The sequence below is a fragment of the Streptomyces sp. NPDC016851 genome, assembly GCF_055562795.1.
Window position 1 is genome coordinate 1 of sequence record NZ_JBVHEP010000019.1, and the last position, 112,288, is coordinate 112,288.

104 protein-coding genes, 1 pseudogene and 1 riboswitch (1 of these 106 cut by a window edge) are annotated in these 112,288 nt (G+C 72.5%); of the genes and pseudogenes, 52 read left to right on the forward strand and 53 right to left on the reverse strand.

The features are described 5' to 3' along the window. Positions 1-141: 141 nt before the first annotated feature. The 3 genes from ACZ3I3_RS27225 to ACZ3I3_RS27235 all read right to left on the reverse strand — a co-directional run bounded on the left by ACZ3I3_RS27225 (position 142) and on the right by ACZ3I3_RS27235 (position 2,119). Positions 142-615, reverse strand: a complete 474-nt coding sequence (locus ACZ3I3_RS27225) for a C40 family peptidase (protein WP_356923774.1) — start codon at positions 613-615, stop codon at positions 142-144. 3 nt (positions 616-618) lie between these two features. Continuing rightward, positions 619-790: riboswitch (cyclic di-AMP (ydaO/yuaA leader) on the reverse strand. A 377-nt stretch (positions 791-1,167) separates the two neighbouring features. After that, entirely contained in the window at positions 1,168-1,476 is a 309-nt protein-coding gene (locus tag ACZ3I3_RS27230; RefSeq protein WP_467369326.1) for a hypothetical protein, read from the reverse strand. Positions 1,477-1,483: 7 nt separating this feature from the next. Next, a complete protein-coding gene (locus ACZ3I3_RS27235; RefSeq protein ID WP_467369328.1) occupies positions 1,484-2,119 on the reverse strand; it encodes an ATP-dependent Clp protease proteolytic subunit in 636 nt (211 codons plus the stop codon). Positions 2,120-2,225: 106 nt separating this feature from the next. Here ACZ3I3_RS27235 and ACZ3I3_RS27240 point away from each other — a divergent pair, with 106 nt between their 5' ends. Then, a complete protein-coding gene (locus ACZ3I3_RS27240; RefSeq protein ID WP_467369330.1) occupies positions 2,226-2,522 on the forward strand; it encodes a type II toxin-antitoxin system Phd/YefM family antitoxin in 297 nt (98 codons plus the stop codon). Between the two features lie 82 nt (positions 2,523-2,604). On the opposite strand, the gene ACZ3I3_RS27245 is transcribed toward ACZ3I3_RS27240, so the two are convergent. Further along, positions 2,605-3,597 (reverse strand): ABC transporter permease, encoded by a 993-nt coding sequence (locus ACZ3I3_RS27245; RefSeq protein ID WP_467369332.1) that lies wholly within the window; start codon positions 3,595-3,597, stop codon positions 2,605-2,607. A gap of 142 nt (positions 3,598-3,739) precedes the next feature. Between ACZ3I3_RS27245 and ACZ3I3_RS27250 the strand changes: the two genes are divergently transcribed. The 7 genes from ACZ3I3_RS27250 to ACZ3I3_RS27280 all read left to right on the forward strand — a co-directional run bounded on the left by ACZ3I3_RS27250 (position 3,740) and on the right by ACZ3I3_RS27280 (position 9,061). Then, positions 3,740-4,387 carry a TetR/AcrR family transcriptional regulator gene (locus ACZ3I3_RS27250; protein ID WP_467369334.1) on the forward strand — a complete coding sequence of 216 codons (648 nt, stop codon included), beginning with the start codon at positions 3,740-3,742 and terminating at the stop codon, positions 4,385-4,387. A gap of 117 nt (positions 4,388-4,504) precedes the next feature. After that, complete coding sequence (locus ACZ3I3_RS27255) at positions 4,505-4,807, forward strand: urease subunit gamma (RefSeq protein WP_010355509.1); 303 nt, start codon at positions 4,505-4,507, stop codon at positions 4,805-4,807. Between the two features lie 13 nt (positions 4,808-4,820). Then, positions 4,821-5,132 (forward strand): urease subunit beta, encoded by a 312-nt coding sequence (locus tag ACZ3I3_RS27260; RefSeq protein ID WP_467369336.1) that lies wholly within the window; start codon positions 4,821-4,823, stop codon positions 5,130-5,132. Beyond that, complete coding sequence (locus tag ACZ3I3_RS27265) at positions 5,125-6,846, forward strand: urease subunit alpha (RefSeq protein ID WP_467369338.1); 1,722 nt, start codon at positions 5,125-5,127, stop codon at positions 6,844-6,846. The genes ACZ3I3_RS27260 and ACZ3I3_RS27265 overlap by 8 nt, the downstream gene beginning before the upstream one ends. A 10-nt stretch (positions 6,847-6,856) precedes the next feature. Continuing rightward, positions 6,857-7,531, forward strand: coding sequence for an urease accessory protein UreF (locus ACZ3I3_RS27270; RefSeq protein WP_467369339.1), 675 nt, complete (start codon positions 6,857-6,859; stop codon positions 7,529-7,531). 79 nt (positions 7,532-7,610) lie between these two features. Then, positions 7,611-8,300, forward strand: a complete 690-nt coding sequence (ureG, locus tag ACZ3I3_RS27275; protein WP_467369341.1) for an urease accessory protein UreG — start codon at positions 7,611-7,613, stop codon at positions 8,298-8,300. Further along, positions 8,282-9,061 (forward strand): urease accessory protein UreD, encoded by a 780-nt coding sequence (locus ACZ3I3_RS27280; RefSeq protein WP_467369343.1) that lies wholly within the window; start codon positions 8,282-8,284, stop codon positions 9,059-9,061. The genes ureG and ACZ3I3_RS27280 overlap by 19 nt, the downstream gene beginning before the upstream one ends. A gap of 8 nt (positions 9,062-9,069) precedes the next feature. Here ACZ3I3_RS27280 and ACZ3I3_RS27285 read toward each other — a convergent pair whose 3' ends face one another. Then, positions 9,070-10,095 (reverse strand): NAD-dependent epimerase/dehydratase family protein, encoded by a 1,026-nt coding sequence (locus ACZ3I3_RS27285; RefSeq protein WP_467369344.1) that lies wholly within the window; start codon positions 10,093-10,095, stop codon positions 9,070-9,072. A gap of 127 nt (positions 10,096-10,222) precedes the next feature. Further along, positions 10,223-10,945 carry a lysophospholipid acyltransferase family protein gene (locus ACZ3I3_RS27290; RefSeq protein WP_356923763.1) on the reverse strand — a complete coding sequence of 241 codons (723 nt, stop codon included), beginning with the start codon at positions 10,943-10,945 and terminating at the stop codon, positions 10,223-10,225. Between the two features lie 319 nt (positions 10,946-11,264). On the opposite strand from ACZ3I3_RS27290, the gene ACZ3I3_RS27295 reads away from it, so the two are divergent. Continuing rightward, positions 11,265-11,720, forward strand: a complete 456-nt coding sequence (locus tag ACZ3I3_RS27295) for an RpiB/LacA/LacB family sugar-phosphate isomerase (RefSeq protein WP_467369346.1) — start codon at positions 11,265-11,267, stop codon at positions 11,718-11,720. 7 nt (positions 11,721-11,727) lie between these two features. Here the strand turns inward: ACZ3I3_RS27295 and ACZ3I3_RS27300 are convergent, their stop codons facing one another. The 5 genes from ACZ3I3_RS27300 to ACZ3I3_RS27320 form a co-directional block, all read right to left on the reverse strand. After that, positions 11,728-12,969 (reverse strand): PP2C family protein-serine/threonine phosphatase, encoded by a 1,242-nt coding sequence (locus ACZ3I3_RS27300; protein ID WP_467369348.1) that lies wholly within the window; start codon positions 12,967-12,969, stop codon positions 11,728-11,730. A gap of 67 nt (positions 12,970-13,036) precedes the next feature. Continuing rightward, the gene (locus ACZ3I3_RS27305; RefSeq protein ID WP_467369350.1) at positions 13,037-15,511 is read right to left on the reverse strand and encodes a SpoIIE family protein phosphatase; all 2,475 of its coding nucleotides are present in this window, start codon (positions 15,509-15,511) and stop codon (positions 13,037-13,039) included. 169 nt (positions 15,512-15,680) lie between these two features. Then, positions 15,681-16,934 carry an ornithine--oxo-acid transaminase gene (gene rocD, locus ACZ3I3_RS27310; RefSeq protein ID WP_467369352.1) on the reverse strand — a complete coding sequence of 418 codons (1,254 nt, stop codon included), beginning with the start codon at positions 16,932-16,934 and terminating at the stop codon, positions 15,681-15,683. Beyond that, complete coding sequence (gene ddaH, locus ACZ3I3_RS27315; RefSeq protein WP_467369354.1) at positions 16,931-17,752, reverse strand: dimethylargininase; 822 nt, start codon at positions 17,750-17,752, stop codon at positions 16,931-16,933. Before ddaH ends, rocD begins: the two co-directional genes overlap by 4 nt. 126 nt (positions 17,753-17,878) lie before the next feature. Then, positions 17,879-18,394: an Lrp/AsnC family transcriptional regulator gene (locus tag ACZ3I3_RS27320; protein ID WP_467369356.1), complete on the reverse strand. Its 516-nt coding sequence runs from the start codon at positions 18,392-18,394 to the stop codon at positions 17,879-17,881. 119 nt (positions 18,395-18,513) lie between these two features. On the opposite strand from ACZ3I3_RS27320, the gene ACZ3I3_RS27325 reads away from it, so the two are divergent. From ACZ3I3_RS27325 to ACZ3I3_RS27340, 4 genes are all read left to right on the forward strand, one after another. Next, the gene (locus ACZ3I3_RS27325) at positions 18,514-19,263 is read left to right on the forward strand and encodes a LytR/AlgR family response regulator transcription factor (RefSeq protein ID WP_467369358.1); all 750 of its coding nucleotides are present in this window, start codon (positions 18,514-18,516) and stop codon (positions 19,261-19,263) included. A gap of 2 nt (positions 19,264-19,265) precedes the next feature. After that, complete coding sequence (locus tag ACZ3I3_RS27330) at positions 19,266-19,625, forward strand: hypothetical protein (protein ID WP_467369620.1); 360 nt, start codon at positions 19,266-19,268, stop codon at positions 19,623-19,625. A 65-nt stretch (positions 19,626-19,690) separates the two neighbouring features. After that, positions 19,691-21,403, forward strand: a complete 1,713-nt coding sequence (locus tag ACZ3I3_RS27335) for a sodium/solute symporter (protein WP_467369360.1) — start codon at positions 19,691-19,693, stop codon at positions 21,401-21,403. Next, on the forward strand, positions 21,400-22,605 hold the full coding sequence (locus ACZ3I3_RS27340; protein ID WP_399415014.1) for a sensor histidine kinase: 1,206 nt from the start codon (positions 21,400-21,402) through the stop codon (positions 22,603-22,605). Before ACZ3I3_RS27335 ends, ACZ3I3_RS27340 begins: the two co-directional genes overlap by 4 nt. A gap of 21 nt (positions 22,606-22,626) precedes the next feature. Here the strand turns inward: ACZ3I3_RS27340 and ACZ3I3_RS27345 are convergent, their stop codons facing one another. From ACZ3I3_RS27345 to ACZ3I3_RS27375, 7 genes are all read right to left on the reverse strand, one after another. Further along, positions 22,627-22,806: a hypothetical protein gene (locus ACZ3I3_RS27345; protein WP_467369362.1), complete on the reverse strand. Its 180-nt coding sequence runs from the start codon at positions 22,804-22,806 to the stop codon at positions 22,627-22,629. 13 nt (positions 22,807-22,819) lie between these two features. After that, positions 22,820-24,634, reverse strand: a complete 1,815-nt coding sequence (locus ACZ3I3_RS27350) for a serine/threonine-protein kinase (RefSeq protein WP_467369364.1) — start codon at positions 24,632-24,634, stop codon at positions 22,820-22,822. A 43-nt stretch (positions 24,635-24,677) separates the two neighbouring features. Beyond that, positions 24,678-26,024 (reverse strand): DUF6777 domain-containing protein, encoded by a 1,347-nt coding sequence (locus ACZ3I3_RS27355; protein ID WP_467369366.1) that lies wholly within the window; start codon positions 26,022-26,024, stop codon positions 24,678-24,680. 84 nt (positions 26,025-26,108) lie between these two features. Further along, complete coding sequence (locus ACZ3I3_RS27360; RefSeq protein WP_467369368.1) at positions 26,109-27,059, reverse strand: cytochrome c oxidase assembly protein; 951 nt, start codon at positions 27,057-27,059, stop codon at positions 26,109-26,111. Positions 27,060-27,223: 164 nt separating this feature from the next. After that, positions 27,224-28,249 (reverse strand): 6-phosphofructokinase, encoded by a 1,026-nt coding sequence (locus ACZ3I3_RS27365; RefSeq protein WP_467369370.1) that lies wholly within the window; start codon positions 28,247-28,249, stop codon positions 27,224-27,226. 194 nt (positions 28,250-28,443) lie between these two features. Continuing rightward, complete coding sequence (locus ACZ3I3_RS27370; protein ID WP_274814650.1) at positions 28,444-29,172, reverse strand: type 1 glutamine amidotransferase; 729 nt, start codon at positions 29,170-29,172, stop codon at positions 28,444-28,446. Between the two features lie 23 nt (positions 29,173-29,195). Beyond that, positions 29,196-30,434 (reverse strand): MurT ligase domain-containing protein, encoded by a 1,239-nt coding sequence (locus tag ACZ3I3_RS27375; protein WP_086558789.1) that lies wholly within the window; start codon positions 30,432-30,434, stop codon positions 29,196-29,198. A gap of 159 nt (positions 30,435-30,593) precedes the next feature. Here ACZ3I3_RS27375 and def point away from each other — a divergent pair, with 159 nt between their 5' ends. Continuing rightward, on the forward strand, positions 30,594-31,133 hold the full coding sequence (gene def / locus ACZ3I3_RS27380) for a peptide deformylase (protein ID WP_467369373.1): 540 nt from the start codon (positions 30,594-30,596) through the stop codon (positions 31,131-31,133). Positions 31,134-31,203: 70 nt separating this feature from the next. Here def and ACZ3I3_RS27385 read toward each other — a convergent pair whose 3' ends face one another. Further along, the gene (locus ACZ3I3_RS27385; protein ID WP_356011458.1) at positions 31,204-31,848 is read right to left on the reverse strand and encodes a TetR/AcrR family transcriptional regulator; all 645 of its coding nucleotides are present in this window, start codon (positions 31,846-31,848) and stop codon (positions 31,204-31,206) included. Positions 31,849-32,020: 172 nt separating this feature from the next. On the opposite strand from ACZ3I3_RS27385, the gene ACZ3I3_RS27390 reads away from it, so the two are divergent. Further along, positions 32,021-33,247: an acyl-CoA dehydrogenase family protein gene (locus ACZ3I3_RS27390; RefSeq protein ID WP_467369376.1), complete on the forward strand. Its 1,227-nt coding sequence runs from the start codon at positions 32,021-32,023 to the stop codon at positions 33,245-33,247. A 48-nt stretch (positions 33,248-33,295) separates the two neighbouring features. On the opposite strand, the gene ACZ3I3_RS27395 is transcribed toward ACZ3I3_RS27390, so the two are convergent. The 3 genes and pseudogenes from ACZ3I3_RS27395 to ACZ3I3_RS27405 all read right to left on the reverse strand — a co-directional run. Next, positions 33,296-33,817, reverse strand: coding sequence for a cupin domain-containing protein (locus ACZ3I3_RS27395; protein ID WP_467369378.1), 522 nt, complete (start codon positions 33,815-33,817; stop codon positions 33,296-33,298). Positions 33,818-33,824: 7 nt separating this feature from the next. After that, complete coding sequence (locus ACZ3I3_RS27400; RefSeq protein WP_467369379.1) at positions 33,825-35,039, reverse strand: cytochrome P450; 1,215 nt, start codon at positions 35,037-35,039, stop codon at positions 33,825-33,827. Position 35,040: 1 nt separating this feature from the next. Beyond that, positions 35,041-36,111 (reverse strand): annotated as a pseudogene (locus tag ACZ3I3_RS27405) (type III polyketide synthase); the annotation flags it as partial. A 167-nt stretch (positions 36,112-36,278) separates the two neighbouring features. Between ACZ3I3_RS27405 and ACZ3I3_RS27410 the strand changes: the two are divergent. Next, positions 36,279-36,944, forward strand: coding sequence for a thiaminase II/PqqC family protein (locus ACZ3I3_RS27410; RefSeq protein ID WP_467369380.1), 666 nt, complete (start codon positions 36,279-36,281; stop codon positions 36,942-36,944). Between the two features lie 50 nt (positions 36,945-36,994). Here ACZ3I3_RS27410 and ACZ3I3_RS27415 read toward each other — a convergent pair whose 3' ends face one another. The 5 genes from ACZ3I3_RS27415 to ACZ3I3_RS27435 all read right to left on the reverse strand — a co-directional run bounded on the left by ACZ3I3_RS27415 (position 36,995) and on the right by ACZ3I3_RS27435 (position 41,708). Next, the gene (locus ACZ3I3_RS27415) at positions 36,995-37,231 is read right to left on the reverse strand and encodes a DUF6213 family protein (protein ID WP_059417701.1); all 237 of its coding nucleotides are present in this window, start codon (positions 37,229-37,231) and stop codon (positions 36,995-36,997) included. Between the two features lie 25 nt (positions 37,232-37,256). Next, entirely contained in the window at positions 37,257-38,642 is a 1,386-nt protein-coding gene (locus ACZ3I3_RS27420; protein ID WP_467369381.1) for an NADP-dependent succinic semialdehyde dehydrogenase, read from the reverse strand. Positions 38,643-38,717: 75 nt separating this feature from the next. Beyond that, positions 38,718-39,176, reverse strand: coding sequence for an NUDIX hydrolase (locus ACZ3I3_RS27425; RefSeq protein WP_467369382.1), 459 nt, complete (start codon positions 39,174-39,176; stop codon positions 38,718-38,720). Next, positions 39,173-40,711: an ATP-dependent DNA ligase gene (locus ACZ3I3_RS27430; protein WP_467369384.1), complete on the reverse strand. Its 1,539-nt coding sequence runs from the start codon at positions 40,709-40,711 to the stop codon at positions 39,173-39,175. Before ACZ3I3_RS27430 ends, ACZ3I3_RS27425 begins: the two co-directional genes overlap by 4 nt. Positions 40,712-40,760: 49 nt before the next feature. After that, on the reverse strand, positions 40,761-41,708 hold the full coding sequence (locus tag ACZ3I3_RS27435) for an NAD(P)/FAD-dependent oxidoreductase (RefSeq protein ID WP_467369386.1): 948 nt from the start codon (positions 41,706-41,708) through the stop codon (positions 40,761-40,763). Between the two features lie 78 nt (positions 41,709-41,786). Here ACZ3I3_RS27435 and ACZ3I3_RS27440 point away from each other — a divergent pair, with 78 nt between their 5' ends. The 6 genes from ACZ3I3_RS27440 to ACZ3I3_RS27465 all read left to right on the forward strand — a co-directional run bounded on the left by ACZ3I3_RS27440 (position 41,787) and on the right by ACZ3I3_RS27465 (position 47,145). Continuing rightward, positions 41,787-42,359: a helix-turn-helix domain-containing protein gene (locus ACZ3I3_RS27440; RefSeq protein ID WP_467369388.1), complete on the forward strand. Its 573-nt coding sequence runs from the start codon at positions 41,787-41,789 to the stop codon at positions 42,357-42,359. 116 nt (positions 42,360-42,475) lie between these two features. Continuing rightward, entirely contained in the window at positions 42,476-43,441 is a 966-nt protein-coding gene (locus ACZ3I3_RS27445) for an NADPH:quinone oxidoreductase family protein (protein ID WP_467369390.1), read from the forward strand. Beyond that, positions 43,438-44,679: an acyl-CoA dehydrogenase family protein gene (locus tag ACZ3I3_RS27450; RefSeq protein WP_467369392.1), complete on the forward strand. Its 1,242-nt coding sequence runs from the start codon at positions 43,438-43,440 to the stop codon at positions 44,677-44,679. The genes ACZ3I3_RS27445 and ACZ3I3_RS27450 overlap by 4 nt, the downstream gene beginning before the upstream one ends. Then, positions 44,676-45,749 (forward strand): acyl-CoA dehydrogenase family protein, encoded by a 1,074-nt coding sequence (locus ACZ3I3_RS27455; protein WP_467369394.1) that lies wholly within the window; start codon positions 44,676-44,678, stop codon positions 45,747-45,749. Before ACZ3I3_RS27450 ends, ACZ3I3_RS27455 begins: the two co-directional genes overlap by 4 nt. 207 nt (positions 45,750-45,956) lie before the next feature. After that, positions 45,957-46,820, forward strand: a complete 864-nt coding sequence (locus tag ACZ3I3_RS27460) for a phosphatidylinositol-specific phospholipase C/glycerophosphodiester phosphodiesterase family protein (protein ID WP_467369396.1) — start codon at positions 45,957-45,959, stop codon at positions 46,818-46,820. Between the two features lie 130 nt (positions 46,821-46,950). Continuing rightward, positions 46,951-47,145: a hypothetical protein gene (locus ACZ3I3_RS27465; RefSeq protein WP_356923735.1), complete on the forward strand. Its 195-nt coding sequence runs from the start codon at positions 46,951-46,953 to the stop codon at positions 47,143-47,145. A gap of 2 nt (positions 47,146-47,147) precedes the next feature. Here ACZ3I3_RS27465 and ACZ3I3_RS27470 read toward each other — a convergent pair whose 3' ends face one another. From ACZ3I3_RS27470 to xylB, 6 genes are all read right to left on the reverse strand, one after another. Beyond that, positions 47,148-48,386 carry a phosphodiester glycosidase family protein gene (locus ACZ3I3_RS27470; protein ID WP_467369398.1) on the reverse strand — a complete coding sequence of 413 codons (1,239 nt, stop codon included), beginning with the start codon at positions 48,384-48,386 and terminating at the stop codon, positions 47,148-47,150. 127 nt (positions 48,387-48,513) lie between these two features. Beyond that, positions 48,514-49,686 (reverse strand): bifunctional class I SAM-dependent methyltransferase/NUDIX hydrolase, encoded by a 1,173-nt coding sequence (locus ACZ3I3_RS27475; RefSeq protein WP_467369400.1) that lies wholly within the window; start codon positions 49,684-49,686, stop codon positions 48,514-48,516. A gap of 3 nt (positions 49,687-49,689) precedes the next feature. Then, positions 49,690-50,085 carry a luciferase domain-containing protein gene (locus ACZ3I3_RS27480; protein WP_467369402.1) on the reverse strand — a complete coding sequence of 132 codons (396 nt, stop codon included), beginning with the start codon at positions 50,083-50,085 and terminating at the stop codon, positions 49,690-49,692. Positions 50,086-50,189: 104 nt separating this feature from the next. Then, entirely contained in the window at positions 50,190-50,795 is a 606-nt protein-coding gene (locus ACZ3I3_RS27485; protein WP_467369404.1) for an N-acetylmuramoyl-L-alanine amidase, read from the reverse strand. Between the two features lie 224 nt (positions 50,796-51,019). Further along, positions 51,020-52,228 carry an ROK family protein gene (locus ACZ3I3_RS27490; RefSeq protein WP_467369406.1) on the reverse strand — a complete coding sequence of 403 codons (1,209 nt, stop codon included), beginning with the start codon at positions 52,226-52,228 and terminating at the stop codon, positions 51,020-51,022. Positions 52,229-52,243: 15 nt separating this feature from the next. Then, the gene (gene xylB / locus ACZ3I3_RS27495; RefSeq protein ID WP_467369407.1) at positions 52,244-53,689 is read right to left on the reverse strand and encodes a xylulokinase; all 1,446 of its coding nucleotides are present in this window, start codon (positions 53,687-53,689) and stop codon (positions 52,244-52,246) included. A gap of 116 nt (positions 53,690-53,805) precedes the next feature. Here xylB and xylA point away from each other — a divergent pair, with 116 nt between their 5' ends. Both xylA and ACZ3I3_RS27505 read left to right on the forward strand, forming a co-directional pair. Continuing rightward, positions 53,806-54,972 carry a xylose isomerase gene (xylA, locus tag ACZ3I3_RS27500; protein WP_467369409.1) on the forward strand — a complete coding sequence of 389 codons (1,167 nt, stop codon included), beginning with the start codon at positions 53,806-53,808 and terminating at the stop codon, positions 54,970-54,972. A 262-nt stretch (positions 54,973-55,234) separates the two neighbouring features. Further along, positions 55,235-55,585 (forward strand): hypothetical protein, encoded by a 351-nt coding sequence (locus ACZ3I3_RS27505; RefSeq protein WP_467369411.1) that lies wholly within the window; start codon positions 55,235-55,237, stop codon positions 55,583-55,585. On the opposite strand, the gene ACZ3I3_RS27510 is transcribed toward ACZ3I3_RS27505, so the two are convergent. Both ACZ3I3_RS27510 and ACZ3I3_RS27515 read right to left on the reverse strand, forming a co-directional pair. Then, the gene (locus ACZ3I3_RS27510; RefSeq protein ID WP_467369413.1) at positions 55,574-56,857 is read right to left on the reverse strand and encodes an SWIM zinc finger family protein; all 1,284 of its coding nucleotides are present in this window, start codon (positions 56,855-56,857) and stop codon (positions 55,574-55,576) included. The two genes, ACZ3I3_RS27505 and ACZ3I3_RS27510, sit on opposite strands and share 12 nt — an antisense overlap. Beyond that, complete coding sequence (locus ACZ3I3_RS27515; RefSeq protein ID WP_467369415.1) at positions 56,854-59,652, reverse strand: DEAD/DEAH box helicase; 2,799 nt, start codon at positions 59,650-59,652, stop codon at positions 56,854-56,856. The genes ACZ3I3_RS27510 and ACZ3I3_RS27515 overlap by 4 nt, the downstream gene beginning before the upstream one ends. A 289-nt stretch (positions 59,653-59,941) precedes the next feature. Here ACZ3I3_RS27515 and ACZ3I3_RS27520 point away from each other — a divergent pair, with 289 nt between their 5' ends. Beyond that, positions 59,942-60,124, forward strand: coding sequence for a hypothetical protein (locus ACZ3I3_RS27520; RefSeq protein WP_010040978.1), 183 nt, complete (start codon positions 59,942-59,944; stop codon positions 60,122-60,124). Between the two features lie 96 nt (positions 60,125-60,220). On the opposite strand, the gene ACZ3I3_RS27525 is transcribed toward ACZ3I3_RS27520, so the two are convergent. Together ACZ3I3_RS27525 and ACZ3I3_RS27530 are read right to left on the reverse strand one after the other, a co-directional pair. Then, on the reverse strand, positions 60,221-61,096 hold the full coding sequence (locus ACZ3I3_RS27525; protein WP_467369417.1) for a hypothetical protein: 876 nt from the start codon (positions 61,094-61,096) through the stop codon (positions 60,221-60,223). 135 nt (positions 61,097-61,231) lie between these two features. Further along, positions 61,232-61,528, reverse strand: a complete 297-nt coding sequence (locus ACZ3I3_RS27530) for a hypothetical protein (protein WP_467369419.1) — start codon at positions 61,526-61,528, stop codon at positions 61,232-61,234. Between the two features lie 99 nt (positions 61,529-61,627). Between ACZ3I3_RS27530 and ACZ3I3_RS27535 the strand changes: the two genes are divergently transcribed. Then, positions 61,628-62,530, forward strand: coding sequence for an oxygenase MpaB family protein (locus ACZ3I3_RS27535; RefSeq protein ID WP_467369421.1), 903 nt, complete (start codon positions 61,628-61,630; stop codon positions 62,528-62,530). Between the two features lie 81 nt (positions 62,531-62,611). Here ACZ3I3_RS27535 and ACZ3I3_RS27540 read toward each other — a convergent pair whose 3' ends face one another. Continuing rightward, complete coding sequence (locus ACZ3I3_RS27540; protein ID WP_467369423.1) at positions 62,612-63,211, reverse strand: class I SAM-dependent methyltransferase; 600 nt, start codon at positions 63,209-63,211, stop codon at positions 62,612-62,614. Between the two features lie 152 nt (positions 63,212-63,363). Here ACZ3I3_RS27540 and ACZ3I3_RS27545 point away from each other — a divergent pair, with 152 nt between their 5' ends. The 5 genes from ACZ3I3_RS27545 (at position 63,364) to ACZ3I3_RS27565 (ending at position 68,423) form a co-directional block, all read left to right on the forward strand. Further along, positions 63,364-64,137: an MHYT domain-containing protein gene (locus ACZ3I3_RS27545; protein ID WP_467369424.1), complete on the forward strand. Its 774-nt coding sequence runs from the start codon at positions 63,364-63,366 to the stop codon at positions 64,135-64,137. Between the two features lie 149 nt (positions 64,138-64,286). Next, positions 64,287-66,875: a sensor histidine kinase gene (locus ACZ3I3_RS27550; RefSeq protein ID WP_467369426.1), complete on the forward strand. Its 2,589-nt coding sequence runs from the start codon at positions 64,287-64,289 to the stop codon at positions 66,873-66,875. Then, complete coding sequence (locus tag ACZ3I3_RS27555) at positions 66,872-67,309, forward strand: roadblock/LC7 domain-containing protein (RefSeq protein ID WP_467369428.1); 438 nt, start codon at positions 66,872-66,874, stop codon at positions 67,307-67,309. Before ACZ3I3_RS27550 ends, ACZ3I3_RS27555 begins: the two co-directional genes overlap by 4 nt. A gap of 22 nt (positions 67,310-67,331) precedes the next feature. Further along, positions 67,332-67,742: a DUF742 domain-containing protein gene (locus ACZ3I3_RS27560; protein WP_467369430.1), complete on the forward strand. Its 411-nt coding sequence runs from the start codon at positions 67,332-67,334 to the stop codon at positions 67,740-67,742. A gap of 75 nt (positions 67,743-67,817) precedes the next feature. Next, positions 67,818-68,423, forward strand: a complete 606-nt coding sequence (locus ACZ3I3_RS27565) for a GTP-binding protein (protein WP_467369432.1) — start codon at positions 67,818-67,820, stop codon at positions 68,421-68,423. Positions 68,424-68,439: 16 nt separating this feature from the next. Here ACZ3I3_RS27565 and ACZ3I3_RS27570 read toward each other — a convergent pair whose 3' ends face one another. Next, positions 68,440-68,868: a PPOX class F420-dependent oxidoreductase gene (locus ACZ3I3_RS27570; RefSeq protein ID WP_467369434.1), complete on the reverse strand. Its 429-nt coding sequence runs from the start codon at positions 68,866-68,868 to the stop codon at positions 68,440-68,442. Between the two features lie 102 nt (positions 68,869-68,970). On the opposite strand from ACZ3I3_RS27570, the gene ACZ3I3_RS27575 reads away from it, so the two are divergent. The 4 genes from ACZ3I3_RS27575 to ACZ3I3_RS27590 all read left to right on the forward strand — a co-directional run bounded on the left by ACZ3I3_RS27575 (position 68,971) and on the right by ACZ3I3_RS27590 (position 71,686). Then, complete coding sequence (locus tag ACZ3I3_RS27575) at positions 68,971-69,384, forward strand: roadblock/LC7 domain-containing protein (RefSeq protein WP_356923715.1); 414 nt, start codon at positions 68,971-68,973, stop codon at positions 69,382-69,384. Between the two features lie 126 nt (positions 69,385-69,510). Beyond that, positions 69,511-70,401 (forward strand): DUF6397 family protein, encoded by an 891-nt coding sequence (locus tag ACZ3I3_RS27580; protein WP_467369436.1) that lies wholly within the window; start codon positions 69,511-69,513, stop codon positions 70,399-70,401. Between the two features lie 117 nt (positions 70,402-70,518). Continuing rightward, positions 70,519-70,890, forward strand: coding sequence for a VOC family protein (locus ACZ3I3_RS27585; protein WP_399415052.1), 372 nt, complete (start codon positions 70,519-70,521; stop codon positions 70,888-70,890). 10 nt (positions 70,891-70,900) lie between these two features. Continuing rightward, positions 70,901-71,686, forward strand: a complete 786-nt coding sequence (locus ACZ3I3_RS27590) for an Fpg/Nei family DNA glycosylase (protein ID WP_467369438.1) — start codon at positions 70,901-70,903, stop codon at positions 71,684-71,686. 117 nt (positions 71,687-71,803) lie between these two features. On the opposite strand, the gene ACZ3I3_RS27595 is transcribed toward ACZ3I3_RS27590, so the two are convergent. The 3 genes from ACZ3I3_RS27595 to ACZ3I3_RS27605 all read right to left on the reverse strand — a co-directional run bounded on the left by ACZ3I3_RS27595 (position 71,804) and on the right by ACZ3I3_RS27605 (position 76,242). Beyond that, positions 71,804-72,700 carry a DMT family transporter gene (locus ACZ3I3_RS27595; protein WP_467369621.1) on the reverse strand — a complete coding sequence of 299 codons (897 nt, stop codon included), beginning with the start codon at positions 72,698-72,700 and terminating at the stop codon, positions 71,804-71,806. A gap of 118 nt (positions 72,701-72,818) precedes the next feature. Continuing rightward, a complete protein-coding gene (locus tag ACZ3I3_RS27600) occupies positions 72,819-73,691 on the reverse strand; it encodes an acyl-CoA thioesterase (protein ID WP_279539546.1) in 873 nt (290 codons plus the stop codon). A 37-nt stretch (positions 73,692-73,728) separates the two neighbouring features. Beyond that, complete coding sequence (locus ACZ3I3_RS27605) at positions 73,729-76,242, reverse strand: DEAD/DEAH box helicase (RefSeq protein WP_467369440.1); 2,514 nt, start codon at positions 76,240-76,242, stop codon at positions 73,729-73,731. Between the two features lie 146 nt (positions 76,243-76,388). Here ACZ3I3_RS27605 and ACZ3I3_RS27610 point away from each other — a divergent pair, with 146 nt between their 5' ends. Then, on the forward strand, positions 76,389-77,183 hold the full coding sequence (locus ACZ3I3_RS27610; RefSeq protein ID WP_467369442.1) for a metal-dependent hydrolase: 795 nt from the start codon (positions 76,389-76,391) through the stop codon (positions 77,181-77,183). Between the two features lie 28 nt (positions 77,184-77,211). Here ACZ3I3_RS27610 and ACZ3I3_RS27615 read toward each other — a convergent pair whose 3' ends face one another. The 4 genes from ACZ3I3_RS27615 to ACZ3I3_RS27630 form a co-directional block, all read right to left on the reverse strand. Further along, complete coding sequence (locus ACZ3I3_RS27615; RefSeq protein WP_086563794.1) at positions 77,212-77,457, reverse strand: type B 50S ribosomal protein L31; 246 nt, start codon at positions 77,455-77,457, stop codon at positions 77,212-77,214. 33 nt (positions 77,458-77,490) lie between these two features. Beyond that, positions 77,491-77,961, reverse strand: a complete 471-nt coding sequence (locus ACZ3I3_RS27620; RefSeq protein WP_436728252.1) for a DUF5709 domain-containing protein — start codon at positions 77,959-77,961, stop codon at positions 77,491-77,493. A 582-nt stretch (positions 77,962-78,543) separates the two neighbouring features. Continuing rightward, positions 78,544-80,325, reverse strand: coding sequence for an ABC transporter ATP-binding protein (locus ACZ3I3_RS27625; RefSeq protein ID WP_467369445.1), 1,782 nt, complete (start codon positions 80,323-80,325; stop codon positions 78,544-78,546). Further along, a complete protein-coding gene (locus ACZ3I3_RS27630; RefSeq protein ID WP_467369447.1) occupies positions 80,322-82,127 on the reverse strand; it encodes an ABC transporter ATP-binding protein in 1,806 nt (601 codons plus the stop codon). Before ACZ3I3_RS27630 ends, ACZ3I3_RS27625 begins: the two co-directional genes overlap by 4 nt. Before the next feature lie 255 nt (positions 82,128-82,382). Here ACZ3I3_RS27630 and ACZ3I3_RS27635 point away from each other — a divergent pair, with 255 nt between their 5' ends. Together ACZ3I3_RS27635 and ACZ3I3_RS27640 are read left to right on the forward strand one after the other, a co-directional pair. Continuing rightward, entirely contained in the window at positions 82,383-83,993 is a 1,611-nt protein-coding gene (locus ACZ3I3_RS27635) for a peptide-N4-asparagine amidase (RefSeq protein WP_467369449.1), read from the forward strand. Positions 83,994-84,168: 175 nt separating this feature from the next. Beyond that, positions 84,169-85,584, forward strand: a complete 1,416-nt coding sequence (locus ACZ3I3_RS27640) for a cation:dicarboxylate symporter family transporter (RefSeq protein WP_467369451.1) — start codon at positions 84,169-84,171, stop codon at positions 85,582-85,584. Positions 85,585-85,668: 84 nt separating this feature from the next. On the opposite strand, the gene ACZ3I3_RS27645 is transcribed toward ACZ3I3_RS27640, so the two are convergent. After that, positions 85,669-86,118, reverse strand: a complete 450-nt coding sequence (locus ACZ3I3_RS27645; RefSeq protein ID WP_467369453.1) for a MarR family winged helix-turn-helix transcriptional regulator — start codon at positions 86,116-86,118, stop codon at positions 85,669-85,671. 137 nt (positions 86,119-86,255) lie between these two features. Here ACZ3I3_RS27645 and ACZ3I3_RS27650 point away from each other — a divergent pair, with 137 nt between their 5' ends. Both ACZ3I3_RS27650 and mltG read left to right on the forward strand, forming a co-directional pair. Next, complete coding sequence (locus ACZ3I3_RS27650; RefSeq protein ID WP_467369455.1) at positions 86,256-88,058, forward strand: ABC transporter ATP-binding protein; 1,803 nt, start codon at positions 86,256-86,258, stop codon at positions 88,056-88,058. Between the two features lie 43 nt (positions 88,059-88,101). Continuing rightward, on the forward strand, positions 88,102-88,947 hold the full coding sequence (mltG, locus tag ACZ3I3_RS27655) for an endolytic transglycosylase MltG (RefSeq protein WP_467369457.1): 846 nt from the start codon (positions 88,102-88,104) through the stop codon (positions 88,945-88,947). A gap of 12 nt (positions 88,948-88,959) precedes the next feature. Here the strand turns inward: mltG and ACZ3I3_RS27660 are convergent, their stop codons facing one another. Then, complete coding sequence (locus ACZ3I3_RS27660) at positions 88,960-90,036, reverse strand: NAD(P)-binding domain-containing protein (RefSeq protein ID WP_467369459.1); 1,077 nt, start codon at positions 90,034-90,036, stop codon at positions 88,960-88,962. Between the two features lie 168 nt (positions 90,037-90,204). Between ACZ3I3_RS27660 and ACZ3I3_RS27665 the strand changes: the two genes are divergently transcribed. After that, positions 90,205-91,407, forward strand: a complete 1,203-nt coding sequence (locus ACZ3I3_RS27665; RefSeq protein WP_467369461.1) for a serine hydrolase domain-containing protein — start codon at positions 90,205-90,207, stop codon at positions 91,405-91,407. Between the two features lie 45 nt (positions 91,408-91,452). Here the strand turns inward: ACZ3I3_RS27665 and ACZ3I3_RS27670 are convergent, their stop codons facing one another. The 4 genes from ACZ3I3_RS27670 to ACZ3I3_RS27685 form a co-directional block, all read right to left on the reverse strand. Further along, positions 91,453-92,481 carry an ABC transporter substrate-binding protein gene (locus ACZ3I3_RS27670; RefSeq protein WP_467369463.1) on the reverse strand — a complete coding sequence of 343 codons (1,029 nt, stop codon included), beginning with the start codon at positions 92,479-92,481 and terminating at the stop codon, positions 91,453-91,455. Positions 92,482-92,517: 36 nt separating this feature from the next. Next, positions 92,518-93,258 carry an ABC transporter ATP-binding protein gene (locus tag ACZ3I3_RS27675; RefSeq protein ID WP_356923698.1) on the reverse strand — a complete coding sequence of 247 codons (741 nt, stop codon included), beginning with the start codon at positions 93,256-93,258 and terminating at the stop codon, positions 92,518-92,520. Beyond that, entirely contained in the window at positions 93,231-94,100 is an 870-nt protein-coding gene (locus ACZ3I3_RS27680) for an ABC transporter permease (protein WP_467369466.1), read from the reverse strand. Before ACZ3I3_RS27680 ends, ACZ3I3_RS27675 begins: the two co-directional genes overlap by 28 nt. A 131-nt stretch (positions 94,101-94,231) precedes the next feature. Continuing rightward, positions 94,232-94,315, reverse strand: a complete 84-nt coding sequence (locus tag ACZ3I3_RS27685; protein ID WP_313884353.1) for a putative leader peptide — start codon at positions 94,313-94,315, stop codon at positions 94,232-94,234. A 122-nt stretch (positions 94,316-94,437) separates the two neighbouring features. Between ACZ3I3_RS27685 and ACZ3I3_RS27690 the strand changes: the two genes are divergently transcribed. From ACZ3I3_RS27690 to ACZ3I3_RS27740, 11 genes are all read left to right on the forward strand, one after another. Then, complete coding sequence (locus tag ACZ3I3_RS27690; protein ID WP_391082501.1) at positions 94,438-94,860, forward strand: secondary thiamine-phosphate synthase enzyme YjbQ; 423 nt, start codon at positions 94,438-94,440, stop codon at positions 94,858-94,860. A 145-nt stretch (positions 94,861-95,005) separates the two neighbouring features. Further along, positions 95,006-98,290 (forward strand): SpoIIE family protein phosphatase, encoded by a 3,285-nt coding sequence (locus tag ACZ3I3_RS27695; protein WP_467369468.1) that lies wholly within the window; start codon positions 95,006-95,008, stop codon positions 98,288-98,290. A gap of 67 nt (positions 98,291-98,357) precedes the next feature. Continuing rightward, a complete protein-coding gene (locus ACZ3I3_RS27700) occupies positions 98,358-99,944 on the forward strand; it encodes a sugar ABC transporter ATP-binding protein (protein ID WP_467369470.1) in 1,587 nt (528 codons plus the stop codon). Then, positions 99,941-101,119 (forward strand): ABC transporter permease, encoded by a 1,179-nt coding sequence (locus ACZ3I3_RS27705; protein WP_467369472.1) that lies wholly within the window; start codon positions 99,941-99,943, stop codon positions 101,117-101,119. The genes ACZ3I3_RS27700 and ACZ3I3_RS27705 overlap by 4 nt, the downstream gene beginning before the upstream one ends. 47 nt (positions 101,120-101,166) lie before the next feature. Next, positions 101,167-102,330 carry a substrate-binding domain-containing protein gene (locus ACZ3I3_RS27710; protein ID WP_467369474.1) on the forward strand — a complete coding sequence of 388 codons (1,164 nt, stop codon included), beginning with the start codon at positions 101,167-101,169 and terminating at the stop codon, positions 102,328-102,330. A gap of 182 nt (positions 102,331-102,512) precedes the next feature. Next, entirely contained in the window at positions 102,513-103,619 is a 1,107-nt protein-coding gene (locus ACZ3I3_RS27715) for an FAD-dependent oxidoreductase (RefSeq protein ID WP_467369476.1), read from the forward strand. A 143-nt stretch (positions 103,620-103,762) separates the two neighbouring features. After that, the gene (locus tag ACZ3I3_RS27720; protein WP_467369478.1) at positions 103,763-105,163 is read left to right on the forward strand and encodes a cytochrome P450; all 1,401 of its coding nucleotides are present in this window, start codon (positions 103,763-103,765) and stop codon (positions 105,161-105,163) included. Between the two features lie 237 nt (positions 105,164-105,400). Continuing rightward, complete coding sequence (lanKC, locus tag ACZ3I3_RS27725; protein ID WP_467369480.1) at positions 105,401-108,037, forward strand: class III lanthionine synthetase LanKC; 2,637 nt, start codon at positions 105,401-105,403, stop codon at positions 108,035-108,037. Further along, on the forward strand, positions 108,034-108,180 hold the full coding sequence (locus ACZ3I3_RS27730) for a SapB/AmfS family lanthipeptide (protein ID WP_359755939.1): 147 nt from the start codon (positions 108,034-108,036) through the stop codon (positions 108,178-108,180). The genes lanKC and ACZ3I3_RS27730 overlap by 4 nt, the downstream gene beginning before the upstream one ends. Before the next feature lie 78 nt (positions 108,181-108,258). Continuing rightward, on the forward strand, positions 108,259-109,989 hold the full coding sequence (locus ACZ3I3_RS27735; protein WP_467369483.1) for an ABC transporter ATP-binding protein: 1,731 nt from the start codon (positions 108,259-108,261) through the stop codon (positions 109,987-109,989). After that, positions 109,986-111,980 (forward strand): ABC transporter ATP-binding protein, encoded by a 1,995-nt coding sequence (locus ACZ3I3_RS27740; protein ID WP_467369485.1) that lies wholly within the window; start codon positions 109,986-109,988, stop codon positions 111,978-111,980. The genes ACZ3I3_RS27735 and ACZ3I3_RS27740 overlap by 4 nt, the downstream gene beginning before the upstream one ends. On the opposite strand, the gene ACZ3I3_RS27745 is transcribed toward ACZ3I3_RS27740, so the two are convergent. Then, positions 111,910-112,288, reverse strand: partial view of a LuxR C-terminal-related transcriptional regulator gene (locus tag ACZ3I3_RS27745; RefSeq protein WP_467369487.1) — the 3' portion only. The gene runs 227 nt beyond the window's last position; 379 of the gene's 606 nt are visible here — the last part of the coding sequence; its start codon lies beyond the right edge, outside the window; the stop codon is at positions 111,910-111,912. The two genes, ACZ3I3_RS27740 and ACZ3I3_RS27745, sit on opposite strands and share 71 nt — an antisense overlap.

Genomic DNA, 112,288 nt, shown 5'->3' on the forward strand with positions numbered 1-112,288 from the left:
GGGGGGGGGGGGTGGGGGGGGGCCCGGGGGGGGGGGGGTGGGGGGGGTGGGGCGGGGTGGGGGGGTGTGAAACCGTATGGGGGGTTTGGGGGGGGGGGGGGGGGGGGGCGGGGGGGGGGGCCCCCCCCCACGCCGGGCGGATCACTTCACGCGCCCGTACCAGACGCTCTTGGTCCAGATCTTCTGCAGCCGCACCACGTCCCCGCTCTTGGGGGAGTGCCAGAGCTTGTTCTTACCCGCGTAGATACCCACGTGGTACACGTTGCTGCCCGAGTGGAAGAACACCAGGTCTCCCGCCTTGCGGTTCTTGGCGGAGATGTGGCGCGTCTTGTTGTACTGCTGGGCGGCCGTGCGGGGGAGCTTCTTGCCGGCCTTCTTGAACGAGTACAGCGTGAGCCCGGAGCAGTCGAACCTGTGCGGGCCGGTGGCCCCGTACTTGTAGGGCGAACCCTTTTTCGAGGCCGCGATCTGGAGTGCCTTGGTCGCCGGTGTGGCTGCCGCTGCTTCGGAGGAGAAGCCGGGGGCCACGATCGAGCCGCCCACGGCGGCGATGGTGAGGGCCGAGGCCGTACCGGCCCGGACCATCAGCGACGGGACACGATTGAGCGCAGTCATGCGCAACCCTTCGTCAGCCGCCTGTGAAGGATGACCTGTCGGATTCGGGCTGGCGAAGTTGCCCGGCCGCTGACGCGGCTTCACCCCAAGGGCTGCTCGGGTCCGGTCATGGCGTGACCGTCCCGGCGACCCGTCGTGCTTGGGTCCTCCACTCCTGCCGATGCACTTCTGTCGACCGGTCATCCAGGCGGCGGCAGGACTCGGCGTCCGCCCGGACCGCCCCGCCGCTGTGGCGGGGGCTTGTCGTCAGACAGGGATCTTGGCTCATGCATGTCCGGAAATCCCAACGGAACCGGGGATTTGTGTTGTTACTCACCACTCACCCGTTCGGGTGGACACGTATGTGTTCGAGCCACCGTCCACGGGCCCGTGGACCGCCGGACCAGCAATGGAATGTCCCATTCCGCCCCTCGGCTACGCGCGTTGCGCAACTGCGAGGGCCCAAAAACATGACTCCCGTCTACTCCGAACAGGGGTACGTCATTCGGTCCGTTTGGACTCAGGCCCGGACGCTCCGCCGGCGGGGCGGGCGTCCGGGCCGGCGCATCCGCGTCAACTGACGGACTGCGGGGGCAGGGTGACGCGTGCCGTGCGCCGCTCGCCGTCCAGCACCCGCAGCGCCCGGCCGAGGGTGCCGGCGTGCAGTTCCGTCTCACCCCGCTGGTGCATCAGGGTCAGTGCGTCACGCAGTGCGGCCGCCTTGCCCACCAGGGCCTGGGCGGCGCGCAGTCCGCGGTACGTGTCGCCGGGCAGGGCCGGGTTGATCCGGCCGAGCAGGTCGACGACCTCCAGGTAACGGTCGATCAACTCCGCCTCGGCGCGGGTCAGTGCGGGCAGCGGCGGCAGTTCGGGCGGGAGCACCGGCGGCTCACTCTCCGGTCGGCGGGGCCAGGGTGGCGTTGCGGTGGGGGACGATCCGGTCCACCAGGCCGTACTCCACCGCCTCCTGGGCGGTGAGGACCTTGTCGCGCTCGATGTCCGCGCTCACCTGCTCCCGGGTGCGGCCGGTGTGCAGCGCGAGCATCTCTTCCATGCGGGTCCGGATCCGCAGCAACTCGTCGGCCTGGATCGCCAGATCGCTGGCCTGCCCGCGGACCGGCTCGGGCAGCGCGGGCTGATGGATCACCAGACGCGCGTCCGGCAGCACGGATCGCTTGCCGGGCGTGCCCGCCGCCAGCAGCACCGAGGTGGCCGCGCCGGCCTGCCCCAGGCAGACCGTCTCCACGTCGCAGGCGACGTACTGCATCGTGTCGTAGAGGGCCGCCATGGCGTGGAAGGTGCCGCCGGGGGAGTTGATGTAGAGCGAGATGTCGCGGTCGGGGGCCTGGTGTTCGAGGTACATGAGCTGGGCCATCACGTCGTTCGCCGAGGTCTCGTCCACCGGCGTCCCGAGGAAGACGATCCGCCCCTCCAGGAGCTTGGAGTACGGGTCCATCGTCCGTTGCCCGGATGTCGTGCGTTCGGTGAACTCGGGCAGCACGTGACGGGCGGACGGTCGGGTCATGGCGAACCCCTCCTCGCGGGCAGAGCCGTCTCCGGCGGCAGCCGTCTTCCGCGACGGCTGTCTCTGTAAAAAATGTACAGGACGTACGTGCCGTTATGATGGGGACATGGCCTACGAGATTCCGGTGACGCAAGCCAGGGCTGAGCTCGCCGACCTGATCAACCGCGTGGTGTACGGCGGTGAACGCGTCGTCGTCACCCGGCACGGCAAGCCCCTCGTCGCCCTCGTCTCAGCCGATGACCTGCGGCGACTCGACGAGACCCAGGAACTCGCGGAGCCCGCGGCGCTCGCGGAGGAGCAGGTGATCAGCGCGGTCTCCACGGTCCGCGAGGTCGCGTCCGCTCCTGGCGAACCCCAGCGGTTCGGCATCGCGGCGGAGCACCGGAGGCCCGGCCCGGCCTGATGAAAGACCGTGCGTCCCCGTCCGCTGCAGCGGGGACACACGGTCGCTTGCTGTGACGCTGCCCGGGCGCGGCGGGCGGTGGTCAGCCGACGGCCGACAGTTCCCGCCGGTCGGGCGCGTGCTCACTGCCCGTCTTCCGTGTCCGCAGCGAACCGCCGAGCAGTACGGCACCCAGGCCCAGCGCCGCCCACCAGGTCAGGGTCAGTGCAGGGCCGGTCGCCGCCGCACCGTCGAAGTACGACACCGAGCGCAGCAGCGTCGTACCCGCGCCGGGCGGCAGCCACTGGCCGATCGCGCCGGCCGGCTCCGGCAGCATCTGCGGGGCCGAAGTGGCGCCCGAGAAGGGGTTGCCCAGCAGCATCACCACCGCGGCGCCGATGCCCGTGCCGGCGGGGCCGACCAGGGCGGCGAGGCCGGCGACGGCACTGCCGACGGCCAGCGTGGACAGGCCGAGCACCGCTGCCTCCGCCCACCAGTCGCCGCCGAGCGCCCCGAGCCAGCTGTGCGCGATCCCGGCCGCAACCATGCCGACCAGGGCGGACGCGCCGAGCAGCGCGAGCACGGCCCGGACGCCGCGCAGCCCCAGCAGGGTGATCATCGCGCCCGCCGCGATGCCGGCCAGGGCGAGCGGCAGTACGGCGGCGTTCAGCACCGCGCCGCGCGGATCACTGGCGGGGGTGGGCGCGACGTCGACCGTCTCGACCTGTGTGCCCCCGGCGGCGGCCTGCTGCGCCACGGCCTGCTGGAGGAACTGTGCGACAGCCGGTCCGGCCGCGGACGCGGTGAGCAGTTCGGGTCCCCGGGGCGTGACCACGACGGCGCCGTAGACGCTCCGGTCCTCGATGGCGTCCCGGGCGGCGGCCTCGTCGGCGTAGCGGTGGATCTCGAAGGCGCCCTCGTGCCGCTCCAGCTGCCGCTCCACCTGGGCCGCCGCGGTGGGCGGTCCGGCCACGCCCAGCGGCAGGTCGCGGGGTGCTGTACGGGAGGCCGGCCAGGCGAAGGCCCACAAGGCGAGGGCCGCCAGGACGGGCACGAGGACGACGACCGCGATCGGTCGGCGGTTGCGGGAAGGCATGAGGGTCTCCTGAAGCGAGCGGAACCGGAGCCGGAGCTGGAGAGGGAACTAAAAAGAAGGATCGTTCGTTTTTGCTCTGCTCCCACCGTGCTCCGCCAGTGGTGGCTTGTCAAGAATGAATATTCGTTTTACGTTGGGGATCATGGCCCGCGTGTCCCAGGAACATCTCGACGCCCGCCGCCGCCAGATCCTCGACGGCGCCGCGCTCTGCTTCGCCCGCAACGGCTTCCACGCCACGTCCATGCAGGACGTGCTGAAGGAGGCCGACCTCTCGGCGGGTGCGGTGTACCGCTACTTCAGCGGCAAGGAGGAGTTGATCGGCGCGATCGTCGCCGAGGTGCTCGGGTCGGTCCGCGGAGCCTTCGAGGAGGCGGCCCGGCAGAGTCCGCCCCCGCCGCCCGACGAACTCGTCGCCTCCGTCCTCGGCAAGACGCTCGCCGCTCGTGAGTCCCTGGTCGTCGACGGCCGGCCCGCCTTTCCGCGGCTCGTCATCCAGGTGTGGACGGAGACGCTGCGCAACGAGGAGCTCGCGGCCCTCCTGCGGGAGGGCTACGGCTCGGTTCGCGCGACCTGGGGGAGGATCGTCGAGGGCTACCAGGCGGCCGGGATGATGCGGGCGGACGTGGCGCCGGACCATGTGGCCCGCACGATGATCGCCGCCGTGCTGGGGTTCATCGCACAGCAGTCCCTCTTCGGGCCGGCGCCGGTCGAGGTCCTCCGGGACGGTCTGCGGGCACTGATGAGCATGCGGGACGAGGACACCGCAAGCGGTGGATCACAGCTCGGTTAACGTGCCCGAAACGCGGTCCAATTAGCCTGCCGCCACGCCACCAGGGCTTTTCCCCTGCCCCTGGGGCTGCGGCAGCCGGGCCCCGCACGGTCCGGAGCGAGGACTGTGAGGTGGGACGTGCAACTGACCCCGCACGAGCAAGAGAGGCTGCTGATCCACGTGGCGGCCGACGTGGCCGAGAAGCGCCGGGCCCGAGGGCTGAAGCTCAACCACCCCGAGGCGGTCGCGCTCATCACGTCGCACATCCTCGAAGGCGCGCGTGACGGCCGTACCGTCGCCGAGCTCATGGCCTCCGGGCGCAAGCTGCTCACCAGGGACGACGTCATGGAGGGCATCCCGGAGATGATCCACGACGTCCAGGTCGAGGCCACCTTCCCGGACGGCACCAAGCTCGTCACCGTCCACGACCCGATCGTCTGACGGGGAGGCCGCCGTGATTCCCGGAGAGATCCTCTTCGCCGACGAACCGATTGCGTACAACGAGGGCCGTGAGATCACTCGGCTCACCGTCCTCAACGCAGCCGACCGGCCCGTCCAGGTCGGCTCCCACTACCACTTCGCCGAGGCCAACCCCGGTCTGGAGTTCGACCGCGCCGCCGCGCGCGGCAAGCGGCTGAACGTCGCCGCCGGCACGGCCGTGCGCTTCGAACCCGGGATCCCCGTCGACGTCGAACTCGTTCCGCTGACCGGCGCCCGCGTCGTGCCCGGTCTGCGCGGGGAGATTGGAGGAGCCCTCGATGCCTGAGATCTCACGTGCCGCGTACGCCGACCTGTTCGGCCCGACGACCGGCGACCGGATCCGGCTCGCCGACACCGATCTGCTGGTCGAGATCGAGGAGGATCGTTCCGGCGGTCCCGGGCTCGCCGGTGACGAGGCCGTGTTCGGCGGCGGCAAGGTCATCCGCGAGTCCATGGGCCAGGCGCGCGCCACCCGTGCGGAGGGCACCCCGGACACCGTCGTCACCGGCGCGGTGATCATCGACCACTGGGGCATCGTCAAGGCCGACGTCGGCATCCGCGACGGGCGGATCACCGGGATCGGCAAGGCCGGCAACCCCGACACCATGGACGGCGTGCACCCGGACCTGGTCATCGGCCCCGAGACCGAGATCATCGCCGGCAACGGGCGGATCCTCACGGCGGGCGCGATCGACGCCCACGTGCACTTCATCTGCCCGCAGATCGCCGACGAGGCACTGTCCGCGGGCATCACGACACTCGTCGGCGGCGGTACCGGCCCCGCCGAGGGCTCCAAGGCCACCACCGTCACCCCCGGGCCCTGGCACCTGGCGCGGATGCTGGAGGCCATGGAGGCCCACCCGCTCAACATCGGCCTCCTCGGCAAGGGCAACACCGTCTCCCACGAGGCGATGCTGTCGCAGATCCGGGGCGGCGCACTCGGCCTGAAACTGCACGAGGACTGGGGTTCGACCCCGGCCGTCATCGACGCCTCGCTGACCGTCGCCGGGCAGACCGGCGTCCAGGTCGCCATCCACACGGACACCCTCAACGAGGCCGGGTTCGTCGGCGACACGCTCGCCGCGATCGCCGGGCGGGGCATCCACGCGTACCACACCGAGGGCGCGGGCGGCGGGCACGCGCCGGACATCATGACCGTGGTCTCCGAGCCGCACGTGCTGCCGAGCTCCACGAACCCGACCCGGCCGTTCACCGTCAACACCGCCGAGGAACACCTCGACATGCTGATGGTGTGCCACCACCTCAACCCGGCCGTCCCGGAGGACCTGGCCTTCGCCGAGTCCCGGATCCGGCCCTCCACGATCGGCGCCGAGGACATCCTGCACGACCTCGGCGCGATCTCGATCATCTCCTCCGACTCCCAGGCCATGGGGCGCGTGGGCGAGGTCGTCATGCGGACCTGGCAGACCGCCCATGTGATGAAGCGGCGCCGGGGCGCGCTGCCCGGGGACGGCCGCGCCGACAACCGCCGGGTACGCCGCTATGTCGCCAAGTACACGATCAACCCGGCGCTCGCCCAGGGCCTGGCCCGGGAGATCGGGTCGGTGGAGAGCGGCAAGCTGGCCGACCTGGTGCTGTGGGAACCGGCCTTCTTCGGCGTCAAGCCGCACCTCGTCATCAAGGGCGGGCAGATCGCCTACGCGCAGATGGGCGACGCCAACGCCTCGATCCCCACACCGCAGCCGGTCCTGCCGCGCCCGATGTTCGGGGCGATCGGGCGGGCACCCGCCGCCAACTCCCTCAACTTCGTCGCCCCCTTGGCCGTCGAGGACGGCCTGCCGGAGCGGCTCGGCCTCGGCAAGCGGTTCGTGGCGATCGAGTCGACGCGCGGGGTCACCAAGGCCGACATGCGGGAGAACGACGCCCGGCCCGAGGTCCGGGTCGATCCCGACAGCTTCGCCGTGCACATCGACGGCGAGCTGGTCGAGGCGGCGCCGGCGGCCGAACTGCCCATGACCCAGCGGTACTTCCTGTTCTGAGGACGTCCTGATGTCACGTGCGGCACTTCTCGTCCTGGCCGACGGCCGGTTCCCCGCCGGTGGTCACGCCCACTCCGGCGGGGCGGAGGCGGCGGTCAAGGCCGGGCGGATCAGTGGGGCGGCGAGTCTGGCGGAGTTCTGCCGGGGGCGGCTGCACACGGCAGGTTCGATGGCGGCCGCCCTCTCGGCGGCGGCCGCGCTGGGGATCGACCCCGTCGCGCTGGACCGTGCCGCGGACGCCCGTACGCCCTCGCCCGCGCTGCGCGTCGCCGCGCGCAAGCTGGGGCGGCAGCTGATGCGGGCCGCCCGGACGACCTGGCCCTCCGCGGAACTGGACGCTCTGGCCCGGCAGTTCCCCAAGGGGGCCCACCAGCCGGTGGTGCTCGGCCTGGCGGCACGGGCCGCCGGGCTGGGCCCGGTCGACGCGGCATACTGCGCGGCGTACGAGTGCGTCAGCGGGCCCGCCACGGCGACGGTGCGGTTGCTGAGTCTGGACCCCTTCGACGCGACGGCGGTGCTGGCCCGGCTGGCGCCGGAGGTGGACCGCGTCGTGGACCGGGCGGTGGAAGCGGCGCGGAGGGTGGTCGACGAGGGGGTCGACGCGCTGCCGGCGGGGTCGGCGCCGTTGCTGGAGATCGGGGCGGAGATACACGCGGGCTGGCCCGTGCGGCTGTTCGCCTCCTAAGCAGATCATCCCTTTACGCGAATCACTCGAATCACGCGAATCACTCGAATCATTCGGACAAGAACGCAGGAGCCGCCCCATGCACCTCGGCCACGACCACTCCCACGACGGCCCCGGCGCCGTGAGCGCCGACGCCCTGCGGCCCGACGGCGGCCGACGGGCCCTGCGGATCGGACTCGGAGGGCCCGTCGGGTCCGGGAAGACCGCCACCGTCGCGGCGCTGTGCCGCGCGCTGCGGGACGAGCTGTCCCTCGCGGTCGTCACCAACGACATCTACACCCGCGAGGACGCCGAGTTCCTGCTCCGCGAGGCCGTGCTGCCGCCTGAGCGGATCACCGCGGTGGAGACGGGAGCCTGCCCGCACACCGCGATCCGGGACGACATCTCCGCCAACCTGGAAGCGGTGGAGGACCTGGAGGACGCCGTCGGGCCGCTGGACCTGGTCCTCGTGGAGTCCGGTGGGGACAACCTCACCGCGACCTTCTCCAAGGGGCTCGTCGACGCCCAGATCTTCGTGATCGACGTGGCGGGGGGCGACGACATTCCGCGCAAGGGCGGGCCGGGCGTGACCACCGCCGACCTGCTCGTCGTCAACAAGACCGACCTCGCCCCCTACGTCGGCTCCGACCTGGCGCGGATGGCGGCCGACGCCAAGGCGCAACGGGCCGAACTGCCGGTCGTCTTCCAGTCGTTGCGCGGCGAGCCCGGGGTGACGGAGGTCGCCGCCTGGGTGCGTGCGCAGCTCGCCGCGTGGGCGGCACGAGCGTGACCAGCGCCGGTGTGCGGTCCGTCGCGAGGATCGTCGCCCGGGACGACGGCCGGGGCGGGACGGCCCTGCCCGTGCTGGAGAGCGACGGACCGCTGGCGCTGCGGCGCACCAGGGGCAGTGGTGCCCAGGCGCGGGTCATGCTGGTCGGAGCGATGAGCGGGCCGCTCGGCGGGGACCATTTCACCGTGCGGGCCCGGGTGGAGGAGGGTGCGCGGCTGACCGTCGGCTCGGCCGCCGCCACCATCGCCCTGCCGGGGCAGGCCAAGGGAGAGGCCCGCTACGACGTCCGGCTCGACGTCGCCAACGGGGCCGAACTGCAGTGGCTGCCTGAGCAGTTGATCTCCGCCCGGGGCAGCGACCTGCACGTGACGACCCGCGTCGAGCTGGCCGCCACGGCCCGGCTGGTGCTGCGCGAGGAGCAGGTGCTCGGGCGTGCCGGTGAGGAACCCGGGCGGCTGACGAGCCGGCTGACCGTGCGGGTCGCCGGGCAGGCCGTGCTCGACCAGGAACTGGCCTGCGGGCCCGGTGCGCCGGGCGGCTGGGACGGCCCGGCGGTGCTCGCGGGTCATCGCGTGGTCGGGCAACTGATCGTCGTAAGCCCGGAGTTCGCCGCCGAACCGGTGCCGGCCCGGGCACTCGGGGAAGGGGCCTGTCTCGTCCCGCTCGCCGGCCCTGCCGCCCTGGTGACCGCCGTGGCGCCGGACGCGCTGCGGCTGCGGCGGCTGCTCGACGAGGCACTGGCGTCACTCGCGCGGTCGTAGGCTTCCGCTCACGCCCCGAACCAGGCGTCCTCCGCCGCGTAGTCGAACAGGTCCGGGTAGACCCGTGCCAGAGTCGGGAACGCGTCCTTCCAGTCCTGCCCGGACAGGTGGCGCGCGAGCCAGTCGACCGTCTCCGGCAGGCTCTCGGAGTAGGACACGACCGGCCGGTAGCCCAACTCCCGTTCCGCCGCCGTCATGTCGAACACCACCGGCAGCTCCACCGACCAGGGCGAGCTGCCCACGGACGGTGAGGGTGCCGCCCCGCCCACCAGGACGGTCTGCGTCTCCACCCCCATCACCGCGTCCACCGCCGCCCCGATCCCGGCCACCGTCGGCGGCTGCGGATCACAGGCGTTGAGCACACGGGAGCCGGGCCGGGCGGCCGCCAGCCGGATCAGTTCGGCGATGTTGCGGGCGGCCGACGGGTGGAAACGGCTCTCGCCCCGGTAGGCGAGCACCCGCCTGCGCCGGCCGTCGAGATTCCGTTTCACGAAGTACAGCTCGCGGGGGAGCGGGCTGTGGGGACCGTGGATCGCGCCCGCGCGCAGCAGGGTCGTGGGCAACCGGTCGCCCGCCGCGAGGAGTTCCCTCTCCAGGGCGGCCTTGCCGGTGCTGTAGGTGGCGTCCCCCGGCGGGACCGTCGGCTGGTCCTCCCGTACGGGCACGGGGTATCGGGGGAAACCGCCCGGCTCGCTCATCGTGTCGAAGCCGCGGCCCGTGCCGTCCTCGTACACCGACACCGTCGACACGACCACGGCCGAGCCGATGCGGTCGGCCAGACCGGTCAACTGCCGTGCGTGCCGGGTCCCGTAGGCGACGATGTCGACCACCAGGTCGCAGCCGTCACCGACCAGCGCGCCGAGCGCCGCGTCGTCCTCGCGGTCCAGCCGCACCGCCCGCACCTCGCCGGGCCAGCTCTCGTCCCGTGCCCCGCCGCGCGACGCGGCCGTCACCTCCCAGCCGTCCCGCGCCAGCGCCTCCACCGCCGGCCTGCCTATCTGCCCGGCCGCCCCGATCACCACAGCACGTCTCATGACGCGACCGTAGACGGTAAAGACGGCCGGGGAGACGGCTTCTGCCGACGGCAGAGGCTCAAGGGGCCGACAGCAGACACCTCACATGGCCGACGGCGGGTGCTTCACATGGCCGACGGCAGACGCCTCAAGTCAGCGGCAGGCGAGGGAACTTCCGCTCCTTCGCGGCGGCCGCGGCCTCCTCGGCCTTCACGACGGCCGCGTACTGGTCGACGTACTCCTGCTCGGACAGGGAGAGGATCGCGTACATGATCTCGTCGGTGACGGCCCGCAGGATGGCCTTCTCGTTCTCCATGCCCTCGTAGCGGGAGAAGTCGAGGGGCTTGCCGAAGCGGATCACGACGGGGTGGACGTTGGGGATGACCTTGCCGGGCGGCTGGGCCTCGAAGGTGCCGATCATCGCGCACGGGATGACCGGGACGCCGGCCTTGAGGGCCATGACCGCGACGCCCACCTTGCCCTTGTAGAGCCGGCCGTCGTGCGAGCGCGTGCCCTCCGGGTAGATGCCGAGCAACTCGTCCTTGCTCAGGACGCCGAGGCCCTCGCGGATCGCGGCCTGCCCGGCGTCCTTGCCGGAGCGGTCCACGGGGATCTGCCCCGCGCTGCGGAAGAACGACGCCGTCAGGCGGCCCTTGATGCCCGGGCCCGTGAAGTACTCGGCCTTCGCGAGGAAGGTGATGCGCCGCTTGAGGACCGCGGGCATCAGGAAGTGGTCCGAGAACGACAGGTGATTGCCGGCGATGATGGCGGCACCCTCCGAAGGAACGTGCTCCAGGCCTTCTATCCGAGGCCGGAAAACCAGTCTCAGCAGCGGCCCCAGCAGCACGTATTTCAGCAGGTAGTAGAACAAAGCGGGCGCTCCTCGACTCTTGCGGTGGACTCAACCGCCGCGTTCCAGCAGGTCAACCGGCATGTCGTGGGGTGCCAGTGTAGGTGCAGGCGTGGCCACCGGGCACCTCGCGCGACCGGACCGGGCCGATCCTTTGCCGATTGACTGACGGTCAGTCAGGGAGGTGCGTCCGGTGGTGCTCCTGCGGCTGGGGAGAACCGCGGGACCAGCGTGCTGCGCCACACGGGTGACCGGCAAGCCGAACGGGCGGCGTGGCGGGATCCGAGGGGTGCCTGGCCAACCGCTGGTTCTTGCGGCCCCGCCGAGTACTCTGCGAAGCATGCGGATCTCTGTTTCCTCGGACATGGACGAGCCCGTCGCCCGCTCCCTCGTGGCAGCGCTGCGCGAGCGAGGACACGAGGTGCGCCCGCACGGCGCGCTGCGTCCCGGGGACGACCCCCAGTGGGCGGTGTGCTCTCAGGCCGCGGCCCGCGAGGTCGCCGACGGGACGGCCGACCAGGCCGTGGTGTGCTGCTGGACCGGCACGGGCGCTTCCATCGCCGCGAACAAGGTGCCGGGTGTCCGGGCCGCCCTGTGTACCGACGCCTACACGGCCGACGGGGCCCGCCGCTGGAACGACGCCAACGTCCTGGCGCTCAGTCTGCGGCTCACCTCCGAGCCGCTGCTGAAGGAGATCCTCGACGCGTGGTTCGCCGGCGAGCCCAGCGCGGACGCCGAGGACCGGCAGAACGTGGACCGCGTCCGGCTGCTCGACCACGGCAACAACCGCCGGTAGGTCGCGGTCACAGCCGCACGACGATCAGTGCGGTGTCGTCGGTGGCGCCGCCGGGCGGCAGCAGTTCCAGCAGGACGGTGTCGGCGAGACGCTCGGGATCCTGCTCCCGGTTCCGGTACAGCGCGTCGGCGAGACGGGCCAGGCCGGTGTCGATGTCCTCGCCCCGCCGCTCGACCAGGCCGTCGGTGTAGAGCACGAGCGTGGCACCCGGCGTGAAGGCCGTCTCCGCCTGAGGCCTGGGGATCGGGTCGGGGCGGGCGTCGAGCGGGGTGTCCGTGGCCCCGTCGAGGAACTCGGCGCGGCCACAGGGGTCGACCAGCAAGGGCGGGAGATGACCGGCGCTGCTGTAGGTGATGGTGTGCCGGTCGAAGTCGATGAAGGTCGTCACGGCGGTCGCCGACTCGGCGCCCTCGACCACATGGGCGTAGCGCCCCAGCACGTCCAGGGCCTGGGCCGGGCCCTCGGCGACCCGGGAGGCCGCGCTGAGCGCGCTGCGCAGCTGGCCCATGACACCGGCGGCCCTCAGTCCGTGTCCCACCACGTCGCCCACCGACACGCCGACGCGGTGCCCGTCGACCAGGTCGACCAGGTCGTACCAGTCCCCGCACACGTTGAGCGCGCCCACGGCCGGCCGGTACCGGACGGCGGCCCGGTGGTGGGGGCTGACCTGACGGCGGTCGGGCAGCATCGCCTCCTGGAGGGCCAGCGCCACCTCCCGCTCCCGGGAGTGGGCCTGCCGCAACCGCTCGTTGAGCTCCTGGAGCTCACGGGCGCGCGTGTACAGCTCGGCTTCCAGGACCCGGGACCGGCCGCCCCGGCCTGACCCCGAGCGGCCCCGGGCCCGGATCAGCTCCGTGACCTCCTCGACACGGTGCAGGATCAGCGTCACCTTGCCGTCGGGGCCGGGCAGCGGCGCGTTCACCGGACTCCAGTAGCGCTCCTGCCACTCCCCGGGACGCTCGGGGTCCTCGACGTCGTAGCGCTGGAGGGCCATGGCGTCACGCTCCCCGGTCGCCAGGACCCGGTACAGCGAGGCCTCCAGGTTGCGCATGCCCGTCGAGGCCGGGTCGTTGGGGTTGTCGGGGAAGACGTCGAACAGGTAGTGCCCGATGAGCTGCTCGCGGGAGCGGCCGGACGCCCGGACGAACTCCTCGTTCACGTCCGCGTACACCAGCTCGGGTGTCAGCAGCGCCACCATGCCGGGCAGGGCCTGGAACACCGCCGCGTAGTCGATCGCCGAATCCGTCATGGCCGCCGCCTCACCACTGCCGGGGTCAGACCAGTTTCCCACGGTATGGGGGCATCCGGCCTCGACTTCACTCCCCGAGCGCCGCCATGGGCACCTCGGGGAGCTCCGTCAGCGACTGCTCCGCCCAGATGATCTTCCCGTCCTGGACGAACCGCGTGCCCCACCGCTGGGTCAGCTGCGAGACCAGCAGCAGACCGCGCCCGCCCTCGTCCGTCGTACGGGGATGGCGCAGATGGGGCGCGGTCGCGCCGGTGTCGAAGACCTCGCAGACCAGGGCGCGCTCCCGGATCAGGCGGAGCCGGATGGGTCCGGTGGCGTGCCGGATGGCGTTGGTGACCAGCTCGCTCACCACCAGTTCCGTGGTGAACGCCAGCTCCTCCAGCCCCCAGCGGGCCAGCTGCCGGGTGGCCCTGCGGCGGGCGTCGGCGACGAGGGCCGGGTCGGGGTCCAGGTCCCAGGCCGCGACCTGCTCGGCGCCGAGACGTTTCGTCCGGGCCATCAGCAGCGCCACGTCGTCGTACGGGCGCGCCGGGACCAGGGCGTCGACGACGTGCCGGCAGTGCGCCTCCAGCGGGCCCGCCCCTTCCAGCGCCCCGCGCAGCCGTTCCCGGCCGGCGTCGACGGCCCAGGTCTCGGACCGGGCCAGCAGCCCGTCCGTGTGCAGGGCGAGGGTGCTGCCCTCCTCGAGGGACAACTCGACCGCCTCGAAGGGCGGACCGCCCACGCCGAGCGGCGGCCCCTGCGGAAGATCGACGAAGCCGACCGAGCCGTCGGGCAGGACCACGGCCGGCACCGGATGGCCCGCGGCGGCCATCGCGCACCCGCCGTCGACCGGGTCGTAGACGACGTACACACACCCCGAGCCCACGCACTGCGTGCCCGCGGACCCCGCCGCGCCCGGCTCGGCGCCCTCTTCCCGGGCCGACCGCGCCACCAGGTCGTCGAGGTGCGCCAGGACCTCCTCCGGCGGCAGGTCCTGAGCGGCCAGCGTCCGTACGGCCGTGCGCAACTGCCCCATGGCCGCGGCGGCGTCGATGCCGTGCCCGGGCACCTCGCCCACGACGAGCGCGACGCGTGCCCCCGACAGCGGGATGAGGTCGTACCAGTCGCCGCCCAGGCCGGTCAGCTCGTCGGCCGGCCGGTAGCACGCGGCCACCTCGACCGCGTCCAGCTCGGGCAGCCGGTGGGGGAGCAGACTGCGCTGGAGGACGAGCGCGGCGTCGCGCTCGCGCGTGTAGCGCCGGGCGTTGTCCACGCAGACGGCCGCGCGGGAGACGAGGTCCTCGGCCAGCCGCAGGTCCTCCTCGTCGAAGGGCTCCCGGCCGTGGCGCCGGAAGAAGGTGGTGATGCCCAGCGTGGTGCCGCGGGCCCGGACCGGCACGACCATCACGCTGTGCAGGCCCAGCTCCGAGAACGTGGGCCGCGGGCCGCCCGGGACGTCCGTGACCCACACCCGGTCCCGTGGATCGAGCCGCTCGGCGTGCCACGTCCGTCCCGTGGCCAGACAGCGGACCGGGGGCGACCCGGCCGGGTACGTCGCGATCTCGCCGATCCCGACGACGGCCTGCGGGACGCTCTCCTCCGTGGACCGGTGGCCCGTCCGGCGCAGTGCTACCGGATCGGTGTCCGCGAGCGGCCCGGGCGTCACCTCGGCGCCCCGCAGCACCGTCTCCAGCAGGTCCACGGTGACGAGGTCGGCCAGTCCCGGCACGGCCACGTCGGCCAGTTCCTGCGCGGTGCGCGTGAGGTCCAGGCTGCGGCCGATGGTCTCGTTGGCGCGGTCCAGGAGCGCCAGCCGCTGCCGGGCGCGGTGCCGCTCGGTCATGTCGACGACCGTGTAGTACACGCCCATCGGGCGGCCCCGGTCGTCCTCGAGCCGGGTGAACGACAGCATGTGCGCGGTCTCGCGCAGCGGCGCCGACACCACACGGCCCACGTGCTCGTACCCGACCACCGCCTCACCGGTCTCCAGCACGTGCCGCATCTGCGCCTCGACCGCCTGGGCGTCCAGGCCCGGCTGCACGTCCGCGAAGCGCAGGCCGAGCCGCCGGGCCGGCGGTCCGCCGCCGAACTGCTCCAGGGCGGCGTTCGACCACACGAACCGCAGGTCCGTGTCCACGATGGCGATACCGACCGGGGCGTCGGACACCATCCGTTCCAGCACCGTGCGGCTCATGTCCCAGCCGGGCGCGTCGGCCAGCTCCGACAGCAGCACCAGCCAGCGCTCGCCGCCGTGCGCCTCCTCGGCCGGGGTGATCCGGGCCGCGACCCTCACGGGCCGGCCGTCCCTGTGGCGGGCCGTCAGCAGCCCCGTCCAGCCGCCGTCCCTGCGGCACCGCTCGACCAGGTCCGGCACGCGCTGCGCGTCCTCGGCCGTCAGCAGGTCCGCCAGCTTCCTGCCGACCGCCTCGACGGCCGGGTACGCCAGCAGCCGCCTGGCCTCGCCGGTCCAGCCCGTCACCACGCCCTGCGGATCGAGCAACAGGGGCACGGCGTCGGCCACGTCGAACCGCCGCCGACCGTACTCCTCGTGTGCGCCCACGGCCGACCTCTCTGTCGCTGAGAGTGGTCTACCACCTCTTGCCTCAATCTTCACCCTTCCGGCCTGCGGGGGCGGCTTGTACGGGGCCGGTCGGGGTGGCTGGTGGCGCGCTCGGCCCGGCGGAGGCCGTCCCGCTGCAGGGGCGCCTCCGCCGTAACCTCCTGTCCTCTTACCGCAGCACCTTCTCCAGCGTCCCCAGCGCCCCTTCGAGTTCCTCGCCCGTGATCGTGAGCGGTGGGGCCAGGCGGATCGTGGAGCCGTGGGTGTCCTTGACCAGGATTCCCTCGCGCATGAGGCGTTCGCTGATCTCGCGGCCCGTGCCGAGCGCGGGGTCGATGTCGACGCCCGCCCACAGGCCCCGCGAGCGGAATCCGACGACACCCTTGCCGACCAGGCCCGTCAGACCGTCCCGCAGCACCGCGCCCAGCTCGGTCGCCCGGCGCTGGAACTCGCCCGTCTCCAGCAGCTCGACGACCGCCGTGCCGACCGCTGCCGCCAGCGGGTTGCCGCCGAAGGTCGACCCGTGCTCCCCGGGGTGCAGCACTCCGAGCACCTCCCGGCGTCCGACCACCGCGGACACCGGCACGATGCCGCCGCCCAGCGCCTTGCCCAGCAGCACCACGTCCGGCACGACCGACTCGTGCTCCACCGCCAGCGTGCTGCCCGTACGGCCGAGCCCGGACTGGATCTCGTCCGCGATGAACAGACAGCCCTTGCGGCGGGTGAGCTCCCGTACGCCGGCCAGATAGCCGTCGTCCGGGATGATCACGCCCGCCTCGCCCTGGATCGGCTCGATCAGCACCGCCGCCGTCGTCTCGTCGACCGCCGCCTCCAGCGCGGCCAGGTCGTTGTACGGCACGATCCGGAAGCCCGGCGTGAAGGGCCCGAAGCCCGCCCGGGCGGTCTCGTCCGTGGAGAAGCTGACGATCGTCGTCGTACGGCCGTGGAAGTTGTCCGCCGCGACCACGATCGTGGCCCGGTCGGCCGGGACGCCCTTGACGTCGTAGGCCCACTTGCGGGCCACCTTCACCCCGCTCTCCACCGCCTCCGCACCGGTGTTCATGGGCAGCACCATGTCCGTCCCGGTCAGCGCCGCCAGCCGCTCCGCGAACTCGGCGAGCCGGTCGTTGTGGAAGGCCCGCGAGGTCAGGGTCAGCCGGTCGAGCTGGCGGTGGGCGGCCTCGATCAGCGCCGGGTGCCGGTGCCCGAAGTTGAGCGCCGAGTAGCCGGCCAGCATGTCGAGGTAGCGCCGCCCCTCCACGTCCTCCACCCAGGTGCCCTCGGCACGGGCGACGACCACGGGCAGCGGGTGGTAGTTGTGCGCGAGGACCGGCTCCTCCGCGCGGATGAGCTCCTGCGAGCCACGGGTCTCCCGCGAGCCACGGCTCTCCTGCGGGTCCTCGGTGCGGACGGGTGCGGTCATGAGCGGATCTCCCGGATCTCCTGGGTGCAGCACTTGATGCCGCCACCGGCCTTCTGGAACTCGGACAGGTCGACGGGGACGGGGACGTAGCCACGGTCGGCGAGTTGGCCGGCCAGGGCCGTCGCCCCCGGTGAGATGAACACGTGCCGCCCGTCGGAGACGGAGTTGAGCCCGAACGCCATCGCGTCCTCGCGGTCGGCGAGCACCGCGTCCGGGTACAGCCGGGCCAGCACCTCGCGGCTGCCCGGCGAGAACGCCTCGGGGTAGTAGGCGATGGTGTCGTCGTCGAGGACGAACAGCGCAGTGTCGAGGTGGTAGAAGTACGGATCCACCAGCGTCAGGCTGATCACCGGCACCCCGAAGTACTCCTGCACCTCGCTGTGCGCCTCCCGGGTCGTGCGGAAGCCCGTCCCCGCCAGGATCCAGCGGCCGGCCGGCACCAGGTCGCCCTCGCCCTCGCACACCGACTCGGGGTGGTAGACCTCGTGGCCCTCCGACTTGAACCACGCCTCGTACGGCACGGACTCGGGGCGGCGCTCGGGCGCGTGGAAGAGCGAGCCGAAGACGCGGCCGTCGACGACGACCGCCGCGTTCGCGGCGAAGACCATGTCGGGCAGACCGGGAACGGGTTTCACAGTGTCCACGGTATGGCCGTGGGCACGGTAGGTGTCGACCAGTGCCTGCCACTGGTCCAGGGCGCGGATGACGTCGACGGGTTCGCCGGGACGCATCCACGGGTTGATCGCGTACTGCACGGCGAAGTGTCTGGGTTCGCAGACGAGGTAGCGCCGCCGGCGCGGCACACGGGAGTCGGGCACAGAGGGGTCCCTCCGCTTCCTCACGGTGTGTGACTGTGGGTTGACACAACGGTAGGAACTGACGGAGGTGCCCGACAAGGAACAAAGGTTGCGCGTCCACGCAGGAACACTGCGTCTCGAGGCCGGTCAGCGCACGTCTGCTGCGCCGCCCGGGACCGCCTCCGGCGCCGGCTGGCTGGCGCCCGCCTCAGGGCTCTCGGGAAGCAGATGGGAGAGCACCATCACGCTGATCGTCTTCCGGATGAACGGCTCCTGGCGGATCCGCTCCAGTACCTCCTCGAAGTGCTCCACGTCCCGCGCCCGCACGTGCAGCAGCGCGTCCGCACCGCCCGTCACGGTCATCGCCGCGGTGATCTCCGGGTGGTTGCGCACCACCTCCGCGAGCCGCCGCGGCGGGGCGGCGCCCTCGCAGTACACCTCGACGTAGGCCTCGGTCCGCCAGCCCAGCGCCGACGGCTTCACCGTGGCCGTGAACCCGGTGATCACGCCCGTCTCCCGCAGCCGGTCGACCCGGCGCTTGACCGCCGTGGCCGACAGCCCGATCGCCGTGCCGATCTCGGCGAAGGACGTCCGGGCGTTCGCCATCAACGCGGTGATGATCTTCCGGTCGAGTTCGTCGAACGCCGTGGACCTGCTGTTCATGCGGGCACTGTATCCACGGGCATCCCGGCCCGCGCCCGGCCCGGCGCGGGCACCTCACCCTGGGGCAACGTCCACCGGCACATGTCCAGACGTACGGATCGCCCCTACACTCCGGGTTCATGCTGCGTGCCCTGGCTGTCGACGACGAACGCCCCTCGCTGGAGGAGCTGCTCTACCTGCTGCACGCGGACCCCCGCATCGGCAGCGCGGAGGGCGCCGGTGACGCGACCGAGGCGCTGCGCCGCATCAACCGGGCCCTGGAGTCCGGTCCGGGTGGGCCCGAGGCGATCGACGTCGTCTTCCTCGACATCCAGATGCCCGGCCTCGACGGCCTCGACCTGGCCCGGCTGCTCACCGGGTTCGCCCGGCCGCCGCTCGTCGTGTTCGTCACCGCCCACGAGGACTTCGCCGTCCAGGCCTTCGACCTCAAGGCCGTCGACTACGTCCTCAAGCCCGTCCGCAAGGAACGGCTGGGCGAGGCCGTACGACGTGCCGCCGAGCTCCGTGGCGCCGCGCCCCGCATCCCCGTGAGCGAGCCCGACCCCGACCACATACCCGTCGAGCTGGGTGGCGTGACCCGTTTCGTGGCCGTCGACGACATCACCCACGTCGAGGCGCAGGGCGACTACGCCCGGCTGCACACCGACAAGGGCAGCCACCTGGTCCGCATCCCGCTGTCCACCCTGGAGGAGCGCTGGCGCTCGCGCGGCTTCGTCCGCATCCACCGCCGCCACCTCGTCGCCCTGCGCCACATCGGCGAACTCCGCCTCGACGCCGGCACCGTCAGCGTCCTGGTCGGCTCCGAGGAGCTCCAGGTCAGCCGGCGCCACACGCGCGAACTGCGCGACCTGCTCATGAGGAGGACGTGACGGTGCCCCAGGACCACACCGAGCGCCGCGTCGTCGTCACCGGCCCGCCCCGCCAGCACCGCAGGGCCTCGGGCTACTACCGCCCGCGCACCGAGATCGACGAGCAGACCACCCTCGGCCACACTTACGTCCGCTCCCTGATGCGCACCCAGCTGCGCGCCGCGCTCACCGTCTTCGCGGTCCTCGGCCTGCTCATCGGCCCGCTCCCGCTGCTCTTCGCGGCGATGCCCGACACCCGCCGCCTGGAGTGGGCCGTCCTCGGCTTCGGCCTCTACGCCCCGCTGGTCCTGCTCGCCCGCTGGTACGTCCGCCGCGCCGAGCGCAACGAGCGCGACTTCGTACGCCTCGTCGAAGACCGATGACCGACCGATGACCGATGACCGACCGATGACCGACGACCGATGAACAACGATCGAACTGGCGCCCGATGAACTCCAACTACGTCGTCCCCGCCGTCGCCCTGGTCGTCGTCGCGACGGTCCTGGTCGGCGCCTTCGGTCTGCGCATCTCCCGCACCACCTCCGACTTCTACGTCGCCTCCCGCACCGTCGGCCCCCGCCTCAACGCCGCCGCCATCAGCGGCGAGTACCTCTCCGCCGCCTCCTTCCTGGGCATAGCGGGCCTCGTCCTGGTCCAGGGCCCCGACATGCTCTGGTACCCGGTCGGCTACACCGCCGGCTACCTGGTCCTGCTCCTCTTCGTCGCCGCCCCGCTGCGCCGCTCCGGCGCCTACACGCTCCCCGACTTCGCCGAGGCCCGCCTCGCCTCCCAGTCCGTGCGGCGGCTGGCCGGAGCCTTCGTCGTCGGCGTCGGCTGGCTGTATCTGCTGCCCCAGCTCCAAGGGGCCGGACTGACCCTGACCGTGCTGACCGGGGCGCCCGACTGGGTCGGCGGAGTGATCGTCGCCGTCGTCGTGACCGCCACCGTCGCCGCCGGCGGCATGCGCAGCATCACCTTCGTCCAGGCCTTCCAGTACTGGCTGAAACTCACCGCGCTGCTCGTCCCCGCCCTGTTCCTGGTCCTGGCCTGGCAGAGCGACGGAGCCCCCCGTCACGCCTTCGACGAACCGGCCACCTTCCGCGAGCAGCGCGTCGTCCGCGTCGGCGACAGCATCGACCTGAAACTGGACCGGCCCCTCACCGTCACGGTGACCGGCACCGTGGACGGCCGCACCCACACCGACACCCGCCTCGAACTCCCCGCCGGCACCCACCGCGTCGAACGCGGCACCCGGCTCACCTTTGCCGAGGGAGCGGCCGTCCCCGAGGCGCAGCGCAGCGGCGGCGGCGACCTGTCGCCCGCACAGGCCGAGAGCCGCGAGGAACGCCCGCTGTACGCCACGTACGGGCTGATCCTCGCCACGTTCTTCGGCACCATGGGCCTGCCGCACGTCGTGGTCCGCTTCTACACCAGCCCGCACGGCGTCGCCGCCCGCCGCACCACCGTCGCGGTCCTCGGCCTGATCGGCGCCTTCTACCTCCTGCCGCCCGTCTACGGCGCACTCGGCCGCCTCTACGCCCCCGAACTCACCCTCACCGGCGACACGGACGCCGCCGTCCTGCTCCTGCCCGAGCGCATCATCGGGGGAGTGGGCGGCGATCTGCTGGGCGCGCTGGTGGCGGGCGGCGCCTTCGCCGCGTTCCTGTCCACGGCCTCGGGGCTCACCATGGCGGTCGCGGGCGTGCTCACCCAGGACGTGCTGCCCGCGCGGGGCGTACGGCACTTCCGGCTCGGGACCGTCCTCGCGATGGCCATGCCCCTCGCGGCGAGCGTCCTGGTCGGCGGGCTCCCGGTCGCCGACGCGGTGGGGCTCGCCTTCGCCGTGTCCGCGTCGTCGTTCTGTCCGCTGCTCGTCCTCGGCATCTGGTGGCGGCGGCTCACCCCGCCCGGCGCGGCCGCCGGCATGCTGGTCGGCGGCGGCTCGGCCCTCCTCGCCGTCGCCGCGACCATGGCGGGCTACCCGGGCGAGGGCGCGCTGCACGCCCTGCTCGCCTGGCCCGCGCTCTGGTCGGTGCCGCTGAGCTTCCTCACCATGATCCTGGTGTCCCTGGCCACGCCCGGCCGGGTGCCGCCGGGCACGGCGGCGGTCCTGGCCCGGTTCCACCTGCCCGAGGAACTGCGCACGGAGGTGACGGCATGAGCGGATTCCTGGCCGGCCTGTGCGTCGCCGTGCTCCCGGTACTGGCCCTGGGCGTCTGGCTCGGCCGGCGCACGGCCCGCCCCCAGAGCCTCGGCGGACTGGGCACCCCCGTCGAACACGCCACCTTCGAGACCCTGCACACCGCCACCCTCGCCGCGCCCCCGCTACGGGCCGGACTGACGGAGGAGACCGCCCGCAAATCCGCCCGTAAACTGCGCTCCCTGCTCGGCACGGACGCCCTGTGCCTGACCGACACGAAACAGGTCCTGGTCTGGGACGGCGACGGCGCCCACCACCGCACCGAGATCATGGAACGCCTCGCCGGCCCCCTGGAGACCGGCCGTGGCGAGGCCTTCCAGCTGACCTGCGACCTCCTCGACTGCCCGGTGCGCTGGGCGGTCGTCGCCCCGCTCACCGTCGACGACCGGGTGCACGGCGCCCTGGTCGCCTGCGCGCCCCGCGAGTCCGCGGTCCTCGTCCGGGCGGCCGGCGAGGTGGCCCGCTGGGTGTCCGTCCAGCTGGAGCTCGCGGACCTGGACCAGTCCCGCACCCGCCTCATCGAGGCCGAGATCAAGGCGCTGCGGGCGCAGATATCCCCGCACTTCATCTTCAACTCGCTCGCGGTGATCGCCTCGTTCGTCCGCACCGACCCCGAGCGCGCCCGCGAACTGCTCCTGGAATTCGCCGACTTCACCCGCTACTCGTTCCGCCGGCACGGCGACTTCACCACCCTCGCCGACGAACTCCACGCCATCGACCACTACCTGGCGCTCGTGCGGGCACGCTTCGGCGACCGCCTCTCCGTCACCCTCCAGATCGCCCCGGAGGTGCTGCCCGTCGCCCTGCCCTTCCTGTGCCTCCAGCCGCTCGTCGAGAACGCCGTCAAGCACGGCCTGGAGGGCAAGGCCGACAAGTGCCACATCCAGATCACGGCCCAGGACGCGGGCGCCGAGGCCCTGGTCGTGATCGAGGACGACGGCGCGGGCATGGACCCCGGCCTGCTCCGCCGTATCCTCGCCCGCGAGGTCAGCCCCTCGGGCGGCATAGGGCTCTCCAATGTCGACGACCGGCTCCGCCAGGTCTACGGCGACGACCACGGCCTCGTCATCGAGACCGCCACGGGCGCGGGAATGAAGATCACCGTCCGGCTCCCGAAGTACCAGCCGGGCGTGCATTCGGCCGGACGGCTGATCCCGGAGTGAGCCTCAGGTGTTCAGTGAGCCTCAGGCGTTCTTCGAGGTGACCACCATCCCGAGGGTGATCAGGCCCAGGACGACCCAGCCGAACCACAGCCAGCCGTTGCTGCCGAGCGCCACCGTGTAGGCCGTCACCAGGACGAGGCCGCCCACGGTGAGGCCTCCCATGGTCTTCGTCGCGTTCGAACCGTTCGTGGAACCGGGCATCGCAACACCCTCCTCATGGTTCTTTTCCCCCCATGGTGCCCCCGTTCTGCCTCCTGACGGTGCAGACGACGACATGAGTACCGGATTTCCAGGGTCCGTCACTGGTCCACGAACCGGCTTCGTAGACGGACGGATCGAAGCCGTAGTCGCGCGGTGCCACGTCCCGGGCGCATGCCGCGTCCGACGAGGTCCGCGCCTCGGCGAGCGTCACATCGGCGCCCAGTCGGGTGAACCCGAGGACCTGCTGGTCGTACCGCCCGCCGCACGGCACCAGCCGCGCCTCCCGGTTCGAACGGACGTCCAGGCAGTCACGCTTCTGCATGGTCGCGGTGTCGGCGAACGCCGTACCGAACCTACGCCGCTCGCCGAGCGGCCCGTACAGCGGCCCGTGCGCGCCCAGCACCAGGCAGGCGGTGCGCCGCCCCGCCGCCTCGAACCCGGTGCCGGTCGGCACGACGGCGTGGCCGCGGACATCGGCGAGCCGTTCCCGCAGCTCCCGGGTCCGCTCCTCGCACCGGGCCGGCCCCAGCGTCCGTGCCTCTTCCGCCGAGGCCGCCTCGGCGAACGCCACCACCTGCCCGTCGGGCACCTTGTCCCGGCAGGTCGGATCCAGGGAGAGCCGGGGCGTGCCGGCGAACCGGGTCCCGCCCGGCCAGTCGGCGAGCACACAGTCCCCGTCCGCGAGCGGTTTCCCCAGCCCGACGGCCTCGCCGTACGGCGCCGCCGTCCCGCCGCCCGGTGTCCGGTCGGCCAGCGCGTACCAGACGCCGCCGAGCGCGAGGAGCAGCCCGAGTCCGCAGGCGGCGACGGCCCGGAGGGCGGGGGAGCGCCGGCGACGCCGTGCGCCGGGTGGGGCGACCACGGGCCCGAGATCGTCCGGTCCGGGTGAGGGCACGGGCGGGGTCTCCCACGGGGACGGCGATCCGGGGTCCGTCCGGGTCCGCTCGTACGCCTCCGCATGGGGCGTGACGAGCGCCGACAGCCCGGCCTCCGCCTCCCGGGCGGTCATCCGCAGCTCCGGGTCCTTGGCGAGCAGCCCGTGCAGCACGGGCTCCAGGGCCCCGGCCCGTGCCGGCGGATCCGGCTCCTCCATGACCACCGCCGTGAGTGCCGCCAGGTGCGACTCCCGTTCGAAGGGGCCGCGGCCCTCGACACCGAAGTACAGCGTGCAGCCCAGTGAGAACAGATCGGCGGCCGGCGTCGGCGTACCGCCCGACGCCCGCTCCGGCGCCAGGTACCCCGCCGTGCCGACCAGCACGGACGCCATCGTGTACCGCGTCTCACCGGCGTCCGGCTGCACGGAGATGCCGTAGTCGGTGAGCAGGACCCGCCCGTACGGCGAGCCCGCGCGGTCCGGCGCGAGCAGGATGTTGGCCGGCTTCACGTCCCGGTGCATCACGCCCCGCTCGTGCCCGGCGGTCAGCGCGTCCAGTACGGCGAGACCGACGCGGGCACACTCGGCCGGGGCGAGCGGCCCGCGCCGGGTCACCAGCTCCCGCAGGTCCACGGCGCCCGTCACGTACTCCATGACGATCCACGGCAGCCCCTCGTGCTCCAGCACGTCGTGCACCGTGACGACGTGCGGGTGTCCGCGCAGCCCCGCCGCGTGCCGGGCCTCCGCCCGGGCCCGCGCGACCCGCGCCTCCCGCTCGTTTCCGGCCTCGGCCGGGTCGCGGAACACGATCTCCTTCAGCGCGACCTCGCAGGCGAGTCTCTGGTCGTGGGCGAGCCAGACGTGCCCCATGCCGCCGCTGCCGAGCCGGCGCAGCAACAGATAGCGGCCGGCGATGATCCGGCCCACTCCCGACGTCGGTGATCCTGAGGACATCCGGTGACTCCAGGGTTCTCCAGGGTTCGGCGGGGGCGCGGTGCTAGACGGGGGTGCCGGGGGTGGGTGCTGTGGTCGCTGGAGCGCTGGACGCGGGCGGACTGCTCACCGGCGGCGGCGCGCTGCTCGAGACCGGTCCACCGGTCGGGGGTGAGCTGGTGACCTGCCGGGGAGGGGAGCTGGTGACCTGTGGTGGTGAGCTGGTCTCCGGGGGCGGTGCACTGCTCCTGGGCGCGGCGCTCGACGCGGGCGGCGGCACGGAGCTGGGCGGCGCCTTCGACGGGGACGGACGGGACGGCGTCGGCCCGGTGCTCGTCGTGGGCCCGGGGCTCGTCGGAGGCCTGGAGCCGGCAGGGGGACCGGACGACGCCGAGGGCGAAGGCGTCGCCGTACTCGGCGTGCTCGCCGTACTCGGCTTACGCCCCTCCGTCCCCGATTCCGCCGCCACGCTCAGTGTCACCTGCGCGCCGAACCGCAGCTCGGCCCCCGCGGCGGGGTCCGACGCGACGACGCGGGCATGCTCCGCGGGCGGCTCCGCACCCCTGAACGCGACCGCAAGCCCCGCATCGGCGAGCCGTCGGCGGGCCTCCCCGAACGTCGTCCCGGCAACGCGTGGCACGGCCCGCCGCTCCGTCGCGTCGAAACCGGCGTCGGCCTCACCGGTCGTGCCGACGGGCCGCTCGATGCCCCGGCCGGGGTCCTGGACGTCGACGAGGGCGATGCGCTCCAGCTTCCGGGGAGCGGGCCGTACGACCACCACCTCGGCACGGTCGTAACCCTGCCACTTCTCGTTGCCGTCCCCGAACGTGACGGTTATCCGGCTCGTGTCGCCCTCGAAAGGTCGCAGCGGATTCCCGCACGAACATTTGACCGACGGAAATCCGTGCTGGTCCACGAGAAGCGCGATTCCCGCCTGGAGCAGGGCGCGGAAAGGAACAGCCTTTCCCTTTTTGTAGTCGTGGTTCAGGGCGAGGGTGTCGTGACGCAGGAGAACCGGTGTGAGCCGGTCCAGATATCCCGGAATCTCGCCCTTGCGAAGGTCGAGGGCGGCCGCCCACGCCCGTGCCTTGCGATCGTTGCGCGGCGCGGTGAGGAACCGCTTCAGCCGCTCGACATCACAGATCCCCTGCTGCTTCGTCCCGCCGTACAGCCCCGGCGTATCCCCCTGCTGGAGGCCACCCGGCACGGCCCGCGACCGCACCCGGGCATCCCGGCCGAGCCCGCTGTCCTCGGCGAAGAAAGGCGCCAGGGACGGAACTCCCGCGGCCACGGCCTTCACCTCGGACAAAGACCCGCCCGAATCACACCCCCCGAGAGCCAGCAGAAAAGCGACCAGGACAGCGATCCTCCGCATCACCGCTCCCCCCTGCGGTTCCCCGACGCGTTTCATGCTACTGAAGGAAAATGCTCTCCAGTCGCGTTGTGGAGAAAGAGCAGAACGAGGAGAAACGGGCGATCCGGGGCGTGGGAAAACTCAGTTCCCGCGTGCGTGCAGCGAGCTCAAATAGGCGTTGTACGCCTCGAGTTCCTTGTCCCCGTCGCGGTCGGCGGCCCGGTCCTCACGCTTGGCCTGACGCTGGTCCGAGGCGTACCACTGGAACAGCAGCGCGACCAGCACCAGCACGGACGGGATCTCGCTGAACGCCCAGGCGATGCCGCCCGCCGCGTTCTGGTCGGACAGGGCCTCGATGCCGAGCGAGGCGGGCGGGTTCTTGAACGTCTCGACCATCGGCTCGGACGCCATCATCAGCGCGATACCGAAGAACGCGTGGAACGGCATGCCCGCGAACAGCTCCAGCATCCGCATCAGATAGCCCGGCCGGTGCGGGCCCGGGTCCACGCCCATGATCGGCCAGAAGAACACCAGGCCCACGGCGAGGAAGTGCACCATCATCGCGATGTGCCCCGTCGTGGAGCCCATCAGGAAGTCGAACAGCGGTGTGAAGTACAGCCCGTACAGGCTGGCGATGAACAGCGGGATCGTGAACGCCGGGTGGGTGACGATCCGCATGTAGTGGCTGTGCAGGAACATCAGCAGCAGCTCACGCGGCCCCTTGCGGCCCCGCCCCGCCGTCGGCAGCGCCCGCAGCGCCAGTGTGATCGGCGCCCCGAGCAGGATCAGGATCGGCGACACCATGCTGATCACCATGTGCTGCACCATGTGCACGCTGAACATGACCATGCCGTAGTCGTTGAGCTGGGTGCACATCATGAGCACGATGCTCAGCACGCCGATGACGAAGGCGATGGTCCGCCCCACCGGCCACTTGTCCCCGCGCCGCACCAGCCGCACGACACCCCACCCGTACAGTGCCAGCCCGGCCAGGCAGGCGATGAGGAAAAACGGGTCGGCCGACCACTCCAGCCCTCGTCCCAGCGTGAACGGCGGCAGATCCATGGTCATGCCGTGCCCGCTGTGATCCATACCGCCGGCTCCTGTTTCGTGGGGGTGTGCAGCAAGTTGTCCGCCCCAAGAGTAGAACCGCCCCCGGTCAGAACTACGACCGGGGGCGGTTCAGCGTCCCTCAGGGGCGCGGGGAACTGCGCGACCAGCCACACACAGCCCGCACCCGGCAACCGAGCACTACCTCAGAGAACGCACTCCGCCTCGTCGTACCGATCCTCCGGCACGGTCTTCAGCGTCTCCACGGCCTCGGCCAGTGACACCATCACGATGTCGGTGCCCCGCAGCGCGGTCATCTGCCCGAACTCGCCCCGGTGCACGGCCTCCACCGCGTGCCACCCGAACCGCGTGGCCAGCACCCGGTCGTACGCGGTGGGCGTCCCACCACGCTGCACATGCCCGAGGATCACCGGCCGTGCTTCCTTCCCCAGCCGCCCCTCCAGCTCGACGGACAGCTGACGGGCGATCCCGGCGAAACGCTCGTGCCCGTAGATGTCCTTGCCGCCCTCGTCGAACTCCATGGTCCCGGCCCGGGGCTTGGCCCCCTCCGCCGCCACCACGATCGCGAAGCGCTTGCCCGCCTCGAACCGCTCGCCGACCCGCCGGGTCAGTTCCTCTATGTCGAAGGGCCGCTCGGGTACGACGATGGCGTGCGCGCCGGCCGCCATGCCGGAGTGCAGCGCGATCCAGCCCGTGTGCCGGCCCATGACCTCGACCACCAGAACCCGCTGGTGGGACTCGGCGGTGGTCTTCAGCCGGTCCAGGGCCTCGGTCGCCACCCCGACGGCCGTGTCGAAGCCGAACGTGACGTCCGTGACCGCGATGTCGTTGTCGATGGTCTTCGGCACACCCACGACGGGCAGACCGCTGTCCGACATCAGCCGCGCGGCCTTGAGCGTGCCCTCGCCGCCGATGGGGATGATCGCGTCGAGGCCGAGTTCCTCGACATGGCCCTTGGCCCGCTCCACACCGTCCCGCAGATGGGAGGGCTGGACCCGGGAGGACCCCAGAATCGTGCCGCCGCGGGCGAGGATGCCACCCACCGCGTCGAGGTCGAGCTTGAGGTAGTCGCACTCCAGAAGGCCCTTCCAGCCGTCCCGGAAGCCGATGACCTCGTCGCCGTGGTCGACGACGGCGCGGTGCACGACGGACCGGATGACGGCGTTCAGGCCGGGGCAGTCGCCGCCGGACGTGAGGACACCAATGCGCATAGCCCGAAAACCTTCTCAACGTGGGCCGGGACCGGACCACGTTGTCCGGCTCGAATCCCCGCCACCCTAGCGGCATCGAGGGGCCGGACCGAAGCACGCGTCCGCCTGCTGGACGACCCCGCTCACCTGTGCGGATGGGCCGTCAGACGGGCTGTTGCCAGCAGGTTGACGCGTGCTGAACGCACGCTGCCGGTCTAGGCGGGCTGCTGCGCAGCCGCGATGCGCTCGTTGCGCAGTGCCTCGTACCAGCGGTCGTCGGTCGGCGGCAGCGCGTTGACGTCGAGGGCCAGCTTCAGCAGCAGGTCCGCGATCAGCGGGTTGCGTGCCAGCACCGGGCCGTGCATGTACGTGCCGAAGACGGTGTCGTTGAACGCGCCCTCCGTGCCGTCGCCCGTGCCGTTGCCGTTGCCGAAGCGCACCCGGGCGAGCGGGCGGGCGGTGGGGCCGAGGTGGGTGACGCCCTGGTGGTTCTCGAAGCCGGTCAGCGGGGGCAGGCCGAGGCGCGGGTCGATGTCGCCCAGCACGTCACCGACGCACCGCTCGCCCTCGCCGCGTACCGACACCACGTCCAGCAGGCCGAGGCCGGGCTCGCGCTGGCCGAGGTCGTTGATGAACTCGTGGCCGAGGATCTGGTAGCCGGCGCACACGGAGAACACGATGGCGCCGTTCTCCACGGCCCGGGTCAGTCCGCCGTCCCGGCGCAGCCGCTCGGCCGCGAGCCGCTGGGGACGGTCCTCGCCGCCGCCGATCAGGTAGATGTCGCCGGAGGTCGGGATCGCCTGGTCGCTGCGCACGTCCAGCCGCGCCACGTCCAGGCCGCGCTGCTGGGCCCGGCGCTGCACGACGAGGACGTTGCCCTGGTCGCCGTAGGTGCTGAGCAGGTCGGGATAGATCCAGACGACCCGCAGTTGGTTGTCGCTCACAAAAGTCCCCTGACGTCTCGTGCTCAGTTGCCGACCCGGCGGCGCAGGTCCTGGAACGCCGTGTAGTTGGCGATGACCTCGATCCGGCCCGGCGGGCACGCCGCCACGGCCTGGTCGAGGTTCTCGTACACCTGGAAGTGCTGGTCGGCGACCTCCAGGCGCACCGCGAGGTCCAGCCGCCGGTCGCCGACGACGCAGATCGGGTGGCCGGTCAGACGCGTGTAGTCGACGTCCCACAGCCAGGAGGTGTCGGTGCCGTCGGCCGAGCGCGCGTTCACGGACAGGATGACCGGGGCGGGCGGCGGGTCGATCAGGGAGAACGTCTCCAGCCAGCCGGCCGGGTTCTTCGCGAGGAGGAGCCTGAGGTCACGGCCCTGGAACTGGACGACGTCGTACCGGCCGGCCACCGCCTGCACCTGGTACATGCGCTCCAGCGCGACCTGCGGCGGCACGCCGAACACGGCGGCGACGGCGGCCGAGGAGGCGGCGTTGGCCTTGTTGGCGCGGCCGGGCAGCTGGAGGTGGATCGGCCAGGCGGAGCCGTGCGGGTCCAGGACGTGGTCGCCGGAGAGCGCCCAGCTCGGCGTCGGACGGCGGAAGCCGCATTCGCCGCAGTACCAGTCGTCGCCCGGGCGCTGCATCACGCCACCGCACGACGGGCAGGACCAGGCGTCGTCCTTCCACATCTGCCCGGCGGCGACCCAGATCACATTGGGGGAGGAGGACGCCGCCCACACCACCAGCGGGTCGTCGCAGTTGGCCACCACCACGGCCTTGGAACCGGCGAGCCCCTCCCGCCAGTTCTCGGCGAGCATGCGGGTCTCGGCGGCGCGGTCGAGCTGGTCGCGGGAGAGGTTGAGCAGCGCGATGCACTTCGGCGCGGTGTCCCGGGCGACGCCGGCGAGGTACTTCTCGTCGACCTCGATCACGCCGTACCGGGCGTCCGAGCTGCCCGCGAGCGCCGAGGTGATGCCGGCCGGCATGTTGGCGCCGAGCGCGTTGGAGACGACCGGTCCCGCCGCGCGCAGGGCCTCGGCGATGAGCCGGGTGGTCGTGGTCTTGCCGTTCGTCGCCGAGACCAGGATCACGTCCAGGTTCTGCGCGAGCCGGGCGAGGAGGTCGGGGTCGAGCTTGAGCGCCACCCGGCCGCCGATCACCGAACCGCTGCCGCGCCCCGCGGCGCGGGATGCCGCCGCGACCGCCTTGCCCGCGGTCACGGCCAGCTTGGCCCGCGGCGAGAGCGGGTCCGAGTTGCCTGCCATCAGTTCTCGATCCTCCTTGCGTACGCGCCGCGCCTTGAAGCCTGACGGCCACGTGGTGTGGACCTCAGCCTATCGAGATCCATTAGCACTCCCGAACCGAGGCACTGTGGTGAACTCGTGCGGGAGGCGCGGAATGACAGGGACCTTACTCTTGCCGCCATGCGAAACAGCCCCATCCCCGGCGCCCACGGCCACGTGAGACCCCTCACCCTGCACGGAGACCCCCTGCTGCACGCACCCTGCGCGGAGGTCACCGAGTTCGGCCCCGAACTGGCACGCCTCGTCGAGGACTTGTTCGCAACCATGTACGCCGCCCAGGGCGTCGGCCTCGCCGCCAACCAGATCGGCGAGCCGCTGCGGGTCTTCGTCTACGACTGCCCCGACGACGAGGACGTCCGGCACCTCGGCCACCTGGTCAACCCGCGCCTGGTCGAGGCGGACGGAGTGGTGGTCCGGGGCCCGGAGGGCTGCCTGTCCCTGCCGGGCCTGGAAGCGGCCACGGAACGTTACGACCACGCGGTCGTCGAGGGCTTCACGATGACCGGAGAGCCGGTCACCATCCACGGCACGGGCTTCTTCGCCCGCTGCCTGCAACACGAGTACGACCATCTGGAGGGCCGCATCTACGCGGACCACTTGAAGGGCTGGCGCCACCGCAGACTGCTGCGCCAGGTGGCCCGGGCTTCTTGGCGCGGGTGAGGTGTCCGACCTTAGGGGCGCGGGGAACTGCGCGAACAACCCCCACCGGCCCGCAGCCGAAGGACGACGGTCAGAACCCCGGCCCGCCCATTTTGTCCCCCGCAGCCGCAAGCCGCCCCCACAACAGATCAGCCAGACTCCGCACCAACTCGGCACGAGAACAAGGCCGTTCCCCCAGCCACCAGTCCCCGGCGGCATGCATCATGCCGACGATCCCGTGCCCCCACACCCGCGCCAGCTGCTGCCCACCCGGCCCGAGATCCAGCCGCTCCTCGATGACCTGGGCGAGTTCCTCCCCCATCCGCCGCAGCAACGGCGCGCTGTGCTTGCCGACATCGAACCCCGGATCTCCCGGCTGGCCCCCCTCCGCCGGATGCATCAGGAACCGGTACACCTGAGGCCGCGCCTCGATCGCCGCGAGGTACGTGTCCAGCGTCGCCTCGACCCGCTCCCGCCGCTCCGCGGGAGCGTCCAGCGCCGCCCGGAGCGAGTCCAGCAGCGCGTCCGTGTGCCGTTTGGCGAGGGCGGCGTATAGTCCGCCCTTGTCACCGAAGTGCCGGTAGAGGATCGGCTTGGTGATGCCGGCCTCCGCCGCGATCGCGTTCATCGAGGCCTGCGGACCGTCGCGCAGCACCACTCGGTCGGCGGCTTCCAGCAGCTCGCGCCGTCGGCGGTCGGCGGACCGTTGCTGATCGGTCCGCTGCGTGGTGTCCATGTGCTCTCCCCACCCGTGCTGTTTCGATGACGCCTGCGCAAACTAACACTCAAAGATGCCCCAGACATCGAACGGGTGCCGACCGGTCGGTAGGAGTTGACGCGGACTACCCACCGGTAACAGACTGGTGTTACCGCAAGTAACATGCATGTGTGCCGCTGGAGGGACCGACATGGCCGAGTTCACCATGGAGCTCAACGACGAACAGAAGGAGGTCCGTGACTGGCTGCACGGCTTCGCGGCCGATGTGATCCGTCCCGCGGCCGCCGAATGGGACGAGCGTGAGGAGACTCCCTGGCCGGTCATCCAGGAGGCCGCCAAGGTCGGCATCTATTCCCTGGACTTCTACGCCCAGCAGTACTTCGACCCCACCGGTCTCGGCATCCCCATGGCGATGGAGGAGCTGTTCTGGGGCGACGCGGGCATAGCCCTGTCCATCGTCGGCACCGGTCTCGCCGCCGTCGGAGTCCTCGCCAACGGCACCGAGGAGCAGATCGGCACCTGGATCCCGCAGATGTACGGCGACGCCAATGACGTCAAGGTCGCCGCCTTCTGCTCCTCCGAGCCCGACGCCGGCTCCGACGTGGCCTCCATGCGCACCCGGGCCGTGTACGACGAGGCCAAGGACGAGTGGGTGCTCAACGGCACCAAGACCTGGGCGACCAACGGCGGCATCGCCAACGTCCATGTCGTGGTCGCGGTCGTCGACGCGGAGCTCGGCTCCAAGGGCCACGCCTCCTTCATCATCCCGCCGGGAACCGAGGGCCTGTCCCAGGGCCAGAAGTTCAAGAAGCACGGCATCCGCGCCTCGCACACCGCCGAGGTCGTCCTGGACAACGTGCGCGTCCCCGGCTCCTGCCTGCTCGGCGGCAAGGAGAAGCTGGACGAGCGGCTCGCCCGGGCGCGGGAGAGGGCCAAGCAGGGCGGGGAGCGCGTGAAGAACGCGGCGATGGCCACGTTCGAGGCGTCCCGTCCGGCGGTCGGCGCCATGGCGGTCGGCACCGCCCGGGCCGCGTACGAGGTCGCCCTCGACTACGCCAAGACCCGGGAGCAGTTCGGGCGGCCGATCATCGACAACCAGGGCGTGGCCTTCCAGCTCGCGGACATGCGCACGTCCATCGACGCGGCCCGGCTCCTGGTGTGGCGCGCCTCCTGGATGGCCGTGAACGGCAAGCCGTTCACGGCGGCCGAGGGTTCGATGTCCAAGCTGTTCGCGAGCGAGACGGCCAAAAAGGTCACGGCCCAGGCGGTCCAGATCCTGGGCGGCAACGGCTACACGCGGGAGTACCCGGTGGAGCGGATGCACCGGGACGCCGCGATCTACACGATCTTCGAAGGCACCAGCGAGATCCAGCGCCTGGTGATCGCGCGGACGCTGTCGGGCATGACGATCCGGTAGCCGGGCCGGTAGCTCGGTCCCGTAGCCCGGTCCGGGGCGGGGCCGGGGTCACCGGTGCCGGAGAGGGGTCAGCTGTTCGATGTCGTAGCGGGCGCGGAGTTCCGCGATGGCCGCGTGGTCCGGCGGCCCGCCGTCGCCGAGGATCTCCAGCAGTTCCTCGAAGTAGCGCTCGTGATCCGGCGGAGGGCTCGCCTGGAAGAACATCTTCGCGGGCTCGTCCGTCGGGTTGGCGAAAGCGTGCGGGCACCCCGGGGGTACGGCGATCACCGTTCCCGGCGTCGCCCGCACCACCCGGTTGCCCGAAGCCGACTCCCACGTCCGCCAGTTGTCCGGGGTGCGGACCCGCGGTTCGAAGGCGAGGACGTCCAGCTCGCCTTCGAGCACGTAGAACAACTCCTCGCTGCGCGTGTGCACATGGGCGCCGACGTCGAAGCCCGGGGGCACGACCACCTCGAAGGTGGAGGCCATGCGGGAGTGCGTGCCGGTCACCTTGAAGGTCACGTGCTGGGCGGGGGCCGCCACGACCCGGCCCTGGCCCGGCGGTACGAGCAGCCCTTCCGTCGCCGTCATCGCGGGCTCACCACGTCACGGGCAGGGCCTCGGGACCGCGGATCAGCGCGCCCTTCTTGAACGGCACCTCCTCGGCGGGGACCGCGAGCCGCAGTCCGGGCACGCCGTCGAGGAGCGCGTCGATCAGCAGCTCCGACTCCAGCCTGGCCAGCATGCCGCCGGGGCAGTAGTGCGGGCCGAAGCCGAAGGACACGTGCGGGTTCGGGTTCCGGCCGAAGTCGATCGTCTCCGGGTCGGGGAACACGTCCGGGTCGCGGTTCGCGGCCAGGTACGACACGTAGATCGCGTCACCCGACCGGATCCGGACCCCCCTGATGTCCACGTCCTCCAGGGCGATCCGCGACAGGCCGACCGCGTTGCGGTGCGGGATCCAGCGCAGCAGTTCGTCGATGGCCCGCGGGCGGATCTCCGGCTCGGCCCGCAGCCGCTCGGCGAGCTCGGGGCGGGTCAGCAGGATGTAGAACATCTGGCCGCTGTTGTTGGTGACCGCCTCGCCGCCGATCTGGAGGAGCACCGCGAGGCCCACCGCCTCCTCCAGTGTGATCTCGCCGCGGCCCACGGCGGCGCCGAGCAGGGACGTGACGTCCTCGCCGGTGCTGCCCTCGCGCAGCCCGATCAGGTCGGAGAAGTAGGCGCCCATCTCCTGCTTCGCCTTCTCGCTGAGTTCGGCGCCGTGCGAGGAGGACAGGATCAGCTGGGTCCAGGCGTGCATGCCCTGCCGGTCGGCGGCCGGGACGCCCATCAGCTCGCAGATCACCGCGATGGGGAACGGACCGAGCACGGCATCGGTGAGGTCGGCCGGGGGACCGTCCTGGAGCATCTCGTCGACCAGTTCCGCCAGCATGCGGCGGGACCGCTCGCGCACCCGCTCCACCCCGCGCGCCGTGAACGCCGCGGCGACGCTGCGGCGCAGCCGGGTGTGGTCCGGCGGGTCCAGGAAGCCGACCGCGCCACGCGCCGGGATGAAGTGCGGGGCCAGCCGGGTGACCTGCCGGTCCATGACGGCCTCACGGCTGAAGCGCGGGTCGTTGGTCACCATCCGTACGTCGTCGTAGCGGGTGACCAGCCAGGCCCAGCCCTCCCCGTTGGGCAGCTTGATCCGGGTGACCGGGCCCTCGTCCATCAGCTCGCGCAGGACCGGGTCGAAGTCCGCGCCGGACAGGTCGAGCGCGGGCCAGTCCCGGACCGGGGGCGGCGTTTCGGTGATCGTCTCTTCGCTCATCTCACTTCGCCTCGTCCGCGCGGTGCCAGCGGCCCAGGGCCATCTCGGCGGTGATGCCGGGACCGAACCCGGCGAGCAGCCCGCGTGCCCGGTGCTGGGCGCCACCGTCGTCGAACAGCCGGCGCAGCGCGTCCAGGACGACGGCGCTGGCGATGTTGCCGTACTCGGTGAGCGTGGCCCGGCTGAACCGGAAGGCGTGCGGGTCGACCTTGAGGAAGGTGCTGAGGTCGTCGAGTATTCGGGGCCCACCCGCGTGGACTATGTAGAAGTCCAGGTCGGAGGCGTCCCAGCCATGCTCACCGGCCAGGTCCTTCAGCGCCGGCGCGAGGGGCTCCATCGTGGCGGGCACCCGCTTGTCCAGCAGGAAGTGGAAGCCGGTGGCCCGTACGTCGTACATGATCCATTCCTCGGTCTTCGGGATCAGGTACGAACCGTTGCGCTCCAGGCTGACGCCCTCGCCGCCCCGGCCGCGGACCACGGCGGCGGCGATGCCGTCACCGAACAGGCCGTTCGACAGCAGCGAGCCGACACCGATGTCGGTGGGCTGGTAGCACAGCGAGCAGAACTCGCAGGCCACGATCAGCGCGTTGGCCTCGGGATAGGCCGTGCAGAAGTCGTGGGCCCGGTTGATCGCCGCACCGCCGGCCGCGCAGCCCAGCTGGGCTATCGGCAGCTGCCGGGTGGTGGAGTCGAAGCCCATCTCGTTGATCAGCCAGGCCGTGAGCGAGGGCATCATGAAGCCCGTGCACGACACGTAGATGATCACGTCGACGTCGGTGGTGAGCAGTTCGGCGTCGTCGAGCGCCCGCTGGATGACCGCCGGCACCCGCGCCTTCGCCTCGGCCTCGTAGAGCTTGTTGCGCTCCTCGAATCCGGGGTGTTTCAGGGTTTCCTCGATGGGCTGCACGATGTGCCGCGTGCGCACACCGGTGTTCTCGATGAGCCGGAGGGCCAGCGGCAGTTGGGGGTGGTCGGCGTGGCGCTCACGCGCCAGCTCCAGCGTCTCCTCCATCGTGATCACGTGCTCTGGAACGGACACCGAGGGTCTGCACAAAGTCGCCATGAACCGTGCCTGCTTTCGCCTCCCGGAAGGCCCTTCGCCCCCCGGTCAGAAGGTGGTTCACCTCAGAGGGTGGTCCACCCACGATCACCCGGTGGGGCGCCGATCTCGCGCGGGACTACTCCGTATCGGGGACGCCGTGCCAGGCTCGTACCGACACCTTCACGACGGAGGACACGATGACGCACCCGGCCCGGGACCTGCTGCGGACGACCACCGCGGACCTCGCTCCCGACCCGCGGTCCAACCCCTTGGTCCCCCGGATCGCCGACGGCACGGCCCCCCGCCCCACCCTCGCCGCGCTCGCCCTGGAACAGACCTGGGTGATCCCCGCGGACCGCCAGGCCTTCCTGCACCTGGCGGAACGCTCCGCGACGACCGACCCGGAGGCGGCGGCCTTCTTCAGGACACTCGCGGAGGGCGAGGCGCTGGCCGGTGAGCGACTGACCGTCTTCGCACGTGCGTGCGGTGTGGACGAGGCGCGTCAGGCGTCGTACGAGCCGCTGCCCGGCTGCCAGGCCTATCCCGCGTACGTGGCCTGGCTGGCCCTCAACGCCTCACCGGCGGACGTCGTCCTGGCCCTGACCGCCAACTTCTCCGCGTGGGGCGGGTATTGCGCGACGATCGCCACCGCGTTGCGCGAGCGGTACGGCTTCACCGAAGAGGCCTGCGCGTTCTTCGACTTCTTCGCGGAGCCGTCCCCGGAGCTGGACGAGCTGGCGACGGCGGCGGTGCAGGCAGGCCTGGACAGGGGGCGACTCGACGTGACGAGCGCGCACCGCTACGGGCGCCTACTGCAGACCTACGAGGCGATGTTCTGGAACGCGGTGAGTGCGGTTCCCTAGGGGCGCGGGGAACTGCGCGCCAAGCCCCCACCCACCCGCACACGCCAAAACTACGTCGCACCCCCACTGCTGTGCGCAATACAAGCCACATCAATACGGTCGGCAAGCTTCGCCAGCTCGATCGTCAACGCGGCGACCGTGTCCTCGTCGAGCCCCGACTCCCCGGCCTCGACAAGCCGCACCCACCGACCACCCACCGTCCGCAACAGCTTGCTGACATCGGCCGCAGCCACCTGCAAGGTCCCGCGGTCGTCGACGATCAGAGGCAGAGTCACTTCGCGGTTCACAGACGGGATCGTAGCCCCGCAACACTCACGCACCGTGCCAAACGGTCGTGATGTTGCAGAACTCCCGGATTCCGTGCCCGGACAGCTCACGCCCGTACCCGGACCGCTTCACTCCACCGAACGGGAACGCCGGATGGGAGGCCGTCATGCCGTTGACGTACACACCGCCCGCCTCCAGGTCCCGCACGAACCGGTCCACCTCGGCTTCGTCCCGCGTCCACACGTTCGAACTCAGTCCGAACGGCGAGTCGTTCGCGATCAGTACGGCCTCGTCCAGGTCGGCCGCCCGGTACAGCGTGGCGACCGGACCGAACGCCTCCTCCCGGTGGATGCGCATCTCCCGGTCGATGCCGGCGAGGATGGTCGGCGCGTAGTACCAGCCCGGCCCTTCCGGTCGTTCGCCACCGCACAGAACCTCCGCACCGCCGCGCACCGCGTCGTCGACCAGCTCCTCCAGATCGCGCAGACCCTGCTCGCTGGAGAGCGGCCCGACTTCGGTGTCGTCGGACAGGGGGTCGCCGACCTTCAGCGCCTTCATGCCCTCGGCGAACCGCTGGGCGAAGGCGTCGTAGACGTCCGTGTGCACGATGAACCGCTTCGCGGCGATGCAGGACTGCCCGGTGTTCTGCACGCGCGCGGTCACCGCGACCTTCGCGGCCCGGTCGATGTCGGCGGAGGGCATGACGACGAACGGGTCGCTGCCGCCCAGCTCCAGCACCGTCTTCTTGATCATCTCCGAGGCGGTGGAGGCGACCGCGCGGCCCGCGGGCTCGCTGCCGGTGAGGGTGGCCGCCTTGACCCGCTCGTCGCGCAGGATGTCGTCGACCGCGGCGGAGCCGATCAGCAGCGTCTGGAAGCAGCCCTCCGTGAAGCCCGCACGGTGGAACAGGTCCTCCAGGTAGAGGGCGGTCTGCGGGACGTTCGAGGCGTGCTTGAGCAGGCCCACGTTCCCCGCCATCAGGGCGGGCGCGGCGAAGCGGACCACCTGCCACAGCGGGAAGTTCCACGGCATGACCGCCAGCACCGGTCCCAGCGGCCGGTAGCGCACGAGCACCCGTGAGGCGCCGGAGTCCTTCACGTCGGTGTCGGAGGGCTCCTCGTCGGCGAGCAGTTCCTCGGCGTGGTCGGCGTACCAGCGCATCGCCTTGGCGCACTTCGCCGCCTCGGCCCGGGCCTGCTGGATCGGCTTGCCCATCTCGGTGGTCATCACCCGGGCGATGTCCTGCTGGTCCTCCTCGAGGAGGTCGGCGGCCTTCCTCATCAGCCGGGCGCGCTCGTCGAACGTCGTCGTCCGGTACGTGCGGAACGTGGCCTCCGCGAGCTGGAGCCGGCGCTCGATCTCCTCCTCGCCCATGGCCTCGTACGTCTTGAGCGTCTCGCCGTTCGCCGGGTTCACCGTTGCGATGGGCATGGCTGACCTCCCTCGGAGCGGGCTTAGTCCGACCTTCCCGCGCGGCGGAGCTGACCGCAACGCGGGAGCGTCTCCTCAGGGCGAGTGCTCCGCCAGGCGGTCGAGAAACGCCGCCTGCGCCTTGACGATCACCTCGCGGGCCCGGTCGAGCCCGAACCAGGCCACCCGGTCCAGCTCGGGGAACTCCTGGAGCTGTCCCGACCTCGGCGGCCACTCCATCCGGAACGTGCCGGGCGCGATCGTCGCCGGGTCGAGGTCCGCCTCGATCGCCCAGGCCGTGACGATCTTGCCGTTGGTCTGCCGGACCTCGCCCAGGGGGAGGGCCTCCCCGTCGGGCGGGGGCAGCCCCAGTTCCTCCTCGAACTCGCGCCGGGCCGCAGCCCAGGCCGACTCGTCGGGCTCGTACTCGCCCTTGGGGATGCTCCACGCGCCCGCGTCGCGCCGGGCGAAGAACGGGCCGCCCATGTGGCCGAGCAGCACGTCGAGGCCGTTGTCGGTGTGGTGGAAGAGCAGCAGGCCGGCACTGCGCTTCACGGGCTCACCTCCGGGTGTGCGGCCAGCAGGGTCTCCACCGTGTCGGCGTCCTCGGGGCGCTTGTCCTCCCGGTAGCGGATCACACGGGCGAAGCGCAGAGTGACGCCGGCCGGGTAGCGGGTGGAGCGCTGCAGGCCGTCGTAGGCGATCTCGACGACGAGTTCCGGGCGTACGGTCACGACGTGGCCGTTGTCGTCGACGGCGAGCTGCCGGAGCCGTTCGGTCTGCCAGGTGAGCATCGCGTCGGTCATGCCCTTGAAGGTCTTGCCGAGCATGGCGAGGCCGCCGTCGGCGGTGCGGGCGCCCAGATGGAGGTTGGAGAGCTTTCCGGTGCGGCGGCCGTGGCCCCATTCGGCGGCCAGGACGACCAGGTCGAGGGTGTGGACGGGTTTGACCTTGAGCCAGGACGCGCCGCGCCGGCCCGCGCTGTAGGCGGCGTCGAGCGCCTTGGCGACGACACCCTCGTGGCCGCGTTTCAGGGTCTCGGCGAGGAACTCCTCCGCCGTGTGCAGGTCGTCCGGGCCGGACACCGTCGTGCGGCGCACCCGCATCGGCTCGGGGACCAGTCGGGCCAGCTCGGCGTGCCGCTCGGCGAACGGCAGGTCGAGCAGGTCGTGGCCGTCGACGGACAGCGCGTCGAAGAAGACGGGGGAGACCGGCACCGCGCGGGCCGCCGTCGCCACGTCCGTGCGCGAGCCGACGCGGCCGGCCGTCTCCTGGAACGAGCGGGGGCGGCCGCCCTCGTCGAAGGAGATCACCTCGCCGTCCAGGATGAACCGCTCGCCCCGCAACTCCATCGCGGCGGCCGTCACTTCCGGCAGGCGGTCGGTGATGTCGTCGAGGGTGCGGGTGTAGAGCCGTACCGTGTCGCCGTCCCGGTGCACCTGGACGCGGATGCCGTCCAGCTTCTCCTCGACCGCGCAGGCGCCGAGCTTGTCCACCGCCTCGGCGACCGAGGAGGCGCTGTGCGCGAGCATCGGCCAGACCGGGCGGCCGACGGTGAGGCGGAAGCGGTCCAGGGCGGCGGGGCCGTCCGTGAGCAGCGCCTCGGCCACCGTCTGGAGGGAGCCGGCGAGCATCACGGCTCGCCGTACGTCGGCCGGGGGCGCTTCGGTCGCCTGGGCCAGTCCCTCGACCGCGACCGCGTCCAGCGCGCCCTGCCGCACCTCGCCGGTGAGCAGCCCGACCAGGAACCGCTGCTCGTCCTCGGTGGCAGCGCCCATCAACTCCCCGACCAGCCGGGCCCGTTCCGCCTGGGAGCCGGGGCCGGACACCTTGGCCAGCTCCGACAGCCGGGCGTCCACGTCCCGCACGGTCAGTCCCGGCTCGGCGGCGGGGGCGACCGGGCGGCTCAGCACCTTCCAGCCGACGCCGATCCGGCCCTGCGGCAGCCGTCCGGCCAGGTACGGGATGACGATCGGCACGTCGTCGGCCTCGGCGTCCCGGAAGAGCTCCGCGAGCAGGGCCGTCTTCCGGGACCGCGCCGAAGTGGCGGCGACCTCCTGGGACACTCGGGCCAGCCGGTGCAGCAGCATGCAGCCATGGTGCACCGGAGGGGCCGCCTCTACACCCGGACGGGCACCCCTACTCCTGGACAGCCGCGTCGAGGTCGGTCATCAGCAGATCCCCGACGATCGCGGACGCCGCCCGGTAGCCGCCGCTCGCCGCGTGCACGACCTGCTCGGCGAAGCCGATCGCGTTGCCCGCGGCCCACACGCCGGGCACGGTCGTCAGCCCGGTCGGGTCGACCACCGGGTACGCGCCGAACGGCGTCTCGTGCAGCTCGGCGCCGAGCCGCTCCAGCAGGCCGGTCTGCGGGACGGGGCGCGGGGCGACGAACAGTACGGAGCGGGCGTGTGTCGTACCTCCCTCAGAGGGGGAACCACCAGCGAGCCGGACGCCGGTGAGCCGGTCGTCCTCGACCACCAGTTCCGCGACCTCGCCGGGCACCACGTCCACCCCGGCCGCTGCCAGCCGGCGCAGGTCCTGGTCGGACAGCTCCTCCTCGGCGACCGTGTGCAGGAAGAACCGCACGTCCTTCGACCACTGGGACACGATCAGCGCCTGGTGCACGCTCGCCGGACTCGTCGCCAGCACCCCGAACGGCTGGTCGCGCACCTCCCAGCCGTGGCAGAACGGGCAGTGCAGCACGTCCCGGCCGAACCGCTCGGCGACCCCGGGGACCGCCGGCAACTCGTCCTTCAGCCCGGTCGCGATCACCAGCCGCCGGGCCCGCACGGTCCGCCCGCCGGCCAGCACCACGACGAAGTCCTCGCCCCTCTCCACCTCCACCACCCGGTCCCGCACGAGCTCCACGCCGTAGCGCGCGATCTCCTCCCGGCCGACGGCGAGGAACTCGGCGGGCGGCATCCCGTCACGCGACAGATAGCCCTGCATGTGCGCGGCGGGCGCGTTGCGCGGTTCCCCCGCGTCGACGACCAGCGTGCGGTGCCGGGCCCGGCCCAGCACCAGAGCCGCGGACAGACCCGCCGTACCACCGCCGACGACCACGACTGCGTACCTCTCGGTCATGGTGACCACCTCCACTGCCGAGAGTCGCTCCACTGCCACGGTATTGACAAACCTGTTTGCCGAATCTGCAATACCACCATGACTACGGACGAGGTACTCGCGGGTGTCGGCCCCCGGCTGCGGCAGATGCGCAAGGAGCGGGAGGTGACGCTGGCGGCGCTCTCCGAGACCACCGGCATCTCCGTCAGCACCCTGTCGCGCCTGGAGTCCGGTCTGCGCAAACCCAGCCTGGAGCTGCTGCTGCCGATCGCCCGGGCCCACCAGGTGGCCCTGGACGATCTGGTCGGAGCGCCGTCGGCCGGTGACCCGCGGGTGCGGTCGACGCCGATCGAGATGTTCGGCCGCACCCACTGGCCGCTCACCCGCCAGCCCGGCGGCCTCCAGGCCTACAAGGTGCTGGAACCCCAGCGCCGGCAGGAACCGGAGCCGCGCACGCACGAGGGCTACGAGTGGCTGTACGTGCTGTCCGGCAAGCTGCGCCTGGTGCTGGGCGAGCACGACGTGGTGCTCACGGCGGGGGAGGCCGCTGAGTTCGACACCCGGGTGCCGCACTGGTTCGGGTCGACGGGGGAGGGGCCCGTGGAGTTCCTCAGCCTGTTCGGGCCGCAGGGGGAGCGGATGCATGTGCGGGCGCGGCCGAAGCGGAAGTGACGCGTCCGACGGTTTCCCCGGCCCTCCGACGGTTCCCAGATCGTCAAGCGACCGCTTAGTATGCGAACCGACCCCGGTCAGACGACGCAGTCGACGCAGTCCCGTGGAGGCCCCGCATGCAGGCATGGCAAGTGCACGAGAACGGCGAGCCGGGTGAGGTGATGCGGCTGGAAGACGTGGCACCGCCCACGCCCGCCGACGGCCAGGTCCTGCTGAAGGTGCGCGCCGCGAACATCAACTTCCCCGACGCCCTCCTGTGCCGGGGCCAGTACCAGGTCAGGCCGCCGCTGCCCTTCACCCCGGGCGTGGAGATCTGCGGCGAGACCGAGGACGGCCGCCGGGTGATCGCCAACCCGGCGCTGCCGTACGGCGGCTTCGCCGAGTACGCCGTCGCGGACTCCGCCGCCCTCCTGCCCGCGCCGGACGCCCTGGACGACGCGGAGGCCGCGGCCCTGCACATCGGCTACCAGACCGGCTGGTTCGGTCTGCACCGCCGGGCCGGTCTCGAGGCCGGCGAGACCCTGCTCGTCCACGCTGCCGCTGGAGGGGTCGGCAGCGCGGCCGTGCAGCTCGGGAAGGCCGCCGGCGCCACCGTCATCGGTGTCGTCGGCGGCTCCGGGAAGGCGGCCGTCGCCCGCGAGCTGGGCTGCGACGTCGTGATCGACCGGCGCTCCGAGGACGTCGTCGCCGCCGTCAAGGAGGCCACCGGCGGCCGCGGCGCCGACGTGATCTACGACCCGGTCGGCGGCGAGGCCTACGCCCAGTCCGCCAAGGTCGTCGCCTTCGAGGGGCGCATCGTGGTCGTCGGCTTCGCCAGCGGCACGATCCCCAGCCCGGGGCTGAACCACGCCCTGGTGAAGAACTACTCGATCCTCGGCCTGCACTGGGGCCTGTACAACACCAAGAACCCGAAGCTGGTCCAGCACTGCCACGAGCAGCTCACCGAGCTGGCCGCCCGGGGTGCGATCAAGCCGCTGGTGAGCGAGCGCGTGCCGCTCGGCGGGGCAGCCGCCGCCGTGCAGAAGGTCGCGGACGGCCTGACCACCGGCCGGATCGCCGTCGTCGTGGAGGAGGCAGCATGACCAGCGGAGAGCAGCGCGGTGCGACCAGCGCCGAGGAACTGCGCCGTCGCACGCAGGAGTTGCTGGCCGCTCACCCGCCGGCCTCGACCGACCGCCTGGACTTCCTGCGGGCCCGCTTCGACGCCGGACTGGCCTGGGTGCACTACCCGGAGAGCCTCGGCGGACTCGGCGCTCCCCGGTCCCTCCAGGCCGTCGTGGACGCCGAGCTGGAGGCGGCCGGGGCGCCCGACAACGACCCGCGGCGCATCGGCATCGGCCTCGGGATGGCCGCGCCGACGATCCTGGCCTACGGCACCGAGGAGCAGAAGCGGCGGTACCTGAGGCCTCTGTGGACGGGGGAGGAGGTCTGGTGCCAGCTGTTCAGCGAGCCGGGTGCCGGGTCCGACCTGGCCGCGCTGGGCACCCGGGCCGTCCGGGAGGCTGGGGGCACCTCCCGCTCGAGCGAAGCCGAGAGTGGGGGAGGCTGGGTCGTCAACGGGCAGAAGGTCTGGACGTCCAGCGCCCACGTGGCCCGCTGGGCGATCCTCATCGCCCGCACCGACCCGGACGTGCCCAAGCACCGGGGCATCACGTACTTCGTCTGCGACATGACCGACCCGGGAGTCGAGGTCCGGCCACTGCGGCAGATCACCGGCGAGGCCGAGTTCAACGAGGTGTTCCTCACCGACGTCCGCATCCCGGACTCCCGTCGCCTCGGCGAGGTCGGTGACGGCTGGCGGGTCGCGCAGATGACCCTGAACAACGAGCGCGTCGCCATCGGCGGCATGCGGCTGCCCCGCGAGGGCGGCATGATCGGCCCGGTCTCGAAGACCTGGCGCGAGCGGCCCGAGTTGCGCACCCACGACCTGCACCAGCGCCTGCTGAAGCTCTGGGTCGACGCCGAGGTCGCCCGGCTCACCGGCGAGCGGCTGCGCCAGCAGCTCGTGGTCGGCCAGCCCGGACCCGAGGGCGCCGGCATGAAGCTCGCCTTCGCCCGCCTCAACCAGGAGATCAGCGGCCTGGAGGTGGAACTCCTCGGTGAAGAGGGCCTGCTGTACGACGACTGGACCATGCGCCGCCCGGAGCTGGTCGACTTCACCGGCCGCGAGGCCGGCTACCGCTACCTGCGCTCCAAGGGCAACAGCATCGAGGGCGGGACCAGCGAGGTCCTGCTGAACATCGTCGCCGAGCGCGTCCTCGGCCTGCCCGCCGAACCGCGCACCGACAAGGACGTCGCCTGGAAGGACCTCGCCCGATGAGCGACCTGTTGTACTCGGAAGAGGAAGAGGCGCTGCGCGCCGCTGTCCGCGACCTGCTCGGCGACCACTGCGACGCCCCGGGCGTGATCGCCCGCGTCGAGACGGACACTCCGCACAACCTGGCGCTGTGGAAGGCCCTCACCGACGGCATGGGTCTCGCCGGCCTGCTGGTGCCCGAGGAACTGGACGGCCAGGGTGCCACGCACCGGGAAGCCGCCGTGGTGCTGGAGGAGCTGGGGCGTGCGGTCGCCCCCGTCCCGTACCTCACGAGCGCGGTCGTCGCCACCGAGGCGCTGCTGTCCTGCGGCACCGACGACCTGCTCACCGAGCTCGCCTCCGGGACGTTGATCGGAGCCCTCGCGGTCGCCCTCAGCGTCGCACCGGGCACCGCCTACAAGGTCGTCCGGCACGAGAACGGCCTGCTGCACGGCGAACTGACCGGCATCGCGGACGCGGCCGTCGCCGACGTGCTGCTCGTGCCCGCCGACGACGGCGGCCTCTACGCGGTCGACGCCACCGCCGCGACCGTCACGCCCCAGACCTCCCTGGACCTGACCCGGCCGCTCGCGACCATCACCCTCGACGGAGCGCCGGGCCGCCTGCTGGGGGACGCCGAGCCCGCCGTACGCCGGGCCCTGCGCGCCGGAGCCGGGCTGCTCGCCTCCGAACAGCTCGGACTGGCCGACTGGACGCTGACGGAGACCGTCCGCTACCTCAAGGACCGCAAGCAGTTCAACCGGCCCGTCGGCGGCTTCCAGGCGCTCAAGCACCGGCTGGCCCAGCTGTGGCTGGAAGTCGCGGGCCTCCGCGCGGCCGCCCGCAATGCCGCCGACGCCCTGTCGACCGGCCAGGACGTCGACGTGGCGGTCACCGTCGCCCAGGCCTGCGCGGCGCCCGTGGCCGTCCACGCCGCCGAGGAGGCGCTGCAACTGCACGGCGGCATCGGCATGACGTGGGAGCACCCGGTGCACCTGTACCTGAAGCGTGCGAAGGCCGACTCGATCGCCTACGGCACGGCCGGCGCCCACCGGGAGGCCCTGGCCGCACTGGTCGACCTCCAGGCCCCCTGACATATACCTGGCCGGCGCCTGGTCAACGTCTCGTCGACGCCGGAGCAAAGCCCGTCCCACCAGGGGCGGGCTTTGCCGTGTGCCCTGCTCCGCCGAAGTGAACGCACGACGGCACTCCGGCCAACTCCCCGCAAGGCCCTGCTCCTTGACCCTGCGCGAACCCCATACTCGCAGGGTTCCCGTACGGCACTCCCAGGGAGGCAGAGCATGGACCTCACCACCCGTCGCAGAGCCCTCACCACCCTCGGCGCCGCCCTGGCGGGCTCGGTCGCCCTCCCCGGCACCGACGCCCTCGCCGGTGAACGGCGGCACGGGCCCCGCCCGTTGTGGCGGGCCCACGCCCACAACGACTACGAGCATCCGCGACCCCTGCTCGACGCCCTCGACCACCGCTTCGGCAGCGTCGAGGCCGACATCTACCTGGTCGGCGACCAACTCCTCGTCGCCCACGACCCGGAGGACCTCGACCCGGCCCGCACGCTGGAGTCCCTCTACCTCGACCCGCTCGTCGCGCGCGTACGGGCCAACCACGGCCGCGTGTACCGGGGGTACCGCGGGTCGCTGCAGCTGCTCGTCGACATCAAGACCGAGGGCTCGTCGACGTACCTCGAACTCGACCGCCGGCTCGGGCGCTACCGGCACCTGTTCACGACCTACGCCCACGGCCGGGTCCTCCCCGGCCCGGTCACCGTCGTCGTCTCCGGCGACCGCGCGGCCCGCGCCCCCATGGAGGCCCAAACGGTCCGGCGCGCCTTCTACGACGGCCGGCTCGCCGACCTCGGCGGCCCGGCGCCGGCCTCCCTCATACCGCTGATCAGTGACAACTGGACGCTCAACTTCACCTGGCAGGGCGTGGGCGCGTTCCCGGACGCCGAGCGGGAGAAGCTGCGGAGTATCGTCCGGGCCGCGCACCGCCGGGGGCAGAAGGTGCGGTTCTGGGCGACCCCGGACCTTCCCGGGCCCGCCCGGGAGGCGCTGTGGGGCGAACTGCTCGCCGCCGGAGTCGACCACCTCAACACCGACGACCTCGCCGGACTGGAGGCGTTCCTGGACGCCCGGCGGGCGGCGTAGGCCCGTCGGGGATCCAGGGGACACCACACGTTCGGCGGACAGGTCAGCAGCCCGGATGAACCCTCCGCTACGCCACACTTACGGCCGAACGCCGTGAACCGGACATGGCGGCGTGGCGGAGGAGTTGACGATGGCCATTTCCATCTCTGTGGTGCTGCTGCTCTTGGTCCTGGCGGTGATCTTCCTGCGCAACGGCGGGCTGAAGGTCTCCCACGCGCTGGTCTGCCTGCTGCTCGGCTTCTACCTGGCCAGCACCAGCGTCGCCCCCACCATCCACAGCGGCCTCACGGCGACGGCGGACATCGTCAGCAGTCTGCGGCCCTGACGTCACGGCCCGGAGAACACGCCGATGCCGTTCGCGACGGCGCGTTCGGCACCGCCGCTGGGGTGGTTGCGCACCGAGACGCTGCTCGCGCCCGCCTTCCGGGCGACCAGCGTCGACGACCCGCCGCCGTCCAGGCTGAAGGCGTCGTCCGAGCCCAGCTTCCGCAGGGCGTCGGCCACTTCGGCGATCGTCAGGCCGCTGCGGTAGGCGGCGGCGCCGTCCAGCGCGAACAGCAGCACGCGCCGTCCGCCGTCGGCGATGCCCACGGCCGTACGGACGGCCGACGTCGTGTCGTCCAGCCCCGGCAGCGGCCGGCCGCCCGTGAGAACCGGGTAGCCGCCGAGGGCGAGGCGGTAGGCGGCGCCGTCCGTGGCCGCCACGAGACGGTGCTCGACCTCTACCGCTTCGCCGGCGGACAGTTTCCGCAACTGCTGGGCGCCCGCCTCCCGGCCGACCAGCACGGTGGTGCCCGCGGCGATGGAACCGCTGCCGGGTGTGTCGGCGGCCGACACGACCTTGCCGTCGCGGACCGTCACCTCGTACGTGTCCGTACTGCAGGGCGCGGCCCGGTCCGTGTCCGTGCCGCACGTGGCGCGCACGCGGGAGACGCTGCCCCAGTCGGAGGTGAACGCGCCGACGGAACCCACCGGCAGCGCGTACTGGTTGAGCCCGCCCAGCGGCAGCTGCGTCTCGGCCGTGCGGACCGAGCCGTCCAGGGCCAGCCGGTCCAGCCGCGCCACCCCGTCGCTGCCGACACCGAACACGTCCTCGGTGCTCGTGCCGGGCGGCAGCGCCGGGCCGAAACGCTGTCCGTTCGGCACGGCCGCCTTGAGCGTCCGCCCGGCCGCGATCGCCGGGCCCACGCTCGCGCCGGTCACCTCGACGCCCGGATGCTGCGACTCGGTGATGTTGAAGAAGTCGCCGTTGACCCCGGCGACCGCCCCCTGGGCGTCGGCCATCCGCGAGACCTGCGCGCGCGAGGCCACGGCCCCGGGGTACAGCAGATCGACCCGTACCTGCGGATGGCCCAGGTCGACCTTCAGCACATGCGCGTGCGTCACCCCCTTGGCGGCCTTGATGTCGAACTCCTCGTACGTGACCCCCGGCGCGACCCGCACGCCCTTGTGGACGGCGCCGGCCGGAGCCGCCCCCGCCAGGGCCGCCCCGGTCAGCGCGCCGAACGCCGTGACGAACGCCAGTACCGCTCTGCCTGCTCCCCGTCTTCTGCGACGACCTGCCACCGTGCCCCCTGATGCCTCGTCAACTCACCGGATCCTCAGGGGCAGTGCACCAGACCACGGGGGCCGGCGGGGTGGCCGAGCGCCGACTCCACGGGAACGGCTGAAAAAACGCACCCCTCTGGGTGCTTCAGCCGTCGCCCGTTCCGGTGCCGTACGGCGTGAAGTGGGCGGGCGCGTGGTCGATCGGCAGGCCCGGCCGCCAGGCGGTGAGGGCCTGCGCGCTGCACACGAACAGCTCCTCCGGGAGCCGGTCCAGGGCGAACCAGCGCCAGCGGCCCACGCTCTCCCCGGGCCGGTCCGACGGCTCTCCCCGCCAGGCGGTGACCCGGGCGGCCACGGTCACCCGTACGAGACCCCCGGCGTCGTCGAGGAGCGTCCCGAGGAGCCGGACGTCCTCGGGCCGGGCGTCGAGGCCCGTCTCCTCGCCCAGTTCGCGCACGACCGTCTCCCGCAGTGACTCCCCGGGCTCCACCGTCCCGCCGGGCAGCTCCCACGTCCCGTGCCGGTGCCGGCCCAGGAGCAGCCCCCGGGGCCCGTGCACGATGGCGCCGACCCCGAGCGTGGCGTGGGCCCTCGGCGGCTTGGCGGTGCGCGGCCGGGAGGAGACCCGGACGGGCCGTGTCACCCGGAAGAGCCGGTACGACGCGTGGTTGCCGGCCTGCGGCGTGTCGAGGACGTCGACCTGCTCCACGCGCAGCCCGTGCTCGGCGAGCAGGGCCGTCCAGAGCTCCGGGTCGAGGACCCACATCTGGACCGTGACGTCCCCGCCCCCGGCCAGCCGCAGGATCTCCGGCCGGGCGATGACCTCGTCCGACGGTCCGTCACCGTGCGAGTTGGTGTGCAGCACGGTGAAGCAGAGCCTGCCGCCCGGCTTGAGCGCCGCGGCCAGGGCGGGCAGCAGCCGGTGTGGGTCGATGTACGGCACGGCGTTGACCGAGTAGATGACGTCGTACGGCTCCGCCGAGCGCAGATGCTCCACCGCGTCGCCCAGGACCAGGCTCAGCCCCGGCAGGGAGCCGTAGCGGGCGCGCGCCCGTTCCAACTGCCCGGCCGAGGAGTCGACGGCGTCCACCAGCGCGCCGTGAGCACGGACCAGATGTGCGGCGTGCCGCGCCGGACCGCACCCGAGGTCCAGCACGCGCCGGCCCGTCAGCTCCCCGAGCACCTCGATCCCCGGCCCGCCGCCCTCGAACCCCCAGTCGATCCGCGCCACCTCGGGCAGCACCGTGCCCCGCCTCAGGTGGTGCGCTCCGTACGTGCGCCAGGCCTCGGCGTTGACGGCCTCCGGTCGGGTCACCACGGCTCAGCCGCCCGCCGCGGCGTCGCGCGGAAGGACCGTGACACGGTGGAAGTTGCACCCGGCGAGCCGCTGCTCCTCCCCGGCGGGCCGGGTCTGGTGGGCCTTGAGGGCGATGCTCACCAGGCTCAGCAGCAGGTCGACGTCCGCCTCGCAGTCGAGGTGGACCGTCACCCAGCCCGATCCGGGAACCAGGTGGATGGCGCTGGAACCGGCGAGGTCGTAATGGAAGCGCTGGATGGCCCGGCGGGTGAGGTGGAGGTCCACGTCCCGCGTCGAATGGAAGTGGACGATCTCGTCACGGACGGAACGGAGCGCTCGTCCGGTACCGCAACTCGCCGGGCCCGCCATCAGGTCGGGCCAGGCCTGCAAACGCTCCAGGGCGCGCTGGGCCAGGGTCATGGTCCCATCGTCGCGTGCTTACCGTGCCGCAACCAGAGGTTGAGTGTTTTGTAACCGGGACGTGAGGTGGGGGCCCGGGGGAGGGGTGGGGAAACGGGCTGGTCTCAGGGCGAGTTGTCGACCAGTCTCATGTAGCGCTTCCAGTCCCAGTGGCGGCCCGGATCGGTGTGGTCGCTGCCCGGCACCTCGTGGTGGCCGATGATGTGTGCCCGGTTCCTGGGGATGTCGTACCTCGCGCAGATCGCGGCGGTGAGCCGGGCCGACCGCTCGTACATGGCGTCGGTGAAGTACTTGGGCTGGTCCACCCAGCCCTCGTGCTCGATGCCGATGCTGCGGGTGTTGTAGTCCCAGTTCCCCGCGTGCCACGCGATGTCGGCCTCGCGCACGCACTGCGCCACGTGCCCGTCGGACGAGCGCACCACGTAGTGCGCGGACACCTTCTTCCTGGGGTTCCGGAAGACGGACAGGGTGCCTGAGTAGGTCGTCTGCGCGACGTGGATGACCACGTAGTGCAGGGGATGGGCGCGGGGGCGGTTCGACGGCGTGTAGTTGTGGCGGCTCGCCGGATGCCACGCGGCTCCGGGGTGGTCGACGACCTGGGGCAGGGCGTCGGCCCGTGTGTCGGGGAACAGGGCGGTGGGGACGGCGGTGAGGGCGGCGGCGCCCTTGAGGATGCCTCGCCTGCTGGGGAAGGGGGTCGTCCGTTCCATGAGTGGGTGCCTCCCGGGCTCGACGGCGGGTGTCTCTTGCTCGACTTGTGGGGGCGGCGGCCGGTGTGGTCGCGGCCCGTGCGATCAAGTTACGGCGCCTGCCGGTCGGTCCGAAGGACGCGATGCTTTTCGGTGGAGGGACGCGGGGATGTGGACAACTCGCTCACCCGGTCGGGTGATTGACGGGGGCCCCTGAACCGGTCTCGCGTAGAGGTCGGGGCCTTTCAGGCCCGCTCGGCAACGGTGGCCGGATCGTCCAGCACCGCCCGCACGACCGAGTGCGCGGCGCCCAGCAGCGGTCCCTGCGGACCCAGCCGGGACACGGAGACGGGACAGGCCGGACCCGCCGTGCGGCGTGCCAGCTCGTCCCGCAACGACGGCAGCAGCCACGGCGCCAGCCCGGACAGTTCCCCGCCCAGCACCACGCTCTCCGGGTCGAGCAGGTTGACCGCCCCGGTCAGGGCGACCCCGAGCGCGGTGCCCGCGTCGCGCAGGGCGCGGCGTACGTCTTCGTCGCCCTCCGCCGCGCGCCCCGCCAGCAGCCCGACCCGGTCCTCGTCCGGCTCCAGACCGGCCGCGCGCAGCACCGCCTCCTCGCCGGCGTACTGCTCCAGGCACCCGCGCCCGCCGCACGCGCACTCCGGGCCGTCCGGCTGGACCGGCACGTGCCCCAACTCGCCCGCGAAACCGCGGGTTCCGCGCAGCAGTACGCCGTCCACGACGACGGCCGCGCCGATGCCGATCTCCGCCGACACGTGCAGGAAGTCGCGCGGCGTGGCGTTGCCCAGCCAGAGTTCGGCGAGCGCGCCGAAGTTGGCCTCGTTGTCCACCGTCAGCGGAAGGTCCGCCGGCAGCAGGTCGCCGAGGTCCGTGTCGTGCCAGTCGAGGTTCGGGGCGCGTACGACGGTCCGGGCGTCACGCGCCACCAGACCGGGCACGGCCACGGCGAGACCGGCCGGCCACAGACCCTCGCCCTCCGCCTCGGCGACGACCCGGCGGATGAGTTCGGTGAGTTCGGCCAGCACGGGCCCCGGGGAGCGGCCGCGGTTCGCGCCCTGGCGTATCGCCCGCGACCGGGTCCGGCCGCGCAGGTCCACGGCACAGACCGCGAGATGGTCGACGCCGACCTCCGCGCCGATCCCCGCCGGGCCGCGTCCGCTCAGCGCGAGCGCGGAGCCGGGGCGGCCCACCCGGCCGGGCCGCTCGGGCCCCAGCTCCTCCAGCAGCCCCGAGCGGATCAGTTCGTCGACGAGCGTCGAGACCGCCGCCCGGGTCAGGCCGATCCGCGAGGCGACAGCGGCCCGCGACAGCGGCCCCTCGGCCCGGACGGCGTGCAGGACCCGGGCGAGATTGCGGCGGCGCATGCCCTGCTGGGTGTCGGGCAGGGCGCGTCCCGGCCCGGCCGGACGGGCCTCGTGCAGTGGTGCGGTCATGCCTGACGCCAGTCCTCAGTGGGTGTCCGTGGGCCGCTCCAGCAGCGGGGCCGCGTCGGAGAGTACCCCGGCGATCCTGGCCAGCGTCTCCTCGTCCCGCTCGACCGGGTCGAGCACCGGCCCGGCCGCGGTGTTCCAGCGCCGGGCGACCGCCGCGGGGTCCTCCCCGGTCAGCACACCGGCCGCCTGAGCGGCGGCGCCGAGCGCCACCAGTTCCTTCGCCTCGGGCACCTGCACGGGACGCCCCGACAGCCGCAGAACGGTCTGCTGCCAGGCCGTGCCCCGGGCACCGCCGCCGATCAGCAGCAGGGGCGCCGAGGGGTCCGCGTCCTCGTCGAGGACCAGGTCGAGCGCGCCGAGCAGCGAGTGCACGGCACCGTCGTAGGCGGCCTGGAGCAGCTGCCCGGCGGTCGTGTCGTGGCGCAGGCCGTGCAGCAGCCCGGAAGCGTTCGGCAGGTTCGGGGTGCGTTCGCCGTCCAGGAAGGGCAGCAGCGTGACGGCCGTGCCGGGTTCGACCGCCTCGCGGTCCAGGCCCAGCAGCGTCGCCACGCGGTCGACGGCGAGCGTGCAGTTCAAGGTGCAGGCCAGCGGCAGCCAGTCACCGCGGGCGTCGGCGAAACCGGCCACCGTGCCGCTCGGGTCGGCGGGCCGCCGCTGCGACACCGCGTACACCGTGCCCGAGGTGCCGAGGCTCATCACCGGCGTGCCCGGACGCACTCCGAGGCCCAGCGCCGCTGCGGCGTTGTCGCCGGTGCCGGGCGCGACCAGCGTGCCCTTGGAGAACGGCAGATCATGGCTGTCGCGCACCGTGCCCGCCACCTCGCCGGGCCGGACCACACGGGGCAGCAGGGCGGGGTCGAGCCCCACGTGCGCCAGGATCTCCTCGTCGTAGCCTTCCGTACCGGAGGCCCACCAGCCCGTCCCCGAGACGTCGCCGCGGTCGGTCGTGCCCTGCCCGGTGAGCCGCTCGGTCAGGTAGTCGTGGGGGAGGCGCACGGCCTTGGTGGCGCGCGCCGCCTCCGGCTCGTGCTCGGCCAGCCAGGCCCACTTGGTGACCGTGAAGGAGGCGGCGGGGACGAGTCCGGTGCGCTCGGCCCAGAACTTCGCCCCGCCCAGTTCCTCCGTCAGTCTGCGTGCCTGCGGTGCCGAGCGCACGTCGTTCCACAGCAGGGCGGGCCGCACCGGCTCGCCCCGCTCGTCCAGCGTGACCAGGCCGTGCTGCTGGCCGCCGACCGACACCGCGGCGGCCTCGTGCGCCGCGTCGCCGCACTGGCGCAGGGCCTCGCACAGCGCGTCCCACCACTGACGCGGATCGCTTTCGCGGCCGGCCCCGGAAGAGACCGTGTGCGGCGCCTGGCCGCTCGCGACGACCCGTCCGGTCGACGCGTCGACGACCAGCGCCTTGGTGGACTGGGTGGACGAGTCCACGCCGACGACGAGCGGACCCTCGGCTGCTGACATCGGGTTTCTCCCTTTGCTCTCGTCCCGAGACACCTTGTCTCTTCCCAGGAAGGTGCTCGCATACTAATTTGTAAATCGGCATGACGAAATAGCCTCAGCGAGCAAGGAGCCGCGGCATGAGCTACCAGCCCACCCCCGAGGACAGGTTCACCTTCGGCTTGTGGACCGTCGGCTGGCAGGGACGTGACCCCTTCGGCGACGCCACGCGGCGTGCCCTCGACCCGGTCGAGACGGTGCAGCGACTGGCCGAGCTCGGCGCCCACGGCGTCACCTTCCACGACGACGACCTGATCCCGTTCGGCTCGAGCGACACCGAGCGCGAGGCCCACATCAAGCGCTTCCGGCAGGCGCTGGACGCCACGGGCATGAAGGTCCCGATGGCCACCACCAACCTCTTCACGCACCCGGTCTTCAAGGACGGCGCCTTCACGGCCAACGACCGTGACGTGCGCCGTTACGCGCTGCGCAAGACCATCCGCAACATCGACCTCGCCGTGGAGCTCGGCGCCCAGGTGTACGTGGCCTGGGGCGGCCGGGAAGGTGCCGAGTCGGGCGCCGCCAAGGACGTCCGCGCCGCCCTGGACCGGATGAAGGAGGCCTTCGACCTGCTCGGCGAGTACGTCACCTCCCAGGGCTACGACCTGCGCTTCGCCATCGAGCCCAAGCCGAACGAGCCGCGCGGCGACATCCTGCTGCCCACGGTCGGACACGCCCTGGCGTTCATCGAGCGCCTGGAGCGTCCGGAGCTGTACGGCGTCAACCCCGAGGTCGGACACGAGCAGATGGCCGGGCTGAACTTCCCGCACGGCATCGCGCAGGCGCTGTGGGCGGGCAAGCTCTTCCACATCGACCTCAACGGCCAGTCCGGCATCAAGTACGACCAGGACCTGCGCTTCGGCGCCGGTGACCTGCGATCCGCGTTCTGGCTGGTCGACCTGCTGGAGTCGGCCGGCTACACCGGCCCGCGGCACTTCGACTTCAAGCCTCCGCGGACCGAGGACCTCGACGGGGTGTGGGCGTCGGCGGCCGGCTGCATGCGCAACTACCTCATCCTCAAGGAGCGCGCCGCCGCCTTCCGCGCCGACCCGGAGGTCCAGGAGGCCCTGAGCGCGGCCCGCCTGGACGAACTGGCCCAGCCCACCGCCGCGGACGGGCTCCAGGCCCTGCTCGCCGACCGCTCGGCCTTCGAGGCCTTCGACGTCGATGCGGCCGCCGCCCGCGGCATGGCCTTCGAGCGTCTGGACCAGCTGGCGATGGACCACCTGCTGGGGGCGCGTGGCTGAGCGCACGTGCGTGTGCCGGGCCCTCGGTGCACGCGGGTGCGGGTCCGTTGGCCGGTCAGGGGGTGTGTGACCGGCCAACGGGGCCGTGATGGGCGGCGCACCCCCGGGCCTGACCGTCCTGACCGCGCAGGGTCCCCTCAGACGGCCGGGCTTGGGATTCACGGTCCGTAATGCTCCGGAATCGTGCGATCCACGCCATGAGCCCGTAGCAACTTCCGTGCGCCCCTCCCGCCTTGAGCGGTGCGCGGCGACGCTGGGCGGTATGGCCATGCCGCCCGTACCGCCGCATCCGCCCGGGCCTCCCCGGCGCCGGAACCCCCTGCTCCTCCTGCTCGCCGTGCTCGTGGCCGTCGCAGCCGTGTCCGTCGTGGTGCTGATGGCCAGGGGAAGCGACGACTCGCCGGACCGGGAGCCGCCCGCCGAGAGCACGAGCAGCACCCCCGCTCCGTCCTTCGGTATCCCCACGAAGCTGCCCAGCCAGTTGCCCACCGAGTTACCCAGCAAGCTGCCGACCCGGCTGCCGTCGGGCTTCCCGAGCCAGCTGCCTAGCGATCTGCCGAGTGGCTTCGAATCGCTCCTGCCGTCCCTGGACGGCGGCGAGTTACTGCCCTGAACCCTGAGCGGCCTCGTCACCGGCGGCGAGCTCCGCCGACGTCAGTGCCGTCGCCGGATCCTGTGCGGCCCCTCCCGAGGGCAGCCAGCGGCCGCGCTCCTTGTGGTACGGCCACCACCGGCCGTCCCGGCCGAGCCTCAACTGGACCGGGGCGCCGGCGACCGTCCAGCGGTTGCCCCGCACCCGCAGCTCCGGGCGCTCGTCCGCGTCCCAGGCCGACTCCAGGGCGGCACGCGCGCGTGCGAGCGTCTCGCCCTGCGCCTTCCACTCCTCGTCGAGCACGGCCAACGCGGCCGCACCGCCGTGGCGCCAGGCACGCACCGCCACTGCCAGCCCCTCCCGGCCGCGTCCCGACCCGTCGGCGAGACGGTCCGCCACCTCCTGTCCGGGGTCGCCCGCGGCCAGCCGTACAGCGTCTTCCGCGACGGTCGACTCCGCACCTGAAGGGTGCCGTTCGGCCGTGCCCCGGAATGACTCGGCGAGCATGCGGTGGGCCTGTACGGCGGTCCGCGCGGCCAGGAACTCCAGCGCGGCCGGGTCGATGCCCGGGGCGGGCGGCGTCTCGGTGTCCAGAGACGGCGGCAGTCCCGGCTCGTCGGGGAGTTCGGGAAGGGGCGGCAGCGGAGGCAGGATGTCGCCGGCCGCGTACGCCTCGGCCGCGTCCACCCCCTCCTGGCCGGAACGCCCCGTGGCGGAGGCGCCGCTGCGCGACTGGAGAGCGTTCAGCAGGGTGGCTTCGTCGCGTCCGCGCATCAGGAGCAGGACGAACGGGTCCTGGTCCAGCAGGCGTGCCACCTGGTAGCAGAGCGCCGCCGTGTGCCCGCAGTGGTCCCAGGCTCCGCAGTCGCACTCCGGCTCCAGATCGCCCAGGCCCGGCAGCAGTTCCATGCCCTCGGCCGCCGCGTCCTCGACCAGGTGCGGCGGCATCTCACGGTCGAGCAGCGCCGCCACATGACCGGCCCGCTCCACGGCCATGTCCAGGAAGCGGTCCCACTGTCCGGGCGCGAGTTCCTCGAGCAGGACATCGGCCCGGTGTGCCGTGCGGTCGCGGTCCTGGACGATGGCGGTGAGCCGCCCCGGGCGCACCGACACCGCGCCGACCGCTCCCGCGCGCGCGAGCCGGCGCCCCGTCCTGAGCTGCGCCGAGTCCAGTGCCGTGTCCTCCAGCGCCTTCAGCCACGCCTGACCCCACCAGGTCTGTGCGAAGCCCCTTCCGTGCGCCGGCGGCAGCGCGGCGAACGTGCGCTCCGTGTCACTGTCGTGCCGAGTCATCGCAGGCCCCCTCGCAGTTCGACCAGGTTCGCCAGTTCCGCGTCCGTCAGCTCCGTGAGGGCGGCCTCGCCGGAGCCGAGGACCGCGTCGGCCAGCTCCCGTTTGCGGGCCAGCAGTTCGGCGATGCGGTCCTCGATGGTTCCCTCGGCGATGATCCGGTGCACCTGCACGGGCCGGGTCTGGCCGATGCGGTAGGCGCGGTCGGTCGCCTGGGCCTCCACGGCCGGGTTCCACCAGCGGTCGTAGTGCACGACGTGTTCGGCCCGGGTGAGGTTCAGGCCGGTGCCCGCCGCCTTCAGCGACAGCAGGAACACGGGCACTTCACCGTCCTGGAAGCGCCGCACCATGGCTTCGCGTTGGGCGACGGGCGTCCCGCCGTGCAGGAACTGCGAGGGCGTGCCGCGGGCGGCCAGGTGGCGTTCGAGGAGGCGGGCCATCTGCACGTACTGCGTGAAGACGAGCACGCCCGCCTCCTCGGCGAGGATCGTGTCGAGCAGTTCGTCCAGCAGGTCCAGCTTCCCGGAGCGTCCGGCGATCACCGGCCGCTCCTCCTTGAGGTACTGCGCCGGGTGGTTGCAGACCTGCTTGAGTCCGGTCAGCAGCTTCACGATCAGTCCGCGCCGCGCCATGCTGTCCGCGCGGGCGATCTCCGCGAGCGCCTCGCGCACCACGGCCTCGTACAGGCCGGCCTGTTCCTGGGTGAGCGACACGGCGTGGTCGGTCTCCGTCTTCGGCGGCAACTCGGGCGCGATCCCCGGGTCCGACTTGCGGCGCCGGAGCAGGAACGGCCGCACGAGCCGGGCCAGCCGGTCGGCGGCGGCCGGGTCCTGACCGCCCTCGACGGCCTCCGCGTACCGCCTGCGGAAGGTCCCGAGGCGGCCCAGCAGCCCCGGAGTGGTCCAGTCGAGGATCGCCCACAACTCCGACAGGTTGTTCTCCACCGGGGTGCCGGTGAGCGCCACACGCGCGCGTGCGCCGATCGAACGCAGGGACCGCGCGGTCGAGGAGTGCGGGTTCTTCACGTGCTGGGCCTCGTCCGTCACGAGCATGCCCCACGGCACCTCGGCGAGCCGGGGCGCGTCCAGGCGCATCGTGCCGTACGTGGTGAGCACGAACTCCCCGTCGGTCAGGCCGTCGAGGCCGCGCCGCGCGCCGTGGAAGCGCCGCACGGGTGTGCCGGGGGCGAATCGCTCGATCTCCCGCTGCCAGTTGCCCATCAGGGACGTCGGGCAGACCACCAGGGTGGGTCCGGCGGACCGGGCGTCGGTCTGCCGGTGCAGGTGCAGGGCGATCAGCGTGATCGTCTTGCCGAGTCCCATGTCGTCGGCGAGGCAGCAGCCGAGACCCAGCGAGGTCATACCCGCGAGCCAGTTCAGGCCTCGCCGCTGGTAGTCCCGCAGGGTGGCGGCGAGGGCCGCCGGCTGCTCCACGGGCTGCTGCGCCTCGGGGTCCGCGAGCCGCTCCCGCAGGGCCGCCAGCCACCCGGTGGGCCGCACCTCGACCCGGTGGCCGTCCACCTCCGCCCAGCCCGTCAGGGCCGCGCCCAGCGCGTCCACCGGCGTCACCTTGTGGTCCTGCCGGGAGCGGGCCAGGCGCACCTCCTGAGGGTCGATGAGGACCCACTGGTCGCGCAGCCGCACCACGGGGCGCTTGGCCTCGGCGAGCCGGTCCAGCTCCTCGCGGCTCAGCCGCCGGTCACCCAGCGCGAACGACCAGTCGAAGGCCAGCAGTGCGTCGGCGGACAGGAACGACGGCATGGCCGCGAACGACGTGCCGGACTCCGGCTCGTCGTCGGGAGGGCCCACCTCCGCGCGCGTGGTGAGCTCGCGGGTCAGTCCCCTGGGCCAGTGCACCTCCACGCCGGCGGCCGCCAGCGCCCGGGCGCCCGCGCCGAGCAGCTCGGTGACCTCCTCGTCGGCGAGCTCGACCGCGTCCGGCACGGTCGCCGACAGCAGCGGCGTGAGCGGGGTCCAGGCGCGGGCCGCGCGGCGCAGGGCGAGCAGGGCGTCCATCCGCGCGCGCGGGCCGAAGGCCTCGTCCCCGGCGCCGGACCAGATGTCCGCGGCGTCCGCCACGAGCGCGGGATCGCTCACGCTGTGCACCTGGAGCACGGCCCGGAACGTCACGTCCGATCCGTCGTCCACCGCGTCCGTCAGGCCGCCCGCCTCGATCCGCAGCGACAGCCGCACCCCCGCGTCGTGGCCCGCGGCGACGTCGGCGGCCCACGCGCGCTGCTCGGGCAGGCGCACCGGCTCGGCCGACGCGTAGGCGGGACCGCCGGCGACCAGCGGAGCGGCGGGGGAGCGGGGCAGGGTGTCGGCGACCGCGTCGAGGAAGGCGCGCAGCAGCCGCTCCGGGTCGGGCAGCCGCAGTGGCCCGGCGCCCGCCAGGGGCACGGCGTGCGCCTCGGGTGGCATGGCGGCGGCCAGGCGGCGCACGGCCTCGACGTCCTGAGCGCTCAGCGGGCCCGTCCGCCAGGCATCGTGGTCGCCCGGGGACAGCCCCGGCAGCAGCAGTCCGCGCGCCACGAGGTGCAGGGCATGCGCGGCCGCCGCGCCCCAGAACACGGTGGACCGGTGCCCATGGGCTTCGGCACGCGCACGTGTGAGGACCGGCAGGGCCGCGCGTACCGGCAGCAGAACCGCGGGCACATCCAGCGGCTCGACGCCGTCATCGCCGGGCACGACGACGGTCAGGTCCGCCGCGGACGCCGAGGTCACGGTCGGCGGAGCCTCGCCGTCGGGTCGCCAGAAGGCGACACTGCCGGTCCGGGCCGGGTCAGCGGGCAAGAACACGGCGTGGAATGGGGCCAGTTCGGAGAAGTCGGAGGAGGGTGCCGGGGGAGTGGGATGCTCGGCTATGGCTATTCCTCAAATTTGACTAGCGGAGTCGGAGTCGCCGAGGGTACAGCACTTCCCACAAACCATGGCTATGACTTGGCTGTGAGTTAGGCCACTATGGAGGTCTCGGGGGTGCGTAAGGGTAGCGCCTCAGGGATGTCTCAGGGTCGCGGTCCGGAACTGCCGCAAGCGCGGGCCCGTTCTCGAGACAGAGAGCGGCAGTGGCCGCGAAGGAGGCGACATCATGTCCAAGAACGCCAAGATCGCCGCAGGTGGTGTGGCGGTCGGGCTCATCCTGTTGATCTGGCTGCCCTGGTGGGCATCGCTCCTGATCATCCTGGGAGTCCCGGCCGCCGCGTATCTCACGCTGGACCCCTCGCAGCGGCGCAGGCTGCGCCGCGCCACCCGCAAGGAACTGGGCCGTTGACGCGCGGCTGACCGGCCCGGCCGAAGGCCGCACCGGCTCGCTCCGGCCGTACGGCCACCGCCCGGTTCGCCCACCGGCTCAGTTCGGCCCACCGGCTCAGTTCGGCCGTACGGCCATCTTGTCGAGGGCCTCGAGAAGACCCGGCAGCTCCGGCCCCCGCCCCACCGGCAGGACCTCGCCGGGCTCCTCGTCGAGCAGCACGAAGGCGATGTCGTCGGTCCTGGCCACGAGCGACCAGCCGGGACCGTCGGCCCGCAGGGTCCGCGCGTCACCGGGCGCGAACGACGACCGGACCCGGCCCAGCGGCGGCGGCGAGTCGATGTAGGTGCGGGCCTCCGCCAGGACGCGCCGGATGCCGCTGTGGCCCTGCTGTCCGTTCTCCCCGCCTCCGTCTGGGCCGTCGGCCGCCGCGCCCGCGTCGCCCGGTGCCGGCGAGGATTCCGGTGCCGCTGAGGACCCTGGCGCGGGGAAGGCCGAGTCGTCGACCTGTTCCCGCCACGTCGCCCACTGAAGCGCGATCTCGTCCGCGCCCAGACGCCGCTGGGCGGGGCCCCAGACGGTGGTGTCCGGCGGAGCCAGCGGGGGCCGGTCGTCGGCCTCCGGACCGGGATCGTGCGGCGCGGGCACCCCGGGCGCCGCGACGGCGACCGCGAGGGGCCAGCCGGGAAGCGCCGCGACGACCGTGCGCTCATCCGGCGACAGTTCGTACTCCATCCCGCAGTCCCAGGAGGCGATCGCGACGGCCACCAGGGAGACGTCGTCGATGACCACGGTCCACCGGGCGCCCTCGCCGTCCTGGCCGAGCACCAGCCCGTACCCGTCGGCGAGCGGCGCGAGGCCGAGCGCCGCGCACGCCTCCGGATAGTCGTCGCCCAGCACGCTCGGGAACTTCGCCGGCGTCAGCAGCACCGCCGTGAGCACATAGAGCGCATCGTCCGCGGCGGCGACGGTGTCCTCTTCCGTCCCGGCCATCCCAGCCTCCCCATCGGTTCGTCCACCGGCGCGCACCCTAGTGTGCGCGGAAGCCCCTTGTCACGGCCCCGCGAGCACACGCGGAGCTGCCGTTTTCCGGCGGACGGGGCGAATCGGCCGTCCCGGCCGGGCCTGTCACTCCGCGGGCAGCCCCAGCAATTCACGGGCCACGGTCCGTGGCGACTGGCCGCGTTCCCGGGCGAGCGCGATGACGGCCCGGCAGGCCAGCTCGTTCACCCCGAACGACAGCGCCTCGGGCGACACCCAGGCGGCCGCCTCGTCAGCCCGCTCCTGGTCGTCCTCCGCGCCCGCCGCGACGTAGGCCGCGGCCGCCTCGAAAAGATTGTGCGGACGCTTGTCCCCGGCGGCCTTCGGTTCCGTGCGCATGGCATGAGCGACTCTGCCTCCGGCCTTGCGGACCTTGCCCCACATGCTGACCACCTTCCCCCTGTGCGGATGTCCCGCCGTGCCGGTCATCTTCCGGACTCCAACGTAAAGTTGCAGATCCGGTGACAGAAGGGGGACGGCACTGTGAAGCGCTACGCGCGCCTGGAACAGATCCGGCGGATGGACCCTTACCGGCAGGCCACGGAGATCTACCGGCTCAGCGTGGCCTACGAGTTCCCGTGGGACTTCACCCGCGCCCTGGAACTGGCCCTGTACCGCACCTACGCCGTCCCGAGCATCGGCCGGCTGCTCGCCGAGACGGCGGAGCTCACGGAGCGGCCGCAGAAGCGCTACGACGACACGTCGCTGCTTCTGGACGCCGTGGTCGAGCACGGCTTCGGCAGCGACCAGGGCAGGTCCGCGATCCGCCGTATCAACCAGATGCACCGCAGCTACGACATCAGCGACGACGACATGCGCTACGTGCTCTGCACGTTCGTCGTGGTGCCCAAGCGGTGGATCGATGCCTATGGCTGGCGCAGGATGTCGCGCCACGAGACCGTCGCCAGTGTCGTCCACTACCGCACGCTCGGCCGGCACATGGGCATCAAGGACATCCCCGAGACCTACGAGGAGTTCGAGGCCTGCCTCGACGACTACGAGGCGGCCCGCTTCGCCTGGGACGAGCAGGCCCGGCGGGTCTCGGACGCCACGCTCGACCTGATGTCCTCCTGGTACCCGCGCCCGCTCGCCCCGCTGCTGCGCACCACGATCCTCGCGCTGCTCGACGACCCCCTGCTGCGCGCCTTTCGCTACACCCCGCCGAGCGCCGCCACGCGCGCGCGGGTGCGTCGCGCGGTACGGCTGCGGGGCCGCGCCGTCCGGCTGCTGCCGCCCCGGCGCGCCCCGCACTTCGCCCGCCAGAACTGGGAGATCAAGGGCTACCCGGACGGCTACCGGCTCGCCGGCCTGGGCACGCGCCCCGTGCCCGGCGTCCGGGGCTGTCCTGTGCGGCATGTGGCGGCGCCGGACGCGGAGGCCGGGTGATGTGAGTGCTCGGTCTTCGCGGACGGCGAGTGATCAGGTCTCGCGGACGGCGAGTGCTCAGCCCTCGCGGGCGGCGAGTGCTCAGGCCTCGCGGACGGCGAGCGCCAGGAAGCGGGAGTCCTCGTCGACGTACGACGTCATGCGCCACCCCGAACCGGCCAGCAGCGGCCGGAGGTTGGGCTCGGCGCGCAGGTCGTCCGGGGTGAGCGCGCGGCCGTGGCGCGCGGCCAGGGCCTCCCTGCCGATCGGGTGGAACAGAGCGAGCACGCCACCGGGACGCACCACGCGTGCCAGCTCTCGCAGATTCTCGGCCGGACTCGCCAGGTGCGAGATCAGCCCTGCACCGAACACGGCGTCCAGCGCGTGTGAGCGGAGCGGCAGCGCGGCGACGTCCGTGAGCAGCAACGCCCCGTCACGGTCCCGTCCGGCCCGCACGGCCTCCCGCAGCATGGCCGGGGTCAGATCGGCGCCGAGGACCACGCCAGACGGCCCCACGGCGGCACGCAGCGGCGGCAGGGCGCGTCCGGTGCCGCACCCCGCGTCGAGCACACGGTCACCCGCCTTCAGTCCGAGTTCGGCGACCGCGGCCGCGTAGGACGGACCGTCGTCGGGGAACCGGCTGTCCCAGTCGGCGGCGCGGGCGGTGAAGAACTCCTGGACACGCGTCTGGTCGTCGCTCATGTACGGCATGATTCCTCACCGGCACGGATGACGCCTCAGTGCACACGTTCGAGCGTGACCCGATCGTTCCGGTACATCCTTGCGTCATATTCCAACACCTTTCGAAATGCGCCCCCTTCGCGCGCCCCTGTCGGGTCTAGCGTCCCGGAGCCATGGGACACCTGGACCACGCCGCCCTGGGGTGGCTGACCCCCGCGCTGTCATACGTGATGGCCTGCACAGGCGCCGCACTCGGACTGCGCTGCACCGTCCGCGCGCTCGCCGCCACCGGGCGCTCGCGCCGCAACTGGCTCGTCACCGCCGCCTCGGCGATCGGCACCGGCATCTGGACCATGCACTTCGTGGCCATGCTCGGTTTCAGCGTCGCCGGCACCGATATCCGCTACGACGTGCCGCTCACCCTGCTGAGCCTGCTCGTCGCCATGGTCGTGGTCAGCGCCGGCGTCTTCGCCGTCGGCTACAGCCGGGACCGCGGCCGGGCCCTGCTGATCGGCGGGCTCACCACCGGCCTCGGCGTCGCGAGCATGCACTACCTGGGCATGGCGGCAGTCCGCCTGCACGGCGACGTGACCTATGACCCGGTGCTCGTCGGGCTCTCCGTCCTGATCGCCGTCGTTGCCGCGACGGCGGCCCTGTGGGCGGCGCTCAACATCAAGTCGCCCGTCGCGGTCACGATCGCCTCCCTGATCATGGGCGCTGCCGTCAGCAGCATGCACTACACCGGGATGTTCGCGGTGAGCGTGCGCGTGACGCCTTCCGGGGACGCACTGCCCGGGGCCACGGCGATGCAGTTCGTCTTCCCCCTCGCCGTCGGCCTCGGGTCCTACCTCTTCCTGACCTCCGCCTTCGTCGCGCTGTCGCCGACCGCGGGAGAGCGCGAGGCGTCCGCGTCGGCCCAGCGGCCGGTCGAGAACGCCGCCCGCTGACCGCGACCGACGCCGACGGACGGGCGACAGGCACTCCGGGCGACGGGCCTCCGGAGGCGGCCAGCCTGGTCGGCAGACCCTCAAGCCCGGACGGCACCCCCCCCGAAGCCGGGGTGACACGCCCCGAACCACCCCCGAGCGAGGAGTTCATGCGTACACCCCGTAGGACCCCCGAGGCAGGCGCCGAGGCGCCGCCCCCGCCCGTGCGCGGTCGCCGCGCGCACGCCGGACCACCGGCCGACGAGGGCGGCCAGGACCCCTCGGAGACCGCACCGGACGGAGCGGCCACGCGCGCGGAGCGCTGGCACATACGCCCCCGTACCGTGCGCGCCAAGATCGTCTGCCTGCTGATGGTGCCGGTCGTCTCCCTCCTGGCCCTGTGGGCCCACGCCACCGTCACCACCGCCCAGGACGTCTCCCGGCTGCGGCAGGTCCAGCGCGTGGACGCCACGGTCCGGGCCCCCGTCTCCGCCGCGGTTGCCGCCCTCCAAGCCGAGCGGACGGCCGCCGTACGCCACGCCACCGACCCCTCCGCCGTGCGGACCGACGAGCTGGACGCACTCGCCCGGCGCACCGACCGGGCCGTCGCGAAACTCCGGCTCGGCGAGAACAGCACCGTCGCCGACAGCGAGGAACTGCCCGCCGGAGTCGCCCGCAGGCTGGAGGCGTTCGTCACGGGGGCCGGGCGCCTGCGTGCGCTGCGGACCGAGGTGCGGGACCGGCGCGCGGGCTGGGCCGAGACGTACAGCCGCTACACCCGGACCATCTCGGAGGCCCTCGGCGTCGGCGGTGCCCTCACCGGCATCCAGGACGCCGACCTCGGCTCCGACGCGCGCGTGCTGCTCGAATTCTCCCGCGCGGGCGAGGCCTCGGCCCGGGAGGACGCCCTGTTGGCGAGCGCCCGACTGTCCGGGACGCTGACCGGGGAGCGGCTTCGGCTCTTCACCGGCGCCGTCGAACTGCGCCGCGCCCTGACCGAGTCGGCCGTCGCCGACCTGCGCGGCACCGAACGCGCCGCGTGGAACGCCCTCACCGACAGCAGCGCTTACGCCGGGCTGACCGATGCCGAGGACGAGATCCTCGCCGCCGGGCCGGGTGCCAAGGCGATCGAGGCGGTACCCGGAAGCACCTGGGACACCGCCCACGCGCGCGTGCAGGACGGCATGCGCACGATCGAGGACGACGCCGCACGAGGCGTCGCGCAGCGGGCCGACCCGTTCACCCGGGGACTGCTCACCCCGGCCGGCGCGGCCGTCCTGCTCGGGCTCGCCGCCGTCGCCGCCTCACTCGTCATCTCCGTGCGTATCGGCCGAGGCCTCGTGGTGGAGCTCGTGAGCCTGCGCAACAGCGCCCTGGAGATCGCCCGGCGCAAACTCCCCGAGGCCATGCGGAGACTGCGCGCCGGCGAGGAGATCGACATCCGCGCCGAGGCACCGGCGGGACCGGCTTCCGAGGACGAGACCGGGCAGGTCGCCGAGGCCCTCGGCACCGTCCACCGGGCCGCGTTGCGGGCCGCTGTCGAGCGGGCCGAACTCGCCAGCGGTATCTCCGGCGTCTTCGTCAACCTCGCGCGCCGCAGCCAGATCCTCGTCCACCGGCAGCTGAGCCTGCTCGACAGCATGGAACGCCGCTCCGACGACCCGAACGAACTGAGCGACCTCTTCCGCCTCGACCACCTCACCACCCGGATGCGGCGCCACGCCGAGAGCCTGATCATCCTCTCCGGAGCCGCCCCGGGCCGGGCCTGGCGCATGCCGGTCTCCCTGACCAACGTCGTCCGCGCGGCCGTCTCCGAAGTGGAGGACTACGCGCGCGTGGAGGTACGGCAACTCCCCGAGGCGGCCGTCGCCGGCGCGGCCGTCGCCGACCTCACGCACCTGCTGGCCGAGCTCATCGAGAACGCCGCCCAGTTCTCGCCGCCCCACACGCGCGTGCGCATCACCGGCGAACCCGTCGGCAACGGCTACGCCGTCGAGGTCGAGGACCGCGGCCTCGGCATGGGCAAGGAGACCCTCGCCGAAGCCAACCGCCGCATCGAGCAGTCCGAGACGCTCGACCTGTTCGACAGCGACCGGCTCGGCCTGTTCGTGGTCAGCAGGCTCGCCGCCCGGCACGGCGTCAAGGTCCACCTGAGGACGTCGCCGTACGGCGGCACCACCGCGGTCGTCCTGGTGCCCACCGCCCTGCTGCACACCGGGGCCGCGGAACGTTCCCGCGCCGAAGCCGAACGTTCCCACGGTGGAGCGGAGCGTTCCCACGGTGCAGCGGAACGTTCCCACGGTGCAGCGGTGTACGCGCGGCAGTCCGAGCAGCGCGCCCACGCGCGCGTGCCCGACGACCTCCCGCATCAGGACGCCGTCCCCGACGCCCTCCCCGCCCCGGCCGACCGGCGCTCCCTGGTGGCTCCCGTCCCGGCCGCCACGCAGACCACGAGCCACACCCCACCCCCAGGAGTCGCCACCTTGCGACTGCACCGGCCCGAGCAGCCCGAAGACTCCGACGACCTCCCGCGTCGCGTACGGCAGGCCAGCCTCGCGCCCCAACTGCGGAACGGGCGCCCCGAAGAGCCGCCGCCCTCGCCCGCACCCCGGGACGACGAGCGGACCCCCGAGGCCGTCCGGGACCGCATGGCGGCCTACCGCGCCGGCTGGACGCGCGGCGGCGGCAGGCCACCCGGCCGCGGAACCACCACCCCCGGTCCGACGGGCAGCGACAGCAGCGAAGGAGACCCCGCATGATCCAGGACCCGAGCAGGCATTCCGCCCGGAGCTCCGGCGGACTCGACTGGCTGCTGGACGATCTGGTGCTCCGCGTGAGCGAGATACGGCACGCCGTGGTGCTGTCCAACGACGGCCTCGCCGTGGGCGCCTCGACCGACCTGCGCCGCGAGGACGCCGAGCACCTCGCCGCGGTCGCCTCCGGCTTCAACAGCCTCGCCAAGGGAGCCGGGCGGCACTTCGGTGCCGGCGGGGTCCGCCAGACCATGGTGGAGATGGACGAGGGCTTCCTGTTCGTGGCCGCCGCGGGCGACGGATCCTGCCTCGCCCTCCTCACCGCCGTGACCGCCGACATCGGCCTGGTGGCCTACGAGATGGCACGCCTGGTCAAACGCGTCGGCGAGCACCTCGGCACCGCGCCCCGCGTCGGCGCCCGGCCACCCGCCGCCGGATGAACCGAGAGGGCGGTCCCCGCAGATGACCGAGGACATGACGGACACCCGGGCCGAGCAGGGCAGCCAGTGGTACGACAACGAGGCCGGCCCGCTCGTCCGCCCCTACGCCATGACGGGCGGACGCACCCGGCCCGGGCCCACCGGCGTCCGGTTCGACCTGATCGCCCTGGTCACGCTCGACCCAGCCGCACCCGGCCTGGACGACGCCCCGCTCGGGCCGGAACACCGCAACCTCCTCGACCTGTGCCGCACGGAGACCCAGTCGGTCGCCGAACTCGCCGCGGGCGCGGACCTGCCCGTGGGCGTGGTCCGGGTCCTCCTCGGCGACCTCCTGGAACTCGGCTGCGTCACCGTCAGCCGCCCCGTGCCGCCGGCACAACTGCCCGACGAGCGGATTCTGCGCGAGGTGATCGCGGGACTGAGGGCGCTGTAGACGCACGACACCACCCCGTACTCACCTCACCCTTCTCACCTCACCCTTTGCCGGCACTCCCGAGAGAAGTGATCAATGGTCTCCGAACACTCCGACGCAACCGGCGGCGATACCTCCGCACTGGCGTTGAAGATTCTGGTCGCCGGCGGGTTCGGCGTCGGCAAGACCACCCTGGTGGGCGCCGTCAGCGAGATCCGGCCACTGCGCACCGAGGAACTGCTCAGCGAAGCCGGCCAGTTGGTGGACGACACCGACGGCGTGGACCACAAGACCACCACGACCGTCGCCATGGACTTCGGGCGCATCACCATCCGCTCCGGCCTCTCCCTGTACCTGTTCGGCACACCGGGCCAGGACCGGTTCTGGTTCCTATGGGACGAGTTGTCACAAGGGGCGCTCGGCGCGGTGGTCCTCGCGGACACCCGGCGCCTGGAGGACTGCTTCCCCGCGGTCGACTACTTCGAACACCGGCGCATCCCCTTCGTGGTGGCCGTCAACTGCTTCGCGGGCGCTCGGCACCACGGCGCCCCGGACGTCTCACGCGCCCTCGACCTCGACCAGGGCACGCCCGTGGTGCTGTGCGACGCCCGTGACCGCGACTCGGGGAAGGAGGTGCTGATCCGGCTCGTCGAGTACGCCGGGCGGATGCACACCGCCCGGCTCCTCGACTCGGTCGGATGACCGAGGTGTCTCTCCGTCAGTCCGCGACGTCCCGCTCCGCCAGGACCCTGTCGATGGCGACCCTGACGAGGAGTTCGCCCGGGATGCCGTTGCGGGCGCCGAACTCCTCGGCGCGCTCCTCGCCCATGTACCGGGCGCCGATGCGGGTCGCCCAGTGCCGTATCTCGTCGAGGTCCTCCGAGACACGGGCGCGGCCCCGCACGACCACGAAGGAGTACGGCGGCCGGTCGTCGTCCACACACAGGGCGACCCGCCCGTCACGGATGAGATTGCGCCCTTTCACGGTGTCCTTGCCGGTGTTGAACACCAACTCGTCGCCGTCCAGGACGAACCAGATCGGGGCCACGTGCGGGCTCCCGTCGGCCCGGACCGTGGACAGCTTTCCGGTGCGGGTGCCGTGGGAAACGAACTCCCGCCATTGCGCGTCGGTCATCTTCTCTGCCATGGCTCCCATCCTCCTTGCCCCGGCCGCGGTCGTGGGGAAGGCTGGCGTGGAGATCCTCCGGCCAGGAGGAGAATCGCACGGGGAGAAAACGGGGAGATCGGAATGGCGCAGAACCAGGGACTGGACTGGCTGCTGGACGACCTGACCGAGCGCGTCCACCAGGTGCGGCACGCACTGGTCCTGTCCAACGACGGCCTGGTGACAGGGGCGAGCACCGGACTGCGCCGCGAGGACGCGGAGCACCTCGCGGCCGTGTCGTCCGGACTGCACAGCCTGGCCAAGGGCTCGGGACGGCACTTCGGCGCGGGCAGCGTACGGCAGACGATGATCGAGTTCGACGACGCGGTGCTCTTCGTCACCGCGGCCGGCACGGGCAGTTGCCTGTGCGTCCTCAGCGGCGCGGAGGCCGACATCGGCCAGATCGCCTACGAGATGACCCTTCTGGTCAACCGGGTCGGCGAGCACCTCGACGTGGACGCCCGCCAGCCCGAACGGAAACCGGAAACAGGTGCCTGACCTGCGCGTTCGTCATCCCCCGCGGAGTTATCCACAGGCTCGCCACGAGATCCGCCGAAGCCGCTACGGTTTTTTCACGGCGACCGCACACGGCGTGAGCCGCCGACTCCACGGGGGAGACCGACCATGTCAGGCACCATCGCGAAATCCGACCGCCTCACCTGCGCCCCGAGCCGTGCTGCCCGCGAACTCGACCTGAAACGAGGGGAGTTCGACCTGGCGGTGAATCTCGGACTTATCCGGACCGTCCCCGACGAAGGAGGCGGAGGCCGACGGGTCGCCCGCACCGAGATCGACCGGCTGCGTGCCCAGGACGGCTTCCCGGACGTCTTGCGCAAGCGCGTCGCGACCGCGGGCACCCATGAGGGCGCGGAAATCATGGACGTGACGCCCACCAGGTTCACGAGCCTCGCGCGCTTCGGCCTGCTCGTGCCCGTCCGCTTCTATCTGAACCGCTACCGCACCGTCGTCTGGCTCTATCTGGCCGAGGAACTACGGCAGTTCGCCGCCGAGAAGAGCAACGCCCGGCTGCTGACCGGCCGCATGCCCGCAGAAGTGCGGGACGGGATGAAAGCAAAGCTGGACCGGCGCCCCCGCAACTGGCGGGGACGGCACATCGGGTTCCTGCTGCGGCATGCGGGAGACGACCCGTGGGCGCACGCGTCGGCCGTCGCCTGCCTCCTCGACCCGTCCGACGTGGCGGACGTCGTCGAGGACCCGCACGAGCGCGACCACCTGAACCGCTGCCGCCCCCGGCTCCCGGCCCACGGCGCGCCCGGCTCACCCGCCGCCGAGCGGGCCCAGGAGCTCATGACGGCGAGCGAGCCGGACGAGGTGGCCTGGTTCCGCGCGGACCTCGCCCACACGCTGGAAGCGGCCCGAAGGCAACACCCGGCACCACGCCCGTCCCCCGAACCGGCCCTGAAGCAGGACGACGGCCCGGCACTCCCCGACCATCCTCCTTCCCACGGCCTCCTGGGCTGGCTGCGCCGCAGAAGCCGGTGGCCTGCGGGGTGACCCCGCCCGCCCCCTGCAGGAGCGGAGGGCGCGGGACCCGCTGTCCGCCCGATGAGCGATGAGTTTCCGGATGCGTCCCGGTCAGACCTGTGAAGAGACTAGGTCCGGGAGGCGATCATGTTCGGTACGACGAAGGCCTACAGCGGCTTCTCCGTGAACGACATCGAGGCGGCCAGGACGTTCTACGGCGACACGCTGGGACTGCGCGTCTCGGAAGAGCACGGCATGCTGATCCTTCACATCGCGGGCGACCGGGACATCCTGGTCTACCCGAAGAAGGACCACACCCCGGCGACGTACACCATCCTCAATTTCCCCGTCGACGACATCGAGGCGGCGGTCGACGAGCTGAGCAGAAGGGGGGTGCGTTTCGAGCGCTACGACCACCTCAAGGCGGACGACAAGGGCATCTTCCGCGGCGGCGGCCCGCTGATCGCGTGGTTCACCGACCCGGCGGGGAACGTGCTGTCCGTCCTCCAGGAAACCTGACCAGCCGGTCATGCCCGAGCTGCCCGATGTCGAGGGCTTCCGGCAGGTGCTGGAGTCCTGCGCCAAGGGACGGGTCGTACGGCGGATCGAGGTACGGGACGCGGGCGTCCTGCACGGCGTCGGGGTCCGGGGCCTGCGTGACGCGCTGGAGGGACGGCGGTTCGGCACGCCGGAGCGGCACGGCAAGTGGCTGCTCGCCCGCACCGGCGGCCCCACCCTGGTGCTGCACTTCGGCATGACAGGCCGACTGGTCTGCGGACGTCCTGAGGACCCCGTCGAAGCCCACGACCGCGTGCTGTTCACCCTGAGCGGCAACCGTCAGCTGCGCTTCCGTGACCAGCGCAAACTCCAGGGCCTGTGGCTGGCCCACGACGACTCCGATCTCGACCGGCTGCTCCGGCGGCAGGGCCCCGACGCGATGGCGGTGAACCGCGGGGAGTTCGAGGCCGTGCTCTCGTCGCGCCGCGGGCAGCTGAAGACCGCGCTCACCGACCAGTCCGTCCTGGCCGGCCTCGGCAATCTGCTCGCCGACGAGATTCTCTGGCGCGCCCGGCTGCGCCCCGACCGCCGGGCGCGGGAGCTCACCCAGGACGATCGGCGTCGCCTGTACAGCGAGATGCGCAGGACCCTGCGGTCCGCCGTCAACGCGGGGTGCGTGCCGCCGCGGGAATCCTGGCTCACCGGGCACCGCGACGACCCCGACCCCAGGTGCCCGCGCTGCGGCAACGGCCTGCGGCGGTCCCGGATGGCGGGGCGTGGCACGGTGTGGTGCCCGCGGTGCCAGCCGGACGGGTGATCAGGCGGGGGGAGGGGATCCCCCCCCGAGGGGCGGGGGGCACCCCGCCGGGCCAGCTCCGCCCGCTGCGCCTCCTCACCGTCCCGGACGACCGGCGACCACGGCGCCCCCCGGCGCTCACGGCACCCCCGCCGTCCGTCGTTCCTCGTCCGGCGCCACGAGTGACTGTGTGAACGGAATCCGCGCCAGGGCGAAGACGCCCGCGGCGATCAGCGCGACACCGAAGAGCTGGGGCAGCAGCCACCACCCGGTGCGGACCGTCTCCTCGTACAGCAGGATGCCGAGGGCGAGGCTCACCAGCGCGTCACCGAGGGTGAGTGCGGGCTGGGAGGCGACCAGCGGGCCGGCCTGCATCGCGTTCTCCAGCAGGAACAGCGCGCACACGCCTGCCGCGGCGAACGCGTAGGTCTGCCAGGCGGTGAGGAAGCCCACGAGCCCTTGCTCGTCGAGGATGTGGATGGCGGTCTTCATCAGCGCCGCGGTCACCGCGTAGCTGATCGCCGTCGCGGCACCCAGACACGCCGCCCGGGCCCGCCCCTCCGGGCGGCGCAGGGCGGCCACAGCAAGGCCGGCGACCGCTCCGGCGCACACGGCGAGGGCGGGGATCCAGCGGTCCAGCTCCACATGGGTGCGATTGCCGGCGGGGGAGGCGGCGGCGAGCGCGACCGCGAGGCCGGCCACCACCACCGTCACGGCCAGCCAGCCAGTGCGGGGCAGGTGCCGGTGCATCAGCAGCGACGCGACGACGAGGGTGAGCGGCAGCTCCAGCACGAACAGGGGCTGCACGATCGTCAGCGGCCCGGTCGCCAGCGCCAGCGCCTGGCAGACGGCGGCGGCGATCACCGCGCCGATGCCGGCCAGCCAGACGGGCCGGCGCAGCAGGTCGGCGATCAGCCCGGCGCGGAGCCCCTGGGAGCGCGGCACGGTGAGCGCCGCCTTGCGCTGCAAGACCGTCGCGACGGCGTTGCTGAGGGCGGCGCAGACCGCGAAGACGACGGGGAGCACGGTGTGCAGCGTGGCCACCTCCCGGATCGGCGGGCGTGTGACGCCGGCGGTGCCTCCTCCTGCCATGGTCGCCGGAACCGGGCACGCGCGCGATCGGAGCCGCGCGTCACCACCTCGCGGCGGGGGTTCAGCCCAGTTTCCTGAACAACCCCTCCTGCACGACCGACACGACCAGCCGGCCCTCACGGTCGTAGATCCGGCCCCGGGCCAGACCGCGCCCGCCGACCGCGATGGGCGACTCCTGGTCGTACAGCAGCCAGTCGTCGGCCCGGAACGGGCGGTGGAACCACATGGCGTGGTCCAGTGACGCCATGTCGAAGCCCCGCGGGCCCCACAGCGGCTCGACCGGGATGCGGACGGCGTCCAGGAGGGTCATGTCGCTGGCGTAGGTGAGGGCGCAGGTGTGCACGAGCGGGTCGTCGCCGAGCGGCCCGACCGCGCGCATCCACACGGCGCTGCGCGGCTCGGCGTCCGCGACCTCCTCGGTGGTCCAGCGCAGCCGGTCCACGTAGCGGATGTCGAAGGGCTGGCGGCGGGCCATCCGCTCCAACTGCTCGGGCAGCGCGCCCAGATGCTCGCGGATCTCGTCGGTGACCGTGGGCAGCGACTCCGGGTCCGGGACCTTGCGGGCCGGAGGCAGCTGGTGCTCGAAGCTGCCCTCCTCCGGCTTGTGGAAGGAGGCCGTGAGATTGAAGATCGTACGGCCCTGCTGCACGGCCGTGACGCGGCGGGTCGTGAACGACCGCCCGTCGCGCACCCGCTCGACCTGGTAGACGATCGGCACGCCCGGGATGCCCGGGCGCAGGAAGTACGCGTGCAGCGAGTGCACGGGACGGTCGCCGTCCGTGGTGCGGCCGGCGGCGACCATGGCCTGGCCCGCCACCTGGCCGCCGAAGACCCGCTGGAGGGACTCCTGCGGGCTGCGGCCACGGAAGATGTTGACCTCGATCTGCTCCAGGTCGAGCAGGTCGACCAGTCTCTCGGCCGGGTTCGTCGTCATCTGTGGGATTCTCCTGTGCTCGCTGCTGCCGGGCCGTTCACAGCTGGCCGACGTCGGTGACGCGGACGATCGCTCGCCCCTCCGCGTCGGAGGCCGTGAGGTCGACCTCCGCGCTGATGCCCCAGTCGTGGTCGCCGTTCGGGTCGTGGAAGATCTGCCGGACCCGCCACAGGGCGTTCTCCGGCTCCTCCTCGATGATCAGCAGCTTGGGGCCGCGGGCGTCGGGGCCGGTGCCGAGGTCGTCGTACTCGTCCCAGTACTTGTCCATCGCCTCGCCCCACGCGTTGGCGTCCCAGCCGGACTCCGCGTCCATCTCGCCGAGTTCCTCGACCTGGTCGAGGGCGGCCAGCTCCACGCGGCGGAACATGGCGTTGCGGACCAGGACGCGGAAGGCACGCGCGTTGGCCGTGACCGGCTTGACCTCGTCGGCCTTCTCCTGGGCCTCCTCGGCGGTCATCTCCTCCGGGTTGGCGAGCTGCTCCCACTCGTCCAGCAGGCTGGAGTCGACCTGGCGCACCATCTCGCCCAGCCACTCGATCAGGTCCTGGAGGTCCTCGGACTTGAGGTCGTCCGGGACGGTGTGGTCGAGGGCCTTGTAGGCGCTGGCCAGGTAGCGCAGCACGATGCCCTCGGTGCGTGCCAGCTCGTAGTGGGACACCAACTCCGTGAAGGACAGCGCCCGTTCGTACATGTCCCGGATGACCGACTTCGGCGACAGCGGATGGTCGCCTACCCAGGGGTGGCTCTTGCGGTAGGTGTCGTACGCGTGGAAGAGCAGCTCCTCCAGGGGCTTCGGGTACGTGATGTCCTGGAGGCGCTCCATGCGCTCCTCGTACTCGACCCCGTCCGCCTTCATCTGGGCGACGGCCTCGCCGCGCGCCTTGTTCTGCTGGGCGGCGAGGATCTGCCGCGGGTCGTCGAGGGTGGACTCGACCACGGACACCATGTCGAGCGCGTACGACGGCGATTCGGGGTCCAGCAGCTCGAACGCGGCCAGCGCGAACGTGGACAGCGGCTGGTTGAGCGCGAAGTCCTGCTGGAGGTCGACGGTGAGGCGGACGACGCGGCCGGTGGCGTCCGGCTCGTCGAGCTTCTCGACGATGCCGCCGTCCAGCAGCGACCGGTAGATCGCGATGGCCCGGCGGATGTGCCGCAACTGCTGCTTGCGCGGCTCGTGGTTGTCCTCGAGCAGGTGGCGCATCGCCTGGAAGGCGTTGCCGGGGCGGGCGATCACCGACAGCAGCATCGTGTGCGTCACCCGGAACCGGGAGGACAGCGGCTCCGGTTCGGAGGTGATGAGCTTCTCGAAGGTCTGCTCCGACCACGCGACGAAGCCCTCGGGGGCCTTCTTGCGGACGACCTTGCGGCGCTTCTTCGGATCGTCGCCCGCCTTGGCGAGCGCCTTCTCGTTCTCGACGACGTGCTCGGGCGCCTGCGCGACGACGAAGCCCTCCGTATCGTAACCGGCCCGCCCGGCGCGGCCCGCGATCTGGTGGAACTCCCGGGCGCGCAGGGTGCGCACGCGCGTGCCGTCGTACTTGGTGAGGGCCGTGAACAGCACCGTGCGGATGGGGACGTTGACGCCCACGCCGAGGGTGTCCGTGCCGCAGATGACCTTCAGCAGGCCGGCCTGCGCGAGCTTCTCCACCAGGCGGCGGTACTTGGGCAGCATGCCGGCGTGATGGACGCCGATGCCGTGCCGGACGTAGCGGGAGAGGTTGCGGCCGAACTTGGTGGTGAAGCGGAAGTTGCCGATGAGCTCGGCGATCTGCTCCTTCTCCTCACGCGAGCACATGTTGATGCTCATCAGCGCCTGCGCTCGCTCCACGGCCTGCGCCTGCGTGAAGTGCACGATGTAGACGGGCGCCTGCCGGGCGGCCAGCAGGTCGGTGAGCGTCTCCGTGAGCGGGGTGTAGCGGTACTCGTACGACAGGGGCACGGGGCGGGTCGCCGAGCGGACCACCGCGGTCGGGCGGCCGGTGCGGCGGGTGAGGTCCTTCTCGAAGAAGGACACGTCGCCGAGCGTCGCCGACATCAGCACGAACTGCGCCTGTGGCAGCTCCAGGATCGGGATCTGCCAGGCCCAGCCGCGGTCGCCCTCCGCGTAGAAGTGGAACTCGTCCATCACGACCTGGCCGACGTCCGCCTGCTTGCCGTCGCGCAGCGCGATCGACGCGAGCACCTCGGCGGTGCAGCAGATCACGGGGGCGTCGGAGTTGACGGACGCGTCGCCGGTCAGCATGCCGACGTTCTCCGTGCCGAAGATCTTGCACAGTTCGAAGAACTTCTCCGAGACGAGAGCCTTGATCGGCGCCGTGTAGAAGGTGACCTCGTCCCGGGCGAGGGCCGCGAAGTGCGCGCCCGCCGCGATCATGCTCTTGCCGGAACCGGTGGGCGTCGACACGATCACGTTCGCGCCGGAGACCACCTCGATCAGCGCCTCCTCCTGGTGGGGATAGAGGGTGAGACCCCGCTCACCGGCCCACGACTCGAAGGCTTCGTACAGGGCGTCGGGGTCGGCGGTCCGCGGCAGCTGATCGATGAGGGTCACGCCCCCCATCTTGCCTGGCCTGAGGCCCGATGCGGGAATCGGCTGCGGGCGCGAAGATCGCGAACGCTACGCTGGGTCGCCGGCGGGACGTCAGCGCGCCCGGTCAACTGGACAGCGGTACACGAGGAATGGGGCGGGCAACGCCGATGATGGGACCAGCACACTCACTGTCGGGCGGCGCCGCCTGGCTCGGCGTCGGTGCGGCGGCCGCCGCGGCCGGGCACCCGATGCCCTGGCCGGTCCTCCTCGTCGGCGCCCTGATCTGCGCCGGTGCCGCGCTCGCCCCGGACCTCGACCACAAGGCGGCGACCATCTCGCGGTCCTTCGGACCGGTGTCGCGCTGGCTGTGCGAGATCGTGGACAAGCTGTCGTACGCCGTCTACAAGGCCACGAAGAAGCAGGGGGACCCGCGCCGCTCCGGTGGGCACCGGACGCTCACGCACACCTGGCTGTGGGCGGTGCTGATCGGTGCGGGCACCTCGGTCGTGGCGATCACCAGCGACCGCTGGGGAGTGCTGGCGATCCTCTTCGTGCACATGGTCCTGGCCATCGAGGGTCTGCTGTGGCGGGCGACGCGCGGCTCCAGCAGCGAGGTCCTGGTGTGGCTGCTGGCCGCGGCCACCGCGTGGATCCTCGCGGGTGTGCTGGACCAGCCGGGCAACGGCGCGGACTGGCTGTTCACGGCGCCGGGGCAGGAGTACCTGTGGCTGGGGCTGCCGGTCGTGCTGGGCGCGATCGTGCACGACATCGGGGACGCGCTGACCGTCTCCGGCTGCCCGATCCTGTGGCCGATCCCCGTCGGGCGCAAGCGCTGGTACCCGGTCGGGCCGCCCAAGTTCATGCGGTTCCGGGCGGGCAGCTGGGTGGAGCTCAAGGTGCTGATGCCGGTGTTCATGCTGCTCGGCGGGGTGGGCTGCGCGGCGGCGCTCAACGTCATCTGAGCGCGGGCCTGGCCGGAGGAGACGGGGTTCAGCGGCCGCCGTACCGGCGCTCGAACGCGGCGACGCGGCCCTCCGAGTCCACGGTGCGGGCCTTGCCCGTGTAGAAGGGGTGGCTCTCCGAGGAGATCTCCACGTCCACGACCGGATAGGTCTCGCCGTCGTCCCACTCGATGGTCTGGTCGCTGGTCGCGGTGGACCGGGTCAGGAACGCGTAACCGGCGGCCCGGTCGCGGAAGACGACGGGGTGGTAGTCGGGGTGCTTGTCCTGCTGCATGGATGCTCCTCGCGGCTCGCGTCGGGCTTGTGATCAGCCGGACAGGGTGTCCTCGTCGACGATGTGCACGGCTGCCTCCTCGGCCGACGCCGCCGCGCCGTCGATGCCCACGTCCATGGCGACCAGCGCGCTCTCCTCGTCCTCGTGCGCGCCCTCGTCGGGGGCGACGAGCCGGCCGGAGCGGGCGGCGCCCACCTCGTTGTCCAGGAGTTCCCCGTCGGTGCCCTGGCAGTCCCCGAGACCGTCACCGTCCGGGGCGACGGGCTCCGGCAGCTCCTCGGCGAGCCGCTCGTCCAGCGTCTCGCCCTGCCGCCGCTCCGCCGCCGTGACGCCCCTGTGCTCCACGGCCCAGGGCCGCTCGGGAGGGGACCAGCCGCGGTCCAGGGGATCGTCGACGCCGTCGTACTCCAGGGTGTCCTCGGCGTCGAGCAGCCCCGTGTCCTCTCTCTGCTCGGATGGTTCCGGCTGGTAGACGTCGTCTCCCCAGCCGTCGGAGCTCTTCACGGTACCTCCAGGGGGTGGGGCGGGCCCGTTCACACCGGGGCCCGCGCCGGGCCGCCACACGGAGCACTGACGCCGCCCGCCGCCGAACCGCTGCCGCGGTTCCCGGGCGTTTCCCCGAGCCGGTGCCTGACTCCAGCCTTCCACCCCGGCTCGGGACCGCGCAACGCCACGGAACGCCTCCGGCGGTGACCGGCCAGGGGACGGGCCCGACCCCGGCGCGTGCCCGGCCCCGGCGTGGCCCTGTCCGGGCCCCAGCCCCGGCGTGGCCCTGCCCGGGCCCGGCCCCGGCCCCGGCCCAGCATGGGCCCCGGCCCCGGTCCGGGCCCCGGCCCCGGCCCCGGTCCGGGCCCCGGCCCCGGCCCCGGTCCGGGCCCCGGCCCCGGCCCCGGTCCGGCATGGGCCCGACATGGGCCGAACCGGCACGGGCCCGGAACCGGGGCCGCCTACTGAGGCGCGCCCGGAAGGCGCCCCCGGAGGTAGCTCCCGGAGGTAGCCCCGGAGGTGGCCCTCAAGGAAGCGGACCTCTGAAAGCGGCCCCACGGAGCGAGGCCGACTGCTCCCGGCCGCCTCGTCATCCGCTGCTCACCCGTGCCACGACCTCCACAACGCCGCGTACGCCCCGTCCGCCGTCACCAGTTCCTCGTGGCTGCCCAGTTCGCTGATGCGGCCGTTCTCGACGACGGCGATGACGTCCGCGTCGTGGGCGGTGTGGAGGCGGTGGGCGATGGCGACGACCGTGCGGCCGTCGAGGACCTTGGCCAGGGATCGTTCCAGGTGGCGGGCGGCGCGCGGGTCGAGCAGGGACGTCGCCTCGTCCAGGACCAGCGTGTGCGGGTCCGCCAGCACCAGGCGGGCCAGGGCGATCTGCTGGGCCTGGGCGGGGGTGAGCGTCAGGCCGCCCGAGCCGACCTCGGTGTCCAGGCCGTCGTCGAGCGCCCGGGCCCAGCCGTCCGCGTCGACCGCGCCCAGCGCAGCCCACAGCTCGGCGTCGCCGGCACCGGTCCGGGCGAGCCGGAGGTTGTCGCGCAGGGAGCCCACGAAGACGTGGTGCTCCTGGTTGACGAGGGCGACATGGGCGCGCACGCGTTCCGCCGGCATCCGGGACAGCTCGGCGCTGCCCAGTGTGATCCGGCCGTCCCGGGGCGCGTAGATCCCGGCGAGCAGCCGCCCCAGCGTCGACTTGCCCGCACCCGAGGGGCCGACCAGGGCCAGCCGAGTGCCGGGGGAGACCTCCAGGGACACCTTGCGCAGGACGTCCACGCCCTCCACGTAGCCGAAGTGCACGCGGTCGGCGTGCACGTGGCGTCCGTCGGGGGACACGGACGGGTCGCCGGCCGCCGGCTCGATGTCCCGGACCCCGACGAGCCGGGCCAGCGACACCTGGGCCACCTGGAGCTCGTCGTACCAGCGAAGGATCATGCCCACCGGGTCGACGAGCATCTGGGCGATCAGCGCGCCCGTCGTGAGCTGGCCGACGTCGATCCAGCCGCGCAGGGCGAACACGCCCCCGACCAGGAGGACCGAGCCGAGCACGGTCACGTGGGTGACGTTGACGACCGGGAAGAGCACCGACCGCAGCCACAACGTGTAGCGTTCCCAGGCCGTCCATTCCTTGATCCGGCGCTCGGACAGCGCGACGCGCCGGTCGCCGAGGCGGTGCGCCTCGACGGTGCGCCCGGCGTCCACGGTCTCGGCGAGCGCGGCGGCCACGGCGGCGTACCCGGCGGCCTCCGAGCGGTAGGCGGCCGGTGCCCGCCGGAAGTACCAGCGGCAGCCGGTGATCAGCAGCGGCAGGGCGAGCAGCACGGCGAGCGCCAGTGGCGGCGCCGTGACGACCAGCCCGCCCATCAGCAGCACGACCCACACCACGCCGATCGACAGCTGCGGCACGGCCTCGCGCATGGCGTTGGCCAGCCGGTCGATGTCCGTGGTGATCCGCGACAGCAGATCGCCGGTCCCGGCCCGCTCCAGCACGCCGGGCGGCAGCCCGACCGACCGGACGAGGAAGTCCTCGCGCAGGTCGGCCAGCATCCGCTCGCCCAGCATCGCTCCGCGCAACCGCACCTGGCGGACGAACAGGGCCTGGACGGCCAGCGCCGCCACGAACAGCCCCGCGGTGAGTTCCAGCCGCAGGTCCCGCGCCCCGTCGGAGACCCGCTCCACGACTCCGCCGAGCAGCCACGGACCGGCCATCGAGGCGATCACGGCGACCGTGTTGACGACGACGAGCAGCACGAACGCCCGGCGGTGCCGGCGCAGCAGTTCGGCCACGTAGGCGCGGACGGTCGTGGGGGCGCCGACCGGCAGGGTGTTCGCCGTCGTCGGGGCGGCCGGGTCGTACGCCGGTGGCGCGACGCCGATCATGCCTTCTCCTCGATCTCTTCCAGTTCGTGCAGGACGTCCTTCAGGGCGACGGAACCGGTCAGCGCGACCTCGTCGTCCGTCTCGCGGGTGACCACCGCGCGGTAGCGGGGCTCGGTGTGCAGCAGGTCGCGATGCGTGCCGGTCGCCACGACCTCGCCGTCGTGCAGGAACACGATGCGGTCGGCGCGGTCCAGCAGCAGCGGCGAGGAGGTGAACACCACGGTCGTGCGCGCCGCGCGCAACTCCCGCACGCCCTGCGCGATCCGGGCCTCGGTGTGCGAGTCGACGGCCGAGGTCGGCTCGTCCAGGACGAGCACCTCGGGGTCCGTGATCAGCGACCGGGCGAGCGCGAGGCGCTGGCGCTGGCCGCCGGACAGGGACCGGCCGCGTTCGGTGATCCGCGCGTCCAGGGGATCGGCGGCGTCCACCGAGCCCTGCACCAGCGCCGCCAGCACGTCATCGCACTGTGCGGCGGCCAGCGCCGCCCGCGGTTCGACGTCGCCCGAGGCGGGGACGTCGAGCAGTTCGCGCAGGGTGCCGGACAGCAGGACCGGGTCCTTGTCCTGGACGAGGACGGCCGTACGGGCACTGTCCAGCGGGAGTTCGTCGAGCGGCACACCGCCGAGCAGCACCGAGGTGCCCTCCTGCGGCGGGTGCCCGCCCAGCCGTTCCGCCAGCCGGCCGGCCGCGTCCGGGTCGCCGCACACCACGGCGGTGAGCAGGCCGGTGCGCGCGAGCAGCCCGGTGTCCGGGTCGTACAGGTCTCCGGACGGGAGCTCGGCCTCGCGCGACCCGGCGGTGTCCGTGGCCCGCTCCAGCGCCAGCACGCCCGCGGCCCGTTTGGCCGACGGCCGGGAGAAGGAGTACGCCATGGCGATCTCCTCGAAGTGCCGCAGGGGATACGTGAGGACCATCACCGAGCTGTAGACGGTGACCAGTTCGCCGACGGTGATCCGGCCCTGGCGCGCCAGGTGCACGCCGTACCAGACGACGGCGATGAGCAGCAGTCCCGGCAGCAGGACCTGGACCGCGGAGATCAGGGCCCACATCCGGGCACTGCGCACCGCCGCGTGCCGGACCTCCTGGGAGGCGCGGCGGTAGCGGTCGAGGAACAGTTCCTCACCGCCGATACCGCGCAGCACGCGCAGTCCGGCGACGGTGTCCGAGGCGAGCTCGGTGGCGCGTCCGGCCTTCTCGCGCTGCACGTCGGCACGCCGGGTGGCGCGGGGCAGCAGGGGCAGCACGGCGAGCGCCAGCACGGGCAGTCCCACCGCGACGACCACGCCGAGCGCGGGCTGGTAGACGAGCAGCGCGACGCAGACCAGCACGATGGTGACCAGCGCCGCGGTGAACCGCGACCACGCCTCCACGAACCAGCCGATCTTCTCGACGTCGCCCGTGGAGACCGCCACGACCTCACCGGCCGCGACGCGCCGGGTCAGCGCCGAGCCCAACTGGGCGGCCTTGCGGGCGAGCAGCTGCTGGACGCGGGCGGCCGCCGTGATCCAGTTCGTGATGGCGGTGCGGTGCAGGAAGGTGCCGCCGACGGCGTTGCCGGCACAGGTCAGCACCAGCAGGCCGCCCGCCAGGGCGAGTTGCCCGCCGGAGCGGTCGACGACGGCCTGTACGGCGACACCGACGCAGAACGGCAGCGCGGCGACGGAGGCGAAGTGCAGCAACCCCCAGGCCAGCGACTTGAGCTGCCCGTCCAGCTGATTCCGGAAGAGCCACCACAGGAATCGGGGGCCCGAACGCACGTCCGGCACGCCCGGGTCGGGGTACGGAAGGTCTTGAATCTGCATGACGTCCCAGTGGCTCGTGTCAGAGGAATGGGGAGGGGGAATGGCGGATGGGGGACTGCGGAACGGCGGATAGGGAATGGGGGGATGAGCGTTCGGCCGAGGGCAGCAAACCGTGACAGGTTCGCTTCGCCACGTGGTCGGAGGCAACCGGTTTTCGACCCGCCGAACGGAACCGGCCGACAGGGGTGGGAACAGGGCGGCGCGGCGGGCCGGTGCTCATTGCGGAGGCGGCGGACTCCCCGTAGAACACCGCCCATGAAGAGACGGATCGTCATGTCCATGCTTGCCGGAGCGACCCTCCTGGCGAGCACCCTCCTCGGGGCCGGTCCCGCCCGTGCGGCCGGCGTCCCCGCCGAGTTCGGCACCGACTGGCACGACCCGGTGACGGCCGCCCCGCCCGTCACCGAACCCGGCGGCAGGTCCTGTGAAGTCACCGTCGCCCAGGCGCAGTTCCGCGACTTCACCCCGTACCGGGGCACCTACACCCCGCCCGCCGGCTGCGGTGACCGCTGGAGCAAGGTGGTGCTGCGGCTCGACGGCAAGGTCAAGGGGCGCCAGTACGACCGGCTCGGCTATCTGCACGTCGGCGGGGTCGAGGTCTTCCGCACGTCGACACCACAGCCCTCGCCCAACGGCATCGAGTGGTCGGTGGAGAAGGACGTCACCCGCTACAGCGACACCTTCCGCGGTCGCCGGGACGTCGAGATGCTCATCGGGAACGTCGTCGACGACACCTACACGGGCGTCCTCGACGTCAAGGTCACCCTGACGTTCCACCAAGGCCGTCCGGACGGGAAGAGCAGCCCCGACAAGGTCCTCACCCTCGACCGGGGGACCGACGGCGCGACCACGCTCACGACCCCGCGCAACAGCGAGCGCGTCGTCGCCGAGGTGTACGCCACCGGCTCCGGCGGCGGCTGCGAGGAGTACTGGTACCTGACGGTGCCCGACCCGGCGCCGTACTCCTGCAAGGCGGGCCGAGGCCCCTACCGCGAGGTGCAGATCAGCGTGGACGGCCGGCTCGCGGGCATCGCCGCACCGTTCCCCACCGTGTGGACCGGCGGCTGGTCCAACCCGTTCCTCTGGTACGTGATCCCGGGCCCGCGCGCCTTCGACATCAAGCCGATCACCTACGACCTCACCCCCTTCGCCGGGCTCCTCAACGACGGCCGTCCGCACCGCGTCGAGGTCTCGGTCGTCGGCGTGCCCGAGGGGCAGACCGGCTGGAGCACCCCCGTGAACGTCCTCGTCTGGCAGGACGAGCAGCGCGCCCACGTGCCCGGGAAGCTCACCGTGCACCAGGCGGGCGACCTCGCAAACTCCTCGTCGTACACGCCGGGTTCGGAGCACCGGGTCGACACCGAGGGCGCCCACCGGCTGACCGTCGCCGGATACGTGGACACCTCGCACGGCCGCGTCACGACCACTGTCAGCCGTTCCCTCGCCAACTCCTCCGAGCACCGCTGGACGGACGGCGAGACGACCGACGCCCTCGAAGCCACCTGGAGCGACGACGAGTCGGTGACCCTCGACGGACGCGGCCCGGACCGCACCACCCGCACGCACCGGACCTACACGATGGACGGCACGACGACTCTCGGCCCGGGCGACCGGCTGCGCACCGTGCTGGCACTCGGCGACCGCGCCACGGCCGTCGAGACGCGCGGCGGCCGTCGTACGGCGTGGACGCGGCTCGACGACTCCTACACGGGCGACGCCACGTACACGGCGAACGTGCCCCGCGACCAGCGGCACGCGGTCGGCACGACGAGTGAGCGCTACCGGCTGTACGGCTCCCACGGCTGCTACGACCGCACGCTGACCACCGTCCAGGGGGTGCTCACGGGAGACCGCCGTCGTTGCTGACGGGGCCTGTGTGACGCATGTGACATGCATCACTTAGGGCGCTTTTACATGGCCGAAACGTTGCGGTCTTGTGCGCGATCAAGACAGCCTCCACAGTGTACGGCTACGGAAGCCGCTTTCCGTATCGCAGAAGTCCCCTCCGGCCTCTGTGTGTCCCGTCCCCCAAGGAGGCCTCGTGCCACCGTCCGTACCGTCCCTGCCGCGGCGCGTCGCACGCACCCTGCGTACCTCACTCTTCGCGCAGGTCCTCTGCGCGCTTGTGCTCGGAATCCTCGTCGGGAAGCTGTGGCCGGACACGGCCACGGCTCTCCAGCCGCTCGGCGACGGTTTCACCCGGCTCATCAAGACGGTGATCTCGCCGCTGGTGTTCTGCGTGGTCGTCGTCGGCATCGCCAAGGCCGGTGACCTGAAGGCGTTCGGCCGGATCGGCGTCAAGGCCCTGATCTGGTTCGAGGTCGCCTCCACCGCCGCCCTGGTCATCGGCCTCGTGGCCGCCAACGTCGTCGGGCCCGGCAAGGGCATGAACGTCGATCCCTCCTCGCTGGACGCCGCCGCGGTGGACCAGACGACCGGCGGTGGCCAGCTGCCCTCGACGACCGAGTTCGCCCTCAACGCGCTGCCCGAGAGTTTCGTCGGCGCCTTCGCCGAGAACGAACTGCTCCAAGTCCTCATCCTGGCCTGCCTGGTGGGCGCCGCCCTGCTGCACCTCGGACACACCAGGGTGCCGAAGATCCTGCCCGCCATCGACCAGGCCCAGGACGTCATCTTCGCGGTCGTCGGGTTCATCATGCGGCTCGCCCCGCTCGCGGTGTTCGGCGCGATGGCCCACCTGGTCGGCAACTACGGGCTGGGCGTGATGAAGACGTACGCCAAGCTCATCGTGCTCTGCTACGTGGCGGCCGCGCTGTTCATCGCCCTGCTCGCCGTCGCCCTGCGGCTGGTGACCGGGCTCAGCCTCTGGAAGTTCCTGCGCTACATCCGCGAGGAGATGCTGCTCGCGCTCGGCACCGCCTCCACCGAGTCGGTCATGCCGCGCGTGATGCAGAAGCTGCGCCGGGCCGGTGCCCGCGACGACGCGGTGGGTCTGGTGCTGCCGACGGGCTACTCCTTCAACCTCGACGGCGCCTCGCTCTACCTGTCGATCGGCACGCTGTTCATCGCCCAGGCCGTGGGCGTCGACCTCAGCCTGAGCCAGCAGATCACCGTGGTCCTGGTGCTGATGCTGACCAGCAAGGGCATGGCGGGCATCCCCGGTTCGGCGTTCCTCGCCCTGTCCGCGACGGCCTCGTCCCTGGGGGCCATCCCGGCCGGAGCCGTCGCCCTGCTGCTCGGCGTGGACCGCATCATGGACTCGATGCGCGTCGTCACGAACCTGCTCGGCAACTGCGTCGCCGTGTTCGCGGTGTCCCGCTGGGAGGGCGCGCTGGACATCGAGCGGGCCAGGAAGACGCTCGACGGGGAGGACACGTCCGCACCCGACGACGAGCGGGACGGCGGTGGCGACGCCGACGTCGAAGCCCCCGCGGCGGCGAACCCGGCGCCGGGTATCCCCACCCAGAAGCCCAAGGAACCCGCCCCCGAGGTCAGTTGACCAAACCCACCGGGCCGCGGCCACCGCTCCACCAGGAGAGCGGCGGCCGCGGCCCGTTTTCGCGCGCCCGATCGTGGACGCGCTTCAGCACCGCCGCACCGGCGCACCGTCGATCAGTGTGTTCAGCAACCCTCCGAGCGCCTCGCGCTGTTCCTCCGTCAGCGGCGCGAGGATCTCCTCCGCGGCCGACCGGCGCGCAGCCCGCAGTTCGCCCAGCGCCTTGCGGCCGTCGTCCGTGAGCTCGATGCGGATCACCCGCCGGTTCGCCGGGTCCGGGACCCGCCGCACCTTGCCGCTCGCCTCCAGCCCGTCGACCAGCGTCGTCACGGCCCGCGGCACAACCTCCAGACGCTCGGCCAGGTCGGCCATCCGCGGCGGCGACCCCCAGTGCGCGAGGGTGCGCAGCAGCCGGGACTGGGCCGGTGTGATGCCGAGGTCGCGCTGCTCCAGATGGTGCTTCTGGATGCGGTGCACCCGGCGGGTGAGCCGCAGCAACTGCTCGGCGAGCAGGCCGTCGGAATCGGGGGAGGTCATGCGGGAACAATATCAGGATGATGTTCATTGTGAGTATAGGTAACAATGAGCTACGATCCGATCCGCCGCCTTCGCCCACCCCGTACTGCCCTCGCCCGCCCCCTACCGCCGCCCGTATCGCTCTCTCGAAGGAGCCCATGCATCCCGACCATGAAGCCCCCTGGAGCGCACCCGCCGACGCGAAGGAACAGCCCCGGCAGGTCCGCCGCATCCTCAGGCTCTTCCGCCCCTACCGGGGCCGCCTCGCGGTCGTCGGCCTGCTGGTCGGCGCCGCGTCGCTGGTCTCGGTCGCCACGCCCTTCCTGCTGAAGGAGATCCTCGACGTCGCGATCCCGCAGGGGCGCACGGGCCTGCTCAGTCTGCTCGCCCTCGGCATGATCCTCAGCGCCGTCCTCACCAGCGTCTTCGGCGTCCTGCAGACCCTGATCTCCACGACGGTCGGCCAGCGCGTCATGCACGACCTGCGCACCGCCGTCTACGGCCGCCTCCAGCGCATGTCCCTCGCCTTCTTCACGCGCACGCGCACGGGCGAGGTGCAGTCCCGCATCGCCAACGACATCGGCGGCATGCAGGCCACGGTCACCTCCACCGCGACGTCCCTGGTCTCCAACCTCACCAGCGTCGTCGCCACGATCGTCGCGATGGTCGTCCTCGACTGGCGCCTGACCGTCGTCTCACTGCTGTTGCTGCCGGTGTTCGTGTGGATCAGCCGCCGCGTCGGCAACGAACGCCGGAAGATCACCACCCAGCGCCAGAAGCAGATGGCCGCCATGGCCGCCACGGTCACCGAGTCGCTCTCCGTCAGCGGCATCCTGCTCGGCCGCACGATGGGCCGCTCCGACTCGCTGACGAAGTCCTTCGCCGACGAGTCCGAGGAACTCGTCGACCTGGAAGTGCGCTCGAACATGGCCGGCCGCTGGCGCATGGCCGTCATCACGATCGTCATGGCGGCCCTGCCCGCCGTCATCTACTGGACCGCCGGCATGGCCCTCCAGCTGGGCGGCCCCGAGGTCTCCCTCGGCACGATCGTCGCCTTCGTCTCCCTCCAGCAGGGGCTGTTCCGCCCGGCCGTGAGCCTGCTGTCGACGGGTGTGCAGATCCAGACCTCGCTCGCCCTCTTCCAGCGCATCTTCGAGTACCTCGACCTGCCGATCGACATCACCGAACGCGCGGACCCGGTCCACCTCGACCGGGTCGAGGGAGAGGTCCGCTTCGAGAAGGTCTCCTTCGGCTACGACGACAAGGACGGCCCCGTCCTCGACGGCATCGACCTCACCGTCCCGGCCGGCGGCAGCCTCGCCGTCGTCGGCCCGACCGGCGCCGGCAAGTCCACGCTCGGCTACCTGGTGCCCCGCCTCTACGACGTGACGGGCGGACGCGTCACCCTCGACGGGGTCGACGTCCGCGACCTCGACTTCGACACCCTGGCGCGCGCCGTCGGCGTCGTCTCGCAGGAGACGTACCTCTTCCACGCCTCGGTCGCCGACAACCTGCGCTTCGCCAAGCCCGACGCCACCGACGAGGAGCTGCACCAGGCGGCGAAGGCGGCGCAGATCCACGACCACATCGCGTCCCTGCCCGACGGCTACGACACGGTCGTCGGCGAGCGCGGCCACCGCTTCTCCGGCGGCGAGAAGCAGCGCCTGGCCATCGCCCGCACGATCCTGCGCGACCCGCCGGTCCTCATCCTCGACGAGGCCACCAGCGCGCTGGACACCCGGACCGAGGCGGCCGTGCAGGACGCCATCGACGCGCTGTCGGCGAACCGCACCACGCTCACCATCGCCCACCGGCTGTCCACGGTCCGGGGCGCCGACCAGATCGTGGTCCTCGACTCGGGGCGCGCCGTCGAACTCGGCACACACGAGGAACTGCTGGAGCGGCACGGCCGGTACGCGGCGCTCGTACGCCGGGACGCCCAACTGGAACCGACAAGATGAAAATATGCCGGGTTTATGGCGATATGCGGGTTACCGTGCCCGCATGCAGAAGAACACTCCGCCACGGAGCACGATTCGACTGACGCGCCGGGGCCGTATCGCCCTCGTCGCGACCGGAGCCGTCGTGGTCGGTACCGCCGTGGCGGTGCCGCTGCTGACCCTGGCTCCCGAGGAGGACGCCCGGCCCACGACCCTGGTGATCCCGGAGGGCTGGCGCGCGAGCCAGGTCTACGCCGCCGTCGACAAGGCCCTCGCCCTGCCTCCGGGCAGCACGAAGAAGTCCCTGGCGAAGGCCGCCCTCAAACTGCCGAACGACGCCGAGGGCAACCCGGAGGGCTACCTCTTCCCGGCGGTCTATCCGCTCCAGGAGAAGACGACCCCGGAGAAGCTCCTGGCGCTGATGGTCGACACCGCGAACGAGAAGTTCAACGGCGCGCCCATCGCCGCGGGAGCGCAGCGCAACGCCATGAACGTCTACCAGGCCGTCACCATCGCGAGCATCGTCCAGGCGGAGGCGGCCACCAAGGCCGACATGGGCAAGGTCGCCCGGGTCGTCTTCAACCGCCTCGAACGTGGCATGCCGCTGCAGATGGACTCCACCCTCAACTACGCGCTCGGCCGCTCCACCCTGCGCACCACGCCGAGCGACACCCGCATCGACAGCCCCTACAACTCGTACCAGCGCATGGGCCTGCCCCCCACCCCCATCGACAACCCCGGCGAGGAGGCCATGCGCGCCGCCATCAACCCGTCCCCGGGCGACTGGCTGTACTTCGTCACGGTCCGCCCGGGCGACACCCGCTTCACCGCGGACTACGCGGAACACCAGCGCAACGTCGCGGAGTTCAACGCGCAGCAGAAGAAGGACGGCGCGCGGGCGGCCGGATGACCCGCCCGGCCCTCACGCGGCGACCGGCTCCCGCGCCAGCAGCCGCCTGATGTCGCGGACCGCCGCGCGGCCGGCGCGGTTGGCGCCGATGGTGCTGGCCGACGGGCCGTAGCCCACGAGGTGGATACGCGGGTCGGCGGCCGCGCGGGTGCCCTCCAGGCGGATGCCGCCGCCCGGCTCGCGCAGGCGCAGCGGGGTGAGGTGGTCGATGGCCGGGCGGAAGCCGGTGGCCCAGAGGATGACGTCGGCGTCGACGTGCCGCCCGTCCTGCCAGTCCACTCCCGTGGGCGTGACGCGGTCGAACATCGGCTGCCGGTCGAGCACCCCGTCCTCGATGCCCTGCCGGATCGCGTCGTTCAGCGGCAGCCCGGTGACCGATACGACACTCATGGGCGGCAGCCCCTGCCGTACCCGTTCCTCGACGAGCGCGACGGCCGCCCGCCCCGCGTCCTCGTCGAAGGGTCCCTCACGGAAGACGGGCGGACGCCGGGTCACCCAGGTGGTGGCGGCCGCGTACGAGGCGATCTCCAGCAGATGCTGCGTGCCCGAGGCGCCACCGCCCACCACGACCACCCGCTGCCCGGCGAACTCCTTCGGCCCGGGGTACTGCGCGGTGTGCAACTGCCGCCCCCGGAAGGTCTCCTGGCCCGGATAGCGCGGCCAGAACGGCCGGTCCCAGGTGCCGGTCGCGTTGATCAGCGCCCGCGTCGACCACACGCCCTGCGAGGTCTCCACCAGCAGCCGCCCGCCGGGCCCCTCGCGCACGGCCAGCACGTCGACGGGGCGCCGCACCCGCAGGTCGAAGGCCTTCTCGTACCGGTCGAAGTAGTCGCTGATCACCTCGGCGGACGGGCGGGCCGGATCCGCGTCGGTGAGCTCCATGCCCGGCAGCGCGTGCATCCCGTGCACCTTGCCGTACGTCAGCGACGGCCAGCGGAACTGCCAGGCGCCGCCGGGGCCGGGGGAGTGGTCCAGCACGACGAAGTCGCGATCCGGCTCGAAACCGGATCGCCGCAGGTGATAGGCGCCGGCCAGACCGGCCTGACCGGCGCCTATGACGACTACCTCGACCTCGCGTGTGTTGTTCACGCTTCTACCAACCGTGCCGGGTCCGTGGATCTTCCCGAGGGACGGCCCGCGCGGCTCCGAACGAGTGGACTCCTCCGGCCGGCGCACCGGAGGACGCCCCCGCCCCGGATCCCCGTGGTGATGATCATCCCGACCCGCCCCCTCGCCCCTCCGGAAGAGGCGCCCCCCATGCGACGTACTCCCTCCCGCCGACTGCTCGCCGCGGCACTGCTCGTGGCGTCCGTGCTGGCTCCGATGGCGACGATGCCCGCCACGGCCGCCCCCGCGACCGGCATCGCCCGCCACGACCAGGACGACTTCCCCCGCCACGGCCTCGGCCCCGAGCTCACCGAACGACTGGACCGGGCCATCGCGGAGGTCCGCGAGGAGGCCGGCATCCCCGGCGTCGTCGTCGGACTGTGGATGCCGGGCAAGGGCAGCTACGTCCGCGCGACCGGTGTGGCCGACACGGTCACCCGCGAGCCGATGGCCCTCGACTCCTACGTCCGCATCGGCAGCGAGACCAAGACCTTCACGGTCACCGCACTGCTCGAACTCGTCGACGAAGGCCGGATCGGGCTGGACGACCCGATCGCCAAGTACGTCAAGGGCGTGCCCGACGGACACCGGATCACGCTGCGTCAGCTCGCCGGGATGCGCAGCGGTCTGTTCCCGTACACGGCCGACGCCGACTTCACCCACGATCTGCTCAGCGACCCCGAGCGCCACTTCAGCCCCCGGGAGGTCCTCCCGTACGGCTTCCGGCACCCGAACACCTTCGGGCCCGGCCAGGACTTCCAGTACTCCAACTCCAACCTCGTGCTGCTCGGCCTGGTGATCGAGAAGGTCACCGGCCGGAAGCTCGCCGACGTCATCCACGAGCGGGTGCTCCGCCCGGCCGGCCTGCACCACACCCTGTTCCCGCAGGACGACGAGTTCCCCGAGCCGCACCCGCGCGGCTACACCGACCAGACGCTCAGCGGCGAGGTCGAGGATGTCACGAACTGGAACCCCAGCTGGGCCTGGGCGGCCGGGGCCATGATCTCCAACCTGCACGACCTGCGCCGCTGGGCGAAGGTCGTCGCCACCGGCGAGCTGCTCAGCCCCGAGACCCAGGCACAGCGGCTCAGGACGCTGCCGACCGGCTACCCCGGCACCACGTACGGCCTCGGCATCCTCGAGACCAACGGCTGGATCGGGCACAACGGCTCGATCCCGGGCTACGAGACCGTGACCGTCTACCTGCCCTCACAGAAGGCCACGCTGGTGCTCATGCTCAACACGGACGTCCTGTCCGGTGGCCAGGAGCCGTCCACCCTGCTCGCCCGCGCGATCACCGCCGTGGTGACGCCCGACAACGTCTACGACGGCTCGGCCGCCACCCGGCCGTGACGCGCGGGTCCCCCGCCCGGGCGGCGGGGGACCCGGCGGGCCGGCTCACGACCCGGTGGCAGGCCGCGGCTCGGTGGTCGACGGCGGCAGGTCGCCGTTGAACCGGGTGTCGGTGAACCCGGCGAAGTCGACCTTGCGCGGGATGAGCTTCAACGCCGTGAACGTGTCGGCGATCTCCTGCTCGGAGGCGATCAGCGGCTTGTCGACGGCGACCTCGACCCGGGTGGTGTAGGTGCGCTTCACCGCCGCGAGTGCCACGTCCTCGGGGAGCCCGGTGTCCTTCGCCCAGACCTTTGCCCACTCCTCCTCGTGGTCGTACACCCACCTGTAGGCGCGCCGCAGCCGCTCCAGATAGTCCTTGACGGCGGCGGCCTTCTTCTTGTCCTTCAGCGCGTCCGGCGCCGCGACCTGGAAGGTGAGCCCGTTGGTCACGCCGTCACCGTCGGTCAGGACGCGGCCCTGCTTGCCCTTCAGCACCTGCGAGGTGTACGGGTCCCACACCGCCCACGCGTCGACCTTGCCGGAGGTGAACGCGGCGAGCGCGTCGGCCGGCTGGAGGTACTTGACCTTGACGTCACTCGGCTTCAGCCCGGCCTTCTTCAGGGACGCGACCAACTGGAAGTGAGCGGAGGATCCCTGGGCGACGGCGATCGACCTGCCCTTGAGCTGCGTGGGGTTCCTCAGGGGCGAGTCGTTCGGCACGAGGATGGTGTCGCCCTTGGACGTGCCGTGCCACGCGGCCACGACCTTGATCTTCGAACCCGCCCCCGCCGCGAACACCGGCGGGGTGTTGCCGACGCCGCCGATGTCGACGGCTTTCGCGTTCACGGCCTCCAGCAGGGGCGGGCCGGAGGTGAACGTCGACCACTTGATCTTGTAGTCGAGGTTCTTCAGCTCCCCCGCCGCCCGCAGGATGGCCTCCGAACCTCCCTTCTGGTCACCGACGTTGATCGTGACGGGGCCGTGTCCGTCGGTGCCGCCGTCCGACGTACTGGCGGCCGAGTTCCCGCCGCAGGCGGTGAGCAGGAGGGCCAGGGGGAGGAGCAGGGCGGCGGGGGCGAGGCGTCGTCGCATGGCGGTTCCGTTCGTGTGGGTCGTGCGTGAAGGGGTTCAGGCGGCTTCGGCGGCCGTCGCCTCGACGCCGAGGCGTTCGAGGAGGCCGGCGCGCAGTGCCGCGAAGCGCGGGTCGGTGATGTCGCGGGGACGGTCGAGGTCGACGCGCTGCTCGTGGGCGATGACGCCGCCGTCCATCACCAGGACACGGTCGGCGAGCAGCACGGCCTCCTCCACGTCGTGGGTGACCAGGAGCACCGCGCAGCCCCGGCGCTGCCACAACTCGCCCACGAGCCGCTGCGCCTTGATGCGGGTGAGGGCGTCGAGCGCGCCGAACGGCTCGTCGAGCAACAGCAGATCGGGCTCGCGCACCAACGCCCGGGCAAGCGAGGCACGTTGGGCCTCACCACCGGAGAGGGTCTTGGGCCAGGCGGCCGAGCGGTGGCCGAGGCCGACCTCGTCGAGGGCCTGCTCGGCGACGGCACGTTCGGGCTTGCCGGGCAGGCCGAGCAGGACGTTGCGCCACACCCTCTTCCACGGCATCAGCCGGGGCGCCTGGAAGGCGACGGCCTTGCGGCGCGGCACCAGGACGGTGCCCTCGATGTCGCGGTCGAGCCCGGCGAGGATCCGCAGCAGCGTCGACTTGCCGCAGCCGCTGCGCCCGAGCAGGGCCACGAACTCGCCCGGCCGCACGTCCAGTCGCAGATCATCGATGACGGCACGTCCGTCGAAGGCCCGCGTGAGCCCCTCGACATGGACCGCCTGGGGGGTCACCGGCCGGTGAACGTCGGTCGCCATTGCAGCAGCACCCTTTCGAGAGAGCGGACGATGAAGTCGGCGAGCAGGCCGAGGAAGGCGTAGACGACCAGGCAGACCACGATCACGTCGGTCCGCAGGAAGTCCCGCGCCTGCACCATGAGGAACCCGATGCCGGAGTCGGCGTTGACCTGCTCGGCGAAGACCAGCGCGAGCCAGGCGATGCCGAGCGAGTAGCGCAGACCGGTCATGGCGTTCGGCAGCGCCCCCGGGAGGACGACGTGCCGGACGAGCCCCCACCGGGACAGTCCGAGGGACTCCCCGGCCTCGATCAACTGGGCGTCCACACCGCGGATTCCGGCGTAGACGTTGAGGTAGAGCGGGAAGGTCACGCCGAGCGTGATGATGGCGACCTTGGGAGCCTCGCCGATGCCGAACCAGATGATGAACAGCGGGATGAGCCCCACGAACGGCACGGTCCGCAGCATCTGCACGGGCGCGTCCACCAGGTCCTCGCCGACCCGGAACAGGCCCGACAGCAGGGCCAGTCCGGTACCGACGACCAGGCCGAGCAGCAGCCCGGCCGCGACCCGCTGGAGCGAGGTGCCCATGGCGGCGGGGAGCGAGCCGTCGGCCACCATGTCCCCGGCGACCTGGGCGATACGGCCGGGCGAGGCGAGCACGTCCGCCTGCAACGCGCCCGTGCTGCTGAGGAGTTGCCACAACACCAGCAGCAGGACCGGGCCGGTGGTGCGGCGCAGCCAGCGAGGGACGCGGGTGCGGCGAGAGGAGGTGGGGACGAGGGGCTGGAGGTCGAGGTCAGGAGCCGATATAGGCGAAATATCGGGTTCTTTTGACGTGGGCGGGGCATGACTGATGCTCATGAGGACTCCACGGGGGAGGGCGAGGGTGGGGCGAGGCGCACCTCACCGCCGCCGCGCCGACGAGAGCAAAGGTGCTCAGCGGGCAGGCGGAACCAGGGTGAGGGAACCGGGAAGTGAGGAGGGGAAGGGCGTCAGCGGCCGCGGCGACACGCGGCGGAGGCCACCCGCAGCAGGTCGATGTGACCGCGCGTGGTGAGCAGGGCTGAACGCAACATGCGGCTGAACCTAGTCAGGTGGCATGCGCACGGTCAACGGGCGTCTCGTCCAGTGGACGCCGGTACCGCCACCGGGCGGGGGTCATCGGGGGAAAACGGGCGCGTGCGTCAGGATGGGAGGCATGTCAGATGTCTTCACCACCCGAGTCCTGAACGTCCGCACCGGTTCCACGGAGCGGGTCGTCGACATCACCGGTGACTGCGAGTCCTTCCTGCGGGAGGCGGCAGCCGGGCGTGACGGCCTCCTCAATGTCTTCGTCCCGCACGCGACGGCCGGAATCGCCGTTCTCGAGACCGGTGCCGGCAGCGACGACGACCTTCTGGCCGCACTGCACACGCTGCTGCCCGCCGACGACCGCTGGCAGCACCGGCACGGCAGTCCCGGCCACGGCCGCGACCACGTCCTGCCGGCCCTCGTCCCGCCGCACGCGACCCTGCCCGTGCTGGGCGGCCGGCTGGAACTCGGGACATGGCAGTCGGTGTGCCTCGTGGACACGAACAAGGACAACCCGGATCGGAAGGTGCGGCTGAGTTTCCTGGGGTGAATGCGCTCAGCCCCGCGCGTAGCCCCGTGCCCGGTGCCCGAACGGCTCCGGCGCACCGTGACGCGTGCCCGTAATGCCCGTATCCTCGTCAATGCCAGATTCTCTTCCGAGCAGCGGATGATCGCGGGCGCAAGCGAGGCGAAGCGTGGTTCGGTCCGGCGAGGAACCCAAGCCGGCGGGACGTGCGACGGACGGCACGGGGCCCGCCCGGCTTCGTGAGCGGTTTCTCGAGGGGCAGCCGGTCGACACGGGTGTCCGGACGTCCATCCTGAACTCGTGGCGGCGCAGCCGGTCCCTGGGCCTGTCACCGGACCAGACCGACCTGCCCTACCGGGAGGACTTCGACCCCGGGGGCCGTATCGTCCGCGCGGCCGTGCCGGTGCTCGACCGGCTCCAGGACGCGTTCTCCGGCAGCCAGATCAACATCTCGGTCGCCGACGCGAACGGGACGGTCCTCCTGCGCCGGTTCGGGGATCCCGCGATGGCAAGGAACCTCCCGGCGATCCAGCGGGTGCCGGGATTCGTGTTCGCCGAGCAGGTCGCCGGCACCAACGGCATCGGCCTCGCCCTGGCCGAGCGGCAGCTCATCCGCGTCTACGGCGCCGAGCACTTCGCGGAACGCTCCCAGGGCAACGCCTGCGTCGCGATGCCCGTCCGCGACCCGCTCAGCGGACGCATCGAGGGCGTCCTGTGCTTCGGCTATCCGCGCAGTTTCGAACAGCCCGCGCTGGGCGCGGCGATCCGCCGGGCGGCCGAGAACATCGAGCGGCGGCTGCTGGGGCAGAGCTCCGCGCACGAACGCGCCCTGCTGCGCACGTACCTGGCCACCGGGGGCGGGGCCGGCCTGCACAGCGGCATCGCCCTGGACGCGCTGGCCGACGAGTTCCCCGCGCGTGACCAGGAGGTCCTCAGGGAGAAGGCCGCCGAGCTGATCTCCCGGGGGCAGCGGGCCGCCGTCGACGTCGCCCTGCCCGGCGGCCGGCGGGTGACGCTGGTGAGCCGCCCGATGACGAGCGCCTCCGGAGTGCGGGGCTTCGCCGTCGAGGCGGTGCTGCCGGGCGCCTCGGCGGGGGAGTCCCTGGTCCTCCCGCACCAGGCGGACGAGCTGCCGGACCTGGCCGCCCTCTCGGCCGGCCCACGGCCCGCCCCGCAGTCGATCACCCTGCCGTCCGGATATCTCGCCGCCGCATCCGCCCCGGCCGTCGCTCCCGACGGCCGTCGGGGTGGGCGTGTGACCGGTGGCGGTACGGGCGTGGCCGACGGCGACGGGGGCGGGGTGGACGGCGTCGGGGAAGAGGCGGGCGGCGGCAGGGGTGCGGTGGCCGGTGACGGCGGCCGGGCCGACGCCGACAGGCGTGTGACCGACGCCGGTACGGACGCCGCGGGTGACGGCAGGGGTGCGGTCGACGGCGGTGGGGACGCGCTGGACGGCGGCGGGGGTGCGGTGGTCGGTGACGGCGGCCGGGCCGACAGCGGCCGGGGTGTGGCCGAAGGCGGTGCGGACGCCGCGGGCGGTGGCAGGGGTGCGGTCGACGGCGGTGGGGACGCGCTGTACGGCGGCGGCGGGGATGCGGTGGTTGGTGAGGGCGGCCGGGCCGACAGCGGCTGGGGCGTGGCCGAAGGCGGTGCGGACGCCGCGGGCGGTGGCAGGGGTGCGGTCGACGGCGGTGGGGACGCGCCGTACGGCGGCAGGGGCACCGCGGACGACCGCACCGGCTCGCCGTTCCCGGCCCGGGGGCTCGTCATGGTGGGCGAGCCGCACGTCGGGGCCTACGCCCTGGCCGCGCGCCGGCGCCTGGAGCTGCTGTCCGAGGCCAGCGCCCGCATCGGCACCACCCTGGACGTGCGCCGCACCGCCGAGGAACTGGCCGAGACGGCGGTCCCGCGCCTGGCCGACTTCGTCACCATCGACCTGCCCGACGCCGTCCTGCGCGGCGAGGAGTCCGCCGACCCCCTCGCCGACCTGCGCCGCACGGTGCTGCACGGCGTCCGCGAGGGCCTGCCCTTCACACCGCCCGGCAAGCGCATCGACTTCGGCCCGACCGCGCCCCAGCTGCGCTGCCTGACCACGGGCGAGGCGGTACTGGAACCGGACCTGGAGGCCGCCGCGGGCTGGCTCGCCCAGGACCCCGAGCACACCGCGCGCCTGCTCGCCCACGTCCGCTCCCTGATCGCGGTGCCCCTGCTCGCCCGCGGTGTCGTCCTGGGCATCGCCAGCTTCTACCGCGCCGGTGGCGCCTTCGGGGACGACGACCGTTCGCTGGCCCAGGAACTCGCCGCCCGCGCCGCCCTGTCCATCGACAACGCCCGGCGCTACACCCACGAACGCGCCATGGTCCTGGCCCTCCAGCGCAGACTCCTCCCGCACGGGCTGCCCGACCAGGACGCCGTCGAGGTCGCCCACCGCTATCTGCCCGCCGAATCCGACGTGGGCGGGGACTGGTACGACGTCATCCCCCTCTCCGGCACCCGCGTCGGGCTCCTCGTCGGCGACGTCGTCGGCCACGGCATGCTCTCCGCGGCCACCATGGGCCGGCTGCGCACGGCGGCGCGCAGCTTCGCCGAGCTCGACTTCTCCCCGGACGAGGTCCTCACCCACCTGGACAACCTCGTGGGCCGTCTGGACCGGGAGGACCCCGACGGCAAGGGCGCCGGCGTCATCGGCGCGACCTGTCTGTACGCCATCTACGACCCGACCGCGCAGCGGTGCCACATGGCGCGCGCCGGTCACCCGCCGCCCGCACTCGTCCACCCCGACGGCACCGTTTCCTACCCCGACCTCCCGGCCGGGCCCCCGCTCGGTCTCGGGGGTCTGCCCTTCGACGCCGTCGAGATCGACGTCCCCGAGGGCAGTCAGCTGGTGCTCTACACCGACGGACTCATCGAGGACCGCCACCGTGACGTCGACGTGGTGCTGGAGCAGTTGCGCACGGCCCTGGCCCATCCGGAGCGCGCGCCCGAGGAGACCTGCCAGGCGGTCCTGGACACCGTGGCGCCCGCGCATCCGCACGACGACATCGCCCTGCTCGTCGCCCGCGTGCACGCGCTGGACCCCGGCCGCATCGCAGCCTGGGAGCTGCCCGCCGACCCGGCACTCGTCGGCGAGGTCCGGGCCTCCGCCATGCGCCGCATGTCCGAGTGGGGGCTCGACGAGACCGCGTTCGCCGCGGAACTGATCCTCAGCGAGCTGATCACCAACGCCGTCCGGCACGGCACCGGGCCCATCCGGGTCCGGCTGCTGTACGGGCGCACGCTGATCTGCGAGGTCTCCGACGTCAGCAACACCGCCCCCCATCTGCGCCGGGCGGCCAGCACCGACGAGGGCGGACGCGGCCTGTTCCTCGTCGCGCAGCTCTCGCAGAGCTGGGGCACGCGCTACCTCCCCGAGGGCAAGGTCATCTGGGCCGAGTGCGGGCTCGACGCCGCGTGAGGCGTCCGCCGACCCGCGTGGGAGTCACCGGGGCCGAAAGATGCCCGAAATGCTGTAATTTGATCGGGTGCGCGACGCTCCTGACACGCCGGTGAAGGCGGCTTCACCCTTCGGGCCGGAGCCCTTGGTCCGTATCCGCGGGCTCGGCAAGCGGTTCGGCGGGACCGTCGCGCTGGCCGGGGTCGACCTCGACGTCCACGCCGGCAGCGTGCTCGCCCTGCTCGGGCCCAACGGCGCCGGCAAGTCCACGCTCATCAAGGTCCTCGCCGGCGTCCACCCCGCCGACACCGGACAGATCACGGTGGACGGCATGCCCCTCGGCAGCCCGGCCGCGTCCACGAGCATGTCCTTCATCCACCAGGACCTCGGGCTCGTGGAGTGGATGACGGTCGCCGAGAACATCGCGCTGACCAACGGATACGCCCGCCGCACCGGGCTGATCTCCTGGCGGCGCACCCGCGAGCGCTGCGTCGACGCGCTGCGGATCGTCGCCGGGCACCTCGACCCCGACGCGCCGGTCTCCGGCCTCGCACCGGCCGAGCGCTCGCTCGTCGCGATCGCCAGGGCCCTGGCGGCCCGCGCGAAGCTCATCGTCCTCGACGAGCCGACCGCCCGCCTGCCCGCAGCGGACAGCGCCCGGCTCTTCGGCGTCCTGCACGACCTGCGCGACCGCGGCCACGCGATCCTCTACGTCAGCCACCGCCTGGACGAGGTGTACCAGGTCGCCGACACGTTCGCCGTCCTGCGCGACGGCCGCCTGGTCAGCCACGGCCGCCTCGCGGACCACACCCCCGCACACCTGGTCCACGCCATCGTCGGCGAGGAGCCCACGCCCGCCGCTCCCCGCCCCGCTGGTGTTCCGGCCGCCGAACACCCGGGCGGCACTCCGGCTGCCGCCCGCACACCCCCGGTCCTGATCCTCGACGGAGTGCGGACCGGGCGGGTCGGGCCGGTCAGTCTGAGGCTTGCCGCCGGGGAGGTGCTGGGACTGGTCGGGCTCTCGGGGGCCGGGCACGCGGATCTGGGGCGTGCCCTCGCCGGGGACCGGCGCCTTCTCGGGGGGCGGGCCGTGCTGCACGGGCGGCCCTATCAGCCCCGCTCGGTCGCGGAGGCCGTCTCCCGTGGCGTCGGCTTCGTGCCGGGGGACCGGCTGCGGGAGGGCTGTCTCGCCGAACTGACCGTACGGGAGAACCTCCTGGCCAATCCCGGCGCGGGAGGACGGCGGGCGCCGCGCTGGATCGGTCCCCGGAACGAACGCGCCGAAGCCGCAGCCCTCATCGACCGGTTCTCGGTGCGTCCCCGCGACAGCGAGGCCCCCATCGCCACGCTCTCCGGCGGGAACCAGCAGAAGGTCATGATCGGCCGCTGGCTGCGGACGGAACTGCGGCTGCTGATCCTCGAGGAGCCGACCGCGAGCGTGGACATCGGCGCCAAGGCCGCGATCCACCGCCTGCTCGACGAGGCGCTGTCGGCGGGTCTCGCCGTGCTGCTCCTGTCCACCGACTTCGAGGAGGTCGCGAGCGTGTGCGGACGCACCCTGGTCTTCGTCCGCGGGTCCGTGACGGCCGAACTGAGCGGCGGCGCCCTCACCGTCACCGGGCTCACCCGGGCGGCCTCGGCCATGCCCCCGTCCACGGCCGCGGCGACCCCATGACCGATCCGACCTCGCCCTCGCCCTCCCCGCCCCGCCCCGAGCGCCGGCGCGCCCCGGGCGGGCACCGCATCGGCGCCTACGGCCTGCTCGCCCTCACCGCCCTGCTCTACCTGGTCTTCTCCCTCGCCCTGCCGGACACCTTCCCCACGCTGGACACCGTCGACTCGATCCTGTCCAACCAGTCGATCCCGGCCGTCCTCGCACTGGCCGCCATGGTGCCCATCGTCACCGGCGCGTTCGACCTCTCCATCGGCTACGGCCTCGGACTGGCCCACGTCATGGTGATGCAGCTCGTCGTCCACGCGGGCTGGCCCTGGCCGCTCGCCTGCCTCACCGTGCTCGCCGGAGGCCTGGTCGTGGGCGTCCTCAACGGCGTCATCGTCGAGTTCGGCCGGATCGACTCCTTCATCGCCACCCTCGGCACCGGCAGCATGATGTACGCCGTGACCGGCTGGATCACCGACGGCAGCCGGATCGTCCCCGGCCCGCGAGGTCTCCCGCCCGCGTTCACCGACCTCTACGACTCCACGTTCCTCGGCCTCCCGGTCCCCGCCTTCTACGTGCTCGCCCTCGCCGGAGTCCTCTGGCTGGTGCTGGAGCGGCTGCCGCTCGGCCGGTACCTGTACGTCGTCGGATCGAACCCGCGCGCGGCCGACCTCGTCGGCATCCCGACCCGCACCTACACCGTCTACGCCTTCGCCGCCTCGGGCCTGATCGTCGGCTTCGCCGGTGTGCTGCTTGCGTCCCAGCAGCAGATCGGCAACCCGAGCGTCGGCCTCGACTACCTGCTGCCCGCCTTCGTCGGCGCCCTGCTCGGCTCCACGGCGATCAAACCGGGCCGGCCCAACGCCCTCGGCACCGTCGTCGCCGTCGCCGTCCTGGCCGTCGGCCTCACCGGCATCGCGCAGCTCGGCGCCGACTTCTGGACGGTCCCGCTGTTCCACGGCGGCACCCTGCTCATCGCCGTGGGCCTCGCCGGATACGCCGCCCGACGCCGGCTGCGCGGCGGCGCCGCCGCCCGCGACACACCCGCCGCGCCGCCCCCGCCACCGTCCTCCACCCCGCCACCGTCCTCCACCCCACCCCCTTCCTCGCCGCCTCCCTCCCCGTCGCCTCCCTCCCCGCCACCGTCCTCCCCGACGCCGGAGGGCGGCACGGCCGGCACACCCCCCTGACCCCCTCGGCACGCCCCGCCGCGCCGATCCCCTCACAGGAGCCCCCCGTGCACCGCAACCGCAAGGCCGCCCCCGGAGCCCGCACCGCGCGGCTCGTCTGCTGCGCCCTGCTGGCGACGGCGACCGCCCTCGTCGGCTGCGAGCGCGGTTCCTCGGACGGCGCGGACGAGACCGCGACGGGCCCGAGCGGCTGCCCCGACGTCCAGGCCGGGGCGCGGGCCGCCGTCGTCCGGGCCGAGCGGACCGACATCCCCTGGGGCGGACCCACCACCGGCCCCGAGGCGGTGTCCGGCAAGACCATCGTCTACGTCGCCCAGACGATGACCAATCCCGGCGTCGCGGGCGCCGCGAGGGGGGTGCGGGAAGCCGCGCGGGTCATCGGGTGGGACGTCCGGGTGATCGACGGCGGAGGCACCCCGGCGGGCATCCAGGCGGCCATGAGCGAGGCCGTCGCCCTCAGACCCTCGGGCATCGTCATCGGCGGCTTCGACCCCGACTCGACGGCACAGCAGGCCGCCCGGGCCAACGCGCAGCGCATCCCGCTGATCGGCTGGCACGCGGTCCCCGAGCCCGGCCCCAGCCGGGACCCCGACCTCTTCACCAACGTCACCACCCGCGTCCAGGACGTGGCCCGCATCAGCGCTCAGTGGGTCATCGCCGACTCGGACGGCCGCGCCGGGGTCGTGCTCATCACCGACGCGTCGATCCCCTTCGCGAAGAACAAGTCCGACCTGATCAGGAAGGAACTCGCCAGGTGCCGGGGAGTGCGGCTGCTCTCCGTCGAGAACATCCCGATCCCGGACGCGAGCAGCCGCACCCCGCGGGAGATCTCCTCGCTGCTCTCCCGGTTCCAGGACCGGTGGACCCACTCCGTGGCCATCAACGACCTGTACTTCGCCGACGCCGCCCCCGCCTTCCGCGCGGCCGGCGAGAAGGGCTCGGGGCCGCCCTACAACATCGGCGCGGGTGACGGCGATCCGTCCGCCTTCCAGCGCGTCAACAGCAGGCAGTACCAGGCCGCCACCGTGCCCGAACCGCTGTCCCTCCAGGGCTGGCAGATCGTCGACGAGTTCAACCGCGCCTTCTCCGGCCGCCCGGCCAGCGGGTACACGGCCCCCGTCCACATCGCCACGGCCGGCAACAGCGAAGGCGCCACGACCTGGGACCCGTCGGGCTACCGGGAGGCGTACCGGAGGATCTGGGGGAAGTGACGCCCGGTCGGTGACGCCCGGTCAGGTGTCCATCTCTTCACGGAACATGCACGGAACCCAAGGATCCCTTTAAGTTTCAAGCGCTAATGTCACCGTCAGTCGAGTGGCCGCCGGGGGTCGATCCGAGCGGGGCCCGTTCCGCGGCGGCTCTCGCACCCCCCACCAGGCACAGGAGACTGGGCGTGTACGACGGCGACGTAGTGGTGATCGGCGGCGGCTATGGCGGCGTCCGGCTGGCGAGGCGGCTGGATACGACGGCCCGGGTCACGCTGGTGGACCGCAAGGAGGTCTTCTTCCACCGCATCGCCTCCCTGCGCGCGGGGGTGCGCCCCGAGTGGACGCACACGCCCTTCATCCCGTACGACCGGCTGCTGCGGCGCGGCCGCGTGGTCGCGGGCAAGGCCGTCCGTATCGACACCGCCGAGCGGCAGGTCGTCCTCGCCACGGGCGAACGGCTGCCCTACGACGTGGTCGTGATCGCCACCGGCGCCGACTACCCGGAGCCGGCCCGCTTCCTGGGCACCACCGTCGACGAGGCGGCCAAGTCGTTCGCCGAACACCAGCGCAACATCGCCACGGCCGAGCACGTCCTCGTCGTCGGCGGCGGCCCCGGCGGCGTCGAACTCAGCGCCGAGATCCGCCTCGCCCGGCCGGACGCCCGCGTCACACTCGCCCACTCCGGACCGGCCCTGCTCGACTCCACGGGCAGCGCGCGGCCGGGACGCAAGGCCCTCGCGTGGCTGGAGGCCCATGACATCGAGGTCCGGCTCGACTCGTTCATGTCGCCCGGCAACGACTTCGGCATCTACCGCGACGGCCGCGGCACCGTCATCGAGGCCGACCTGTCCTTCTGGGCGACCGGCACCACGCCCAACACCCTCTGGCTCCGCCTCGCCGGACACGGCGACTGGCTGAACCGGGACGGGCACGTCAAGGTCGACCGGACGCTCCGGGTGGAGGGCAGGCTGGACGTGTTCGCCGTCGGCGACGTCAACGACGTCAGCGAACTCAAGATCACCCCCGCCGCCCTCGCCCAGGCCGACATCGCCGCCCACAACATCCGCGCCTACCTGCAGAGTTCGGGCAAGCACCGCAAGGAGCCGCGCTTCTACCGGCCGGTCCAGCGCACCCCGCTCATCGTGCCGTTCGGCCCGGCCGACGGACTGACCGTGCTGCCCGTACCGGGCGGCGAGTCCGCGGTCCTCGGCAGCCGCACCACGGTCATGGCCAAGGCGAAGACCCTCATGACGCCCTACATGCGGCGCCAACTCGGTTACACCGCTGCCTGATCCACGTTTCACGCGCCGATCACCCCGAGTCGTTCCCACCCCCCGTCGTTACCCGCGGGTTGCCTCTGGGGTAGGGTCCCCACCGTTTCCGGCTACCGGCTGATGGTGTGCCGGTACGGGGCGTGTCGGAGGGTGGCAGGACGATGGACTCCCAGTGGGGTGACGGCGGATCAGTGGACCTGGACGACACGCGGCTGGAGGCGTTGAGTCCCGAGCCGTTGCTGACCCGTGACTACGAGACGCGCCCCGCGCTCGTGTACGAGCGGCTGAGGCAGCAGCACGGCCCCGTCGCGCCGGTCGACCTGCTCGGCGTACCCGCCTGGCTGGTCCTCGGCTACCGCGAGGCGCTCCAGGTCCTCCAGGACAACGACGGCTTCCCCAAGGGGCTGGAGAACTGGCGGGCCCGCTCCGAGGGCCGGGTGCCGGCCGACTGGCCGCTCGGCCCGTCCCTGGAGGTCAACCACATCCTGATCCAGGGCGGCCCCGGCTACCGGCCGCTGCGCACGGCCTGGGACGTGGCCCTCAAGCCGTTCCAGGACCCGCGCCACCCCCAGGCCAAGCGCCTCAAGGCCGCCGTCACCGCCTACGCCGACGAGCTGATCACCCTGGTCGGGCAGGGCGGGAAGACGGGCGTGGCGGACCTGTCCGCGCAGTTCTCCCGGCCGCTGCCGCTGATGGTGGCCAGCCACCTGCTGGGCTTCCCCGGCTCGCAGGGCGACGACGCGCTGATGGACATGTGGCGCGTGCTGGACGCCGGCCCGGACGCGGAGGCCGCACTGGAGCGCCTGCTGGCGACCCTGGCCGAACTGGCCGCGACGAAGCTGGAGAAGCCGGGCGACGACTTCCCCTCCTACCTGCTGGCCGCGCACCCCGACCTGTCGCTGGACCAGCTGGCCCGCGAGCTGTTCATGCTGCTCGGCATGACCTCCGACCACGTCGGCATCCTCATCTCCAACACCGTCGTGGAGGTCATCTCGGGCGAGGGCAGCGTGCGCGCCAGCCTGTCCGCCGGCATGGTCAGGGAGGCCATGAACCGGTCCGTCATGCGCAAGCCGCCCCTGGTGAACTTCGTCCCGCGCTTCGCCGCCGAGGACACCCCGCTCGGCAACTACACGATCCGGGCCGGCGATCCGGTGTGGGTCTCCTCGGCCGCCGCGCACGCCGACCCGCTCTTCGCCGACCACGTCGCCTCCGGCACCACCATCAGCACCCGGGCGCACCTGTCCTGGGGAGCCGGGCCGCGCCAGTGCCCGTCGCGCGAGCTCGCCTCGACGGTCGCGGCGGCCGGTGTGGGGCGGTTGTTCGAGCGGTTCGACCACCTCGACCTCGCCCTGCCCGCCGACCAACTGCCCTGGCGCTCCTCCCCGTTCATGCGCGGCCTGCGCTCGCTGCCCGTGCGGTACGACCTCTCCGCTTCGCCCGCGCGTCCGTCGGCCGACGGCCCCGCGCCGGAGGTGGCCGAAGAGGTCCTGCCGGACCGGTCCGCCCGGCAGCGGTCCTCGCTGTGGCGCTATCTGACGGGCCTGATCCGCGGCGGCCGCTGACCGGGAGCCGGTCCGGAACGCCCATGGCGTATCACCGTTCCTCCCGGTCCGGGGGTGACGGTCTCATGCCGCACGCGTGAGGAACGGTGCTGTTGCGCGGCGATCGACAGTGCCATGCTCGGTAGTGATCCCGGGTGAACGTTCCCCCCACGAAGTCCAGAAGGCTCCTCTCATCTCAGGAGCCATGGATCCGCCTTACGGGCCCCCAGCCCCCTCGGCAGAGACACGGAGACTCCCGTGGACATGCGCTACGAGGCGTTCTGCCTCATGGACCCGGACTTCTACGACACGCCCGCTCGAGCCAAAGGTCACAGTGACGGCTTCGAACTGGCCCGATGTCCGGCCCCGGACGGGTGGGTCCGGTCCGATCTGGACAACTGGGTGGTCCTCACCCCCGACGGCCTGGTGCTTCCACCGCAGGGCTGGAAAGTCCACGTGTCGGCCTCACTCGACTCGGCGCGGGACGTCCTGACCGCCGTATGGGACTACTGCGTTCCCGCTCGTATCGCGTTCAAGTTCCTGCCGAGCGAGGACCACCTCCTCCTCGCCAACGCCAAGTACGCCCCCCGCGGATCCAGCGGCAAGTTCGTGACGATCTACCCGGCGGACGAGGCCCAGCTCCGAACGGTCCTCCACGAGCTGGGCCCCGTCCTGGCGGGCCATTCGGGCCCGTACATCCTCAGCGACCTGCGCTGGGGGGACGGACCGCTGTACGTCAGGTACGGGGGGTTCGCCATCCGCACCTGCCTGTCGCCCGAGGGCGAACTGGTGCCGGCCATCGAGGACGCGTCCGGCCGGCTCGTACCCGATGTGCGCGGACCGGTGTTCCGGGTGCCCGACTGGGTGACCCTGCCCGCCTTCCTCGAACCGCACCTGGCCGAACGGAACAGGACGACCGTCGCCGACCTGCCGTACCGCATCGACGGCGCCCTGCACTTCTCCAACGGCGGTGGCCTCTACACCGGTCAGGACGCCCGGACCGGGCAGCGGGTCGTGCTCAAGGAGGCCCGGCCGTACGCGGGGCTCACCCTGGACGGCGCCGACGCGGTCACCCGGCAGCACCGCGAGCGAGACGCCCTCGAACGACTGCGCGGGCTCGACTGTGTGCCCGCCCTGCTCGACCACTTCGTCCTGGGCGAGCACCACTTCCTGGTCGAGGAGTTCGTCGAGGGACCGACACTCAACAGCCTCTTCGTCGAACGCTGTCCCCTCGTCCTTCCGGAGACCAGCGACATGGACACCGCGGGCTACACCGCCTGGGTCCTCGACATGCTGGACCAGGCCGAGCGCGCCGTCGACGCCGTGCACGCGAGGGGCCTGATCGTGGGCGACCTCCACGCCGACAACATGCTGGTCCGCCCCGACGGCCGCCTCGTACTGATCGACTTCGAAGGAGTCGCGGACGTGACCGAACAGGGGAGTCAGCGCCTCGCGGCCCCCGGGTTCGTGGTCCCGCGCGGCCTGACCGGTGTCGACATCGACCGCTACGCACTGGCCTGCCTGCGTCTCTTCCTCTTCCTGCCGCTCACCAACCTGTTCCCGCTCGACGCGGGCAAGGCACGGCAGCTCGCCGAGGAGGCGGCCCGGACCTTCCCCGTGCCCCCCGGGTTCTTCGACGACGCCGTACGGGTGATCACCGGGGACGGCGCCGGCGTACGGGCGGGATCCGGCACGCCGCGGCCGCCGGAACCGGACCACCAGGGCTGGCTGCGCACCCGCGCGTCCATGACCGCAGCCATCCTGGCGGCCGCCACACCGGACCGTGACGACCGGCTCTTCCCGGGCGATGTCGAGCAGTTCACCGTGCCGGGCGGGGGCCTCGGCCTCGCACACGGCGCCGCAGGGGTGCTGTACGCGCTGGACACGGTCGGCGCCGGCCGCCACCCGGACCACGAGGAGTGGCTCGTACGGCACGCCCTGCACCCCGAACCCGGGGCACGCCTCGGCCTCTACGACGGCCTGCACGGCGTCGCGTACGCGCTCGACCACCTCGGCCACCGCGAGGAAGCGACGAAGATCCTCGACATGTGCCTGGGCGAGCGGTGGCAACAGCTGGGCCTCGACCTGCACGGAGGCCTGGCCGGTATCGGTCTGAACCTCCAGCACTTCGCCGCGGCCACCGGTGACCCCGCGTTCCGTGACGCGGCCTTCTCGGTCGCGGGCCTCGTCGCCGACCGGCTGGGACCGGCCGACGAGACGGAGGACGACGACGGCGAGACGCCGAAAGCCGGGCTGCTGCACGGCTCGACGGGGCCGGCCCTGCTGTTCCTGCGGCTGTACGAGCACACCGGCGACCCGGAGTTCCTCGACCTGGCCGGCACGGCGCTCCGGCAGGACCTGCGCCGCTGTGTCCTGCGTGAGGGAGGGTCCATGGAGGTCGACGAGGGCTGGCGGACCCTGCCGTACCTGGGGACCGGCAGCGCCGGGATCGGTCTCGTGCTCGACGACTACCTGGCCCACCGCCAGGACGACACCTTCCGCGCGGCGTCCGCCGCGATCCGCACGGCGGCCAAGGGCCGGTTCTACATCCAGTCGGGGCTCTTCCAGGGCATGGCGGGCATGATCCTCTGTCTCAGCCGACCGCATCCCCCGGGCACGGCCGCGCGGCACGACCCGGTGGTGGCCGAGCACATCCGCCGCCTGTCCCGCCACGCGCTCACCTACCGCGGCCACCTGGCCTTCCCGGGCGAGCAACTGATGCGGCTCTCCACCGACCTGGCCACCGGAAGCGCGGGAGTCCTGCTCGCCGTCGGCTCCGCGCTGCACACCAGCCCCGTACGGCTGCCGTTCCTCGCTCCCAGCGACCGGCGGAACGCGCCGCACGGCCATGTTTCCCCGTCCCCACGAGGCCAGGGAGGAGGTGAACCCTCATGACACTCCTCGAGCTGCAGGCCATGGACCCCACTGTCGCCACCGGCGGCGGCAAGGGCCCCAAGGGCAGGCACAGCCAGCTGAGCATCACGCTCTGCGCGGGTGGCGCCAGCAACCTCAGTGCGCTGCTGTGTAGCGGCAAGTGACCGCCATGCGGGGATGCCCAGGGCGTCCCCGCCCCTCTGTTTCCCTCGTTCCCGACCACGGGGCAGCCGGGAGGAACCATGAGCCTGCGCGCACAGGACCGCCTTCTGCTGGCCTCAGCCCGGCGGGGCGGTGTCTGGGTGGGCGTCACGGTGGTCACCTCCCTGCTGCTCACCGGAGCCACCCTCGCCCTGCCGGCCGTCATGGGCCGCACCCTCGACGCCGTCCTCGGCCACGGTGACGTGGCGCCGTGGCTCGCCCTGAGCGGAGTCCTGGTCTTCGTCATGGTGGCGGTCGACGCCGTGGACGATCTCGTCGGGCAGGCCGCCGAGGCCCGGTCGACCGCCTGGCTGCGGCACACACTGCTGCGGCACGTGCTGGCACTGGGCACCCGGGCCACCCGCAGGTTCTCCCCGGGAGACCTGGTGAGCCGACTGGTAGGCAACTCCGCGCGGACCGGGAACGCCGCGTCCGGCCTGGTGTGGATCGTCATGGGTGTCGTCCCCCCGCTCGGCGCGATCGTCGCCCTGGCGCTCATCGACTACTGGCTGTGCCTCACCTTCCTCGCGGGCATGCCGATCCTGGTTCTCCTGATCCGGACCTTCCTGCGCGACATCTCCGATGCCGGCGAGGGCTACTTCCGTGTGCAGGGAACCATCGCCGCACGGCTGGTCGACGCCCTGGGCGGCATCCGCACGATCACCGCGGCGGGGACCATCGACCGCGAGGCGCGACGGGTCCTCGAACCCCTTCCCGAACTGCACCGGCACGGACTGGGCATGTGGCACGCCCTCGCGCGGATCTCGGCACGCGGAGACCTGGTCGTCCCGCTGCTGGTGGTCGCCGTCCTGGCGGTGGCCGGTCTGGGGCTCACCCAGGGACGCATCACGCCCGGTGAGGTGCTCGCGGCGAGCGAGTACGTGGTCATGGCGGCCGGCATCGGCGGCGTGATGTCCTCCCTGAACCAGCTGGCCCAGGCCCGAGCGACGGCCGCACGGGTCGCCGAGGTGATCGCCGAACCGCCCGTGGCGTACGGCCGCGAGCGACTCCCCGAAGGCCCCGGACGGCTCCAGTTCCGCGGCGTGACCGTCCAAGGCCCCGACGGCCCCGTCCTGGACGACCTCGGCCTGACCATCCCCGGCGGCGCTCTCGTCGCCGTCGTCGGCCGCTCCGGGTCCGGCAAGTCGCTGCTGGCCGCGCTGGCCGGGCGCCTCGTCGACCCGGACGACGGCGAGGTCCTGCTCGACGGCGTGCCGCTGCGCCGCCTCGCCCGCGAGGAACTCAGGCAGGCCGTGGCGTACGGCTTCGAACGCCCGGTGCTGCTCGGCGAGACCTTCGCCGACGCCATCGGGTTCGGGCCGCGCACTCCATCCCCCGAGGAACTGGCGGCGCAGGCCAGGGCCGCCCGGGCCGACGCGTTCATCCGCCGCATGCCCGCCGGCTACGCGACCCGTGTAGCCGACACCCCCGTCTCCGGCGGGGAGGCGCAACGAGTCGGGCTGGCCCGGGCGTTCGTCCAGGCCGGGCGGGTGCTCATCCTCGACGACGTCGCCGCCAGCCTCGACACCGTGACCGAGCACCACATCAGCCAGGTGCTCACCGGCGCGCTCGCCGACCGGACGCGACTCATCGTGACCCACCGGACCTCCACAGCCGACCGTGCGGAGCTCGTGGTCTGGCTCGCCGACGGCGGGGTCCGGGGCCGGGGGACGCATCGCGAACTGTGGGCGGATCCCGAGTACCGGGCGACGTTCCAGCCGCTGTCCGTGACCCCGGCGCCGGTCCGTACGGCCCCGGGAGGTGCCCGGTGAGCCGGCGGTCCGTCCAGATCCTGCGCTCCTCACTGAGCCGCCGGCGCCGGGAGTACGGGCGGCTCGTGGCCTGGTCGGTGGTCCAGGCCGTGCCCGCCTTCCTCTCCGGGTGGATCGTCGCCCGCGCCGTCGACCGCGGCTTTCTCGCCGACCGGCCGCTCACCGGTTTCCTCTGGCTGGGCGCGCTGGCGGCCGCCTACGTGGTCGGGGCCTGGGCGACCCGGCACGCCGTGCTCGGCCTCGCCGCGCTCATCGAACCCTTCCGCGACGAGCTGACCACCCTCGTCACCGAGGGCACCCTGCACCGGTCCGCCCGGCTGGGCGAGCCGGCCGACACCGCCGGCGTGGCGCGGCTCACCGAGCACGTGGAACGGGCCCGGGACGCCTACGGCGCGATCGTGCTGTTCGTCCAGGGCTTCCTGGTCACCGCCGTCGGCGTGCTGGTGGGCCTGGCAAGCCTGGACGTCGTGCTGGTCGCCCTCGTCCTGCCTCCGCTGCTGCTCGGGCTCGCCCTGTTCGCCGCCGCGCTGCGGGCGATGGCCGCGCGCCAGCGGGAGGTCATCCTGGCGGACGAGCGCATCGCCGGGACCACGGGCGCCCTGACCGGCGGGCTGCGGGACGTGGTGGCCTGCGGCGCCGAGGACCGCATGGGAGCGGTCGCGGGTGCGCACGTCGACGACGCGGCCCGGGCGACCCTGTCGCTCGCCCGGCTCACCGCGGTACGGACCGCGGCGCTGGGCATCAGCGGCTGGGTGCCCCTCCTGCTGATCCTGCTCGCGGCGCCCTGGCTGGTGCGCAACGGCGTGACGGCGGGGGCGATCCTCGGCGCGGTGACCTACGTGTCGCAGGCCCTCCAGCCGGCCCTGCAGGGCTTCGTCCAGGGGCTCGGCAGCAGCGGGCTGTGGCTGCTGGTCACCGTCGGCCGGATGGCCGAGGTCGCCGAGGAGTCCGCTCCCGAGCCGGTGCGGGACGCCACGGCGTCCCGGCCCGGGCAGTCCGAGGCCGGCCGGCCGGTGGCCGGGCCCGGCGCCTGCCGCGTGGAGCTCCGCGGCCTCACCTTCGCCTACGCCCAGTCCGCGGAGCCGGTGATCCGCGACCTGAACCTTCTCCTGCGGCCCGGTGAGCACCTCGCCGTGGTCGGCCCGAGCGGTGCGGGGAAGTCCACCCTGGCGGCCTTGATCGCCGGGGTGCTCGAACCGCAGGCCGGGCAGGTACACCTCGATGACCTGCCCGTCCGTGCTCTGGTCGGCCGCGGCGAGGGTCTGGCCCGGCACCGCGTCCTGATCCCGCAGGAGGCGTACGTCTTCACAGGCACCCTGGCGGAGAACCTCACCTACCTGGCGCCCGGGGCGCCCCGGGCGGACGTGGAGTCGGCGGTGCGCGCGGTCGGGGCCGCGCCCCTCGTGGAGCGCCTCGGCGGCTACGACGCGCCACTGGACCAGCGGCGCCTGTCGGCCGGTGAGCGGCAGCTCATCGCCCTGGCCCGCGCCCTGCTCCCGGCGCCCCGGCTGACGCTGCTGGACGAGGCGACGTGCCACCTCGACCCACTCGCCGAGGCCGTCGCCGAGGACGCCTTCGCCCGCGGCCCCGGCACCCTGATCGTCGTCGCCCACCGCATCAGCTCGGCCCTGCGGGCCGACCGCGTCCTGGTCATGGACGGCACACGGGTCGCCCTCGGCACACACGAACAGCTGATGGCCACGTCCTCGCTCTACCGCGACCTGGTCGGCCACTGGGGCGCGGCCGGCCCGGCCCCGGACAGCCGAGCCAGGCCGGCTCGGCCGACGGCCGGGGCGATGGCGCGTACCGGGATGGCCGCCGTGCTGCGGATGACGGCGGGGCGCATCTCGGGACGCGGACGAACGTCGCCGAAGGCCCGAACGCACCAGAAGGCCCAAGCCTCGAGGACGGCCGGAGCCCTCACACCCAGCCCGACTCCCGGGCGATCCGGATCGCGTCGATCCGATTACGTCCCCCCGTCTTCCGTGTGATGGCGGACAGGTGATTACGCACCGTCGCCACGGACAGCGACAGTCGCTCCGCGATCTCCCGCGTGGGGGTGCCGTCGGCGGCCAGGCGCAGGACCTCCACCTCGCGCGGCGTCAGCGGGTTCTCTCCCGCGTCCAACGCGACCAGCGCGAACTCCGGGTCGATGAACCGCTGCCCCCGCACCAGCTTGCGGACACAGTGGACCAGACGGTCCGGCGGGGCGTTGGTGCAGATGACGCCGCCGGCATGCAGATCGAGCATGCGGCGCAACCGCTCGGGGGTCGTCGAGGCCATCAGCAGCAGCATGCGG

Coding starts and splice junctions, on each gene's coding strand:
- ACZ3I3_RS27225 (WP_356923774.1), bottom strand. CDS start 615: ATGACTGCGCTCAATCGTGTCCCGTCGCTGATGGTCCGGGCCGGTACG.
- ACZ3I3_RS27235 (WP_467369328.1), bottom strand. CDS start 2,119: ATGACCCGACCGTCCGCCCGTCACGTGCTGCCCGAGTTCACCGAACGC.
- ACZ3I3_RS27240 (WP_467369330.1), top strand. CDS start 2,226: ATGGCCTACGAGATTCCGGTGACGCAAGCCAGGGCTGAGCTCGCCGAC.
- ACZ3I3_RS27245 (WP_467369332.1), bottom strand. CDS start 3,597: ATGCCTTCCCGCAACCGCCGACCGATCGCGGTCGTCGTCCTCGTGCCC.
- ACZ3I3_RS27250 (WP_467369334.1), top strand. CDS start 3,740: ATGGCCCGCGTGTCCCAGGAACATCTCGACGCCCGCCGCCGCCAGATC.
- ACZ3I3_RS27265 (WP_467369338.1), top strand. CDS start 5,125: ATGCCTGAGATCTCACGTGCCGCGTACGCCGACCTGTTCGGCCCGACG.
- ACZ3I3_RS27270 (WP_467369339.1), top strand. CDS start 6,857: ATGTCACGTGCGGCACTTCTCGTCCTGGCCGACGGCCGGTTCCCCGCC.
- ureG (WP_467369341.1), top strand. CDS start 7,611: ATGCACCTCGGCCACGACCACTCCCACGACGGCCCCGGCGCCGTGAGC.
- ACZ3I3_RS27285 (WP_467369344.1), bottom strand. CDS start 10,095: ATGAGACGTGCTGTGGTGATCGGGGCGGCCGGGCAGATAGGCAGGCCG.
- ACZ3I3_RS27295 (WP_467369346.1), top strand. CDS start 11,265: ATGCGGATCTCTGTTTCCTCGGACATGGACGAGCCCGTCGCCCGCTCC.
- ACZ3I3_RS27300 (WP_467369348.1), bottom strand. CDS start 12,969: ATGACGGATTCGGCGATCGACTACGCGGCGGTGTTCCAGGCCCTGCCC.
- rocD (WP_467369352.1), bottom strand. CDS start 16,934: ATGACCGCACCCGTCCGCACCGAGGACCCGCAGGAGAGCCGTGGCTCG.
- ACZ3I3_RS27320 (WP_467369356.1), bottom strand. CDS start 18,394: ATGAACAGCAGGTCCACGGCGTTCGACGAACTCGACCGGAAGATCATC.
- ACZ3I3_RS27325 (WP_467369358.1), top strand. CDS start 18,514: ATGCTGCGTGCCCTGGCTGTCGACGACGAACGCCCCTCGCTGGAGGAG.
- ACZ3I3_RS27335 (WP_467369360.1), top strand. CDS start 19,691: ATGAACTCCAACTACGTCGTCCCCGCCGTCGCCCTGGTCGTCGTCGCG.
- ACZ3I3_RS27340 (WP_399415014.1), top strand. CDS start 21,400: ATGAGCGGATTCCTGGCCGGCCTGTGCGTCGCCGTGCTCCCGGTACTG.
- ACZ3I3_RS27345 (WP_467369362.1), bottom strand. CDS start 22,806: ATGCCCGGTTCCACGAACGGTTCGAACGCGACGAAGACCATGGGAGGC.
- ACZ3I3_RS27350 (WP_467369364.1), bottom strand. CDS start 24,634: ATGTCCTCAGGATCACCGACGTCGGGAGTGGGCCGGATCATCGCCGGC.
- ACZ3I3_RS27355 (WP_467369366.1), bottom strand. CDS start 26,024: ATGAAACGCGTCGGGGAACCGCAGGGGGGAGCGGTGATGCGGAGGATC.
- ACZ3I3_RS27360 (WP_467369368.1), bottom strand. CDS start 27,059: ATGGATCACAGCGGGCACGGCATGACCATGGATCTGCCGCCGTTCACG.
- ACZ3I3_RS27365 (WP_467369370.1), bottom strand. CDS start 28,249: ATGCGCATTGGTGTCCTCACGTCCGGCGGCGACTGCCCCGGCCTGAAC.
- ACZ3I3_RS27375 (WP_086558789.1), bottom strand. CDS start 30,434: ATGGCAGGCAACTCGGACCCGCTCTCGCCGCGGGCCAAGCTGGCCGTG.
- def (WP_467369373.1), top strand. CDS start 30,594: ATGCGAAACAGCCCCATCCCCGGCGCCCACGGCCACGTGAGACCCCTC.
- ACZ3I3_RS27385 (WP_356011458.1), bottom strand. CDS start 31,848: ATGGACACCACGCAGCGGACCGATCAGCAACGGTCCGCCGACCGCCGA.
- ACZ3I3_RS27390 (WP_467369376.1), top strand. CDS start 32,021: ATGGCCGAGTTCACCATGGAGCTCAACGACGAACAGAAGGAGGTCCGT.
- ACZ3I3_RS27395 (WP_467369378.1), bottom strand. CDS start 33,817: ATGACGGCGACGGAAGGGCTGCTCGTACCGCCGGGCCAGGGCCGGGTC.
- ACZ3I3_RS27400 (WP_467369379.1), bottom strand. CDS start 35,039: ATGAGCGAAGAGACGATCACCGAAACGCCGCCCCCGGTCCGGGACTGG.
- ACZ3I3_RS27410 (WP_467369380.1), top strand. CDS start 36,279: ATGACGCACCCGGCCCGGGACCTGCTGCGGACGACCACCGCGGACCTC.
- ACZ3I3_RS27420 (WP_467369381.1), bottom strand. CDS start 38,642: ATGCCCATCGCAACGGTGAACCCGGCGAACGGCGAGACGCTCAAGACG.
- ACZ3I3_RS27430 (WP_467369384.1), bottom strand. CDS start 40,711: ATGCTGCTGCACCGGCTGGCCCGAGTGTCCCAGGAGGTCGCCGCCACT.
- ACZ3I3_RS27435 (WP_467369386.1), bottom strand. CDS start 41,708: ATGACCGAGAGGTACGCAGTCGTGGTCGTCGGCGGTGGTACGGCGGGT.
- ACZ3I3_RS27440 (WP_467369388.1), top strand. CDS start 41,787: ATGACTACGGACGAGGTACTCGCGGGTGTCGGCCCCCGGCTGCGGCAG.
- ACZ3I3_RS27445 (WP_467369390.1), top strand. CDS start 42,476: ATGCAGGCATGGCAAGTGCACGAGAACGGCGAGCCGGGTGAGGTGATG.
- ACZ3I3_RS27450 (WP_467369392.1), top strand. CDS start 43,438: ATGACCAGCGGAGAGCAGCGCGGTGCGACCAGCGCCGAGGAACTGCGC.
- ACZ3I3_RS27455 (WP_467369394.1), top strand. CDS start 44,676: ATGAGCGACCTGTTGTACTCGGAAGAGGAAGAGGCGCTGCGCGCCGCT.
- ACZ3I3_RS27460 (WP_467369396.1), top strand. CDS start 45,957: ATGGACCTCACCACCCGTCGCAGAGCCCTCACCACCCTCGGCGCCGCC.
- ACZ3I3_RS27465 (WP_356923735.1), top strand. CDS start 46,951: ATGGCCATTTCCATCTCTGTGGTGCTGCTGCTCTTGGTCCTGGCGGTG.
- ACZ3I3_RS27480 (WP_467369402.1), bottom strand. CDS start 50,085: ATGACCCTGGCCCAGCGCGCCCTGGAGCGTTTGCAGGCCTGGCCCGAC.
- ACZ3I3_RS27485 (WP_467369404.1), bottom strand. CDS start 50,795: ATGGAACGGACGACCCCCTTCCCCAGCAGGCGAGGCATCCTCAAGGGC.
- ACZ3I3_RS27490 (WP_467369406.1), bottom strand. CDS start 52,228: ATGACCGCACCACTGCACGAGGCCCGTCCGGCCGGGCCGGGACGCGCC.
- xylB (WP_467369407.1), bottom strand. CDS start 53,689: ATGTCAGCAGCCGAGGGTCCGCTCGTCGTCGGCGTGGACTCGTCCACC.
- xylA (WP_467369409.1), top strand. CDS start 53,806: ATGAGCTACCAGCCCACCCCCGAGGACAGGTTCACCTTCGGCTTGTGG.
- ACZ3I3_RS27505 (WP_467369411.1), top strand. CDS start 55,235: ATGGCCATGCCGCCCGTACCGCCGCATCCGCCCGGGCCTCCCCGGCGC.
- ACZ3I3_RS27510 (WP_467369413.1), bottom strand. CDS start 56,857: ATGACTCGGCACGACAGTGACACGGAGCGCACGTTCGCCGCGCTGCCG.
- ACZ3I3_RS27520 (WP_010040978.1), top strand. CDS start 59,942: ATGTCCAAGAACGCCAAGATCGCCGCAGGTGGTGTGGCGGTCGGGCTC.
- ACZ3I3_RS27525 (WP_467369417.1), bottom strand. CDS start 61,096: ATGGCCGGGACGGAAGAGGACACCGTCGCCGCCGCGGACGATGCGCTC.
- ACZ3I3_RS27530 (WP_467369419.1), bottom strand. CDS start 61,528: ATGTGGGGCAAGGTCCGCAAGGCCGGAGGCAGAGTCGCTCATGCCATG.
- ACZ3I3_RS27540 (WP_467369423.1), bottom strand. CDS start 63,211: ATGAGCGACGACCAGACGCGTGTCCAGGAGTTCTTCACCGCCCGCGCC.
- ACZ3I3_RS27545 (WP_467369424.1), top strand. CDS start 63,364: ATGGGACACCTGGACCACGCCGCCCTGGGGTGGCTGACCCCCGCGCTG.
- ACZ3I3_RS27550 (WP_467369426.1), top strand. CDS start 64,287: ATGCGTACACCCCGTAGGACCCCCGAGGCAGGCGCCGAGGCGCCGCCC.
- ACZ3I3_RS27555 (WP_467369428.1), top strand. CDS start 66,872: ATGATCCAGGACCCGAGCAGGCATTCCGCCCGGAGCTCCGGCGGACTC.
- ACZ3I3_RS27560 (WP_467369430.1), top strand. CDS start 67,332: ATGACCGAGGACATGACGGACACCCGGGCCGAGCAGGGCAGCCAGTGG.
- ACZ3I3_RS27565 (WP_467369432.1), top strand. CDS start 67,818: ATGGTCTCCGAACACTCCGACGCAACCGGCGGCGATACCTCCGCACTG.
- ACZ3I3_RS27570 (WP_467369434.1), bottom strand. CDS start 68,868: ATGGCAGAGAAGATGACCGACGCGCAATGGCGGGAGTTCGTTTCCCAC.
- ACZ3I3_RS27575 (WP_356923715.1), top strand. CDS start 68,971: ATGGCGCAGAACCAGGGACTGGACTGGCTGCTGGACGACCTGACCGAG.
- ACZ3I3_RS27580 (WP_467369436.1), top strand. CDS start 69,511: ATGTCAGGCACCATCGCGAAATCCGACCGCCTCACCTGCGCCCCGAGC.
- ACZ3I3_RS27585 (WP_399415052.1), top strand. CDS start 70,519: ATGTTCGGTACGACGAAGGCCTACAGCGGCTTCTCCGTGAACGACATC.
- ACZ3I3_RS27590 (WP_467369438.1), top strand. CDS start 70,901: ATGCCCGAGCTGCCCGATGTCGAGGGCTTCCGGCAGGTGCTGGAGTCC.
- ACZ3I3_RS27600 (WP_279539546.1), bottom strand. CDS start 73,691: ATGACGACGAACCCGGCCGAGAGACTGGTCGACCTGCTCGACCTGGAG.
- ACZ3I3_RS27610 (WP_467369442.1), top strand. CDS start 76,389: ATGATGGGACCAGCACACTCACTGTCGGGCGGCGCCGCCTGGCTCGGC.
- ACZ3I3_RS27615 (WP_086563794.1), bottom strand. CDS start 77,457: ATGCAGCAGGACAAGCACCCCGACTACCACCCCGTCGTCTTCCGCGAC.
- ACZ3I3_RS27625 (WP_467369445.1), bottom strand. CDS start 80,325: ATGATCGGCGTCGCGCCACCGGCGTACGACCCGGCCGCCCCGACGACG.
- ACZ3I3_RS27630 (WP_467369447.1), bottom strand. CDS start 82,127: ATGCAGATTCAAGACCTTCCGTACCCCGACCCGGGCGTGCCGGACGTG.
- ACZ3I3_RS27635 (WP_467369449.1), top strand. CDS start 82,383: ATGAAGAGACGGATCGTCATGTCCATGCTTGCCGGAGCGACCCTCCTG.
- ACZ3I3_RS27645 (WP_467369453.1), bottom strand. CDS start 86,118: ATGACCTCCCCCGATTCCGACGGCCTGCTCGCCGAGCAGTTGCTGCGG.
- ACZ3I3_RS27650 (WP_467369455.1), top strand. CDS start 86,256: ATGCATCCCGACCATGAAGCCCCCTGGAGCGCACCCGCCGACGCGAAG.
- mltG (WP_467369457.1), top strand. CDS start 88,102: ATGCAGAAGAACACTCCGCCACGGAGCACGATTCGACTGACGCGCCGG.
- ACZ3I3_RS27665 (WP_467369461.1), top strand. CDS start 90,205: ATGCGACGTACTCCCTCCCGCCGACTGCTCGCCGCGGCACTGCTCGTG.
- ACZ3I3_RS27670 (WP_467369463.1), bottom strand. CDS start 92,481: ATGCGACGACGCCTCGCCCCCGCCGCCCTGCTCCTCCCCCTGGCCCTC.
- ACZ3I3_RS27675 (WP_356923698.1), bottom strand. CDS start 93,258: ATGGCGACCGACGTTCACCGGCCGGTGACCCCCCAGGCGGTCCATGTC.
- ACZ3I3_RS27680 (WP_467369466.1), bottom strand. CDS start 94,100: ATGAGCATCAGTCATGCCCCGCCCACGTCAAAAGAACCCGATATTTCG.
- ACZ3I3_RS27685 (WP_313884353.1), bottom strand. CDS start 94,315: ATGTTGCGTTCAGCCCTGCTCACCACGCGCGGTCACATCGACCTGCTG.
- ACZ3I3_RS27690 (WP_391082501.1), top strand. CDS start 94,438: ATGTCAGATGTCTTCACCACCCGAGTCCTGAACGTCCGCACCGGTTCC.
- ACZ3I3_RS27705 (WP_467369472.1), top strand. CDS start 99,941: ATGACCGATCCGACCTCGCCCTCGCCCTCCCCGCCCCGCCCCGAGCGC.
- ACZ3I3_RS27720 (WP_467369478.1), top strand. CDS start 103,763: ATGGACTCCCAGTGGGGTGACGGCGGATCAGTGGACCTGGACGACACG.
- ACZ3I3_RS27730 (WP_359755939.1), top strand. CDS start 108,034: ATGACACTCCTCGAGCTGCAGGCCATGGACCCCACTGTCGCCACCGGC.
- ACZ3I3_RS27735 (WP_467369483.1), top strand. CDS start 108,259: ATGAGCCTGCGCGCACAGGACCGCCTTCTGCTGGCCTCAGCCCGGCGG.